We start from the raw sequence: 112,913 nt of genomic DNA, 5'->3' as shown, positions 1-112,913 counted from the left end.
CTACCGCCGCTTCTACCCGGACGACGTGGCCGGCACGATCGCCTACGTCGCGCCGAACAACACTAACGTCAACGACTACGCGGCGTACAGCGAGTTCTTCCGCACCGTCGGCACGCCCGAGTGCCGGGCCCGGCTGAACGCCGCCCAGCGCGAGCTGCTGGTGCGCCGTGACCGCCTGGAGGCCCGCTACGTCGCCGACAACAAGGCGGCCGGCTCCACCTTCGACACCCTCGGCACCCCGGACCGCGCGTACGAGGCCGGCGTGCTGGACGTGGTCTGGGCGTTCTGGCAGTACAGCCTGGAGTCCGACTGCGCCAAGGTCCCGGTGGCGGCCACCGCGACCGACGACGAGCTGTACGCCTGGTTCGACTCGCAGTCCGGCATCACCGGCAACAGCGACCAGTCGCTGGCGAAGTACACCGCGTACTACTACCAGGCCGCGACCGAGCTGGGCGCGCCGTTCTTCGACGTCTCGCACCTCAAGGGCGTGCTGCACTACGACTACAAGGAGCTCTACTCGGTCCGCAGCTACGTGCCGAAGGAGATCCCGACCGTCTTCAACCCGAACGCGATGCCCGACATCGACCGCTGGGTGAAGCGCGAGGGTGAGCGGATCATGTACGTCTACGGCGGCAACGACCCGTGGGGTGCGAAGCCGTTCCGCCTCGGCCGGGGCAGCGAGGACAGCTACGTCTACACCGTGCCCGGCGGCAACCACGGCTCCAAGATCGGGCAGCTGCCCGCCGCGCAGTCGGCGGAGGCCACCGCCAAGGTGCTGGAGTGGGCGGGCCTGAGCGACCCGAACGCCGCCCGCTCGCTCGCCAAGTCGCCGCGGCCGGGTGCGGACTTCGGCCCGCTGGACGTCGAGGGCCAGCGGCTGGAGCAGGAGCGCCGCCCGCTGTAACGCCGACGCGCGCAGCAGGCCGCACCACCAGGCACTCAGCAGAGGAGGCCGCCCCGGGTTCCGGGGCGGCCTCCTCGCGTCGTTCGGGGAACAGCGGGCAGAGCCGGAAGAAGGAGCGGACCGAGCCCTCCCCGAAGCAGTGAATCAGTGCTTCAATGCTTCCATGGCCTACCGACGCACGCCAGCCGTACAAGCCCGCCTGGACGCCCAGCGCGAAGCGGTGCTCCAGGCGGCGGTGGGCCTGCTCGCCGAGCGCGGCTACGGCGGCTGCACGATGGCCGCCGTGGCGGACCGCGCCGGGATCGCCACCGGCAGCCTCTACCAGCACTTCAGCGGCAAGGCCGAGCTGTCGGTGCAGCTGTTCCGCCGGGTGGTCACGCACGAGATCGACGCGGTCAACGCCGCCGTCGCGCTCCGGGACACCCCGCGGCAGCGGATCGCCGCCGTCGTCGAGACCTTCGCCGCCCGCGCCCTGTGCGCACCCCGGCTGGCGTACGCGCTGCTGGTCGAGCCGGCCGACGCGGTCGTGGACGAGGAGCGCCTGGTGTTCCGGCGGGCGTTCCGGGACGTGATCGCCACCGAGATCGCCGCCGCGGTGGCGAGCGGCGAACTGCCCGAGCAGGACCCGGTGCTGACCGCGGCCGCCCTGGTCGGCGCGGTCGGCGAGGCGCTGGCCGGCCCGCTCGCCGCCGCACCGGTCGGAACCGCCCCGCCAGGGCCCGGCGAGTCCGGACCGGGCGGGCACGGGAACGGCGGGCCTGAACCCGGCGAGCCCGGACCCGGCGAGTCCGAACACAGCAAGAACACCACGGTGGTCCCCGCCCTGGTCTCCTTCACCCTGCGTGCCCTGGGAGGACGCGATGACAGCGACGCATGAGGTCACCAACCAGGTGCCCCTGCCGTACGGACACGACACCGCCGCCGACCCCACCCTGCTCGCCGCCCTCCAGCGGGCCGACGCCGGCTGGGCCGAGCCCGAGCTGCGCGAGCTGGGCCGGCTGGCCGGTTCCGAGCAGGCTGCCGAGTGGGGCCGGCTGGCGAACGAGAACCCGCCGGTGCTGCGCACCCACGACCGTTTCGGAAACCGCATCGACGAGGTCGAGTTCCACCCGGCCTGGCACGAGCTGATGCGTACCGCCGTCTCGTACGGCCTGCACGCCGCGCCCTGGCGCGACGAGCGCCCCGGCGCCCACGCCGCCCGCGCCGCCGGGTTCTTCGTCTGGGGCCAGGTCGAGGCCGGCCACACCTGCCCGATCTCGATGACCTACGCCGCCGTCCCGGCGCTGCGCGCCAACCCCGCGCTGGCCGCCGAGCTGGAACCGCTGCTGGCCGCGCGGGAGTACGACTTCGGGCTGCGCGAGCCGCGCACCAAGCGCGGGCTGATCGCCGGCATGTCGATGACCGAGAAGCAGGGCGGCTCGGACGTCCGCACCAACACCACCACCGCCGCTCCGCAGCCGGACGGCACCTACCGGCTCACCGGCCACAAGTGGTTCACCTCGGCGCCGATGTCCGACCTCTTCCTGACGCTGGCCCAGGCGCCGGGCGGCCTCAGCTGCTTCGCGCTGCCGCGCGTCCTGCCGGACGGCAGCCGCAACCGCCTGCAGCTGATGCGCCTCAAGGACAAGCTCGGCAACAAGTCCAACGCCTCCGCCGAGTTGGAGTACGACGGCGCGGTCGGCTGGCTGGTCGGCGAGGAGGGGCGGGGCGTCCCGACCATCATCGAGATGGTCAACATGACCCGCCTGGACTGCACCGTCGGCGCGGCCTCCGGCATGCGCTACGGCGCCACCCGGGCGGTCCACCACGCCCTGCACCGACGGGCGTTCGGCAAGGCGCTGGTCGACCAGCCGCTGATGCGCAACGTGCTCGCCGACCTGGTGGTGGAGTCCGAGGCGGCCACGATCGTCGCCATGCGGCTCGCCCAGGCCACCGACCGCACCCTCGCGGGGGACGGGAACGAGGCGCTGGTCCGGCGGCTGGGCCTGGCGGTGGCCAAGTACTGGGTGTGCAAGCGCGGTCCGGCGCACTCCGCCGAGGCGCTGGAGTGCCTGGGCGGCAACGGCTACGTGGAGGAGTCCGGGATGCCCCGGCTCTACCGGGAGGCGCCGCTGGTGTCGATCTGGGAGGGCTCCGGCAACGTCGCGGCCCTGGACGCGCTGCGCGCCATGGCCAAGCGCCCCGAGAGCGTGGAGGCCTTCCTCGGCGAACTCGACGCCGCCGCAGGGGCGGACCGCCGGTTGGACGCGGCCGTCGCCGCGCTGCGCAAGGAGCTGACCGACCTGGGCGACCTGGAGTACCGCACCCGCCGACTGGTCGAGTCGATGGCGCTGGCCTTCCAGGGCTCGCTGCTGGTCCGGTACGGCAGCCCGGCGGTGGCCGACGCGTTCTGCGCGAGCCGGCTGGGTGGCGACCGCGGCGCGGCCTTCGGCACCCTGCCGGCCGGGGTCGACACCGGAGCGATCATCGACCGCGCCCTGCCGGTGTCCGCGTGAACGACCGAGCGGCGAACGACCGAGCGGCGAACGACCGAGCGGCGAACGACCGAACAGTGACCGACCGAGCGGCGAACGGCTACGAGGCAGGCGGCCAGGAGGCCGAGAAGGTCAGGGAGTTCTGGCAGGCGCTCGGCCTGCCCGGGCTGATCGACGTGCACACCCACTTCATGCCGAAGAACGTCCTCGACAAGGTGTGGGCGTACTTCGACGCGGCCGGTCCGCTGGTGAACCGCCCCTGGCCGATCACCTACCGCGAGGCCGAGGAGCAACGGGTCCGGCGGCTGCGGGACTTCGGCGTGCGGGCGTTCACGTCCATGCTGTACCCGCACAAGCCCGGGATGGCCGGCTGGCTGAACGCCTGGGCCGCCGACTTCGCCGCCCGCACCCCGGACTGCCTGCACACCGCGACCTTCTTCCCCGAGCCCGAGGCGCCCCGCTACGTGGCCCGGGCGGTCGAGGACGGCGCCCGGGTGTTCAAGGCGCACCTCCAGGTCGGCGGCTACGACCCGGCGGACCCGCTGCTGGACGACGTCTGGGGGTTGCTCGCCGAGACCGGCACCCCGGTGGTCACCCACTGCGGATCCGGGCCGGTGCCGGGCAGGTTCACCGGCCCGGGCCCGATCGGCACGGTGCTGGAGCGGCACCCCGGCCTGGTCGTGGTGGTCGCCCACCTCGGGATGCCGGAGTACCGCGGCTTCCTCGACCTGGCCGAACGCCACCCGGCCGTCCGGCTGGACACCACCATCGCGTTCACCGACTTCGCCGAGGCCGACGACCCGTTCCCGCGCGAGGAACTGCCGCGTCTGCGCGGGCTGGCGGACCGCGTCCTGCTCGGCAGCGACTTCCCCAACATCCCCTACCGGTACGTCCACCAGCTGGAGGCGCTGGCCGGGCTGGGGCTGGGGGAGGAGTGGCTGCGGGCGGTCTGCCACGACAACGCGGCCGCCCTCTTCGGCATCAAGCCCGAAGGCTGATCACCGCACCACCGATCCGGCACCAGTGGTCCGGCGTCACGGGCCGGCGCCACAGGTCCCGTGCCACCGAACACCGCACCACCGACCACCGAACCACCGATCACCGCGCCACCGATCACCGCACCGTCCGCAGCACCTCCAACGCCCGAGCGTGCAGCCCGGGCGCGGCGGCGAGGAAGCCGTCGGAGCCGGCCGTCCAGGCCGACCCGGCGGCGTCCGTCACCGCCGCGCCCGCCTCGCGCGCGATCAGCGCGCCGGGCAGCAGGTTGCCCGCGTCGAGGCCGTACTCCCAGAACAGCGCCAGGTGCCCCGAGCCGACCTGGGCCACCTGGAGCGCGGTCGGGCCGAGGTTGCGCACCGCCAGGACCGCTGCCGCCATCGCGGACAGCGACTCGCCCGCCCGGCGCAGCGCCACCGGGTCGGCGGCAACCTGCGGCGGCTGGCTGGTGGCGGCGACGGTGGCGGCCAACTCCCTTTCCAGCGGCGCGATCGGCCGCCCGTTCAGCCGGGCCCCGCCGCCCAGCACCGCCCGGTAGGTGCGGCCGTCCTGCTCCGGGGCGTGCACCACGGCCAGTACCGCCGCGCCGTCCCGCACCAGGGTGGCGGTCACCGCCCAGTGCGGCTGCCCGAGCAGGTACTGCACCGCACCGTCGGTCGCGTCGCACAGCCACCACTCGCCCTCTGCGGGCACCGCGCCGTCCAACTCCTCGGGCACCCAGCCGGCCCGCGGGCGCAGCGCCGTCAGCCGCTCCCGCAACGCTGCGGCGGCCGGGCCGTCCAGTTCGGCAAAGGAGGCCGCCGCCTCCTCGACCGTCCGCGCCGTGACCGGGTCGGCGGACCGGCGTGCCGCCAGCCCCGCCCCGACCTCGCGCACCGCGGCCTCCACACCCTCCGCCAGCGTCCACAGTTCCTTCGTCACGGCGACTCCTCCTCGATGCCTCACACGCGATGCCTCACACGCGATCCCTCACGCGCCCTTCCTCAGGCCGGGCCGGGGCTCCGGCTCGGCGTCCGCTCCCGGCCGTCGGGACAAGGAGTACCGTCAGGCTGCTGATCAGGACGCAACGACTGCCGAGAGTGATGAGAATCGGACACCATGGACCTCTCCACCACCGATCCGGACAGCGTGCTGGACACCCTGGACCGCCGCCTGGTGTGCGCCCTCCAGGTGGACGGACGGGCCGAGCCCGGCCGGATCGCCGAGGTGCTGGGCGTCTCCGCCCGGACGGTCACCCGCCGGCTGGGCCGGATGCGGCAGGCCGGGGTGCTGCGGGTGGTCCGGCTGCCGGACGTCGAGGACGCCGCCGTGGGTGCGTTGCTGCTGCGGGTCCGGGTGCTGAGCGGCCGGGTGGACGCCATCGCCCAGGCCCTCGCCGACCGCTCCGACATCCCGTTCGTCGACGTGATGCTCGGCGGCCACGAGGTGGGCGCCGTGATGCTCACCGACGCCGGCTCCCGCGACCGGCTGCTGTACGGGCAGTTGCCCGCGACCGGCGCCGTCACCGAGACCACCACCCACGCCGTGCTGCACGCCTTCGCCGACGCCGGGCAGTGGCGGGCCGGGTACCTCACCGACGAGGAGGCCGCCGCACTCGCCAGGCCCACCGGTCCCCGCCGCCCCACCGCTCCCCGCCTTCCTGCTAACCGCCCCACCGCGCCCCGCCCCACCGCTGACCGTGCCGTCGCGCCCCCGCCGCTGGACGGCCTCGACCGCGCGCTGCTGGAACGGCTGGGCGAGGACGCCCGGCAGTCCCACGCCCTGCTGGCCGCGGCCGTCGGCGCGCCCGAGTCCACGGTGCGCCGCCGGCTGCACCGGCTGGACGAGGCCGGGCTGCTGCGCACCCACGCCACCGTGGACCCGCGGCTGCTCGGCATGGCCGTGGACGCCAACCTCTGGCTGGACGTGCCGCCCGGCCGGATCGCCGAGGTCGGCACGGCGCTGGCCCGGCACCCGCAGGTGCACGGGGTGTTCGCCACCAGCGGCCCGGCCAACCTGCTGGCCACGGTGTTCTGTCCGGACCACGGCGAGCTGTACCGCTTCCTCACCGACACCCTCGGCCCGCTCGGTGCCGCCCGGGCCGAGACCACCATCACCGCCCGCGCGGTGAAGCGGGCGGGCGTCCTGCTCCGGCAGCCGGCCCGACGGCCGTAACGGGCCGGTCGTCACCCGCGGGGGAGACGAGCCCTCAGCCCCCGGCCCGGCTCCCCGGCCCGGCTCCCCGGCCCGGCTCCCCGGCCCGGCTCCCCGGCCCGGCTCCCCGGCCCGGCTCCTCGGCCCTGCCCCCGGCCCGCCGTTACCTGAGGGGTAATCGACGCCCGCCGCCTCACCGGGCAGGGTGGTGGCATCCGGTGCGGCCGCCAAGGCCCCGGGCTCCCCCTGACAGGAGGCGATCCGCCATGTCCGCCCATGCGAACACCCTCACGCCCGCCCGACCCGGTTCCGCCTTCTCGCCGTGGACGGTGCGCGGCGCCCTCACCCTGGACGCCCTGGTCACCGGCGGCAACGGCCTCGCCTACCTGGCCTTCTCCGGCCCGCTCGGCGAACTGCTCGGCGCCGGCCGCACCACCCTGGTCGACCTCGGGCTCCTCCTCCTCGGCTACGCGCTCGCGGTCGGCGCGCTGGCCGCCCGTCGGCAGCCCCCGGTGGTCGGGGTGCGGGCCGTGATCGACCTCAACCTCGTCTGGATGGTGCTCAGCCTGGTCGCGATGGAGCTGTGGCTGGAGCCGACCACGGCCGGGTTCGTCTGGATCCCGGCGCAGGCCGCGGCGGTGGGCCTGTTCGCCGTCCTCCAGTTCACCGCCCTGCGGCGCCAGGCCCGGGGGCAGACCCTGGGACAGATCCGGGGGTAGGGCTAACGGTCCGGCCCGATCGCGGCTTGCAGGAACCGCACCGTCTCCGCGTCGGCCGGCAGGAAGGTCTCCATGGCCAGCTCGGAGACGGTGACGTCCAGCGGGGTGTTGAAGGTGGCGATGGTGGACAGGAAGGAGAGCACCTGCCCGTCGTGTCGGACCCGCATCGGCAACGCGAACGGGAACCCGTCGGCGCCCCCCGGAGCGCCCGCGGCCGCGCCGCCGCCCGCGCCCGGGTCGCCGCCCGCAGCCGCGCCGCCACCCGCGCCGGGGTCGTCCGCGGGGTCGCCGGCCGGCTCGGGGTAGCCGCGGACCTCCTCGTACAGCCGGCGCAGCGGTTCGGCCCGCACCAGCTCCAGCTGCCGTTCCATCCGCTCCAGCAGGTGCTGCCGCCACTGCCGAAGGTTGAGGATGCGCGGTGCCAGTCCGTCCGGGTGGAGGGTGATCCGGATCGCGTTGAGCGGCGGCTCCAGCAGGTGCGGGGCGATGCCGTCCAGCAGCAGTCCGAGCGCGCGGTTGGCCGCCAGTACCCGGAAGGAGCCGTCGACCACCACCGCCGGGTACGGGTCGTGGGCGGCCAGCAGCCGTTCCAGCCCGCCGCGCAGCGCGGCCATCGACGGGTCGTCCAACGGCGTCTCGGGGTAGTGCGGGGCGTAACCGGCCGCGAGCAGCAGGGTGTTGCGCTCGCGCACGGGCACGTCCAGGTGCTCGGCCAGCCGCAGCACCAGCTCCCGGCTCGGCCGGGAGCGGCCGTTCTCGACGAAGCTGAGGTGGCGGGCCGAGGAGTCGGCCCGCAGCGCCAGTTGCAGTTGGCTGAGCTGTCGTCGCTCCCGCCAGCCGCGCAGCAGCGGCCCGACGCCGGTTCCCGTCGGGCTGCCCATGCCCGCCATGATCGTCATGGCCCAGGACGGTACTCGAACGACCCCGGTCGGCGGGAGGGGGCGGCGGGAGGGGGCGGTGGGAGGGGGCGGTGGCGATCAGGGGCCGGGGACGAGGCGCCCGAGAGCCGGGGAGTCAGGGAGCAGGGAGCGGAGGCTCAGACGCCGGTGCTCGACCCCGGGCGGATGACCATGATCACCACGACCACGGCCCACAGCAGGTTGAACACCCCGGCGGTCATCGGCAGCAGCTTCAGGCCGCTGACGGCCTTGCCGTGCTGCTCGTCCGACGGGTCCAGTTCGAGCGCGTCCACGGCGGCCTGCTGGCCGGGCAGCACGAAGAGCAGCAGCGCGAGCGCGGCGAGGCCGGTCAGCACCATCGAGACGATCACCCAGGACTGCCCGAGCACGTCCATCACCTGGGCCAGGCCGATGCCGAGCACCGGCACCGCGACCCCGAGCAGCGCGTAGACCTGGGTGATCCGGTGCAGCACGCGCAGCACACCGGCGTCGGAGGCCCGGTCCGGTCCGCCGGCCAGCGCGGCCTTCGCCCGGCGGGGGAACATGCTGACGGCCACCGCGACCGGGCCTATGAACAGGACCGACACGAGGACGTGCAGGCTCAGCAGGAACTTGGCCATGGCGGGGCACCCTTTTGAATCCGGTGGGCAGCTGGTCGGCGGGCGCGCGTCCGGCGTGCCCACGACCAGGCACGCTAACACCGCTTATCCATCGGCCCACCGCGCGGGCCCGCCTCAGGGCCCACCCCTGCCCGGCCCGCCTCGCTCAGCTCGAAGCCGTGAGCTCCACGATCCGGGGCGGGGCGGTGCTGACGGCCGCGACGGCGGCGACGTGCTCGGGGTCGGTCCGGTCGGTCCAGTCGAGCAGGTGCAGGTCCTCGTACCGGCTGCGCAGCGGCGCGCCCGGCGGGACGGCCAGTGGCAGGGCGGAGAGGTCGACCCGGCCGAGGGTGTCCAGGGTGGCCCGTCCGATCTTGATCAGCGACTCCTTGCGCACCCAGAGCCGCAGGAACGCCCGCTCCGGCTGAGGGTCGGCCTCGACCAGGGCAAGCTCGGCCGGGGCGAGTACCCGGCGGGCGACCGAACGCAGCGAGCCGTCCCGGGTGGACAGCTCGACGTCCACCCCGACCGGCTGGAACCCGGCACCGGCCGCGACCACCCCCCGGGTGTGGGAGAGGCTCACGTGCACCCCCGGGTGGTCCGGCAGGTAGGGCTTGCCGTGGTCGGCGAGCCCGCAGTCCGGGCACTGCTGGGCGAGGACGAGGCCGGCCGCCGGCACACCGAGCAGCCGGGCGGCGCAGAGCCGGACCAGCAGGTGCCCGGCGGTGAAGTCGATCCGCCCGGACTCGTGCCGGAAGCGCGCGGCGCGCTCCCGCTCCATGGCGGTCAGCAGGTGCTCGCCCACCTCGGGGTGTCGCAGTACGGCGTCGGCGGACGCGACGGCGACGAGCGGTGCGCTCTGTTCCTGGGCCTCGGTGCTCATGCCTCCAACCTAAGGCTTCTCGTCGAACTCGCGTCCGCCCGGACGATCGCTGCTCCGTACGGATGAATTTCGGATCCGATCTGAGGATCTGTAGGGTGAGAATGTCTGATTTGATGTTTGATGTCCAGAATCTCTGGAATCGCCGGCGGGCATCGCAGACATCACGGAACACGGCAGGTCGTCCCGGCCTGCCTTTCTCATGCGCGGAGGAATTGTCGATGGGTCAGGCCACCGATTCGCCGGATCACAGGACGACCACCGTGAGGACTCCGGCCCCGCGCGGGCGCCGGGCCGTCCTGGCCGCGGTGGCGACCACCGTCACCGCGCTGCCGCTGGCCGCGGTGCTGACGGTCGGTTCGGCCGCACCGCTGGCCCCGCCGCTGGGCGCCTGCTCCGGGCCCGACTGTCCCAGCACCTGGCCGCCGGCGCACAACGGCGACTTCCCCGGCCGGGACGCCACCGTCAACGTCTTCACCGGCGGCGACTACACCGTGAACGGCCGGGCCGCGGAGGCCGAGGGCAAGATCGTCGCGCTGGGGAACCTGACCGTCGACAAGAACGGCGGCGGCGCCTACAACATGGGCGTCGTCGGCGTCGGCTCACGCGTGGTGCCGCCGAACGGCAGCGACTTCGTCACCACCGGCGGCGACGTCGACGTCAGGACCGGCAACACCGTCCTGATCGGCGGCATCGACTCGCGCGGCCCGGCCTTCGGCAACCTGCGCCACGCGGGCTCGGTCACCGGCGCCGTGAACATCGACCCCACCGGTGAGTCGATCCAGGACGCGAACGCCGCCGCGCCCTACCGGTCGGTGCTGACCCGGATCGAGGAGGTCTCCGAGTGCGTCGGCCGGGCCACCGCGACCGGCACCGTCACCGTCACCTCCAGCGAGGCGACCTTCACCGGTGACGGGACCAGCATGAAGCAGGTCTTCAACGTCACCCGGAACCTCGCCTCGCCGTCCGGCGGGCAGATCGGCCTGGTCTTCGCCGGCATCCCGGCCGGCGCCACCGTCGTGGTGAACATGCTCGGGGACAGCCCGGTCGTCAACACCTACACCGGCACCGGCCTGGCCGGGGACCAGACCACCGAGATGCGTTCGAAGCTCATGTACAACTTCCCGACCGCGACCTCGGCGCAGATCCTCGGCAGCGCCCAGTTCCAGGGCTCGGTCCTGGCCGGCAACCCCGGCGGCACCACGACCATCGCCCAGCCGGGCATGAACGGCCGGGTGTACCTCGCGGGCAACCTGGTCCACACCGGCACCGGCGGCTACGAGATCCACAGCTACCCGTTCGACGGCGACCTGCCGGACTGCGCCGTGACGCCCAGCCCGTCGCCGACCTCGTCGACGCCGTCGCCCTCGCCGACGTCCCCGGACCCGACCTCGCCGGGCCCGACCTCCCCGGCCCCGACGTCCCCGACGTCCCCGACGTCCCCGGCGCCCACCTCGCCGACCTCGCCGACCTCGTCCGCGCCGACCTCGCCGTCGGCCGGTGCGACGACGTCGAGCGCCGGCCCGGCCCCGACCGGCCTCCATCCGACCGAGGAGCCGACCGGCCACCCCGGTGGCGGCGGTCAGCTGCCCTCCACCGGTGCGGGCAACGCCCCGGTGGTCTTCGGCGTGGCGGGCGTCGGCCTGCTCGGCCTCGGCGGTCTGGCCGTGCTGGCCGCCCGTCGCCGTCGCGGCAGCCACGGCTGACGGCCGTACGGCCCGTACGGCTGAGAAACCGGACAGCCGGACAGCCGGACAGCCGGACAGCCGGACAGCCGGACAGCCGAACTGCCGCGCAGGCCGCCCGAGTCGACCCGACCGGGCGGCCTGCGCCGTTCCCGCCTCGCGCCCCGCCCCGTCTCCGTCCCCCGTCCCCGCCGCCGCGTCGAACGCCGCCCGGGCCGCCTACCGCCCGGCCGGGTAGTGGGCGAGGCCCGAGGCGAGCAGCCCGAAGGCCCGCTCGACCGCGGCCTCGACCCGGGTCCGTACCGTCCCGGCCGGTTCCCCGGCCACCATCGCCCGCCGGACCTCGCCGAGCACCGCCCGGTGGGCCCCCGCGACGGCTCCGGCCACGATCCGGGGGAGCGGGTCGTCCGGGTCGGCCCCCGACTCCTCGGCCAGGACGGCCGCCAGTGCCGCCTCGGCCCGTTCGCCGAGCTCCAGCAGCCGGGCCCGCAGGGCGGCGCTGTCCTCGACGATCCGCCAGAACGCCGCCACCCCGGGGTTCAGCCCGACCGTCGGTTCCCCCTCCGCGAAGGCCGCCAGCAGGTCGGCCCGGACGGCGTCCACGGCCGAGCTGCCCGCGGGGCGGCGGCGGACCGCCTCGGCGAGGCGGGTGACCACCTCCTCCTGCCGGTCGAAGAACAGGTCCTCCTTGGCCGGGAAGTAGTTGAAGACCGTGTTCGGTGAGACCCCGGCGGCCCGGGCCACCTCGACCACCGTGACCCGGTCGAAGCCGCGCTCGGCGAACAGGCCCATGGCGGTGTCGGAGAGCAGTTCCCGGGTCTGCTGCTTCTTGAGTTCGCGAAGTCCCATGGCCGGATCCTATCCATGAAGCATGGTGTCACTTAAAATTTGCAGTGACACCAAAAATATCCGCTACGGTGACGGCATGACCTTCACCTTCGGCATCTATCCCGGCGGACTCGTCGGCGACGACACCGGCGTCGTCCCGGCCGCCCACCCTGACGAGCCGGCCCGGATCGCCGCCGCGCTGCGTGAACTCCAGGGCGGCGCAGAGGAGTTCCTGGTCCGCGCCTACCGCTCGTACCCGGGCGGCGAGCACACCCCGGACCGGCCCGAGCAGTACGCCGGCGAGGGCCGCCGGCTCGACCTGGTGGTGCAGTACCGGGAGCGCGGCGGCGAGTTGGCGGGCTGGCTGGACTTCGTCCGGCGCACGGTCAGGACCGAGGGTCACCGGCTCGCCCTGCTCCAGATCTGCGAGGAGCCCAACCTCGACCTCCCGCCCGTGGACGGGAGCATCCCGAACGTCCGCCGCGCGCTGGTCGAGGGTGTGGTCGCGGCCAAGGAGGAGGCGCTGGCCCGTGGGTTCGACCGGCTGGTCGTCGGCTTCAACGCGGTGCCCTCCTTCGACCCCGCGGACACCTTCTGGCCCGAGCTCGGCCGGCTCGCCGACGAGCGCTTCCACCGCGCCCTGGACTACGTCGGCCTGGACTTCTTCCCGGACGTCTTCCGCCCCGTCCCGCCGGAGCAACTCGCCGACGCCGTACGGGCGGTGCTCACCGGATTCCGCCGGGGCTCGCTGCCCCGGGCCGGGGTCGGGCCCGGCGTCCCGGTGCGGATCTGCGAGAACGGCTGGCCCACCGGCCCCGGGCGGAGCGAGGCGCGGCAGGCCGAGGTGGTGGCGGAGGTGGTCCGGGCCGTCGCCGGGCTCGCCGCCGAACTCAACGTCACCGGTTACGCGTTCTTCGCCCTGCGGGACGCGGACAGCGCGGGCGCCGGTCTGTTCCCGCACTTCGGCCTGCTGCGCGACGACTACACGCCCAAGCCGGCCTTCGCGGTCTACCGTGAGCTGGTCGCCGAGCTGACGGAAGCCGGCCGGGTGGACGGCGAACTCGTTCCCCGCGCGGGCTAGTTGGCCTCGAAGAAGCGCTCCACCGTGCGCCGCCGGGCGGCGACGGCGTGCACCGGCTCGCCGATCACCCGCCCGGCCAGGGCGACGGCCAGCTCGCCGACGTCCCGGCGCAGCACCCGGGCCGCCTCGGCCCGGTCGGCGGCGATCCGGGCGCGGCCGGCGGTGAGCAGCTCGTCCCGGTCGCGGATGCCCTCCGCGCGGGCCGCGACCATCGCCGCCGCGCCGCGCTCGGCGTACTCCTCGCGGATCCGGGCCGCCTCGTGCCGGGCCTCGGCCAGCTCCCGCAGGCGGGCCCGCCGGGTGGCCTCGGCCTCGGCGAGCAGGGCCTCGGCGCGTTCGGCGCGGCCCTCGGTGGCCTCCCAGCGTTCGGACTGCACCCGTTCGATCCGGGGGAGCAGGTGGCGGCCGAGCGTCCACAGCAGCAGGAAGAACAGTGCCAGGCCCAGGAGCAGCGGGGCCGGTTCGGGCTTGAGCGGGCCGAGTTCGAGGTTCACGCACTACCTCCCCAGGGTGTGACGGTCCGTCAGTCTGAGCCTCCCCAAGGACGAAGGGGATCGAACTCGGCCCGGACATGAGCTGCGTCACGACCGGCCCCCAAGCCCCGGCCCCGGCCCCGGCTCCCGGGCTACGTCACCTCGCCCCGGCGGGAGAAGCGCTCCGCCCGCCACTCGCCGCTCTCCAGCACCTCGGCCAGCTGCCGGGCCGCGTCCCAGACCTCGGTGTACGAGAGGTAGAGCGGGGTGAAGCCGAACCGCATCAGGTCCGGTGCGCGGAAGTCGCCGATCACCCCGCGCTCGATCAGCGCCTGCACCACCGGGTAGCCGTCGGCGTGCCGCAACGCGACCTGGCTGCCGCGCCGGGCGTGCTCGCGCGGGGTCACCACCTCGACGCCGTCCAGCCCCTCGGTCAGCGACACGAACAGGTCGGTCAGGGCCAGGCTCTTCGCCCGCACCGCGGCCAGGTCGGCCCGCTCCCAGACGTCCAGCGAGGCGCCGAGGGCGGCCTGGCCGAGCAGCGAGGGCGAGCTGGTCAGGAAGCGGCCGATGCCCGGCTTCGGGTCGTACCCGGGCTCGAAGGCGAACGGCCGGGCGTGGCCGAACCAGCCGCTCAGTGGCTGGAGCGGGCCGGCCGCCAGGTGCCGCTCGGCGACGTACAGGAAGGCCGGCGAGCCGGGGCCGCCGTTCAGGTACTTGTAGGTGCAGCCGATCGCGAAGTCCGCTCCGGCGGCGTCGAGTTCGACCGGCAGCGCGCCCACCGAGTGGCAGACGTCCCAGATCATCAGGGCGCCCGAGGCCTGCACCCGGGCGGTGATCCCGGGCATGTCCAGCAGTTCGCCGGTGCGGTAGTCCACGTGCGAGAGGACGACCGCGGCGACGTCCCCGTCCAGGTGCCGGTCCAGCTCCTCGGGGCGGATCAGCGCGCTGCGCGCGCCCTCGACCAGGCCGGTCACGCCCTCGGCGATGTAGAGGTCGGTCGGGAAGGCCTCGGCGTCGCCGAGCACGGTGCGCCGGCCGGGGCGCAGCCGCAGCGCGGCCGACAGCACCTTGAACAGGTTGACCGAGGTGGTGTCGCAGACGACCACTTCCGCCGGACCGGCACCGACCAGCGGCGCGATCCGCCGCCCCAGCCGGTACGGCTGCTCGAACCAGCCGGCGTCGTTCCAGCTGCGGATCAGCTCCCGGCCCCACTCCTCCTCGACCACCCGGCGCACCCGCTCGGGCGTGCGCACCGGCAGCGCGCCCAGCGAGTTGCCGTCCAGGTAGATCACCCCGTCCGGCAGGGCGAACTCCTTGCGGAATTCCGCCAGCGGGTCGACGGCGTCCAGCGCCGCGCATTCCTCGCGCGTGGTCATGCCCGTCCCTCCCTCGTCATCCGTGTGCACGGTTCTTCCCGTCCCGTCCGGTCCCGTCCAGTCCGTGGCCCGCGACGGCGAGCCGGGGCCCGTCACAGCCCGTCCCGGATCGTCCAGAGCTCCGGGAAGACGTCCTGCTCGGCCGACTTGCGCAGCCAGGTCAGCCCGCTGGAGCCGCCCGAGCCGGGCTTGCCGCCCATGGTCCGCCTGACCGTCGAGAGGTGGCGCTGGCGCCACCGGGTGACCCGCTCGGCCACGTCCAGCAGGGCCTCGCCGAGCGGCTGGAGCGCGGCGAACTCCGGCTCGGTGTAGACCCGCCGCCAGGCCGCCTCGACCTCGGCGGACGGCTGGTAGCGCTGCTCGGAGGGTGCCCGGTGCGGGGCCAGGCCGCGGCGCGCCAGCAGCGCCAGCGCCTCGTCGTACAGCCCGGGGGAGCGCAGCGCCTCGGTCAGCTCGGCCTGGGTGTCGGGCATCCCGTCGTACATCGTCAGCAGCGCGGCGTTCTTGTTGCCGAGCAGGAACTCCAGCCGCAGGAAGGCGGCGGACTGGAAGCCGGAGGCCTCGCCGAACAGCGCGCGGAAGGAGTTGAACTCGTGCGGGGTCATGGTGGCCAGCAGGTCCCAGGACTGCACCAGCACGTCCTGCACGTGGGTGCCCCGGCGCAGCGCGGCCAGGGCGGCGGCCAGGTCGTCCTCGCCCAGCGCCCGCCGGGCGAGCGTCCACTCGTGCCGCAGCAGGTCGAACAGCAGCTCCATCACCTGGGTGGTGACGATGAACGACAGCTCGGCCGGCTCCTCGCTGCGCGGGTGCTGCAGGCCGTGCAGCTCGTCCAGGCGCACGTACTGGGCGTACGGGGTGCTCCGGCCCGGCGCTCCGTCCCGACCGAACGACAGGTTGGGTGTCTCCACCGTGTCGTGCCCCATCCTGATCCTCCTGATCCTCCGGGCCCCGTCGCCCGGTCCGGTGAACCAGCCGGACTGCCGGGTTCCACCGGGTGCCCATTGTGCGGCGGCGGTGGCCCCCGCTTGAATGGGTGACGGGCATCGCAACCGCCCTTCGAGCTGTCGTTCGCGAGGCGTTCCGCCGATCCGCCTTACGAACGGAAACCACTTGATCCCGACCGCCCGGGAGGTCGCTTTGGACGCCGTCGACCGCCGCCTGCTCGCCGAGCTCCAGGCCGACGCCCGGCTCTCGTACAACGAACTCTCCCGCCGGGTCAGCCTGTCCGCACCCGCGGTGGCCGAACGGGTCCGCCGGCTGGAGTCGGAGGGGGTGATCAGCGGCTACCACGCTCACGTGGACCTCACCCGGGCCGGGCTGCCGATCACCGCGCTGGTCCAGATCCAGTGCTACGGCCCGCGCTGCGTGCTGCGCGACCCGGACGTGCCGACCTGGCCGGAGGTGGTCCAGCTGCACCGGGTCACCGGCGGGGCGTGCTGCGTGCTACTGGTCGCGGTGTCGACGATGGCCGAGTTCGAGGCGGTGTGCGACCGGCTCGGCGGCTACGGCCAGCCGTCCAGTTCGATGATCCTCTCCAGCCCGGTGCCCTGGCGGCCGGTGGTGCCGCGCTGAGCACGACCCCGACGGTCCCCGGCGCTCCCCGGCGCTCCCCGGCGGTCCTCGGCGTCCCCTGGCCTTGACGCGGGCGTCAAGGAGTAGGTTGCCCGGCATGCCGAACGAGCGCCACATCCTGCTGCTGCCCGGGAGCCTGCGGGCCGGTTCCACCAACGAGACGGTGCTGCGCACCGCGGCCGCGGTGGCCGCCGCCACCCCGGGCCTGCGGGCCACGTACTACGCCGGGCTGGCCGGCCTGCCGCACTTCAACCCGGACCACGACACCGACCCGCTGCCGGAGCCGGTGGCCGCACTGCGGGCCGCGATCGGGGAGGCCGACGCGCTGCTGGTCTGCACGCCCGAGTACGCCGGGACGCTGCCGGGCGCGTTCAAGAACCTGCTGGACTGGACGGTCGGCGGGGTCGAGATCTCGGACAAGCCCACCGGCTGGATCAACGCCGCGGGCCCGGGCCGCGGCCTGGGGGCCGAGGCCACCCTGCGCACCGTCCTCGGCTACACCGGCGCCGCGGTGCTGGACGAGGCCTGCGTCCGGCTTCCGCTGGAGCGCGGCGCGGTCGGCCCGGACGGGCTGGTCGCCGACCCGCTGGGGCGCGAGCGGATCGGCGAGGTGCTGGCCCGCCTCGCGGCGGGCTGACCGACGGGGACGGCCGGCGGGACGGCCGGAGGGCAGGGCGGAGGGTGGCCCGGCTCAGTGCACCTCCGGCAGGTGCACCCCGAGCCCGGACAGCCCCTCCAGGAACAGCTCGACGCCGACCGCCGCCAGCAGCAGTCCGAGTAGTCGGGACAGCACCTCCAGCGAGGTGCGGTGGGTGCGCCGCATCAGCGGGGCGAGCACCGCCACGCAGAGGTAGTTGATCACCGCGACGGCCACGTACGCCCCGGAGACGGCGGCCTTCCAGCCCCAGTTGTCCTGGTTGAGCGAGGCGACCAGGACGGCCGTGATGGCGAGCGGGCTGGCGATGTACGGCAGCAGCAGCTCGCGGATGCCGTCCACCAGCGGGTTCGCCAGGTGCTCGTCCTCGTCGCCGTCCGACCCGAGGTGGACGCCGAAGACCAGTGCGACGGCGTAGACGAAGAAGATCGCCCCGCCGGCGAGCTGCAGGGACTGGTCGCTGATGTGGAACAGGGTGGTCAGTTCGTCGGCCCCGAAGCCGAGCACCAGGCCGATCACCGCCGAGATGGCCGTGCTCAGGGCCGCCAGCCGGCGCAGCTCCAGGTTGCTCCTGGTCCCGGCCAGCCGGGCGAAGGCCAGCAGGGTCTTCGGCGGGCCGACCACGGCGAAGAAGGTGATGAAGGCGCTGCCGAGGTTGAAGACGAACATGGGCCAAGCATGACCGCGGGGCGCAGGGCGGCCGGTCCGCCACGCCCCGCGTCCGGGCGTGGCGTGCGTCTCGTCGGCCCCGGTTCATTCCCGGTCGCGGAGGAATTCGCCCGGATGGCGGCCCCGGCTCGAAGGGACGGGCGCTCTCGGGTCCCATGGAGGCAGGACTGCCGCCGAGCAGGACCACTCCGCCGCGGAAGCGAGGATGCGACATGGGCACGTGCCTGAACCGTAAGGACCTGGGCCTGCTGGCCCTGCGCAGCGCGGTCGGCGGGGTGCTGATCGCGCACGGCACCCAGAAGCTGTTCGGCTGGTTCGGGGGCGGCGGCCTGGAGGGCGCCACCCAGGCCATGGAACAGATGGGCTTCCACCCGGCGCGGCAGAGCGCGCTCGCGGCCGGCCTCGGAGAGGCGGGCGGCGGCGCGTTGCTGGTGGCCGGGCTGGCCACGCCGGCGGCCGGCGCGGTGGTGGCCGGGACGATGGCGGGCGCCGTGTCGGTGCACGCCCCGGCCGGTTTCTTCGCGATGTCCGGCGGCTACGAGTACCCGGCCTTCCTCGGTGCGGCCGGGCTGGCGATCGGCCTGGCCGGGGCCGGCCGCTACTCGCTGGACCACCTGACCGGCCACGTCTTCGACCGGCCGTGGGTCGGCCTGGTGTCCTTCGTGGCGAGCGCCGCCGGGGCGTACGGCACGGTCGCGCGGCGCCGGCACGTGATGCGGCTGCGCGAGGAGCGGGCCGCGGTGGAGGCGGACGAGCAGGAGGGCTCGGGGCTCTCCTAGGAACCGGACTGTCTCCTGGATCCCTGCCGGGACCCGGCAGGGATCCAGGAGACGCCTCGGCCGGGGAGCGCCCCGGGCGCCCCGGGCACCGGCCCGCGGCCGACGCGCGGCGGCGCGGCCGGGTCACCCGGAGGCAGCAGCCCTGCTGGCGGCGGTCCGCCGGTCCTCGGAGGGTGGGCGGGGAAGTGTGCCGGGCAGCCCGGCGCCGACCGGAAGCGAGGGACCGCATGGACCGCCAGCCGCTCACCCGAGCCAGCCACCCGACCCCGCCGAGGGTCACCGCGCAGGATCTGGACGCGCCGCCGCTGAGCCGCCGACGGCGTGCGGTGGCAGGGGTGTTGGCCGTGGCGGTGGTCGGTGCGGCGGCGCTCGCGGGCTGCTCCTCCGACAAGAGCGCGGGGAGCGTGGCCTCCTCGGCTGCGGCCGCGGTGAAGCAGGGCGCGAGCGCCGCCGCCTCCGCCGCCTCGGCGCTGGCCTCGGCGGCCGGCGGGGCGGGCTCGGCGATCGCCTCGGCCCAGGCGCAGGCCTCGGCGGCGGTGTCGGCGGCTTCCTCGGCCATCGCCGGGATCAAGGGCGGGCTGGACGTCAAGGGGGACATCGCCGTCGGGGCGGTGACCACCGGTTCGGACGGCAAGCCGCAGGCGCCGCTGACCATCACCAACCACGGGCAGCAGTCGTACCGGTACGCGATCCAGGTGAACTTCACCGACGAGTCCGGCAAGGTGCTGGACGCGGCCGCGGTGACCGTCGACGACGTGGCCCCCGGGCAGAGCACCCAGGCCGCCGCGCACGCCCACCGGGACCTCTCCGGCACGGTCAAGGCCGAGGTGGCCAACGCCGTCGGCTACTGATCTCCGGTGCCGGTTCCGGGTGCGGCCGCCCAGGTCGGTGCGGGGACGGAACCTTAAGCGGGTCTCAAGGGCCAACGGCACCCCTTGACGGGTGAGTTGGTCTAGTCCATTTTTATTGCCCAGGTGCAGGGAGCCCCTGAACCGGCGTCAGCGACCGTGTGTCGCTTACGCCGGTTCGGCACATCCCGGTAGTCCGTCATGGCCAGATCCGCTCGATTCCCCACCCATGCCTGTCATGTCCCGGTCGTCCGGCCCCACCCCGGACGCGTGCCCCCGGGGCGGCGGGAACCCCCACAACCAGGAGTCACGCACCCATGCTGCGCTCACGCATTGAAAGGGCCGGGACCCCGGCTCCGCAGGGCGGCCGCCGACGTCGCCCCAAGAGCATGGCCGCCATCGCGGCCGGCACCACCGCCTCCCTGCTGCTCGGCGCCGGCCTCGCGCTGTCCGGCGGCGGCGCGGCCAACGCCGCGACCACCAACTCCACCGGTGCGCCCGCCACCAGCGGCGGCATCAAGGTCGCGTACTACGACCAGTGGTCGGTCTACGCGAACGCGTACTACCCCAAGACGATCCAGGACACCGGCGTCGCCGGGAAGCTGGACTACCTGATCTACGACTTCGCCAACATCCACCCGACCGACCTGGGGTGTTTCGAGGCCACCAAGGCCGCGGACACGAACGACAACAACCCCAACGCGGGTGACGGCGCCGCCGACGCGTTCGCCGACTACCAGAAGAGCTTCGGCGCGGACATCTCGGTGGACGGCGTCGGCGACGTCTGGAACCAGCCGATCGCGGGCAACTTCAACCAGCTGAAGAAGCTGAAGGCGAAGAACCCGAACCTCAAGGTCCTGCTCTCGCTGGGTGGTTGGACCTACTCCAAGTACTTCTCGCCGGCCTCCGCCACGGACGCCTCGCGCAAGCACCTGGTGTCGTCCTGCATCGACATGTTCATCAAGGGCAACCTGCCCGTCGACGCGGGCTTCGGCGGTCCGGGCTCGGCGGCCGGTGTCTTCGACGGCATCGACATCGACTGGGAGTACCCGGGTGGCGGCGGCCACACCGGCAACATCTCCAGCCCGGCCGACAAGCAGAACTTCACGGCGCTGCTGAAGGAGTTCCGCACCCAGCTGGACGCGCAGGGCGCGGCCGACAAGAAGACCTACGCCCTGTCGGCGGCGGTCGGCGCCGGCCAGGACAAGATCATGAACGTCGAGACCGACAAGATCGGTCAGTACCTGACCTTCCTCGACGTCATGACCTACGACATGCACGGCGGCTGGGACGCGCAGGGGCCGACCAACCACCAGGCCGCGCTCTACGCGGGCCCGAACGACCCGTCGACCCCGGTCAAGCCGGGCAACGGCAAGTACTCGATCGACAACGCCATCAAGGCGTGGACGGTCGGCGACAAGGACTACGGCATCCCCGGCGGCTTCCCCGCCGGCAAGATCAACATGGGCGTGCCGTTCTACTACCGCGGCTGGACCGGCGTGAAGGACAACGGCCAGCACGGCCTGTTCCAGCCCGCCACCCAGCCGGCCGCCGGTGCGGCGATGTCCGGCAACGTCCCCGGCATCCAGATGTACAAGGAGCTCGCGGGCTTCGTCGACAACCCGTCCAAGACCTTCTGGGACGACGCCGCGCAGGCCACGTACTTCTACGACGGCAACACCTTCTGGAGCGGTGAGGACGCCAAGTCGATCCAGGCCAAGCTCGACTACGCGCACTGCAACGGCCTCGGCGGCTCCTTCGCCTTCTCGCTGTACGACCTGGGCACCAAGACCGCCCTGTTCGACAAGATGGTGAGCGCCACCAACGGCTCCGCCGCCGGCTGCCCGGCCCCGCCGTCCCCGACCGGTTCGGCGACCCCGACCCCGACCCCGACCGACTCGGGCACCCCGAGCCCGACCCCGACCAGCACCCAGACCACGCCGGCGCCGGCCTGCTCGGCGGCCCCGAGCTGGGACGCGAACACCACCTACGCCGCCGGTGGCACCAAGGTCTCGTGGAAGGGCCACTACTACACCAACAAGTGGTGGACCAAGGGCGACGACCCGAGCCTGAGCGGCCAGTGGGGCGCCTGGACCGACAACGGCCCCTGCTGACGGCCGACCGGCCGCCGAGGGCCTGACGGACCCTCGCGGCACCTGACGTGACGAAGTCCGGCCCGCCGGGAGGATCATCCTCCCGGCGGGCCGGACCCGTTCGTGTTCCCGGAGCGGCTACGCCAGGTCGTCGGTGCGCCCGAGCGCGTCCGGCTGGCTCTCCTCGATCCGCCGCAGCATCCGGCCCAGCGTCGCGGAGAGCTCGGCACGCTCCTCGCCCGCGACGTCCTGGAGGAACTCCTCCTCGAACACCGCCGCCATCCGCATCGACTCCAGCCACTTGTCGCGGCCGGTCTCGGTGAGCTCGATGATCACCCGCACCCGGTTGGTCTCGTCCCGGTCCCGGGTGACCAGGCCGTCGGCCACCATCCGGTCGATCCGGTGCGTCATCGCCGCCGGGGTGAGCCCGAGCCGCTTGGCCAGCTCGCCCGGCCCCAGCCGGTACGGGCTGCCGGAGACCACCAGGGCCTTGAGCACCTCCCACTCGGCGGAGGTGATCCCGAGCACAGTCAGCTGCCGGTCGTACGCCACGCCCATCCGCCGGGAGACCCGTAGGAGGCTCTGCACGATGGTCTCCACCTGCGGGTCGACAGTGGGGAACTCCCGCTGGTAGAGCGCCACTTGCTCGGCGATGCCGAGTTCCAGGCGGGTGGCCGGGGCGGGCTTGTCGGCGTCCGGCCGCGGCTTGTCCGTAGTCATGCCGACCAGTGTCCCACGTGCGTGCACCCCTTAAGCCTTTGACTCCGCACTCTTCCGGTGCTAAGACTTTATCTCGTCAAACTTTAGCTCTGAAATCTTCTGGACTTAAGAGTATCCAGTCGAAGCCAGGAAGGGATGTGCACGGTGACCGGCACGGTGAAGCAGCGGAGGCAGCAGCGGAGTGGGGCGGGCGGCCCGCTGCGCCGCGTCCAGATCGGCAACGCGCTCAGCGCGTTCGGCAGCGGATTCACGCTTCCGTACATGTACGTGTACGTGGAGCAGGTGCGCGGGCTGGGATCGATGGTCGCCTGGATGGTGTTCACGCTCTTCGCGCTGGCCGCCCTCGCCGTCCTCCCGTTCATCGGCCGCGGCATCGACAGGTACGGCCCCCGCCCGGTGCTGCTGGCCGGCACGGCGCTCGCCGCCACCGGTGCGTTCGCCTTCGGGCACGCCACCGGCACCCCGGGTCTGCTGATCTCCTCCTTCCTGTTCGGCGCGGGCGTCACGGCCTGCCAGCCGGCGCTCGCCACGATGATCGTCCGCTGCTCCACGGCGGCCACCCGCTCGCACGCCTTCGCGCTCCAGTTCACCCTGGTCAACCTGGGCATGGGCATCGGTGCGCTGGTCGGCGGCCAGATCGTGAACGTCGCCGACCCGGCCAGCCTCACCCGGCTGTTCACCATCGAGGCGGCCACCTTCCTCGGCCTCGCCCTGGTCACCGGCACCGCCCGGATACCCCGGGCGCAGCTGACGGCGGTCCACGAGAAGGCGGACGGCCCGAAGGGCCTGCGCGCGCTGGTCGCGGACAAGGCGATGCTGCGGCTCTGCCTGCTCGCCGGGCTGATCTTCTTCACCTGCTACGGCCAGTTCGAGTCCGGTGTCGCGGCCTTCGCCACCTCCACCGTCCACACCGCGCCGTCCACCCTGGGCTTCGCGATCGGTGCCAACGCGCTGACCATCGTGGTGCTGCAGATGTTCGTGGTGCGGATCACCGCGCGCCGCCGCCGCACCACCGCGATGGCCGCGGCCGGCCTGGTCTGGCTCGGCGCCTGGGCGATGGCCCTGCTGGCCGGCCTGATCCGGACCGAGACCATGGCCGCCACGATCGCCATCGTCTCCGTCTACGCCCTGTTCGGCGTCGGCGAGTCGCTGCTGGCGCCCACCATGGGCCCGATCGTCGCGGACCTCGCCCCGGCCCGGCTGCTCGGCACCTACAACGCCGGGTACGCCCTGGTGAAGCAGATCGCGGTCGCGATCGGTCCGGCCGTCGGCGTGCTGCTGGTCGGCTCCGGTGCCTGGCCGCTCTACCTTGCGGCCATGGCGGGCTGCACCCTGCTGATCGTCACCCTGGCGCTGCGGCTGCGCCCGTACCTCACGCCGGAGCAGGACAACGCGGCCCCGGCCGTGGTCCACACCGTCCAGGTCCGGGAACTGCAGACCGCCGCGTAGCGGAACGGCCCGCAAGGGCGTTCGCCTCGGGCGCCGACCAGGTCACCTGGTCGGCGCCCGTCGCGCTTGGCTTCGCGCGCACCGCCACATAGTGTCAGTGGCTGTTGGCCGCCCGACCCAGGCCGGAGCGGCACGACCCCGGGCGGAGCCAGGACCGGGGCAGAGCAGACAGGCGAATCGGCGAGGCTATGACGCAAGCGGCGCTCACGCACCCACCGGCGGCCCCGGCCCCCGCGGCCCCGGCAGAGGCCTCGCGCGGCGGTCTGGTCCGCTGGGCGGCCGACCGCTCCGGCTGGCTCGGACCGATCGCCGTCGCGCTCTTCGCCGGCCTGCTGCGGTTCTGGAACCTCGGCCACCCCAACGCCTTCGTCTTCGACGAGACGTACTACCCCAAGGACGCCTGGTCCCTGCTCCAGCAGGGCTACGAGGGCACCTGGCCCGACCACGCCAACGCCGACATCCTGTCCGTCCCGCAGTCGATCCCGCTGAGCTCCGCGCCCGAGTTCATCGCGCACCCGCCGCTCGGCAAGTGGGTGATGTCGATCGGCGAGCAACTGTTCGGGCTGAACCCCTTCGGCTGGCGGTTCATGACCGCCCTGCTCGGCACCGTCACCGTGCTGATGCTGGCCCGGATCGGCCGCCGCCTTTTCGGCTCCACCCTGATCGGCTGCACCGCCGCGCTGCTGATGGCGGTGGACGGCCTCCAGCTGGTGATGAGCCGGGTCGGCCTGCTCGACGGCATCCAGATGTTCTTCGTGCTGGCCTCCTTCGGCAGCCTGCTGATCGACCGCGACCACGTCCGCGCCCGGCTCGCCGCGGTCGCCGACGGCGGCGGCGACGCCGACGCGGTGCGGCTCGGGTGGCGCCCCTGGCGGATCGCCGCCGGGGTGCTCGTCGGCGCCGCCTGTGCGGTCAAGTGGAACGGCGCCCCGATCCTCGCCGCCTTCGGCGTCCTGACCGTCCTGTGGGACCAGGCCGGCCGCCGCGGCGCCGGCGCCCGCCGCCCCTGGCGCTCCATGCTGCGCCGGGACGCCCTGCCCGCCTTCCTCGCCATGGTCGGCTCCGCCGTCGTGGTGTACGTCGGTGCCTGGAGCGGCTGGCTGGCCGGCGGCGGCAACGGCCAGGGCGGCTACGACCGGCACTGGGCCGACGGCCGCGCCGGGCTCTCCCCGGACAGCGTCCTCGGCATCCCGCTGCCGCAGGTCCCGATGAGCTGGGTGCCCGCGTCGCTGCGCAGCCTGTGGCACTTCCACTCGCAGATGTTCGACTTCAACACCGGCCTGAACCAGCCGCACACCTACCAGTCCAACCCCTTCGCCTGGCTGGTCGACGGCCGCCCGGTGTCGATGTACTGGGAGCAGATCCCGTACGGGCAGCACGGCTGCACCTCCTCGGGCGGCTGCGCGGCGCAGATCCTCGGCCTCGGCACGCCGTTCCTGTGGTGGACGGCCTGCTTCGCGCTGGTCTACCTGCTGTGGCGCTGGTTCTTCCGGCGGGACTGGCGCTCGGGCGCGGTGCTCTGCGCGGTGGCCGCGATCTACCTGCCCTGGTTCAAGTACCAGGAGCGGACGATCTTCTCCTTCTACATGGTCGTGCTGGTGCCGTTCCTGTGCCTGGCCGTCGCCCAGATGCTCGGGGCGATGCTCGGCCCGGCCGGATGCAGCCCCGAGCGCCGCCGGATCGGTGCGATCGGGGCCGGGGTGATCGTGCTCGCGATCGTCGGCTGCTTCGCCTTCTTCTACCCGCTGTACACGGCGGAGGTGATCCCGATGTCGTCCTGGCAGGACCGGATGTGGTTCACCAGCTGGATCTGACGGGCCGGACGTGACGCCGCCCTCGGCCGCGATGCCCTCGGCGCTGACGCCCTCGGCCCTGGTGCCCGCGGCCGGTCCGGTGGCGTCCGGTGGCCAACTGCTGCCCGTCACCCCGGTGCTCGGGGTGGTCACGGCCGTGCTGCTGCTGGCCGCCGTCGCGGTGGCCGGGTGGGGCCTGCTCGGGCACGGCCACGCGGTGCTGCGGGCCGGACTGCGCGCGGTGGTGCAGCTGGCCGCCGTCGCCGCGGTGATCACCTGGGTGGTCGGTTCGCTCTGGTGGTCGGCGCTGTTCGTGCTGCTGATGTTCTCGGTCGCGGTGCGCACCGCCGGGCGGCGGATGACCCGCGGCCCGGGCTGGGTCTGGGCGGCCGCCCCGATCGGCGCGGGGGTGCTGCCGGTGCTCGCCCTGCTGCTGGGCGTCGGACTGCTGCCGCCCGAGGGCCTGTCCGTCATCCCGGTCGCCGGCATCCTGATCGGCGGCGCGCTCAGCGCGACCTCGCTCGCCGGGCGGCGGGCCCTGGACGAGCTGCGGCTGCGGCGCGGCGAGGTGGAGGCCGCGCTGGCGCTCGGCTTCGAGGAGCGCGACGCCCGGCTGGAGATCTGCCGGACGGCGGCCGCGACCTCGCTCGTCCCGGCGCTGGACCAGACCCGGACGGTCGGGCTGGTCACCCTGCCCGGGGCCTTCGTCGGGATGCTGCTGGGCGGGGCCTCGCCGGTGCAGGCGGGGGCGGTGCAGCTGTTCGTGCTGATCGGGTTGCTGACGGTGGAGTCGGTGGCGATCGTGGTGGTGCTGGAACTGGTCGGGCGCGGGCTGGTCGCCGCCGAGCCGGAGGAGGGATTCCGGTAGCGGCGGGCCGGCCGGCGCGGTCGGGTACGCTTGGGGCCGTTGAAGGGGAGTAGCCCTCCACCGGACCGTCGACATACTGGCCCCCAGGGGCCCGGCGCCCGGGGCACAGCCCGAAGGGGCGTTGCCGGCGAGACCTTCGGCCGCAGTGCTGTGACCATGACCAGTGCTGTCGGGCCGAAGCGTCCCCTGACGGACCTGCGGAGGCCGGGCAGCCCGACCGAGGAACTCCTGATGAGTATCACCGTTGCCGCGTTGACCTTCGGCATCATCTTCCTGGCCGAACTGCCGGACAAGACCGCGCTGGCCAGCCTGGTGCTCGGCACGAAGTACCGCGCGAGCTACGTCTTCGCGGGAATCGCCGCCGCCTTCGCCCTCCAGGTGGGCATCGCGCTCGTCGCCGGGCACCTGCTCTCGCTGCTGCCGCACCGCTGGGTGGAGGGCGTCACCGGCGTGCTGTTCCTGGTCGGCGCGGCGATGCTGCTGTTCCACGGCGGGGGCGACGACGAGGACGGGCACGCGGCCAAGGAGCCGTCCTCGAACAGCTTCTGGAAGGTGGCCGGGGCCAGCTTCGTGGTCGTCGCGATCGCCGAGTTCGGCGACCTGACCCAGATCATGACCGCCAACCTGGCCGCCAAGTACGCCGATCCGCTGGCGGTCGGCATCGGCTCCTGGCTGGCTCTGTGCGCGGTCGGCGGGATCGCCATCGTGGGCGGGCAGAAGCTGCTCAAGTACGTGCCGATGAAGCTGATCATCCGGGTGGCGGCAGCGATCATGGTGGCGCTGGCGGGCTACAGCCTCTTCGGGGCGATCACCGGCTGATCCCCGGGCCGGGCGCCGGCTGATCTCCGGGCCGGGCGCCGGCTGATTCCCGTGCGACCTCCTGCTGACGCCCCGCCGTCAGCAGGAGGTGTGCTTGTCCAGGGCGGCGCTGGTGTTGGGGCCGTAGACGCCCCGCTTGTCGCCCTTGACGTTCCACTTCCACTGGACGTAGTCGACGGTGTTCACGGTGGTGTCGTCGTAGACCCCGGTCACCGGTATGGACGCGAAGCAGCTGACGGCGGCGGCGAGCTTCTGCTGGAGAGCGGTGACGTCGGGGCCGCTCATTCCGTACTGCAGGACCCGCGGGGTCGGGGTGACGACGGGCGTCGGGGTCGGGACGGGGGGAGCGGTCGGCGTGGGGACCGGGACCGGGGGAGCGGCCGGGGCCTCGACGGTCGGCGTCGCGACCGGCGTCGGGGCGGCCGTCTTCGTCGGGCTCGGCCTGCGGGTGGGGGTGGGGGTGGGCGTCGGGCTCGGCGCCTCGCTGGTCGGCGGCGGCGCGCTCGGGGCGGGGGCCGCCAGGGTCGGCGGGTCCACCGGCGCGGGCGCCAGGGTGGTCGTCGGCAGCGGCTGCGCCTGCTTGGCCGGGGGCTCGGCGGAGGGCGTGACCGCGTACGCGACGCCGATGGTGAGCGCCACCAGGGCGGCGCCGACCCCGGCGAGCAGCCCCTTGCGCCGGGCGAGCGGGCGGCGCCCGGCCTGCTCGGCCGCCCGTCTGGCGGCCCGGCCGCCCCCGTCCGGGCCGGGCCCGGACGGGGCCTGCCCGAAGTCCTGGGCCTGCCCGAAGGGGAACAGACCGATCTCGTTCCCGTCCGGCGCCGAAGCCGGTGTCCGCGGCTGCGCGGCCTCCGCCGGGTACCCGCCCGGCCCGCCCGGCGGGACCGGCGGCAGCACGGCGGTGGCGTACGCGTCCGGTTGGGCGCCGGCGCCCGGGTGGGCGTGGGCGTCCGGGTAGGCGCCGTCCTGACCGAACGGCGCTTGCCCCGGGCCGAACGGCGACTGTCCCGGGCCGACCGGCGGCAGCACCGGGCCGACCGGCGGCAGCACCGTGGTGGCGTACGCGTCCGCGTCCGGTCCCAGCGGGGGAACGGCCGGCGACCCGGGCACGGCGGCCTGCCCCGGGGGCACCGGCGGCAGCACCGTGGTCGCGAACGGGTCCACCACCGGGGTGTTCGGGTGGGCCTCGTCGGCCACCTGGTCGGCCGTCCGCGGGACGTACGGGCGGACCAGCGGCGGGCCCTCCAGGTGGGGCAGGACGGCGGTCTCGGTGAGGCTCGGGTCCGGGACGCAGCCGCACCCGGTGGAGCGTGCGGCGCCGCACGTCGGGCAGTGCTGGTCCGGCATCGGCCGGTCCTCCTCGGTTTCGCGTCGACTTTCGTGGGCGGTCGTTCGGGTCGTCCGCCGGCCGTCCGGCCGTCGTCCGGTCGTCCCGCGCACGCTCCGGGCGGACCCGGGCGGCGCGCGGACGCGCCTGATTATGCAGGACCGTCCGAGGGGTGGACAGGGGCGTCCGGCCCCCGGCGGGGGTGTTGTGCCGGTTGGTGCCGGTTGGCCCTCCGGAGAACGCCCGGAGCGCGGCGGTTGTCCCCGGCGCTTACGCTCAGCTCAAACCGACGGAACGAATCGGGACGAAACGACCAGCGCGGTCAGCTGGGAGTGATCATCCGCACGGCCCGGCCGACGGGCCCGCGACCCCATGGAGACGCCATGCCCACGGAGACGCCGTGACGCCCGCGGAGACGCCGTGACGGAGCCGAGCACCGCGTCCGACCGGAGCCCGGCGGGCGAGCCGGGCCCGCCGGCGGTCACCGTGCACAACCTCTGGGTGCCGATCGGCGCCCTGCTGCTGGCGATGCTGCTCGCCGCCCTCGACCAGACCATCGTCTCCACCGCGCTGCCGACCATCGTCAGCGACCTCGGCGGTCTCGAACACCTCTCCTGGGTGGTCACCGCCTACCTGCTGGCCTCCACCGCCGCGACCCCGCTGTGGGGCAAGCTCGGCGACATGTACGGCCGGAAGCGGTTCTTCCAGGCCTCCATCGTGATCTTCCTGCTCGGCTCGGTGCTGTGCGGGATCGCCCAGAACATGGGCGAGCTGATCGCCTTCCGCGCCCTCCAGGGCCTGGGCGGCGGCGGGCTGATCGTGCTCTCCCAGGCGATCGTCGGCGACCTCGTCGCGCCCCGGGACCGCGGCCGCTACCAGGGCCTGTTCGGCGCCGTGTTCGGCGTCACCAGTGTGCTCGGGCCGCTGCTCGGCGGACTGTTCGTCGACCACCTCAGCTGGCGCTGGGTCTTCTACATCAACCTGCCGATCGGCATCGTCGCCCTGGTGGTGATCGCGACGGCGCTGCACGGGCTGGAGGTCCGGCGGGAGCACCGGATCGACTACCTCGGCACCGTCCTGATCGCCGCCGTCGCCACCTGCCTGGTGCTGATGACCTCGCTCGGCGGGACCACCTGGGCCTGGACGTCCTGGCAGATCGTCGGCCTCGGCGTGCTCGGGCTGGTGCTGCTGCTCGCCTTCGTCCTGGTCGAGCGGACGGCGGTGGAGCCGGTGCTGCCGCTGCGGCTGTTCCGCTCCCGGACGTTCAGCCTGGTCGCGGTGATCTCCTTCGTGGTCGGCTTCGCGATGTTCGGCGCGCTGACCTACCTGCCGACCTTCCTCCAGGTGGTCCAGCAGGTCTCGCCCACCATGTCCGGCATCCACATGCTGCCGATGGTGCTCGGCATGCTGCTCACCTCGATCGGCTCCGGCCAGATCGTCGCCCGCACCGGCCACTACCGGATCTTCCCGATCGTCGGGACGGCCGTGACCACCGTCGGACTGCTGCTGCTCTCCCGGCTGGACGAGCACAGCAGCACCGCCGAGATGAGCCTCTACTTCCTGGTCTTCGGCCTCGGACTGGGCCTGGTGATGCAGGTACTGGTGCTGATCGTGCAGAACTCGGTCGGCTACGAGGACCTCGGCGTGGCCACCGCGGGCGCCACCTTCTTCCGCTCCATCGGGGCCTCCTTCGGCGTGTCCATCTTCGGGACGGTCTTCGCGAGCGGACTGAGCAGCCGGCTCGCCGACGCGCTGGCCGGGGTGCCGCTGCCGCCCGGCTTCCGGCCGGAGGCCATCACCGCAGACCCGCGGGTCATCCCCCAGCTGCCGGCCGCCGTCCAGCCGGGGGTCTACCACGCGTACGCCGAGTCGATCACCCGGGTGTTCCTGTACGCGGTGCCGGTCGCGCTGGTCGCCTTCGTGCTGTCGCTGTTCCTGCGCGAACAGAAGCTGCGCTCCACCGTCACCGCCCCCGACCTCGGCGAGTCCATCGGGGTCAACCCCGTGGAGCGCAGCTCGCTGGACGAGATCGCCCGCGCCCTGTCGGTGCTGAACAGCCGCGAGGCCCGGCGCGACCTCTTCCGGCGGATCACCGAGACCGCCGGGCTGGACCTGCTGCCCGCCTCCAGCTGGCTGCTCCTCCAGATCCACCAGCACGGCTCGGTCGAGCCGGCCGAACTGGCCGAGGCGCGGGTCGTCCCGATGGCCGTCGTCGAGGAGGCCGTCCGGGAGGTGGAGGGCCGGGGGCTGGCGGCGCGGTCCGGCGGGCTGCCGCTGCGGCTCACCGAGCCGGGGGAGGAGACGGCCCTGCGGCTGGTCGCCGCCCGGCGCACCCAGCTCGCCGAACTGCTGGGGGACTGGGACGAGCAGAGGTACGCCGAGATCGCGGGGCTGCTGAACCGGCTCAGCTCCTCGCTGTGCGCGGACCTTCGGGACCGGCCGGACCCGTGGGGGCCGGAGGGGCCGTACCGTGGGGAGGGGCGGTCGTTCTGATGGTCCGACGGTCCGATGGCTCGACGGTTTGACGGCCCGTTCGGCGTGATGGGGAAGGATGGTGCGGCATGCCGCTCGAGATCGAGCGCAAGTTCCTGCTGGGCGCCTTCGAGCCGCCGTCGACGGCGGTGCGGCAGCACATCGAGCAGGGGTACATCGCGATCAGGGACGACGGGACGGAGGTGCGGCTGCGGCGGATCGGCGGCAGCCGCGTCCTCGGCGTCAAGCGGAGCGCCTCCTCCGCGGAGGGTTCCCCCGTCCGGATCGAGGTGGAACGCGAGCTGGGGGAGCAGGAGTTCACCGAGCTCTGGCCGGCCACCGAGGGTGCCCGGCTGGTCAAGGACCGGTACACCTTCGAGGCCTCCGGCGTCACCGTCTACGCGGACGTCTACCAGGGGGAGTTGGCCGGGCTGCGCACCGTCGAGGTCGAGTTCGGCTCCGAGGCGCAGGCGGCGGCGTTCTCGGCGCCGGAGTGGTTCGGCGCCGAGATCACCGGCGTGAAGGCGTACAAGAACCAGACCCTCGCGACCCGGGGAATGCCCGAGTCCTGAATCCGCCGGGGGTTCGGCCCTACGGCGTGCCGAACCAGCGTGGGGTGTCGAGGTGGAACGGGTCGCCGGGGGCGAGCCGGCGCAGGCCGTCCTCCAGCTGCCTCAGCTGCTCCTCGCCGAGGGCTTCCGACCACTCCTCGCGCAGCTCGTCGAAGATCCGGGCCGAGCGGACCAGGCAGTCCACTCCGCGCTCGGTGAGCCGGACCACCTTGCGCCGGGTGTCGGCCGGATCGGCGGCGCGCTCGACGTAGCCGAGCCGCTCCAGGGTGTCGACGGTCTTGCCCGCCGCCTGCTTGGTGACGCCGAGGCGGCGGCCGAGTTCGGAGGCGGTGGTGCCCTGCGGGCCGATCGCCTGGAAGACGAAGCCGTGCATCGGGCGCAGGTCGGGATGGCCCTCGCGGGTGATGCGTTCGTGGAGCTCGTCGATGATCGCCCGGAAGGCGAGCAGCAGGCGCAGCGGCAGCTCAAAACCCGGCGGGGGCGGTTCACTTGGCACGATGGGCGACCTCATTGACCATATGGACAACGTCATTGTCCATCCTAGGGGGTTCCTTCGCCGTGCCCGCCCCGCCCACACCTTTGACGGCCCGCGACCCGCCCGGCCGTGAGGTGTAGCAGACTGCTCCCGTAGGCAGTCCCCGTCACCGCACCGGCGGCCGCACCAGCGCGCCGGCGGAGCAGCAAGGAGCCCCCATGTCCGTTGTCAAGATCAACGTCCTGACGGTGCCGGCCGAGCAGCGTGAGGTGCTGGAGCAGCGCTTCGCCTCCCGGGCCGGCGCGGTGGAGAACTCGGACGGCTTCGAGTGGTTCGAACTCCTCCGCCCCGTCGAGGGCACCGACCAGTACCTCGTCTACACCCGCTGGCGCAGCGAGGAGGACTTCAAGGCCTGGATGGAGGGCCCGATGAAGTCCGCCCACCAGAACGGCCCCTCCGACGAGGCCCCCAAGCGCCCCGCCGCCACCGGCTCCACCCTCTGGTCCTTCGAGGTCGTCCAGTCCGCGGGCCCCAAGAACGCCTGAGCCGCCCCGCCCCGCCGGGCCCCTCCCCTCCACGGGGAGGGGCCCGGAGTGCTTCGCGGCTCCGGCTAGCGGCCGGCGGCGGTGGCGCGGAGGCCGGGGAGGGGGGTGTGGTCGGCGCGCCAGAGCAGGCGCAGGTGGAGGGGCGGCGGGTCGAGGGGCAGGCGGACGAGGGCGCCGGTCGCGAGGTGGTCGTGGACGGCGTGGACGGGGAGCAGGGCGATGCCGAGGCCCTGGGCGGCGCAGGCGCGGGTGGCGGGGACGGCGCCGGTGTGGAGGCGGCGGACGCGCCGGCCGAGGAGGCGTTCGCCGGCGAGGCGGTAGGAGCACGCGGGGGAGCCGACCAGGAGGCGGTGGCCGTGGAGGTCCTCGCCGGTGAGGGCGGTGGCGCGGGCGAGCGGGTGGGTGGGGGCGGCGACCAGGGCGAGGGGAACGTCCTGGAGGTCGACGTGGGCGAGCGGGGCGGGCGGCAGGTGGAAGCCGAGGGCGCCGAGCGGGCCGGGGGCGTCGAGGACGAGGGCCGCGTCCAGGGCTCCGGCCGCGACGCCGTCGAGCAGGACGTCCCGGGTGGTGTCGGTGCGCAGGGACACGTCCAGGTCGGGCCGGTGGCCGGTGAGGCGGGCCAGGACGGCCGGGAGCTCGGCGGCGGTGACGGCCGCAAGGACGCCGAGGCGCAGACGGGTCCGGGTGGCGACGACCTCGCGGCGGGCCTGTTCGGCCTGGGCGAGGAGCCGGCGGGACCAGGGCAGCAGCCGCTCCCCGGCGGAGGTGAGGGCCAGATCGCGCCTGGCCCGGTCGAACAGTTCGGTGCCGAGGCTGCGTTCGAGGGTGTGGACCTGCTCGGCGACGGAGGACGGGGCGAGCCCGAGGGCCACGGCCGCACCGCTGACGGTGCGGTGGGTGACGACGGCCTCGAAGACGCGCAACTGACGTAGTTCCACTGGCTCCCCCGAACGCCCTCGCTCCCGGTGCTGCGGGACAGCGTACGGGGGACGGATGCGTGGAGGGGCCCGGAGCGCCACACCGGTGGTGAGCGGGCGGGCCCCGGTGCCGATCAAGGAACTCGCCTTCCGGGGAGGGGCGTTCGGCGCCCGAACGGGCATCGCCGGCTGAGCGCTCCGTTCAGCCGGCGAGCGCGTGGGCCCCGTGCGGGGTGCCGGTCGCGTCGGCGTTGTCGCCGGTCGGACGGGCTCCGCGGCTGGTTGTCACGTGCTTCCTTCCGCGGCGGGACACGAGGGTCTCCAACCCGAACGCCCGTACGGCCGGAATGAGTTCCGGACATCGGCGACGCGGCTCCGCGGAGCGGCTCGCGAGAGGCCGGGAAGTCGGACGGGCCGACTTCCCGCGCGGGTTCGTCCGCCACCCGCGCGCCCTACCCGGCGAGCAGGCCTTCCAGGTACTCCCGCACCGGCGGGAACATCGGGAACGGCACGTACTCGGCCAGCTCGGCGTGCGAGGCCCACACCACCCGGTCCAGTTCGTCCGAGTCCACCACCCTCGCGGCGCCGCCGACGACCTCGCAGGCCGTGTACGACATCCGCCGCCCGCTCTGCGGATGCACCCGCTCGCCGAGCACCTTCGCCGCCGCCACGTGCAGGCCGGTCTCCTCGGCGGTCTCCCGGACGGCCGCCTCCTCGGGGGACTCGTTCGGCTCGACCTCCCCGGCCGGGAACTGCCAGGACAGCTCGCCCTCGGCGACCCGCCGCCGCACCATCAGCACCCGGCTGTCCTTGACGACGATCGCGACGGCGACGGCGGGGAGTTGCCCGGATTCCTGCTCGGTCATCGCTCTGCTCCTCGGGGGACGGCGTCGGTGTCGACGCCATCTTGGCCCGCGCCGAAGTCCTCGGTCGGCAGGCTTCCGCCGGCCGCGTGTCGTGGGCCGCTGCGGGCTACAGGTGCGCTGATCCGTAGAGCGCGGACGGCGCGCCGGTGGCCAGCGCCCCCAGTAGCGGTCTCCGTACGACCAGTGCCACCACTCGGTGGGGTAGTTGACGAGCCCGGCGCCGGTCAGGGCGTCACTGAGCAGCCGTCGGTTGGCGCGGTCAATGAGGGCGGCACGGATGCGGCGGGCGAGACGCGGGATGAGGAGCGCTTCCACCTGGGAGTGGTTGTGGAAGGCGTACTCGCCGATCCCACCCGGGACGGCGCGCCGTTGGGCGTGTCCCCTGGGCCCGAGCCGAACCCGCCCCACCGGAGCCGGCTGCGGGTGCACCTGTCCCTGGCTGGACGTCAGGCGAGACGGGCGGAAGGGCCCGGCGGCACTGGTATGTTCCAGATGTGAACCGGGATATCAGCGATCTCGTCTCTCGTCTTGGCCGGCCTCTGCGGCTGATCGTCACCGGCGGCGGAACAGGCGGCCATACATATCCGGCGCTCACTGCGATTCGCGCCCTGCGCTCGCGGCTCGCCGAGGCCCATGGTGCGCTGGATGTGCTGTGGATCGGCACCGCCGCCGGCCTTGAGGCCAAGGTGACCGCCGCCGAGAACATCCCGTTCAGGACCGTCGCCACCGGGAAGATCCGGCGCAGTGCCAACCCGCTGAAGCTGGTGTCGCCCGCCAACGTCAAGGACATGGGCCGTGTCCCCCTGGGCGTCGCGCAGGCCCGCTCGGCGGTCGCCGACTTCGGCCCGGACGTGGTGCTAGGTACGGGTGGCTACGTCGCGGTGCCGGTCGGGATGGCCGCCCGGATGTGCCATCGGCCGTTGGTGGTCCACGAGCAGACCGTTCGGCTCGGTCTGGGCAACCGGGCTCTGGCGCGGATGGCGACCCGGGTTGCGGTCTCCTCCGAGTCGACGCTCCGGTTCCTGCCCGAGTCGGCCCGTGCCACCGCCGTGGTGACCGGCAACCCGGTGCGCCCGGAGGTGCTGACCGGGCAGGGTGACAAGGCGGTCCAGGCGTTGGGGCTGTGGGGCTTCGACCGTTCGCTGCCGACCGTGTACGTCACCGGCGGTGCGCAGGGCTCCCAGCAGATCAACGAGTTGGTGAGCGAGATCCTGCCGTGGCTGCTCGGCCACGCCAACGTGGTCCACCAGTGCGGGCCCAGCCACGAGGAGCGGCTTCGGGCGCGGGCGGCGGTGCTGCCGGAGCAGTTGCGCTCCCGGTACCTGGTGACCGGCTTCGTCGGCCCGGAGCTTCCGGATGTGCTGGCCCTCGCGGATGTGGTCGTCTCCCGCAGTGGTGCGGGGACGCTGGCCGAGCTGACGGCGCTGGGGCGGGCCGCGGTGTTCATCCCGCTGGCGACGTCGGCCGGGAACGAGCAGGAGTACAACGCCCGTCACCTGGCGGATGCCGGGGCGGCGGTGGCCCTGCTCGGCCGTGCGGCGCCGGACACCCTTCAGGATGCGATCGGTCCGCTGCTGACGGACCCGGCCCGCCGCGCGGACATCGCGCGGCGGGCCGCCGAACACGGTCGGCCGGATGCCGCCGACCGTCTCGTGGACGTACTGCTGTCGGTCGTGGACCGTTAGTTCGCCAAGTCCAGCAGGTGCCGGACGGCACCGGCCTGGATGGTGTCCACGCACACCTGGTAGGCGGTGTAGTCGCCCTCCCAGGGGTCGGGCACGTCCTCGCCGCTGATGTAGAGGTCGAGCTTGCCTGCGGCCGGGGTGTCGTCCGTCATGGTCTTGAGTTCGGCGAGGACGGCGTGGTCCATGGCCAGCACGGTGTCGGCCCAGTCGAGCATGCGGTGGTTGACCTTGACCGCGCGGTGGTCGCGGATGTCGTAGCCGGCGGCCTCGGCGGCTCACCCTGTCCTCTGCTTCCGGGCCGCAACCCAAACGCTCGAAGTTCCTCGCTACAGTCTCGGATTCTTCAGGCTGCCCGACGTGGCCTCGCGGCCATAGGCTGTCGGTATGGCCTTGGATCCCGCACTGCCCGTCGGCCGGCGCATCCAGTACTACCGGGAGCGTGCCGGAAAGTCCCGTCCGGTGTTGGCCGCCCTGCTGGGGCGGTCGCCGAGTTGGCTGAAGCAGGTGGAGAGCGGGGCGTTGCTGCCGCCGCGCCTGCCGATGCTTGTGCGTATCGCCCAACACTTGGGGATTGATGACATCTCCTTGCTGACAGGCGAGGTCAGCATGCCAACGGCGCTGTACTCCGGAGTGGAACATGCGTCCCTGGATTCTGTTCGGCGGGCAGTCGACGGCTCGCCGTTGGGGGTGTCCTCCGGGTCGATGCCGAACCTGGACCACGTCGCGGCCCAGCTGGCGAACGCCTGGCGGAGCAGGATGACCCGGGGAGATCACCGAACCGCCCTGGCGGAGCTGTTGCCGCCGCTCGTGTCGGCCGCCTCTTCAGCGGTTTCACATCCGGACTGCGCAGACCGGCGGCGGGCGGAGGTGATGTACGCCAGCGCGCTGAACCTGACGCAGATGTATGCGGCGTTCCAGGGTGACGGCAACCTGGTCTGGCGGGTGGCCGAGCGTGCCTTGGCGACTGCGAGGGCGTCGGGCGACCCGCAGGCGATCGGGCAGGCATGCTGGTTCCTGGTCGAGGCGTTCCGGAAGTCCGGTCAGTGGGACAGCGCTCAGGCGCTCACCGAGGACGCTCTTCGGCTGCTCGATCCGATTCGGGCGAACACGCCGGAACTGGCCTGTGCCTGGGCGGACATGGCATTCCATGCCGCCATCACCCACGCCGTGGCCGGGGAAGCCGGTGAGGCGTGGGGCTGGATCGACCGCGCGGTGGCCGTCGCCGAGCGCCTTCCGGAGGACTTCTGGAGCGCCCCTACGTCAGGGTCTCGGCAGGCTGTCGGCCTGCACTCGGTGACTGTGGCGGTCGAGCTCCGTCAGACCGGCACGGCGTTGCGCTGGGCTCGGCGGCTGCCGACCGCCGATGTCACGGCGGTTCCCCGTCGCGGTCGCCACTTGATCGAGGTCGCGAGGGCGCACGCTCTCCGCGGTGAAGCGGAGTCCGTTGCCGGACTGCTGACGGACGCCGTCGCTGTCGCGCCCGAGACGGCGCGCTGGAACGAGGAGGCCCGAGCAATGGTCCGAGGGCTGGTCGATGGCCGGCCCTCGACGCGGGAGGCCGGGCGGCGCTTGGCCGATTCCATCGGAATGGCGGCGTAGCGACCGCAGGAACTGGAGGCAGAAACTCTGTCCCTTCGCATCGCACCGAGCCCGTAGCGTCGAGTGACGCTACGGGCTCGGTGCGTGAGGGAGTGTGCGAATGGCGCAGGACACAGCTGCTGCGACGAAGACGGTCAGGCTGTCCGATGCGGTGGTGGCGGAACTCGACCCGGCGTCGACCTACGACTACGGCATTCGCTGGGACCCGGTGGTGCAAGTCCACCGTGTGCGCGACGACCGATGTGTCGAACCGGGAGTCCACGAGGCGGAATCAGCAGCCCGAATCGACTGTTCCAGTGCCGCCCCTCGGGTGGCCATCAGGCCGGCGACTGCCTGCCTGCCGTACCGGGCCGAGTCCGTGGGTGCCGCGCGTCGCGTCGTCGGCGCGAAGCTGCGGGAATGGGAGCTGGACTCCTTGGTGGACGACGCCTTGCTGATCGTCAGCGAACTGGCCACCAACGCGGTCGAGACCGGCTGCCAGACTCGCATGGTCGTCGCCGTGCGTCGCCCGAGCGACCGGATCGTCCGCATCCTCGTCGGTGACGGTTCCCGCACGATGCCCGTGATGATCCAGGCCGGGTCCTACGCGACGTCGGGTCGCGGCCTTGCGCTGGTCCACCGGCTCGCGCAAGGCCGCTGGGGTGTCAGCCCCCGCCCGTTCGGGAAGGTCGTGCACGCTGATCTCTCGACGCCCGATCCGACGTCGCGGTGAACCGGCCGTCGGGCCGCATGTCGTCGTCGCGGCCCTGGTGTTGACCAGCCGAACCCGCTGAACTCCCGGCCGCGCCGCCGGTCCGGCGACGCGGCCGGGATCGCCCATTTCTCCGCTTTCCGCCTTGAAAGGTGCACTGCCATGTCCTGCCCCGAGCCGAAACCGCCCCCGCCGAAGCCGGCGGGCCCGCGCCCGCCGCGCCCGCCGGACCGGTAGACCGGCGACCACGATCTCCAGCACGTCGAAAGGAACAGAACATGGGCAAGCACGGCGGAGGGCCCGGCGGCGACGGGCCTGGTGCGGCGGGTGGGGGCAAGGGTGGCAGCCACTCCGGGAAGCCGGACACGGCGTCGCAGGACGGCAAGCGGGATGCGCCGCCCACCAACCTGCCCAAGCCGTCGAAGCCTTGAGGGGAGCGGCAACGTGAAGTGGAACGCGCTCACCGACAGCCTCCGGGAGTCCGGGGCGCTGTCGGTCGACTGGGAGCCGGCGTTCCGGGCCGTGCCCCGTCGGCTGTTCGTCCCGGACCGGATCCACCACGGGGGTGAGTGGCTCGACCGGAAGGAACGCCCGGTCGAGTGGAGCGAGTTGGTCGCTTCGGACATCCCGCTCGTGACCCGATTGGACGAGGACGGCAGCACGCCGTCCTCGTCCAGCTCGATGCCCACCGTCGTGGCCCAGATGCTCCGGCACCTCCAAGTCTCTGACAGTATGCGGGTGTTGGACATCGGCACCGGTGCGGGCTGGACGGCCGCGTTGCTGGCCCGCCGGCTCGGGGCGGAAAACGTCACCACCGTGGAGCTGGACCCTGAACTGTCCGGTTCCGCGCGGTGCCGTCTGGTGGCACATCGCCTGCCGGCCCGGACCGTTGTCGGCGATGGAATGCTCGGCCATCCGGCGGGCGCGCCGTACGACCGGGTTCACGTCACCGCGGCCGTGCAACGCGTCCCCGGGGCGCTGATCGAGCAGACGGCGCCCGGGGGCGTGATCCTCGTTCCGTACGGCACGGCGTTCTGCAACGGCGGGCTGCTGAAGCTCACCGTCGCCGAGGATGGCCGTTCTGCGAGCGGGCCGTTCGTCGAGGACGTCGCCTTCATGTGGGGGCGGGACCAGCGGCCCGGGAGCGGCGAGTTCGAGATCGGGGACGTCCGGTACGGTCCGTCCGCACTCGACCCCGCCGCTGTGGCTGAGCACACCGACGCGGCCTTCGCGATCGGGCTGCGGCTGCCGGGCCTGTTCCGGCAGGAGGTGTGGGCGGGCTACGACCGCTTCGGCACCGGCCGGTTCGAGATCTGGGACGGGGTCTCGTACGCCCACTGCCGCCTCGCCGACTGGGACGGCGGGCACGCCGTCTCGCAGTCCGGCCCCCGCAACCTGTGGGACGAGCTGACCGCCGCCCACGCCTGGTGGCAGCGCCAGGGCGAGCCGGGCCTCGACCGGTTCGGCCTGACCGTCACCGTCGCGGGCGAGCACCGGGTGTGGCTGGACGAGCCGGACCATGTGGTCGGTTGACTGCCGGATTGCGAGGCGCGCCCCGGGCTCACGAGCCCGGGGCGCGCCGGGTTGTGCGCGCACGCGCCGCCCGAATGGGTGGTGCGGGTGGAAGTTTGATGGGGCGTTACGGCATTACGGTGAACATTGCCGTGCCGGGTGCTCCACGGGGCGCTCGGTGCGTGAGCAAAAAGTGATCCCCGGCGGTGCGCCAACACCCCGGGGTTTGGCACCAGGAGCAAAGGCCTCCCGAATGCAGATTCATCGTATCCCGCAGCATGCGCCCGGATACACGATCCTCGACAACGGCCACGTCATCCGTAAGCACTCGCTGAGTTGGGCCGCGCGCGGGCTGCTGAGCTACCTGCTCAGCCTGCCGGACGGCGTCCGCGAGGACATTCGCACCCTCGCCGCCAAGAGTGTGGAGGGGCGGACGACCGTTGCCCGAGCGTTGCGGGAGCTGGAGGCGGTGGGGCACTACGTGCGTCGTACGCTGCGGGACCCGCAGACCGGGCAGGTGCGGACGGTCGTCTCGGTGCACGAGGTGCCGGTGACGGGCAAAGCGGTGAACACCGTGCCGCCGCTTCCCGCGCCCCCGGCCGCCGGTGTCCCAGCTCCAGGCGTGCCAGCTGTCGGGAGGGCGGGAGGCCCGTCCAAGGAACCGGAAACCAAGGACGTGGAAGAGCCTTCCGTCCGTCCACCCGAGAAGTTGACGGCGGGCATGGCGCTGTTGCTCGAACTCGGCCGCCGGGAGCCGAGGATGGCCCTGGCGGGGAAGCCGCTGTGCGACCAGGCCGCGCGGGTGGAGGGGCTGCTGGCGGGCGGGTGGAGCCGTGAGGTGCTCACCGGGATTCTGTCGGCGCCCCTCCCGGACAGGGTCACGCACAGCGTCGGGGCGATCGTGGCGGCGCGGATCGCCAAGGTGCCGGCCGTTCCCGCGCCCCGACAGGCGGGCGACGGCCCGAGGAGGCACGAGTGCCCCGGGCGCAGCGGGTTGTGCGGGCGGCCCGTGGCCGGGCCCGGGCAGGTGTGCGGCGCCTGCCGGGCGGCAGCGGAGTAGGGGTAACCCTCAGGGGATTCCCGCTCAGCGGGAGGGTCATGGCCGGGCCGGGCGCGGAGTATCGGGTCTGTCGAGAAACCTGACTCCTGGCGGCCAACGCTTACCTCCGCCGTTCCCGGTGGCTCACGACTCCGGCGGGCGGAAGGTGACCGGGGCGTCGAAGGCGGCGCGGCGGGTGGTGCGGCGCAGGGCGCGCAGGACGGGGGTGCCGAGGGTGAGGCACAGGACGACGGTCAGGGCGGCCCGGGGAAGGTCCCAGCCCAGGGACGTGGTCAGGCAGTACGCCGCGAAGCGGACCAGGTTGGCGGGCAGCGCGTCGCCCGGCACGAAGGAGATGGAGCCGGCCAGGCCGCCGATGTACGGCCAGCCCTGGAGGTTCATGATCGTGCCGTACAGCAGGGACGCGACGGCTCCGTACCCGGCGAGCAGCAGGAGTTCGCGGCGGCCCCGCAGGGAGGAGGCCCCCGGCAGCAGACCCGCGCCGAGGCAGACCCAGCCCATGGCGAGCATCTGGAACGGCAGCCACGGCCCGACCCCACCCGTGAGCAGCGCGGAGGCGAACATCGACAGCGAGCCGAGCACGAAGCCGAAGCCAGGTCCGAGCACCCGCCCGGACAGCACCATCAGGAAGAACATCGGCTCCAGCCCGGCCGTGCCCGCGCCGAGCGGCCGCAGGGCCGCGCCCGCCGCGGCCAGCACGCCCAGCAGGGCCACGGACTTGGCGTCCAGCCCCGGCGCCCCGCCGCCCGCCGTACGGCCCTCGGAGATCTGGGCGACGACGACGGCGAGGAGCAGCGGCAGCAGCAGCGCGAACAGCCAGGGCGCGTCCGCCGAGTGGCCGACCAGCGCCGACCTGGTGGAGGCGAGCAGCGGCCAGCCGAAGGCGGCGACGCCGACGAAGGAGACGGACAGCAGCGCCGTGACGGACCGGCGCCCGAGCGGGACGGGACGAGTGCTCATGCGCCCAGCGCCTCCGCGACCTGCCGCACGGTGAGCCACGGCCCGGGCGCCAGCACCTTGGCGACCTGTGGGGCGAAGGCGGGGGAGGAGACCACCACCTCCGGGGTCGGACCGTCCGCGACGATCTCGCCCTCGGCCAGGATCACCGTGCGGTGGGCGAGTTCGGCGGCCAGCTCGACGTCGTGGGTGGCGAGCAGGACGGCGTGGCCCTCGGCCGCCAGCGAGCGCAGGATCTCCACCAGCCGGGCCTTGGCGGCGTAGTCGAGGCCGCGGGTCGGCTCGTCCAGGAGCAGCAGCGGGGGCCGGGCGGTGAGCACGACGGCGAGGGCGAGGGTGAGCCGCTGGCCCTCGGAGAGGTCGCGCGGGTGGGCGTCGTCGGCGATGCCGGGCAGCAGGCGCTCGACCAGGGCGCGGCAGGTGCCGGCGGTGGCGCCCGCGTCGGTGTCGGCGGCGGCGCACTCGGCGGCGACGGACTCGCCGTACAGCAGGTCGCGCGGGTCCTGCGGGACGAGGCCGACCTCGCGGATCAGCTCGGCGGGCCGGGTGCGGTGCGGGGTGCGGCCGCCGACCCGGACGCTGCCGGAGGCGGGGGCGTGCAGGCCGACCAGGCCGCCCAGCAGGGTGGACTTGCCGGCGCCGTTGCGGCCCATCAGGGCGGTGATCTCGCCGGGGTGGAGGGCGAGGTCCACGCCGCGCAGTGCCGGGACGGGGCCGCGCCGGACGGCGAGGCGGTCGGTCACGGCCAGCGGGGACGCGGTCGGGGCGCAGACGGGGGCCGGGCCGCGGCCGTCCAGTTCGGCGCGCAGCGGGGCGGCCTTGCGGCGGGCGTCGCGGACGGACAGCGGCAGCGGCCGCCAGCCCGCGAGCCGGCCGAGGCCGACCACCGGCGGGTGCACCGGGGAGTGCGCCATCACCTCGGCGGGTTCGCCGAGGACGGGCGGGGCGTCGGGGGTGAGCAGCAGTACCTGGTCGGCGTACTGGACGACCCGCTCCAGCCGGTGCTCGGCCATCAGCACGGTGGTGCCGAGGTCGTGCACCAGCCGCTGGAGGACGGACAGCACCTCCTCGGCCGCGCCCGGGTCGAGTGCCGAGGTGGGTTCGTCCAGCACCAGCACGCGCGGGTGCACGGTGAGCACCGAGCCGATCGCGACGCGCTGCTGCTGGCCGCCGGACAGGGAGTTCAGGGAGCGGTCGCGCAGGTCGGCGAGGCCGAGCAGGTCGAGGGTCTCCTCGACCCGGCGGCGCATCACGTCGCCGGGCAGGCCCAGCGATTCCATGCCGTAGGCGAGTTCGTCCTCCACGGTGTCGGTGACGAAGTGCGCCAGCGGGTCCTGCCCCACCGTGCCGACCAGGTCCGCGAGTTCGCGCGGCCGGTGCTCGCGGGTGTCCCGGCCGTCGACGGTGACCCGGCCGTGCAGCACCCCGCCGGTGAAGTGCGGCACCAGGCCGCTGACCGTTCCCAGCAGGGTGGACTTGCCGGAGCCGGACGGGCCCACCAGCAGGCAGAGTTCGCCCTCGGGGACGGTGAGGTCGACGCCGTTCAGCACGGGCGCGGCGGAGTCCGCGTACCGGACGGAGACCTGCTCGAAGGTGATCACGATGCCCTCCGGGGCGGGGTCGGGGCGGCGAACGCCGGTACCAGGCCGAGCAGGACGGCCAGCACGGCGGCCAGGGGCAGCGCGGGGACGGTCGGCGGGACGACGGTGGGGGCGAAGGCGGCCGGGTCCTGCCCGGCCAGGTAGGTGGTGAGGGCGGCCACGGCCACTCCGGAACCGGCGGTCAGCCACTCGGGGACGGCCCAGGGGTCGGGCCGGTAGCGGCTCCTGACGGACCGTCGGCCGCCGAGCAGCAGCCCGGCGAAGGCGGCGGCCAGGCCGAGCGCCAGGACGGGCAGCGCCCAGCCCGCGCCGTCGGCGGTCAGCAGCCCGTACGCGGCCAGGCAGATCCCGAGCAGCCCGGCCAGGGTGAGCGCGGCCGTCGCCCGGGCGAGCCGGCGCGGGACGTCGGCGGTGCGGCCGAAGCCCCGGGTGTCCATCGCGGCGGCCAGCGCGATGGACCGCTCCAACGCGCCCTCCAGTACCGGGAGTCCGACGCTCAGCACGGCCGCGATGCCCTTGTCGGTGCGGCCGCGCAGCCGGCGGGCGGCGCGCAGTCGGCGGACGTCCGCGATCAGGTTCGGCGCGAAGGTCGTCGCCACGACGACGGCGACGCCCGCCTCGTAGAGCGCTCCGGGCAGGGTGCGCAGCAGGCGGGCCGGGCTGGCCAGGGAGTTGGCGGCGCCGACGCAGATCAGCAGGGTCGCCAGCCGCAGCCCGTCGTACAGCGCCGCGAGCAGCCCCTCGACGGTGACCCGTCCGCCGATCCGCACGCCCTGCGCCCAGGCGGGCAGCGGGAGTTCGGGCAGCGTGAACAGCACGTGGGTGCCCGGGATCGGCGAGCCGAGGAACACCGCGAACACCAGCCGGATGCCCAGCACCAGCAGGCCCAGGCGCAGGAACGCCCCGTACGAGCGCGACCACGGCGCATCGCCGCGCCGGGCCGCGACCACGTACCCGGCGACGGCGGCGAGCAGCAGCAGGATCGCCGGGTTGGTGGTGCGGGTCGCCGCCGCGCCCAGCCCGAGCGCCCACAACCACCAGGCCCCGGGGTGCAGTTGACGGGGGCCGGTGGGCGGCCGGGTGCTACGGGCGGTGGTGCTGCTCACGGAGGTTTCCTGAGTGGGGGACGAGGGGGCGTGGCGGACACGCCCTAGGAGTGACGGCGGCGGCGGGCCTGCCAGACGGCTCCGCCGGCGAGGACGGCGACCAGTGCGCCACCGGCGATCAGGCCGACGTCGGGGCCGCTGCCGCTGCCGCTGCCGTGGTCGGCCGACGCGGCGCCGGCGTCCGGCCGGGCGGCGACCGCCGCACCGACCTGGTCGCCGCAGCCCGCCTTCGGGTACCCGGCGATGGCGCACAGCAGCCCGTTGGTGTCGTAGCGCAGCGGCGGGGCGACGGTGGCCAGCACCTCGGCCGAGGTGGCGCGGGGTGCGACGCTCGCGCAGGCCGTGCGCTGCTCGGGCGCGGCGGCCGAGGAGCCGGCGGCGGACGCGCCGGCGGTGGACGGGCCGCCGGCGGAGGACACGCCGGTGTCCTCGGCGGTCCCGAAGTCCAGCACGACGGCCACCCGCTTGCGCCCGTCCTGCGCGGGGGTGTCCGCGCAGATCCCGGCGAAGCTCCCGGCGGCCCGCGGCTTCGCGGCGTCCTGCCCACCGTCCGGGCTCAGCGCGAACCGCCACCCGTCCACCGCCCCGTCCGGCGGCACCGCGACGGCCGGCCCCTGCTGCTGGTACGTCCAGCTGCCGCCCTCGCCGCCGCGCCAGAACGACCAGTACCGGTACCCGGCGGCCTGCGCGGGCGCGGCGGAGGCGAGCAGCAGCACCGCCCCGAGGAGGGGCAGGAGCAGCGCGGCGAGGCCGGTGGAGGACCGCCGGCCGCCCGGGGCGGGGAGGGAAGCGGTGCGCATCAGAGGTGCTGGTTGCGCTTGCGCTGGAGGCTGAGCAGGAGGCCGCCGCCGACGCCGATGAGGAGGCCGACGCCGATGAGCCAGTACTGGCCGATGCCGCCGTCCTTCTTCTCCTTCGGGGCCTGCGTTGCCGAGGCGGTCGCGGCGGTCGCGGTGGCCTTGGGCGTCGGGCCGAGGGCGATGAGCCGGCCGGTCAGGGCGGCGGTGTCGCGCTGGGCGGCCTGGTCGACCAGCAGGAGGGTGGCGGTGGCGCCGGCGTCGGTGCCGCCCTTCGTCCAGGTGTCGCCCTCCTGGCTGAGCCAGTCGACGGCGCCGGCGGCCTGCTGGGGGTGGCCGCTCTGGGTGAGGGCGAGGGCGGCCCAGGCGGTGGCGGTGTAGTCGGGGGTGGGGGCGGCGCCCGGGGTGGTGAGGCTGAGGTGGTTGCCGCCGGCCGCGAGCTGGGCGGTCAGGTAGGCGCCGACGGCCTCGCCGGAGTCCGCGTGGGCGACCGGGGCCGGGGTGGCCGCCGCGGCGTCGGAGGCGCAGGTGAGGGCCTTGGGCGCGGCGTCGGAGCGCACCGAGGTGGCGACCGGCAGGTGGCCGCCGCCGGCGGCGAGCGCGGCCTGGCCGCTGGCCAGGGCGTTCGGGGTGAGGGCGCCGGAGGCCGGGTCGGGCTGGTACACGAAGGCGCCGCGCTGGTCGGCGGGGGCGGCGCAGCCGAGCTGGAAGAGGGCGAGCCCGTCGAAGGCGGACTTGCCGGCCTTGGCGACGCCCGCCGGGTCGGTCCTGGCGGCGAACAGCGCGTTGACGGCGAGCCCGGTGGAGTTGGCGTCGCCCGGGCTGCCCGGGGTGTAGGCCCAGCTGCCGTCGGCGTTCTGGTTGGCCTTGAGCCAGGCGACGCCCTTGTCGACGGCGTCCTGGTGCCCGCCGAGGGCGACCAGGGCCTGGACGGCGACGGCGGTGGCGTTGCTGTCCTCGGTCCTGGGGTCGCAGGCCGCGCCGGCGGCCCGGTACGAGGGCCAGCCGCCGTCCTCGCACTGCTGCCCGGTGAGCCAGCCGACCGCGGAGTCGGCCGGGGTGACCTTGGCCGCCGTGAGCGCGGTGAGCGCCAGCGACTGCCGCCAGACGCCGTCGTACGTCGGGTCGCCCTTGCCGTACAGCCCGTCGGCGGCGGCGGGCGGGGTCGGCGCGGGGCTGTCGGCGAGGGCCGGGCCGGCGGCGAGGCCGGTGAGCAGCGCGGCGGACAGGGCGGCGGCGCCCAGGCGGGCGGCGGTCAGCATGGTGCGGTGTGCCTTTCGGTGAGCGGTGGTGGCCCGGGCGGGGCCGTTCCGTAGTCCTCGACGGTGCCGGGCGCGTGCGTCCGGACTGGCCGCTCGCCCCTCCCCGGGGCTCCGACTCGCCCGGGCGGCCGCGCGCGGCGCCGGACTCACGGCTGCGGGGTCGGCGCCGGATTCGCACCGGCTTTCCCCGGGGGAGGAGCGGAATGGAGTTCTGCTGCCGTGCCGACTCTAGCCGCCGGAGCGCGCGGAGCGGCCCGGGCCCGGCAGGAACAGGTTCCAGTCGGCGGGCGCACAGGGGCTGTTCCGGGGCGCGTCGGCCGGCCGGTTCACGGCAGGGTGAGCAGCCGGGCCGCGGTGTGCAGGTCGGCCCGCACCTCGGCGATCGAGGCGCGGCCGGAGAGCCAGGCGACCAGCGCCGAGTGCCAGGTGTGCTCGATCACCCGCACCGCCGCGCGCTGGCTCTCGGTGGGCGGTTCGGACTGCCCGATCGCGTCCAGGATGAGCTGCCCGGTGGCGACGCTGACCCGGTCCACCTCGGCCCCGACCGAGCGGTCCGCGAAGGACAGCGCCCGGACCATCGCCTCGGCCAGCAGCGGCTCGCGCTGCAGCGCGTGGAAGGCCCGGGTGAGCGTGTCGGCGACCCGCGGTGCCGGTTCGAGGTCGGTCGGCGGGTGCCGCCGGATGTGCTCGCGCAGGCCCTGGAGCTGCTCGAGCATCACCGCCACCAGCAGGTGCACCTTGGACGGGAAGTAGCGGTAGAGCGTGCCGAGGGCGACGTGCGCGCCCTCCGCGACCTCCCGCATCTGCACCGCCTCGTACCCGCCCCGCACCGCCAGCGCGGTGGCGGTCCGCAGGATGCGCCGGCGCCGTTCGGCCTGGCTCGCGGTCAGCGGCGGCTCGCCGGGCGGCGGTACGGTCGGCGGGACCGGCGGCAGCGTCGAAGGAGGGGGTGGCGGCAAGGGTGCTCCCGGGCGGGCGAGAGTGGCGGCGTGCTCCACATGGTCGGCAGGATTCGCGTGGTGGGAATCACCAGCCCTGGCTCCTGAGGAAAAGCTACGGGCCGGTATCTTCGAGGTCTCTCATTGTTCACGTGGTCGACGACGAGTTCCCCGGCCACTGAAACCTGATCTACTTTAGCGACCGGACGCACGACCGGCAGCACCGTCAGCAGCTAGAGAAGAGGACCCAGGATGATCGCGCAGCCGCTGCGGATTGCCCTGCTGTCGTACCGCGGCGACCCCTTCTGCGGGGGTCAGGGCGTGTACGTACGACACCTCTCCAGGGAGCTGGCCGGGCTCGGCCACCACGTGGACGTGATCGGCGCCCAGCCCTTCCCGGTGCTGGACGAGGTCGAGGGCCCCGGCTCGGTGCGCCTGGTCGAGCTGCCCAGCCTGGACCTCTACCGCGCCGACGACCCGTTCCGCACCCCGTCCCGCGACGAGTTCCGCGGCCCGGTGGACGTGCTGGAGTTCGCCACCATGCGCACCGGCGGCTTCCCCGAGCCGCTCACCTTCTCGCTGCGCGCCCGCCGGTACCTGGCCGCCCACAAGGGCCGCTACGACGTGGTGCACGACAACCAGACCCTCGGCTACGGCCTGCTCGGCCTGGCCCGGCACGGCTTCCCGCTGGTCACCACGATCCACCACCCGATCACCGTGGACCGGCAGCTGGAGCTGGACGCCGCCACCACCCGGGGCAAGCGGCTCTCGCTGCGCCGCTGGTACGCCTTCACCCGGATGCAGCGCAGGGTCGCCGCCCGGCTGGACCACGTGATCACCGTCTCCGGCACCTCGCAGCGCGAGATCGCCGAGCACCTGGGCGCCGCGCCGGGCGCGATCTCGGTGGTGCCGATCGGCGCCGACACCCGGCTCTGGTCGCCGTCGGACGCGGTCGATCGCGTTCCCGGCCGGATCGTTACCACCTCCAGCGCGGACGTCCCGCTGAAGGGCCTGGTCTTCCTGGTCGAGGCGCTCGCCAAGGTCCGCACCGAGCGGGACGCCCACCTGGTGGTGGTCGGCAAGCCGCAGAAGGAGGACGGGCCGGTGGCCGAGGCGGTGCGCCGCTTCGGGCTGGCCGGACACATCGAGTTCCGCAGCGGGCTGACCGACCGGGAGCTGGTCGACCTCTACCGCTCGGCCGAGGTGGCCTGCGTCCCCTCGCTGTACGAGGGCTTCTCGCTGCCCGCCGCCGAGGCGATGGCCACCGGCACCCCGCTGGTCGCCACCACCGGCGGGGCGATCCCCGAGGTGGCCGGACCGGACGGGGAGACCTGCCTGGCGGTCCCGCCGGGGGAGGCGGACGCGCTGGCCGCGGCGATCGGACGGCTGTTGGACGACCCGCGGCTGCGGGCCGCGCTCGGTGCGGCCGGACGGGAGCGGGTGCTCGCCCGGTTCACCTGGGAGCGGGCGGCCGAGCTGACCGCCGAGGCCTATCGCGCGGCGATCGCCACCGGCGTCGGCGCCCGGGCCCGCTCGGGGCCGGGCTGGCGGTACGTGGCCTAGCGGCGGCCTCGCCGTTGTCGGGCAGGCGGGGCCTGTCCGACGGAGCGTCAAGAACGCTTGGTAGCAAAAGGAATGGGAGTCCTGAAGTGCTGACCGTCGATTTCTCGCGCTTTCCGCTCGCCCCCGGCGACCGGGTGCTCGACCTGGGCTGCGGCGGGGGCCGGCACGCGTTCGAGTGCTACCGCCGCGGCGCCAACGTGATCGCCCTCGACCAGAACGCCGAGGAGATCGCCGAGGTCAGGAAGTGGTTCGCGGCGATGGAGCAGGCCGGTGAGGCCCCCGAGGGCGCGTCGGCGGTCGCGATGGAGGGCAACGCGCTGGCGCTGCCGTTCGAGGACGAGTACTTCGACAAGATCATCATCTCCGAGGTGATGGAGCACATCCCGGACGACAGGGGCGTGCTCGACGAGATGTTCCGGGTCCTCAAGCCGGGCGGCCTGCTCGCCGTCACCGTGCCGCGCTGGCTGCCGGAGAAGATCTGCTGGGCGCTGTCCGACGAGTACCACGCGAACGAGGGCGGCCACATCCGGATCTACCGGGGCGACGAACTGCTCGGCAAGCTCAAGGACGCCGGCCTGGAGCCGTACGGCACCCACCACGCGCACGCGCTGCACTCGCCGTACTGGTGGATCAAGTGCGCGGTCGGTGTCGACAACGACAAGGCGCTGCCGGTCAAGGCCTACCACAAGCTGCTGGTCTGGGACATCGTTGGCACCCCGGTGATCAGCACCCTCACCAAGGCCGCCGAGCGGGCGCTCAACCCGGTGATCGGCAAGAGCTTCGTCGCGTACGCCTCCAAGCCCAACCGCACCGAGCCCGACCGCACCGAGCCCGACCGCACCGCGGCCGACAACGCCGCGGCCGACAACGCCGAGGCCGACGGCACCGAGCCCGACCGCACCGCGGCCGACCGCGCGCCGGGCGGGTCGGCATGACCGCCGCCGTCCCCGAGGTGCTGCTGCTCGACGGGGTGCTCGACGCCGACCAGGCCGCCGACACCGTGCGCAGCATCCTGGCCGAGCAGCGCCCCGACGGCGCCATACCCTGGTTCGCCGGCCACCACCTCGACCCCTGGGACCACACCGAGGCCGCGATGGCCCTCGACACGGCCGGCGAGCACGCCGCCGCCGAGTCCGCCTACCGCTGGCTCGCGGCCGCCCAGAACCCGGACGGCTCCTGGTACGCGGCGTACACCGACGGCGCGGTCACCGACCGGGCCAAGGAGAGCAACTTCTGCGCGTACATCGCGGTCGGGGTCTGGCACCACCACCTCAGCACCGGCGACGACGCCTTCCTGGAGTGGATCTGGCCGGTCGTCCGGCGCGCCCTGGACTTCATCGTCGGACTGCGGCTGCCCGGCGGCCCGATCGCCTGGCGGGTCGACGAGGACGGCGCCGCCACCGAGGAGGCGCTGCTCACCGGTTCGTCCAGCATCCTGCACGCCCTGCGCTGCGGCCTGGCCATCGCCGAGTACCTGGAGGAGCCGCAGCCCGACTGGGAACTCGCGGCCGGACGGCTGGGGCACGCCGTCTCCCACCACCCCGAGCGGTTCCTGGACAAGGACCGCTACTCGATGGACTGGTACTACCCGGTGCTCGGCACCGGCCTGCGCGGCGACGCGGCACTGGCCAGGATCGAGCGGGACTGGGAGCGCTTCGTCGTCCCCGGCCTCGGCGTGCGCTGCGTCAGCGACCGCCCGTGGGTGACCGGCGGGGAGAGCGCCGAGCTGGCGCTCGCGCTCTGGGCGATCGGCCAGTCCGACCGCGCGGTGGACATCCTGCGCTGGATCCAGAAGCACCTGCGGCACGAGGACGGCTCGTACTGGACCGGGTACGTCTTCGAGGACGACGCCATCTGGCCGGAGGAGCGCACCACCTGGACGGCCGGGGCGCTGCTGCTCGCGGTGGCCGCGCTCGGTGGGGACCCGGCGACGGTCGCGGTCTTCGGCGGGGAGCAGCTGCCCGCCGGGCTGGTGGTCGAGGACTGCTGCTGAGCCCGCGGACGCCGAACGCGTGAACGCCGAAGGGGCGGGACCGGAGAACCGGTCCCGCCCCTTCGTGTGGGCGTCCGAGGGCGTCGGTCGGCCGTGCGGCCGGCCGGGCCGTCAGCCGCGCTGGATGCCCGTGGTGTCGGCCAGCACGCCCTGGCTGCCGTCCGGCAGCTGCGCCACCAGGGCGGCGCCGCGCTGCTCGACGGCCAGGTACCAGGTGCCCGGCACGACCTCGCCGACCGGGGCGCCGGCCGGGTTGTCCTTCGAGGCCAGCTGGCGCGGGGCCGGGACGGCGAACCAGAACGGCTGGAAGTCCGCCGGGGCGGGCGCCTGCTGCGCGGCCGGGGTCGGCTGCGGGGCCTGGGCGGCGGCGTCGTGCGGCTGGGCGGCCTGGGCCGGCTGGCCGGGCTGCGGCTGGCCGGCGCCCGGGTAGCCGTAGCCGCCCTGGCCGCCGAACGCCGGGTCCTGGCCCTGGGCCGGGTAGCCGTACTGACCGGGCTGGGCGGCACCCGGGTGGCCGGGCTGGCCGGGGTAGCCGTACTGGCCGGGGACGGCCGCCGGGCGGTCGGCCACCAGCGGGGCCTTCAGCGCGGGCACCAGGGGGCTCGCGGCGGCGACGCCGGCCAGCACGACCAGGGCGATGACGCCGAGCCAGGCGCCGAAGCCGTGGCTGAAGCTGGGGGCCTTCGGGCCACCGCCCAGCGACCAGAGCGAGGTCCACAGCGCCGCCACGGAGAACGCGATGCCCCACTGGTCCAGCCGCAGGCCGAGCACCTGGCGGGTGGCCGCGGCCGGGCCCTGGAAGCGCTGCACCAGGATCAGCAGGGCGGCGGCGATGCCCAGCAGGTAGATCGAGGGCAGGACGGGGAACAGTTCGGTGCTCCACGCGTTCTGGGTCGTGTCGCCGCAGTACCGGCCGCTGCAGTCCACGGTCCAGTAGGGCAGGAAGGAGGCGATGAAGAGCAGGACGGCCGCGCCCGCGACGGCGGCGTCTCCCCTCGTGAGAGCGCGCAGATTCACTAACGTTCCCCTCGTTGACGTGTCGTGGACGGTGGTTCGTACGGTCGGGCTGACCGGCCGAAACTCCCGAACGGACCAGAAGCCTAGGCCCAACCGTCCAGCCGGTGCACGGCGGGACCGGGAATGGGGCGAAGTCGTTGCAAACCGTGCGGTCCGGCCGGAGCGTCGTCCCCCGGGGGTGTGCGGCTCAACTCCCGCGTCGCTCTTCGGTCTTCTCCTGGGTCGTCAGGAACGCGGTCAGCGCGTCGGCGATCCCCTGGGCCGCTTGCTGGCGCCACTGAGGGTCCGTCATCCGCTTCGCGTCCGTCGAGTTGCGCATGTTACCGCACTCGATGAACACCTTGGGGACGGTGGAGAGGTTGAGCCCGCCCAGGTCGGAGCGGGTGTCCAGGCCGTCCTTGGCGATGTAGTCCGCGTACGGCTCACCGGTCGCGGCGTGGAACCGGTCGCGCAGCAGCAGCCCGAGCCGGTGCGAGGGATCGACGATCGCCGCGTTGTCCGCCTTCCCGGCCACCACCCTGGCGGGCATGATCACGTGGAATCCGCTGCCGCCGGCCGGGCCGCCGTCCCCGTGCACCGAGAGCGCGACGTCGGCGTGCGCGTCGGCGCCCGCACGGGCGCGTTCGTCGATGCACGGGCCCCACGGGCGGTCGCCGTCCTGCACCAGCACCACCTTGGCGCCCCGGGCGGACAGGATGGCGCGGGCCCGGCGGGAGACGTCCAGGGTGTACTCGGCCTCGGTGTAGCCGGCGTCGGTCTCGGTCCCGGTGGTGTCGCACTCCTTGCGGGCGTTGCCGATGTCCACCCGGCGGTTGATCTCGGCGGTGTGGGCGGAGTTGCCGGGGTTGTGGCCGGGGTCGAGCAGGACGGTGCGGCCGGCCAGCGCGGCGCTCTCACCGCCGGCGGCGGGCGGGGGCGGGGTTCCGGCGGGTGCGCTGTCGGTGGGCGCCGGGGCGACGGGCGGGGTGAGGGGCGTCGCGGCCGCGCCGTCGGCGGTGCCCGGCCGGTCGGTCGCGGGCGCGGCGGGAGTCGCGGGCGCCGCGGCCCGGGTGGCCGGGGCCGCCGTGGCGCCCGCCGGGTCGGAGCGGTCGAGTGCCCGCCAGCCGAACCAGCCCGCCGTGCAGAGCGGAACGGCCACCGCGGCGGCCGTGGTGGCGCGCAGCAGGGCGGAGCGACGGGTCGGTCGGGGGGCGGAGCCGGTCACTGGTCGGTCAGATCCTGTCCTGGGTGCGCGGAGTCAGGCCGTAGCTCTTCGCGATCGCGTTCCACTTGTTCATGAAGTCCGTCTTCGCCTGGGTGGCCTGCGGGTTGAGCTCGTCGGCGTGCTTCTTGTCCTGGGTGGCCGGGGCCCGGCCGGTGCACCCCTGGGCGGCGACGGAGCGCGCCCAGCTCGCGTACGCCTTGTCGATGTCGGCGGACAGCTGCCAGGCGGACTTCAGCGAGTTCACCGCGTCCGCGCCGCCCGGCACGTCCGTGACGCTCAGCTGGGAGAGCTTGGCCAGCAGGGCGGTCCGCTGGGTCGCGCCGTTGTCGAAGGTCTGCGCGGCGCTCTCGATGTCGGCCTTCGGCGGGCAGCTGGTCACCTTGGCGACGGCGCTGCCGATCGGGGCCTTGGCGCTCTCGCCCTCGCTGAGCAGGGCGTCCAGGGCCTGGGCCTGGGCCTGGGCGCCGGGACCGGGGGCGGTCGAGGTCGGGGACGGCGCGCCGGACGCGCTCGCGGCGGTGCTCGGCGCGCCGTCCGTACCCGTGGGCGCGGGGGCGGGCGGCAGGCTGTCCGCGCCGGTCGCCGGGGCGGAGGCCGGGGCGGGCGCGGCCTGGCCGCCCTTGTCGTCGCCGCCGCGGACGGCGAACAGCAGTCCGCCGCCGATCGCCAGCACCAGGAGCAGCGCGAAGCCGATCAGCAGCGGGGTCCTGCGGTTGGCCGGCCGTTCCTCCTCGCCGACGGGGCCGGTCGGGTAGTCGGGCTGGAAGGCGTACGGGGGCGGCGGCGGAGCGGCGGGCGGCTGCAGGAAGTAGTCGTGGCCGGGGTCCTGCTGCGGCACGTGGGCCTGCGGGCCCGGGTGGGAGGGGAACGGCGAGGCCGCGGGCGGGGCGGCCGGGGGCGGCGGGGCGGCGGGGAACAGCCGGGCGGTCGGCGGGTCGTAGCCGGGCGGGGTGGCCGGGTACGGGCGGGCGCCCGGCGGCGGGCCCTGGTCGCCGACGGCGCCGGGCACGGGCGGCAGGGGTGCGGTGGGCGCGGCGGGTGCCGGGGCGGCGGGCGCCCCGGGCGCGGACCGGGCGTCGGCCGGGCGCTGCGGGCCGCGCACCCAGCCGCCGGCGCCACCGCGCGCGGTGGGGTCCCAGACCGCCGGAGCGCTGTTCTGCTGGTCCGTCATGTCGCTGCTGGCCCCCACCGTCCGCCGATGCTCTGCCTGGTGCTGCGCGGCCACCGTACCGTTCGAACCCCCGCCCGACAGCCCTGGCACGACGTTAGAGCATCGGCTCGGGGCGGCGGGAACGAACAGGTGACCGGTCGGCGGGGCTCGGCCGGCGGGACGGGCTCAGCGGGCGGCGCGGCGCAGGACGCGCAGGGAGCCGGTCACCGAGACCTCCTCGAAGCCTTCGGCCAGCGCCCGCAGGTACACCCGGTACGGGGCCTGGCCGCCGTCCGCCGGGTCCGGGAAGACGTCGTGCACCACCAGCAGGCCCTCCGGCGCCAGGTGCGGGACCCAGCCCTCGTAGTCGCCGGTCGCGTGCTCGTCGGTGTGGCCGCCGTCGATGAACACCAGGCCCAGCGGCCGCCCCCACAGCGCGGCGATCCGCGGCGAGCGGCCGACCAGGGCCACCACGTGCTCCTCCAGCCCGGCCGCGTGCAGGGCGCGGCGGAACCGCGGCAGGGTGTCCATCAGCCCGACCTCGGGGTCGACCAGCGTCGGGTCGTGGTACTCCCAGCCGGGCTGCTGCTCCTCCGAGCCGCGGTGGTGGTCGACGGTCAGCGCGACCGTCCCGGCCTCCCGGGCCGCCGCCGCGAGCAGGATCGCCGAGCGGCCGCAGTAGGTGCCGATCTCCAGCACCGGCAGCCCGGTGCCGCGCGCCGCCGCCACCGCCGCCGCGTACAGCGCGAGCCCCTCGTCCACCGGCATGAACCCGGTGGCCCCCTCGAACGCCGCCAGCACCTCGGGCGCCGGTTCGGCGCTCAGCAGCAGGTCGGACATGGGGTGCTCCTCGGGGTCGGGACGCGGGCGGACGTGCACGGACCCTACTCGACGGTAGCGGGGGCGGTGGCGCCCGGGGCGCCCGGTGCCGGCCGGGTGTCCGGGCCGGTCGGAGCGTGGAACGCGTTCTAGTCCCGCCGCGCCGACCGTGCCAGAATCGGCGCGACCGTCGATCCGAGGAAACACCGGCACCCCGGGAGCAGCACCATGCGCGCAGCCGTCCTGCACGAGACCGGCCAGGAGACCCTCGACGTGCGCGAGGACGTGACGGCCGTGGGCTTCGGGCCGGGCACCGTACGGGTCCGGATGCGCGCCGCCAGCCTCTGCCACTCGGACCTCTCCGCGATGAGCGGCGTGCTGCCGCAGCCCGCGCCGTTCGTCCCCGGGCACGAGGGCGCCGGGGACGTGGTGGAGATCGGCGAGGGCGTCACCGGCCTCGCCGTCGGCGACCGCGTGGTGCTCTGCTGGATGGCCCCCTGCGGCCACTGCGACCACTGCCGCCAGGACCGCGGCCACCTGTGCGTCGCCAGCCTGCGCGGCCTCGGCGCCCCCGGCTTCCGGATCGCCGAGGGAGAGCTGAGCGCCTCCGGCTTCTACGGCACCGGCGCCTTCGCCGAGGAGGTCGTGGTCGCGGCGAACGCCGTCATCAAGGTGCCCGCCGACCTCCCGTACGAGGCCGCCGCGCTGATCGGCTGCGGGGTGACCACGGGCATCGGCGCCGCGGTGAACACCGCCGCGGTCCGGCCCGGGGCCTCCGTCGCGGTGATCGGGGCGGGCGGCGTCGGCGTGGCCACCGTGCAGGGTGCCCGGGTCTGCGGGGCCGGCCGGATCACCGTCGTCGACCCGGTGGCCTCGCGCCGCGAGCGCGCCCTGGCGTTCGGCGCCACCGAGGCGATCGCGCCCGAGGAGCTGAAGGCGGTGGCCAAGAAGCTGCCCGGCGGCGGCTTCGACCATGTCTTCGAGGCGGTCGGCCGCGCGGCCACCGTCCGGGCCGGCTACGACGCCGCCCGGCGCGGCGGCGCGGTGGTCGTCATCGGCGCGGGCGCGCAGGACGACCTCGCGCAGTTCACCATGGGCGAGCTGTTCTTCAACGAGAAGCGCCTGCTGCCCTCGCTGTACGGCGGGGCGACGGTGTCGCGCACCATCGGCCTGGTCGTGGAGCTCTGGCGGGCCGGGCGGATCGACCTCGACGGCATGGTCACCCACCGGGTGGGGCTCGCGGACGTCAACGAGGCGATCGCGCAGATGCGCAGTGGCGAGGCGCTGCGGACGGTCGTGACGATGGACTGAGGGCGCCGTTCCCGTCGTTCCCCTGCGGGCTCCGGGAAAAGCGTCGGGCCCGCCAGGGGAGCGGGTGCGCTCCCGGCGGGCCCGCTGCCGCTTCGGTCAGCCCCGCGCCCCGGCCGCGCGGTGGCGGCCGTGCGGGTCGGTCACCGGGCTGTCGTCGGCAGCGGAGCCACCGCGGTGGCGGCCGTGCGACGCGGTGTCCTTGGCCGTCTTCTCGTCGGCGTCGGTCCCGGTAACCGCGGGTCCGGTGGTGTCGGTGAGGGTGTCGGACATGAGAATCGTCTTTTCCGTGCGGAGGGTGCGGGTCATCGGCGCCCGGCCGGGGCCGGTGGCACACGGTCGGGTCCCCGATCGGGCGCTCGGTACGCGCCCGCAGCCGGTGATCGCGGCCCGTGCCCCGGCCACCATAACGGCCGGGACGGACGAGATCCTATCGAGATCGTGACGCGAGTCCCGGGCTGGTCAGGGGCCCGGAACCGGGCCGGCGGCCGCCCGGTTCGGGGTGGGTCGGGGAGGCCGCGGCGGGGGGGCGGGCCGGGCCGACAACCGGCGCTCACCTGCGGCGGGTTCACCCGGATCGCCCAGCGTGGCACCTCCGGCACCGGACGGCTGGAGCCCGGTCGGCCCGGTCAGCCCGGGCGGCCGGTCCGCAGGAACGTGGCCAGCAGCTCGTGCAGGACGGCGGCGCCCTCGTCCGCGAGCACCTCGTGCCCGGAACCGGCCGCCTCGACGTACCGGAAGTCCTCGCCCTCGACCCGGCCGATCCGCAGCAGTTCGTGCCGCAGCGAGCGGGACTGGCTCACCGGCACGACCTCGTCCCGGTTGCCGTGCACCACCAGCAGCGGCGCGCTCAGCCGGTGCGCCAGCTGCAGCACGTCGCGCGGTCCGCGGGGGTCCGCGATCGGCTCGCCGCCGCCCAGCCGGGTGGTCAACGCCCGTACGGGGGGCGCCGATTCGGCCAGCAGCCGGGCGCCGGACAGGAACGGCGCGACCACCGCGCAGCGGGCGACCTGCTCGGCCGGCGCGTGTGCCGCCGCCAGCAGCGCCAGGAAGGCGCCGTAGCTGACCCCGAAGAGGGCCGGCGGTTCCAGGCCGAGGGCGGCGCGCTGGCCCGCGATGCCGTCCAGCAGGTGGAGGACGTCGTCCAGGTCCGGGCCGCCCCAGGCGCCCCGGATGGCCAGCGCGTGCGCCACGCCGTAACCGGTGGAGCCGCGCTGGTTGGGGGCGACGACCGCCAGGCCCTCGGCGGCCATCCGCTGCAGCGCCGGGTCGAACTCCAGCCGCCAGGCGTCCGCCGGGCCGCCGTGCAGCGCCAGCACCAGGTGCGGGCTGCTCAGCCAGGCGTCCCCGCCGTACACCACGGCCTCCAACGGGCCTGCCGCGCCCGCCAGTTCGAGGCTCTGCGCGGGCTGCCAGCGGCCGCCGTCGCCGGGCGGGGTGCTGCCGTCGAGCCGCCAGCCCGGCGGCTCGGTCCGCACCGGGCGCACCCCGCCGGGCTGCCAGGGCAGGACGGTGTCCCGCCACGGGCCGGGCAATCCCGAGGCCAGCGGCGCGAGTCGCAGCGGCAGCGGCGTCGGTCCGGAGGCGGCCGGGAGCGGGCCGTGCGCCAGCAGCGCGTCCACGTCGAGGGTGGCCAGCGCGGTCGGATGGTCCGGCGAGGAGTACGGCAGCCGCAGCCCCGCCGCGTCCCAGTGGCCGACCGCGCCGAGCCGCCCGGGCGGCACCGGCAGCGGGTCGAGCCGCCCGGTCGAGGGCCGCCACAGCGCGAGCGCCGACCCCGCGCCGTGGTCGATCTGCACCGCGACCCGCGGGCCGTCCGCCGTCACCCGCAGCGCCACCGGCCGCAGGACCATGCCCGCGACGTGCAGGCACTCGGGGAACCGCAGCGGCTGCCCGGCGCCGAGGACGCCCCAGCCGAGCCGGTCGGTGCCGGGCGCGTCGCTGCGCACCATCGCGAACCGACTGTCCGGGTCGAACAGCACCAGGCGGTCGTTGCTCTGCGGGCCGATCTCCAGCAGCGGGCTGGTGCGGCCGTCGCGCAGGTCGAGCACCACGCTGCGGACCAGGCCGGCGTTCACCCGGTCCAGCGCGAGCAGTGCGCCCGTACGGTCCAGCCAGGTGCCGCCGCCGTGCAACCCGGGGATCTCGGCGACCTGTTCGGGTTCGCTGCCGTCCGTGCGCACCAGCCAGGCGGTGGTCGCCGGGCGGGTGTCGCTGCCGAGCGCGACCGCCACCGGCGTCCGTGGGCCCGCTCCGTCCTGCGCAGGGAGCGGCAGCAGTCGCAGTCCGGCCATCCGCAGTGAGCCCAACTGCTGCTCCAGGGTGCCGGTTTCGCCGGGCGAGAGGCGGACCAGGTCGTGCCGGTCGCCGTCGTGCCGACAGGTCAGCACCGAGCCGTCCGACAGGGCGACCAGCTGCGAACGCGGGCTCTCCGAGCGGTTGCCGGGCAGCGGCAGCGGGGCCGGCGCGGCCGGCCCGCCGTCCGCCGGCAGCCGCCAACTCTCCACGTACCAGCCGCTGTCGGCGGCGGAGGCGAGGCAGGCGGCGTGGCTGCCGTCGGCGGCGAAGGCGAAACTCAGCCGGCGCAGGGCCTGGGTCGCGGTCCGGGTGGCCACGTTCATGCTCCGCTCACCCCGGTGGTGCCGGAGGGGTCCGTTCGGTCGGACGGCTGCCGGCGTGCGGTCGGTGGTGCCGGGTCCGGCCAGGGCCTGGGCCCGCCGTGGCGCGGTCGCCGCAGGAAGGCCGCCGGGCCCGCCGGGTCGTCCTCGTTCAGCGCCGCCCGTACCCGGGCCACCGGCCACCGCTGCTCCGGATCCTCGGCCCGCAGCCCGAGGACCGCCGGCGCCAGCCGCCGCGCCGTCCCGCCGGTCCTGGCCGCGAGGGCGAGCCAGCGGCCGAGGCGCTCGCTGACCGGGCGGGCCCGCGGGAGGTCCTCAGGAAGCAGCGGGTCGTGGCCGGTGGCCAGCAGGAAGAGCAGGCCGCCGAGGGCGTACAGGTCGACGGCCGGGTCGGCGACGCGGCCGCGGGCGGCGAGCGTGAGCCGGCCGGGCCCGTGTTCGGGGGCCCGGTAGCCGGGGGTGCCGGCCGCGCCCGCGAGCTCTCCGGCCTCGGTGGCGCGTTCGAGGTCGACCAGCCGCAGTGTGCCGTCCGGGCGGACCGTGACGTTGCCGGGGGAGAGGTCGCACAGCACCAGCCCCTGGGTGTGCACCCGCTCGACCAGGTCGAGCAGGCCGTGCGCGAGCGGCCCGGCCTCGGCCCAGTCGACGCCGGGGCCGCCGTCGCGCCGCAGCCGGGCGGCCACCCAGCCGCCCAGGGGCTGTCCGGTGATTCGTTCCTGCACCGGGAAGACGGAGTCCTCCCGGTCGGTCAGTTCGAGGGGGCGCGCTGCCGGCCCCCACCCCGCCAGCCGGTCGAGCAGCGCGGCCTCGTGCCGCAGCGCCTCGCGGGCGCCGGTGCCGGCCCGCTCCCCGCCCGGCCCGCGCGGCACCGAGCGGTCCTCCCCGTCGTCGCCCGGCTCCGCAGGCTGGGTGAACGCGCCGTACCGGTAGTGCACCCGGCTCCCGGCCCGGTACGGCCGGTCGGAGCGCAGCGCCGGGCCCGGCAGCCCGGCGGTGGCCCGGTCCAGCTCGGCCGCCAGCCGCCGGAACTGCGCGTCGTCGGCCGGATAGACGGTGATGAACCCGCCCGCCGAGCCGCGGTCGCGGTTCCGGGAGTCGAGCTCGCTCAGACGCTCCTGGGCGGCGGCGAACCTGAAGTGGCACGGGTCCCCGGCGAGCACCCGGACCACCGCCGAGAGCACCGCCTCGCCCGCCGCCGGGGCCGCGCTCACCCGGAGCTTCCAGCCCCGCTCCGGCAGCCGCGGGGACGCGGACGGCCTGGCCGTGCACCAGAAGCCACCGACGGTGACGTCCCAGTCCCCGCCGCCTCCCCGGCCTCCGGCACCGACCAGTGCCGCCCGCGTCGTCTCCGGCCACGAACCCACCGCTCCCGGTCCGCGGTCCACCGATCCCCTCTCCCCGGCCGTACGCAGCGATGTGCCCGCCCCCATCCGCCACCACATCCCTTCGTCACGGCCGCCGCCCCCGGGTGCCCACTGCTCGCTCGGCACCCGGGCGCCTGGCCCGGCCTGATCGGTTCCCTCGGAAGGAGCGGCGGTGCCGCCCCGGTGCGGGAGCGCCCACCCGGATCCCGTCCGGCCCGGCGTGGCATCCGCCCGGCTCCTGGCCGTGGCTGCCGCCGGGGCAACTCCCGTTCGCAGGAGTGAAGTTACTTTCGAGCCAACCGAAGCCTCAACGCAGAGCCGGTCACTTCACTCGTAAGGGTGATCAGGGCGCGGTTTCGAATTCGTACGAGAACACTGCTGTGAGTAATGGGCGCCCGGCGCGCGACCACGTACGGAGCGCGTGGAGACCGCCGGGCGCCTCCCGCCGCGGATTGACGCGCACCCGTACGCCCACAGCTCCCGCGTCCGAACGGCGGCGACGGTTCCCCCGGCAGCCCGCCGAACGGCCGAGGCCCGACCGCCCCCGCGCGCACGGTAGTCTCGACAGGTGCCGAAACTGTCCGACGTCATCACCGCCCTCGAAGAGGTCTACCCCCCGCAGTGGGCGGAGTCCTGGGACGCCGTCGGCCTGGTCTGCGGAGACCCTCAGGCCGAGGTCAACCGCGTGCTGTTCGCCGTCGACCCCGTCCAGGCGGTCGTCGACGAGGCCGTGGAGTGGGGCGCCGACCTCGTGGTCACCCACCACCCCCTCTACCTGCGCGGAACCACCAGCGTCGCCGCCACCACCTTCAAGGGCCGGGTGGTGCACACGCTGATCACCAGCGGCATCGCGCTGCACGTCGCCCACACCAACGCCGACCACGCCGACCCCGGCGTCTCGGACGCCCTCGCCGAGGCGGTGGGCCTGCGGGTCACCGGCCCGCTGGTGCCGGACCCGACGGACCCGCTGGGCCGCCGCGGCACCGGCCGGATCGGCCTGCTGGAGCCCCCGCTGACCCTCGCCGCCTTCGCCGCGCAGGTGGCGAAGGGCCTGCCCGCCACCGCCGCGGGCGTCCGCGTCTCCGGCGACCCCGACCGGCTGATCGGCCGGGTCGCGGTGTGCGGCGGCTCCGGCGACAGCTTCTTCGCCGACGTCCGGTCGGCCGGCGTGGACGCCTACCTGACCGCCGACCTGCGTCACCACCCGGCCTCCGAGGCCGCCGAGGCGGCGCCCGTCGCGCTGCTCGACGCCGCCCACTGGGCCACCGAGTGGCCCTGGCTCACCCTGGCCGAGCGGGCCCTGCTGGCCGCCGCCGACAAGCGCGGCTGGGCCGTGGAGACCAAGGTCTCCCACCGGGTCACCGACCCGTGGACCGCACACGCCCCCATGTCCTTCACCGCCTGACCCGATTCACAGGAGCTCTCCGCTTGAACGCCGCGCCCGCCGACCAGATCCGCCTGCTCGACCTCCAGGCCATCGACTCGAAGCTCGACCAGCTGGCCCACCGGCGCCGGAGCCTGCCCGAGCACGCCGAGATCGAGAAGGCCACCGCCGACCACACCGCCCTCAAGGACCTCGTCGTCGCCGCCGAGGCCCAGAAGGGCGACACCGCCCGCGAGCTGACCAAGGCCGAGCAGGACGTCGAGCAGGTCCGCTCCCGTGCCGCCCGCAACCAGCAGCGCCTGGACTCCGGCGCGATCACCTCGCCGAAGGACCTGGAGAACCTCCAGCACGAGATCGGCTCGCTCGCCAAGCGCCAGGGCGACCTGGAGGACGTCGTGCTGGGGATCATGGAGCGCCAGGAGAGCGCCATCACCCGGGTCGAGGAGCTGTCCGCCCGCCTGGAGCACTCCACCATCGTGCTCAAGGAGGCCGAGGGCCGCCGCGACGCCTCCTTCGCCGAGATCGACGCGGAGGCCGACAAGGTCAAGCGCGACCGCGAGACCGTCGCCGCCGTCATCCCGGCCGACCTGCTGAAGGTCTACACCAAGCTGCGCGAGACCCAGGGCGGCGTCGGTGCGGCCCGCCTCTACCAGCGCCGCTGCGAGGGCTGCCGCACCGAGTTCTCGATCACCGAGCTGAACGCGATCAAGGCCGAGCCGGCCGACAAGGTCGTCCGTTGCGAGAACTGCTCGCGGATCCTGGTCCGCACCTCCGACTCGGGCGTCTGAGCCGGTGGCGGCGCGCTTCATCGTCGAAGCCGACGGCGGGTCCCGGGGCAACCCGGGGCCGGCCGGCTACGGCGCGGTGGTCCGCGACGGGGACACCGGGCAGATCATCGCCGAGGCCGCCGAGTTCATCGGCCACGCCACCAACAACGTGGCCGAGTACAAGGGCCTGATCGCCGGGCTCAAGGCGGCCCGGGAACTGGACCCGGACGCCTCGGTGGACGTCCGGATGGACTCCAAGCTGGTCGTCGAGCAGATGTCCGGGCGCTGGAAGATCAAGCACCCCGACATGCAGCCGCTCGCCGCCGAGGCGCGCACCGTCTTCCCGCGCGCCAGGGTCACGTACACCTGGATCCCGCGCGAGCGGAACAAGGACGCCGACCGGCTGGCCAACGAGGCGATGGACGCGGGCAAGGCCGGGCGCCAGTGGGAGCCCCGCGAGCCGGCGGCCGCCGCCGTCGAGGAACCCCTGCCGGAGCCCCCCGCCCCCAAGGCCGGCTGGGCCGCCCCCGCCGACCTCGGCACCCCCACCACCTTCGTCCTGCTGCGTCACGGCGAGACCCCGCTCACCCCGGAGAAGCGCTTCTCCGGCAGCGGCGGCAGCGACCCCGAGCTCTCCGACAAGGGTCGCTGGCAGGCCGAGCGGGCCGCCGAGGCGCTGGCCGCGCGCGGCAGCGTCCAGGCGGTCGTCGCCTCCCCGATGCGCCGCACCCGGCAGACCGCCGAGACCGTCGCCGCCCGGCTCGGCCTGGAGGTCCGGTACGAGGACGGGCTGCGCGAGGTCGACTTCGGCGACTGGGAGGGCCTGACCTTCGCCGAGGTGCGGGAGCGGTACCCGGACGACCTGACCGCCTGGCTCGGCTCCGCCAAGGCCAAGCCGACCGGCAGCGGCGAGAGCTTCACCACGCTCACCCACCGGGCCGGCGTCGCCCGGGACAAGATCCTCGCCCGGTACGCGGGCAGGACCGTGCTGGTGGTCTCGCACGTCAGCCCGATCAAGACGCTGGTCCGGCTGGCGCTCGGCGCCCCGCCGGACTCGATGTACCGGATGGAGCTGTCCGCCGCCTCGATCTGCGCCGTCCAGTACTACGCGGACGGCAACGCCTCGCTGCGGCTGCTCAACGACACCTCGCACCTGCGCTGACCCGTCCCTCGGGGAGAGGGTCAGTGCACCTCGGTGACCACCACGTCCAGCTGCCACGGCTTGCGCGCCGTGCCCTGGGCCGCCAGCTCCACGTGGTGGCCCAGGTCCATCAGCGCGTCCATCAGCGCGTCGGGGGTCTTCGGCTCGGCGCCGGCGAGCAGCAGGTCCCGGACGATCCGGCCCTTGGTCGCCTTGTTGAAGTGGCTGACCACGGTGCGCTTGCCGTCGCGCTCCTGGAGCACCCGGACGGTCGCCGTGCGGGAGGCCACCTCACCGGCCGGCTTCCAGGCCGCCGCGTACGCGGAGCTGCGCAGGTCCAGCACCAGCCCGTCCGCGACGTCCGGGAGCACGGAGGCCATCGCGCTCCGCCAGTACGCGCCGAGAGCCCCCAGCTCGGGGAGTTTCACGCCCATCGAGCAGCGGTAGGACGGGATCCGGTCGGAGATCCGCACGGCGCCCCAGAGGCCGGAGAAGACCAGCAGCGAACGCTCGGCCCGGTCGTACGCGGCCTCGTCCAGGGTGGCCAGGTCGAGGTTGTCGAACAGCACCCCGGTGTACACCTCGCCCGCCGGGCGGGCGCCGGCCGTCGGCAGTCCGGCGTTCTTGGCGATCTCGCCGCGCAGGCCGGGGGAGAGGCCGAGCACCCCGGCGGCGGTGTCCTCGTCGCCCCGGCACAGGCCCACCAGCGCGTCCAGCACCGCGCCGCGCGCCGCCGTCAGCCCGGGCAGCGACAGCCGCTCCAGCTCCACCGGCGCGCCGTTCCCGGACCCGGACTTGCCCTCCGAGGGCGGCAAGAGCACCAGCACAGCGGACACCTCAACAATCTGTGGCAGACGAACCCCGCAACCCTACTGCGGCCGCCGCCCCGACCCCGCCCCCGCGACCAGCGCGGCCCCGGCCCCCAGCGCGACACAGAGCGGCGAGTAGTACCGCGCGTTCAGCCGGCGGAACCGCTCCGAGCGCTCACTGACCCGCCCGAACACCACCGGACCGGCCAGCCCGCGCGCCAGCAGCACCCCCGCCACCGTCCGCACCCCGGCCCGCCGCAGCCGCCGCGGCCCCACCGCCGGCAGCACCCCGGCCTCCGCCCCCACCAGGTACGCCCCGGCCCCGAGCGCCCCCGCCACCGCCAGGCACGCGGACACCGGCGGCACCCCGTCGCCCCGGCCCACCACGGCGTCCGCGAACTCCGCCGCGGACCCGAGCGGCCACGGCGTCACCGTCCACACCGCGTGCAGCACCCCGGTCGCCCCCAGCACCGCGGCCACCGCGCCCCCGGCCGCCCGCACCGCACCACTCATCGTCCGAACCCCCTTCGCACACCGTCGGCTGCCCCCACCGTACGAGCGCTTACGCCGGTCCGGGCCCCCGCCCGCCGGAGCCGGGGAAGCCCGCGCCCGCCCGTGACGCGCCCGCCGCCGCTCCGGCGCCGCCACCCGGACGCGCCGCCCACCCGCCCGGGCACGTCCCGCGGTGGGAGGATCGGTCCGTGCCCGCCCCCCAGCCCCGCGCCGCGGCGCCCGTGCCCGTCCTCGGGCCCCGCCGCCGTCTGCTCGTCCTGGCGATCTGCTGCCTGAGCCTGTTCATCGTCGGCCTCGACAACACCGTGGTGAACATCGCCCTCCCGGTGATCCAGCGGGACCTGGGCGCCCCGGCGTCCGGGCTGCAGTGGATCATCGACGCCTACACCCTGGTGCTGGCCTCGCTGCTGATGCTGTTCGGCTCGGTCGCCGACCGCTTCGGCCGCCGCCGGGTGTTCCAGACCGGCCTGGTCTGCTTCGCGCTCGGCTCGCTGCTGTGCAGCCTGGCGCCGAGCCTGGGCTGGCTGGTGGCGTTCCGCGCGCTGCAGGCGGTGGGCGGCTCGATGCTCAACCCGGTGGCGATGTCGATCATCACCAACACCTTCACCGACCCGAGGGAACGGGCCCGGGCGATCGGCGTCTGGGGCGGCGTGGTCGGCATCTCGATGGCGCTCGGACCGCTGCTCGGCGGCTTCCTGGTGGACGGCGCGGGCTGGCCGTCGATCTTCCTGATCAACGTCCCGGTGGCGCTCGCCGCCATCGCGCTGACCGCCCGCTTCGTCCCCGAGTCCCGCGCGCCCCGGTCGCGCCGGCCGGACCCGGTCGGGCAACTGCTGATGATCGTGCTGCTCGGCTGTGGCACCGCCGCGATCATCGAGGGCCCGGCCAACGGCTGGACCTCCCCGCTGATCCTCGCCCTGGCCACCGCCGCCGGGGCCGCGCTGATCGCCTTCCCGCTCTGGGAACGGCGGGTGGCCGAGCCGCTGGTGGACCCGCGCTTCTTCGCCAGCGCGCCGTTCACCGGCGCCACCGTCACCGCGGTCTGCGCCTTCGCCGCGCTCGGCGGCTTCCTCTTCCTCAACACCCTCTACCTCCAGGACGTCCGCCACTACAGCCCGGTCGAGGCCGGCCTGTGGACGCTGCCGATGGCCGGGATGATGCTGGTCTGCGCGCCGCTGTCCGGACGGATCGTCGCCGCCCGGGGCCCGCGCCTGCCGCTGGTCGCGGCCGGGCTCGGCATCGCCGCGAGCGGGCTGCTGCTCACCCGGCTCGCCGCCGACTCCCCGCCGGCCCTGCTGCTGGTCGCGTACGGGCTGTTCGGCTTCGGCTTCGGCATGGTGAACGCGCCGATCACCAACTCCGCCGTCGCCGGCATGCCGCGCGCCCAGGCGGGGGTGGCGGCCGCGGTCGCCTCGACCAGCCGTCAGGTCGGCCAGTCGCTGGGCGTGGCGGTGATCGGCACGGTCGTCACCTCGGCCGTGGTCGGGCCGGTGGTGACCGGCTTCGCCCCGGCCAGCCACGCCGGCTGGTGGATCCTGGTCGGCCTCGGCGGCGCGGTCCTCGCCCTCGGAGTGGCCACCACCACCGCCTGGGCGAGCGCGACGGCCGCCCGGGTGGCGGCCCGCCTCGGCTCCGAGGCTCCGCCCGTCCGGTCCGGTGTACGGGAGGCACCGCCCGAGCGGCTACGATGACCACTACGGCGGAAGAGCCGGCCGGGCGGTCGCGACGGGTCCCAGACCCGCCGAGGAACGTCCGGGCTCCACAGAGCAGGGTGGTGGGTAACGCCCACCCGGGGTGACCCGCGGGACAGTGCCACAGAAAACAGACCGCCCACCGCTTTTCGTGGTGGGTAAGGGTGAAACGGTGGTGTAAGAGACCACCAGCGACCGGGGTGACCCGGCCGGCTAGGTAAACCCCACCTGGAGCAAGGTCAAGATCGGTGCCCTCGGGCACCGTGCGCGGACGTTCGAAGGCTGCTCGCCCGAGTCCGCGGGTGGACCGCACGAGGCTGTCGGCAACGGCAGCCCTAGATGGATGGCCGCCTCCCCGGGCCGCGTGAGCAACCCGGGAGACAGAACCCGGCGTACAGGCCGACTCTTCCGCCCCTGGCTTCACGAGGGCCCCGCGACCTGCGGAAACGACAGGTCACGGGGCCCTTCGTCATGCCCTGCCCGGCTCCCCGGGGAGTTCCGGATGCGTGCCGCGGCGGGGCGGCGCCACGATGGAGGCAGCGGGCAACGCCCGAATCCGAGAGGAAGGGGGCGCGACCATGGCCCCTCTGGCACCCGACCCGTGCAGTCGTATGCGGGTGTGGATGACCACGGCCGAGCACGCGGTGGAGAGCGACCACACGGCCGTGGAGAACGACGTGGCCGGGCTCGACCGGCTGAACGCCCAGCAGAATCCCGATCCGGAGAAGGTCGCCGCGGCCGAGGCGGGACTGGCCGCGGACCGCCGACAGCTGTCGTACGACGAGAAGCGGCTGTCCGACCTCCAGCACAAGTACGACCAGGAGTGCACGGTCCCCCCGCACTGACGGACGCGGTGAGGTCCCGTACGGCGATGCCCGCCCCGGCCGGGGCGGGCATCCCGGTCTCAGGCGGGGTGGGCGCCGACGGCGTCGCGGATCTGGTCGCCGAGGCCGCCGCTGACGCGGGCGCAGTTGGCGCAGCAGAAGAACATGCCGGCGACCTCGACGCCGTGGCCGACGATGCGGACCTGGCACTGTTCGCAGCGTGGCGCGAGCTTCTCCATCGCGCACTCGAAGCTGTCGAAGGTGTAGGTGTCGCCGGTGACCGTTTTGATCTCGAAGGCCAGCCAGTAGTCGTTGCCGCAGGTGACGCAGATTGCCATGGCGGCCGTCTCCTTCCGGTGGGGCCGCGGCCCGGGGTGGTCGCGCGGTCGCTTCCAGTCTTGGAGGCTCCCGGGGAGACGGCCACTCGGCGTCGCCGTCAGGCGGAACGGGCGGAGAGCTCCTCCAGGGCGCGGACGGCGCGGTCGGCGTCGTCGGCGGCGACGAACAGGTGGTCGTGGTGGAAGCCGGCCACCACGTTGCAGCTGATGCCCTCCTCGGCGAGCCGGCCGGACACGGCGGCGGTGAGTCCGACGGCCTGCAGCGCCGAGTGGATCCGCAGGGTGATCCAGGCCGCCACGTACTCGTAGCGCAGCCCGAGCGCGTCCGCCTCCTCCTGGGCGACCACCATCGTCACCCCCTCGGGCTCGGCGACGGTCACCACCGGCCGCATGCCGGCGGGCACCCGCGCGGGGAGCGTGCAGTAGACGTACCGCCCCGGGTTGAGCTGCGGGCTCATCGCGCGCAGCAGTGTCGCGAGGTCTCGTTCTGCGGCCATGCCCGCCACCGTAGCGGCTGGGCGGGGGACGCGCCGTGCTCCGCGGGCGTGTCGGAATCCGTTGACGAGCGATAGTCACCGATATATCGTCGAACTATCGAGACAGTGACTCGACTGCCTCGTTGAACCTCTGGGATTCGAGGAGGTGGGCGCGATGCGCTCAGAACGTCAGGGAATGCGATTCCGCTGGGAGGACCCGCGCGGCGGCGGTCGGCGCCGCGGCCCGGGCCCGGAGTTCCGAGGGATGCCCGGGGAGGGCGCCGAGGGCCGGGAGGCGTTCGGCGGGTTCGGTCCGCCGTTCGGCGGCGGCCCCGGCCGGCCGATGGGCGGCCCGTACGGGCACGGCTTCGGGGGGCACGGCGGCCGGCGCGGTGGTCCGCACGGGCGGCGCGGCGGGCGGGCCCGGCGCGGTGACGTCCGGGCCTCGCTGCTGGCGCTGCTCAGGGAGCGGCCGATGCACGGCTACGAGATGATCGCCGAGATCACCGAGCGGACCGGCGGGGCCTGGCGGCCCAGTCCGGGGTCGATCTACCCCAACCTCCAGCTGCTGGAGGAGGAGGGCCTGATCACCGCGGAGGAGGTCGGCGGCAAGCGGCTGGTCTCGCTCACCGAGGCGGGCCGGGCCGAGGCCGACGCCGGACCCGCCGAGCCGTGGGCGGAAGCCGGCCGGGAGGTCGACTGGGAGGCCGTCCAGGAGGTCGGCCAGGCACTCGCCGCCGTCGACCAGGCGATCCGCCAGGTCATGGCCACCGGCACCGAGGCGCAGCGCGCCAAGGGACTGACGGTGCTGACCGAGGCCCGCAAGAAGCTGTACCTCATCCTCGCCGAGGATGACTGACCGGTCCGGGCGGACGGGGCGGGCGGTGCCGCTGCGCGGGCGGTCCGGGGGAGGGCCTCACGGCCGGACCACGAACAGTGCCACGCACACCAGCAGCAGCACCGCCCAGCCGAACCAGAGCCAGGCGTTCGGCCCGATGACCACGCTGTGGACGCACACCGCCAGGAGCAGCACCCCGGTGACGCCGGCCACCTGCCGGTTGTGGTGCTCGACCGCCCGTGAGCGGCTCCTCGGGTCCCGTACCGTCCTCGCCATGCCGACCTCCCGGGGGGAGCGTGCGGAGGAAGGAGGCGGCCGTCAGCCGGAGGCCGCCTCGTCGTACTCGTAGCGCCAGAACCAGCTCAGGCCCCGAACCTGCTTGCTCCGGACGTACACCAGTGTGCGCGCGGGGGTCTCGCCGTGCGCGGGGACCGGGACCTTGTACTTCTTCGGCACGCCGAGTATCGGCCCCAGCGGGATCGGGAGGATCGTTCCGTCCAGGGGGCCGCCGACGAATTCGGTGTCCGCGCTCTTCATCCCTCCAGGGTCTCACCTCCGCCGAGGAGCCGGGACCGGCCGGGGAGGCGCCCCGGAGCGGTCCAGGAGCGACCGGGACCGCGCCGAGAGTGTGACCGGAGAGGCACCGCCCCCGGTCATCCGGAAGCCCTCCGCACCCTTATCCTTCCTGTTACGCCCTCGGGGTCCACCCGGGTCAGCGGGCCCCGTACGGGCCGGGCGAGGCGCGAATCCGCGCGCCCTCCGGCCGACTTGGCGCGGACAGCGTGCTGCCGCGACTGCGTACCGTGACCCGGGCGTCGGCCGTCCGGTGACCCCGGGCCGCGGCCGGCAGGGCGCGGACGTCAGGGCCGAGCACCCCGGGAAGCAGCCGGGGGCGCCGTGCGTTGCGTCGAGTGGTACGTCGAACGCCGTGTCGCACCAGACACGGCAGTTGCGCGGAAGGGGCCCGATGGAAGCCGGCAGCAGGTGGACGACCTGGTGGCAGAAGCGTGATCGTCAGCGGGCGGGGGGCGCGGACGACCCGGCCGCCGGACTCGATCAGCTGCTCGGCGCGGTGCGCGCCGGATTCCCGCTCGCGCCGGCCACCCACCCGGCCGGCTACCGGTGCTCCTGTGATCGGGTGGCCTGCCCGGCCCCCGCCCAGCACCCGGTCTCCTTCGCCTGGCAGACCCAGGCCACGACCGACCCCGAGCAGCTCTCCCGCTGGCTCGCCCGCGACCCGCAGGCCAACTTCATCACCGCCACCGGCCGGGTGCACGACGTGCTGGACGTTCCGGCGGAGGCCGGCCGGCTGGCGCTGGAACGACTGACGGCGCTGGGCGTCGAGGGCCCGGTCGCCGCCGTCGGCGAGGACCGCTACCTGTTCTTCACCGCCACCCGCGGCACCCCGCAGGACGAGGACGAGTGGTGGCCGAGCGCACTCGACTCCACCCCGGACACCATGTCCGAGCACCCCGGCCTGCGCTGGCACTGCCGCGGCTCGTACACCCTGCTGCCGCCGGCCGCGCTGCCCGACGGCTCCCACGTGCGGTGGCTGCGCGGGCCCGAACAGCCGCTGCCGGACCCGCTGCGCGTCCTGGACGTGCTCACCGACGCCTGCACCGAGGTGGGCGCCGTCGCCGAGGAGCAGTGGCTGATCGGCTAGCCCCGGACTTCGCACGTCACTCGAGAGAGTGAAGATCGAAAGCCTGAATTGGCAGGGTTCGACGTAGAATCGGACCTCGCCCCGACGTCCGCATCGTGAGATTCCGATGCCATCGCCAGTCGGCTATCGATCTTCAAGCCCATGTGCGAAGTCCGGGGCTAGCGCCCACCGGACGGCGCGGCTCGCGGGGCGGCGCGGGTCACGGCCGCGCGGGTCACGGCAGGGTGAGGATCTCCGCGCCGTCCGCCGTGACCACCAGGGTGTGCTCGAACTGGGCGGTGCGCTTGCGGTCCTTGGTGACGACGGTCCAGCCGTCCTCCCAGATCTCGTAGTCGTAGGTGCCCAGGGTCAGCATCGGCTCGATGGTGAAGGTCATGCCCGGCTTGATCACCTCGGTGGCCCGCTCGCTGTCGTAGTGCGGGATGATCAGGCCGGAGTGGAACGACGTGTTGATGCCGTGCCCGGTGAAGTCCCGCACCACGCCGTAGTCGAAGCGCTTGGCGTAGGACTCGATGACCCGCCCGATGACGTTGATCTGACGGCCCGGCTTGACCGCCTTGATCGCCCGGTCGAGGGACTCCCGGGTGCGCTCGACCAGCAGTCGGGAATCCTCGTCCACGTCGCCGACCAGGTAGGTGGCGTTGAGGTCGCCGTGCACCCCGTGGATGTACGCGGTGGCGTCGATGTTGACGATGTCGCCGTCCTGGAGCACGGTCGAGTCCGGGATGCCGTGGCAGATCACCTCGTTGATCGAGGTGCAGACGGACTTGGGGAAGCCCCGGTAGCCGAGGTCGGACGGGTAGGCGCCGTGGTCGCACATGTACGCGTGGGCGACGGCGTCCAGTGCGTCGGTGGTGACACCGGGGGCGATCAGCTTGGCCGCCTCCTCCATCGCCCGGGCGGCGATCCCGCCCGCGATCCGCATCTTCTCGATCGTCTCGGCGGTCTGCACCTCGGGCCCGGTGTACGGCGTCGGCGCGGGCTTGCCGACGTACTCGGGGCGCGCGATGTGCGCCGGGACCTTGCGGGTGGGGGACTGGATGCCGGGTACGAGAGCCATGCCGCGAGTCTAGTCGCCGGGCCGAGCCGGACCCTGGGCGATCCCCGACCGGTCCCTGGCCGGGCCAGGGCGGTGTGCGTCCCGGCCCGGGGCGGGGAATGATCGGTACCGACCCAGTCCTTCCGTCCTTCTGAACAGGAGAGCGCGATGCCCCTCGGATTCAACCGCAAGCCGACCGGCAAGCCCGGCGAGTGGTTCTACTGCATCAAGCACGACAAGGTCGAAGAGGGCCCGGAGTGCCCGGCGAAGGACCGCCTCGGCCCCTACGCCAGCCCCGAGGAGGCCGCCCAGGCCCTGCGCATCGCCGACGAGCGCAACCGCGAGTGGCAGAACGACCCGCGCTGGAGCGACCAGCCGAAGGACGACGCCGAGTGACCCCGAGGCGGGGCGCCGGTCATGTCGTCGGGGCGGCCTCGGGTTCGGCGTGTTCGTGGGCGGCGCGGACGGCGGCGGCGTGGGGGTCGGTGCGGTCGTCGTAGGCGAGCAGCTTCGGGAGGGCGGCGGCGACCGCGACCACGGCGACGACGCAGGCGACGCCGCCGGTCCAGACGGCGGCGCGCACGCCGATCAGTCCGGCCATGGTGCCGGCCCTGACCTGGCCGAGCTGCGGGCCGACGGAGTAGCTGAGCAGTTCGACGCCGGCCATCCGGCCGCGCAGCTCGTCCGGGATGGACTGGTTCCACATGGTCGAGCGGGCGAGCCCGCTGATCTCGTCGGCGCCGCCGGCCAGCGCCAGGCCGAGCAGCACCAGCCAGATGTGCTCGGACAGGCCGGCGAACGCCATCGCCCCGCCCCAGCCGACGGCGGCGGCCACCAGCAGCCGCCCGTGCCGGTGGACGCGGGAGGTCCAGCCGCTGGTCGCGCCGACCAGCAGGGCGCCGAGGGCGGAGGCCGCGTACATCGGCCCGAGCGCCCAGTCCGCCCCCAAGTCCGAGGCCAGGAACGGGAAGACGGCCACCGGGAAGGCGAACAGCATGGCGCAGGTGTCGATCGCGTAGGTGCCGAGCAGGTCCTTGCGGCTCCAGGCGTAGCGGACGCCGTTCAACACCGCCTGGACGGAAGGCCGTTCGGCGCCGGTGGGCGGCGGCACCGCCCTGATCCGGACGAGCAGCAGCAGTGAGACGGCGAAGGTGAGGATGTCCAGCGCGTACGCGGTCTGCACCCCGGCGAAGGCCACCACCACACCGGCCAGCGCGGGCCCGGCGATCGAAGCGACGTTGTGGTAGAGCGACTTGAGGGCGAACGCGGCCGCCAGGTGCTGGTGCGGGACGACCCTCGGGGTGAGCGAGTCCAGCGCCGGGCGCTGGAGGCCGTCGGCGGCCGCGGCCAGTGCGGCGACCACGTAGACCGGCCAGAGCAGCGGGTGCGGCAGCAGGGCGTTGAGCAGCAGCAGCCCGGCCAGCAGGCCGAGCGCGGCCTCGGCGCGCAGCACCAGCTTCCGGCGGTCCAGGGCGTCGGCGAGGGCGCCGCCCCACAGCCCGAAGACGATCAGCGGGACGAGTTCGACGGCGCCGATCAGACCGACCGCGAAGGAGGAGCCGGTGAGTTCCTTGATCTGCATCGGTACGGCGATGAAGGTCAGGAAACTGCCGAAGCTGGTGACGCAGCCGGACGTCCACAGGTAGCGGAAGTCGCGGGAGCTGCGCCAGGGGGACAGATCGGGCGTCAGCGAGCGCACCAGCTTCCGGGCGCGTCCGGGCACGGGGGGATGCGGGGGTTCGTCGACGTTCACGAACCATCATCCTCAGGGCGCGGTGACGCCTTCCGCAAAGGGTTTTCCGCGTGCTGACGGATCGAAGGGCCACCGGCCCGGGACCGCCCCCGGCTACCAGCGGCTGATCGCGGGTGTCGAGGTCAGCCGCCCGGCGAGGTCGGCGAGCCGGGCCCGGACGGAGCGGTGGCCGGCCCGCTGCCCGGCGGCGACGCTGACCAGGTGCTGGGCGAGGTCGAAGGGCTCCTCGGCGGCGGTGCCGACGACCAGCCGCTCGTGCGCGAGCTCGCGGAGCTCACCGTGACCGCCGTGACCGCCGAGACCCCCGGGACGGTCGAGGCCGCCGAGACCGCCGGGTTCACCGGGCCCGCCCGGCCCGCCCCCGTCCAGCGCCAGCACCGTCGCGCCGTGCCGCCGGGCGTCGTGCACCCGCTCCAGCAGCGGGGCGCCGGCCGTCCGCGGGACCACCAGCAGCACGGTGGCGCCGCGCCCGGCCTCGGTGAGCCTGCGCAGATCGTGCGTCAGATGGGCGGGGGCGTCGGCCGGCGGGCTGTGCCGCAGCAGGGTGGGTGCCAGCCCGGGGACGTCCGACCAGGCGGCCTGGTCGTCCAGGTGGGCGGCCAGGTGCCAGGGCTCGTACGCCTCGGTGCCGACCAGCAGCAGCCCGCTCGCCCCGCGCCGGTCCACCGAGCGGCGCAGCGCCCCGGCGAAGCCGCCGACCGCCTCCAGCCAGCCCGTTCCCGTCAGCCGTTCCCGGAGTGCCGAAACTCTCACCGCGTCCATGCGGGCCAGGATGTCCCGCGGGGCCCGGGATTTGGCAGGATCGGCCCATGACTTCCCTCGATTCAGCGACAAACCCGGCCCACGAGGTACCCGACGTCTCGCAGTTGGTGGTCGGTGTCCTCGGCGGCACCGGCGACCAGGGGCGGGGCCTGGCCCTGCGGCTGGCCAAGGCCGGCCAGCAGGTGATCATCGGTTCCCGCGCCGCCGCCCGGGCCGAGGCCTCGGCGGCCGAGCTGGGCCTCGGCGTGCGCGGCGCCGACAACGCCACCGTCGCCCGGGAGAGTGACGTGGTGATTATCGCGGTCCCGTGGGACGGCCACGCCGCCACCCTGACGGCGCTGCGCGAGGAGCTCGCGGGCAAGATCGTCGTCGACTGCGTCAACCCGCTGGGCTTCGACAAGCAGGGCGCGTATGCGCTGAAGCCGGAGGAGGGCAGCGCCGCCGAGCAGGCCGCCGCGCTGCTGCCGGACTCCCGGGTCACCGCCGCGTTCCACCACCTGTCGGCGGTGCTGCTCCAGGACGAGTCGGTGGAGGCCATCGACACCGACGTCATGGTGCTCGGCGACGACCGCGAGGCCACCGACGTCGTCCGGGGCCTGGCCGGCCGCATCCCCGGGATGCGCGGCGTCTTCGCGGGCCGGCTGCGCAACGCCCACCAGGTGGAGGCGCTGGTGGCCAACCTGATCTCGGTCAACCGCCGCTACAAGGCCCACGCGGGTCTGCGGATCACCGACGTCTGAGCGACGGCCCGCCCCGCCGGTCGTCCAGGGGTCCGTCCTGATCGACAGGACGGGCCCGACGGCCGTGTCGACCTCACCCCTGGCCCGGCGCCGGAGGTGAGGTCGGCGACAATGGGTGGCGGCCGTGACCCGGCCGCCCGCACCCGTTCTAGGAGCCTTCCGCCATGCCTCGCACGTCCGTCTTCGCCCTGGCCGCCGTCGTCCTCGCGCTCGTGGCCCTCGTGGTCTCGCTGGTCCAGGGCTTCTGGCTGGGCCTGATCTGGCTGCCGCTGGCCGGGGTGGCCAGCAACGTGCTGTGGATGAACCGCCGCCGGGCCAAGATCGCCGCCGCGGTCGCCGAGCAGGGCTGAACCGGCCCGGCAACCAGCCGGGGCTAGTTCTTCCAGAAGCTGAACAGGTACCGGCCGAGCGTCGCGTAGTCCTGGTCCACGCCGAACAGGGTCATCAGGCCGTGGACGATCCCGAAGAAGAACTGGTTCACCTGGGGCTGCCACAGCAGCGCGAACACCGCGAGCATCCCGTACGGCGCGAACGGCTCGACCGCGCGCCGGGTCTTGTACGACAGCCAGGGCTCGACGATGCCGTAGCCGTCCAGCCCGGGCACCGGCAGCAGGTTCAGCACCGCGGCGCTCAGCTGGAGGAAGCCGAGGAAGCCCAGCGCGCCGGAGAACGGCGAGATGATCAGCTCGTAGCCGTTCCAGTACGCGTGCACGGTGGGGTCGTCCAGCCAGCCCGCGCCGATCGGGATCAGCAGCGCCGCCGCGCAGAGCAGGTTGACCAGCGGGCCGGCCGCCGAGACCAGGCTGTGCTTGAGCCGGCCCTGGATGCGGTGCCGCTCGATCCAGACCGAGCCGCCGGGCAGGCCGATGCCGCCGAGGATCATGAAGACGATCGGCAGCACGAAGCTGAGCAGCACGTTGGCGTACTTCAGCGGGTTGAGCGTGAGGTAGCCCTTGGCGCCGACGGTGATGTCGCCGCCGTGCAGCGCGGTGCGCGCGTGGGCGTACTCGTGCAGGCAGAGGGAGACCGTCCAGCCCGCGATCACGAACAGGAACACCCCGAACGAGGCGTTGCCGTAACCCTGGTACACCGCCCAGCCGGAGGTGCCGAGAACGGCGAGGAGCACCCAGAACACCGGGCTGATCCGGCGGTCCTCGCTGCGGGAGCGCGGCGTGGCGGCGAAGGTCATGGTGTGGGTGCTCCGTGGGCAGGGGAAGAGGATCGGGCTCGGACCGTGGTCGATCATGCCGGGCGGTCCGGTGGCCGGACAAGCGGCCCCCGGTGAACGTCCGGGAGCGCGGTGGCGTTCCACCCTACGCGCCCGCCGGGGGACGGGCCCAGGACAAATGTGCGGCCCTTCCCCCGTCGATCGACCAGAATGGCCCGGTGTACTACGGCATTCTCGGGACGACGACGGCCCACCACGACGACGGCACCCCGGTGCCGATCGGCGGCGCCCGGCTGAGGGCCCTGCTCAGCGCCCTCGCCCTGCGGCAGGGCCGTCCGGTCCCGGCCGACCTCCTGGTGGACGAGGTGTGGGAGGCCGATCCGCCGCAGGACTCCTCCGCCGCGCTCCAGACCCTGGTCGGCCGGCTGCGCCGCACCATCGGCCGGGACGAGGTCGGCTCCGGTCCGGCCGGGTACTGGCTGACCGGTCCGGCCTCCGACCTCGCCGACTTCCAGCGGCTGACCGGCGAGGGCCGCCGCGCCCTGGACGCCGGGGACGACGCGCTCGCCGCCGAGAGCCTGCGCGCGGCGCTGGCGCTGTGGCGCGGCCCCGCGCTGGCCGACCTGCCGGACCGCGGCGGCCCGGCCGTCCGGCTGGAGGCCCAGCGCGAGGAGGCCCGCCGCCACCGGATCACCGCCGACCTCGGCCTCGGCCGGGCCGCGGAGCTGGTCGCCGAACTGGCCGAGCTGTGCGAACGGCAGCCGCTGGACGAGCCGTTGCAGCTGCTGATGATCCGGGCGCTGCACGGGAGCGGGCGGACGGCCGAGGCGCTGCGCCACTACGAGCGGACCAGACGGGCGCTGGCCGAGGAGCTCGGCGTCGACCCGGGCCGCGGACTCCGCGCCCTGCACGCCGAGTTGCTCGCTCCGACGGCCCCGACGCCCCCGACGGCGGCTGCCCCCGCGGCCCCCGCTGCCCCCGCGGAGCAGCGAGGGCCGAAGCCGGAGCCCGTCCCCGGCGCCCCGGCCCCCACGTCCGACGCCGCACCCGCGCCCCAACTCCCGCGCCCCGGCGGCAACCTGCGCGGCCGGCTGACCAGCTTCGTCGGCCGTGAGGACGATCTCGCCGCGCTGCGCGGGATGCTGACGGACCGTCGGCTGGTGACGCTGACCGGCTCCGGCGGCTCCGGCAAGACCAGCCTCTCGACCGAGGCCGGCCGCGCCGAACAGTCCGCCGGGGGCTGGCCGGACGGCGTCTGGGTGGCCGAACTCGCCCCGCTGGAGAGCCCGGGCGCGGTGCCCGCCGCCGTGGTCTCGGCGCTCGGCCTGCGCGAGATCGTGCTGCACAGCACCAGCATGGTCGCCGAGGTGATCGACAAGCGGGCCGAGGACCCGGTGCGCCGGCTGGTCGAGCACTGCCGCCACCGCCGGATGCTGCTCGTCCTGGACAACTGCGAGCACCTGATCCAGGCCGCCGCCGACCTCGCCGACGCCCTGCTCGCCGAGTGCCCCGGGCTGACGGTGCTCGCCACCAGCCGCGAGCCGCTGGGCGTGCCCGGCGAGACGGTGCTGCCGGTCGAGCCGCTGCCCGACCCGGTCGCGCTGCGGCTGTTCGCCGAGCGCGCGGCCACCGCCCGTCCGGGCTTCGACCCGCAGGGCGACCCGGAGGCCTGCGCGGAGATCTGCCGCCGGCTGGACGGGCTGCCGCTGGCCATCGAACTGGCGGCCGCCCGGCTGCGGGTGATGACGGCGCGCCAGATAGCCGACCGGCTGGACGGCCGGTTCGCCCTGCTCACCGCGGGCAGCCGCACCCTGCTGCCGCGTCAGCAGACGCTGCGCGCGGTGGTCGACTGGAGCTGGGACCTGCTGGGCAAGCGGGAGCGGGCGGTGCTGCGCCGGCTCTCGGTGTTCGCGGGCGGCTGGCAGCTGGAGGACGCCGAGACGGTCTGCGCCGACGGCGTCGAGGTGGCCTCCGGCGAGGTCGCCGACCTGCTGCTGTCACTCGTCGACAAGTCCCTGCTGGTGGCCGACCTGGACGGGGCCAGCCTGCCGCGCTACCGGATGCTGGAGACCATCCACGAGTACGCGACCGAGCGCCTCGCCGAGTCCGCCGCCGAGCGCACCGCCACCGAGGCCCGCCACCTGGCGTACTTCCGCACCATGGTCGCCGTCTCCGACGGGCAGATCCACGGCCCCCGGCAGCTGCACTGGCTGGCCGTGCTGGAGCGCGAGCAGGACAACATCCGGACGGCGCTGCGCCGGGCGATCGACCTGCGGGACGAGGAGCAGGCGCTGCTCATCACGGTGGGCATGAGCTGGTACTGGTCGCTGCGCGGCTACAGCCTGGAGGCGCGCACCTGGTACGACGCGGTCGCCGCGCTCGGCCCGGACCCGTTCGGCCCGGACGCCCCGCGGCCGGTGCCGCTGGAGCGCAGCGTCTTCGCGTACGAGCTGCCACTGTCCGCCGGGGTGCTCGAGGAGGCCCGCCGGCTGCTCGCGATGTTCCGGCTGATCGGGCTGTTCGAGGGCAACCTGGACGTCCTCGGCGACCCGGAGGCGATCAGGGTCGCCCAGCGGCTGATGGACGCCTACACCCCGGACCTGCCGCAGGCCTACCGCTTCCCCGGGCTGATGCGGGTGTTCGGCGCCTTCCTGGCCGGCCGCACGGACGTGATGAAGGAGCTGATCGACGACGCCGTCCGCGGCTGCGAGCAGTACGGCGAGGTGAGCGACCTGGCCTTCATCCTCCAGGTGCGGGCCAGGATGATGAACGACTGGCCGAGCGGGGCGGAGCAGAGCATCGAGGACGGCGAGCGCTCGCTGGAGCTGTACGAGCGGTCGGGCGACCTCTGGGGGACCTCCCAGGCGCTGTCCGCCCACGGCGAGTCGCTGGCCAACCGGGGCGAGTCCGCGGCCGCCGCCGAGGCGTACGCGCGGGCGATCGAGCTGGTCGAGGAGCTGGGTGCGTCGCAGGAGATGCCGATCCTGCGGGTGAACCTGGGCACCGCCCTCCTGGAGCACGACATGGACCGCGGCGAGCGGGTCATCCGCGAGGCGCTGGCCTCGATCGACACCCCGGGCCTCAACCAGTCCACCACCGGGGCGCTGATGTTCGGTCACCTGGCGCTCTGCGGCATCCACGCCCAGCGCGGCGAGTTCGCGCGGGCGCTGACCGAGCTGGACAGGCTGGACACGGTCCGGGTCGGCGGCTTCGCGCCGAGCCTGGTGACCGGGATGCTGCGGAGCTCCCGCGGCTGGATCACCGCCCGGGCCGGGGATCCGGAGGCGGGGTTCGGGATGCTGCGCGACGGCTGGCGGCAGCTGCGGGCGGTGACGGCGGCGAGCGGTTTCGCCGAACACATGACGGTCCTGGTGGTGCCCGCGGTGACGGCGGTGCTGTGCGCCTTCGCCCAGCGCGACGGGGACCTGGAGCGGGCCCGGGTGGCGGCCGTGCTGACCGCCGCGCACGCCGGCCTGAACGGGCCCAAGGGCGGCTACCTGGACCGGGCCGAGCGCGATCGCATCGACGCCGTCCTGCGGGAGCTGCTGGGCGGGGCCGGGTACGAGGAGGCCAGGGCCGGCGGGGTCGGGATGACCCAGGAGCAGGTCTTCGAGGTGCTGGAGGGGCTGATCGGCTAGCCCGCGCGGTCGAGCGGGTGCGGCCCGCGCGGTCGGGCCCGTACGGCCGGCGCCCGTCCCCTGGTCACCGGCCGCACGGGCCCGTACGGCGGCCGGCTCCCCGTCCCCGGGCGGCCGGCCGTCCTGCCCGTCGGCCCTTCCCTCGCGGGGCCGACGGTGGTCGGGTGGGTCAGGTCCGCTTGCGGAAGCGGGCGACCGCCAGCGGGGCGAAGACCGCGGTGACGGCGGCCGACCAGATCAGCACGATCATCACCGGGTGGGCCACCGCGCCCTCGCCGTTGAGCAGCGAGCGGGAGGCGTCGGCCAGCGCCGACAGCGGGTTGATCTTGGTGAAGGCCTGCAGCCAGCCCGGCATGGTGTCGGTCCGGGCGAAGATCGAGCTGCCGAACTGCATCGGCATCAGGACCAGCATGGCCACGCCCTGGACGGCCTGGGCGCTGCGCAGGGCCATGCCCAGCAGCATCGAGATCCAGACGATCGACATGCCGAACACCAGGCCCAGACCGATCGTGGCCAGCACCTCCAGCAGGCCGGTCTTCACCTCGAAGCCGATGCACATCGCGAAGCCGATCAGGATCGCGAAGGAGAGCAGCCCGCGGAGGGTCTCGGCGGCGATCTTGGACAGCAGCACCGAGGACCGGCCGATCGGCAGGGTGCGGAAGCGGTCCATCACGCCGGTCTGGAAGTCGCTGTTGAGGCCGGTGCCGACGGCCATCGCGAGGGTGAGGCCGGTCTGCCCGAGGAGCCCGGGGATCAGGTACTGCTTGTAGGTGTCCTGGTCGCCGGCCATCGCGCCGCCGAAGACGTAGACGAACAGCACGGTGAAGATGATCGGCATCAGCACGGCGTCGAACATCGACTCCGGGTCGGCCTTGATCCGCATCAGGTTGCGCCGGGTCAGCGCGCCGACGTGGCGCAGGGTGCCGGCCAGGCCGATCCGGCTGTCCTGCGCCGACGGCCGGGTGGTGCGGCCCGGCGCGGGGGCGAGCGTGGCGGTGGTCATGCGACGGGCTCCTTGACGAGGCTGGGGGCGGGGTCCGCGGCGGACGCGGGCTTGCCGGTGATGGCGAGGAAGACCTCGTCCAGGCTGGGCACCTTGGTGTCGATGCCGGCGATGGCGAAGCCGCGGGTGCCGAGCACCCCGATCACCGCGGTCAGCTGCGCGTCGTCGGTGATCGGCACCGCGAGCAGCCCGGTGTCGGTGGACACGGTGGCGTTGGTGATGCCGATGTCCCGCAGGCAGTGGGCCATGTCCGGCAGCTCGGCGGGGCGGGCCGGGCGCACCTGGAGGGTCTGGCCGCCGACCTTGGCCTTGAGCTCGGAGACGGCGCCGTTGGCGATCACCCGGCCGCGGTCGATGACGGTCAGCTCGTTCGCGAGCTGCTCCGCCTCCTCCATGTACTGGGTGGTCAGCAGCACGGTGGTGCCCTCGGCGACCATCCGCTGCACCTCGTCCCAGACCTCGTTGCGGGTGCGCGGGTCCAGGCCGGTGGTGGGCTCGTCCAGGTAGAGCACCCGGGGGCGGCCGATCATGCTGGCGGCCAGGTCGAGGCGGCGGCGCATGCCGCCCGAGTAGGTCTTGGCGGTCCGCTTGGCGGCCTCGGTGAGCGAGAAGCGCTCCAGCAGCTCGGTGGCCCGGGCCTTGGCGTCGCGGCGGGAGAGGTCGAGCAGCCGGCCGATCAGGTAGAGGTTCTCGTACCCGGAGAGCAGCTCGTCCACGGAGGCGTACTGGCCGGTGAGGCCGATCGTGCGGCGCAGCTGCTTGGGCTGGCGCAGCACGTCGTAGCCGCCGACGTACGCGGTGCCGGCGTCCGGCTTGATCAGGGTGGAGAGGATGCGCACCAGGGTCGTCTTGCCGGCGCCGTTGGGGCCGAGCACGCCGAGGACGGTGCCCTCCCTGACGGTGAGGTCGACCCCGTCGAGGGCCTTGGTCTCACCGAAGTGTTTGACGATGCCGTGCACCTCCACGGCGTTTGCGGAGGTGGTTCCCCGGTCGTTCGGGGCCGTCGCGATTCGTGTCATGCCCCCAGGCTGTCCGCCGCCGCTGTCAGCTCCCTGTCGGGCCCGGCCCGCCCGCTGTCAGGCCGCTGTCACCGGTTCCCGGCCGCGCCCGCGGACACGACAACGGCCCCGCTCCGGGCTGTGGAGCGGGGCCGTGGGGCCGTGCGCCGTCGGGAGGCGCCGTCGCGTCAGTGGAAGCTGTGCTCCGCCGCCGGGAAGGCGCCGGTGCGCACTTCCTCGGCGTACGCCCGGGCGGCGTCGCCGAGGACGGTCCGCAGGTCGGCGTACTGCTTGACGAACTTGGGCACCCGGCCGGCCGTCATGCCGGCCATGTCGGTCCAGACCAGCACCTGGGCGTCGGTGTCCGGCCCGCCGCCGATGCCGACGGTCGGGATCGCCAGCTGCTCGGTGACCTGGGCGGCCAGCTCGGCCGGGACGGCCTCCAGGACCACCGCGAAGGCGCCCGCCTGCTGGACGGCCTTGGCGTCGCGCAGCAGCTGGTGCGCCGCCTCGTCGCCGCGCCCCTGGACCGGGTAGCCGCCGAGGGCGTGCACGGACTGCGGGGTGAGGCCGATGTGGGCCATCACCGGGACGCCGGCCTCGACCAGCAGCTCGATCGAGCGGGCGCTGCGCTCCCCGCCCTCCAGCTTGACCGCGCCGACCCCGGCCTCCTTCATCAGCCGGGCCGCGTTGTGCATGGCCTGCGCGGGGGACTCCTGGTACGAGCCGAACGGCAGGTCGGCGACGATCATGGACCGCTTGGTGCCGCGGACGACGGCGGCGGAGAGCATCACCATCTGATCCATGGTCACCGGGACGGTGGTCTCGTAGCCGAGGTGGCAGTTGCCCGCCGAGTCGCCGACCAGCAGCACCGGGATGCCGGCCTCGTCGAACACGCCCGCGGTGAGCGCGTCGTAGGCGGTGAGCATCGACCACTTCTCGCCGCGCTGCTTGGCGGCGGCGAGGTCGCGGACGGTGACCCGGCGGTTGGTGACCCCGCCGTAGAGGGTGGTGGTCGACGCCTGGTTCTGGGCAGGCGAAGGCGTAGAAGCGTTCATCGAACGGACTCCTGAAGGGTTGTCGTCTCGTGGCGCCGTACGGCGTCCCCGGATCACCTCCATGCTTGCACGCCCCGGCTCCGGCGCAAAGAGGGGTGCGGTCGTCCCGGTGCGATCCAGGACACACCGGGCGCGCGGGCCGCCCCGGGCCGGGGTGCGCGGGAGCCTCCCGAATTTGCCCACCCTTTACGAAACGGATTCGGCTCGTATCGTATCGGCGGCTACTCTGGTGCGGGGGGTTGCGAGACGTGCTCGGCTCGTAAATGCCCGCCAGTGCCACGCCAACACGGACGGGAAGAACCATGACCACCGCAGCCGCGCCACCCCGTGTGCCGGAAGCCATCCACCGTCGGCGCTGGGTGATCCTCGCCACCCTGCTGCTCGCCCTGCTCGTCGTCGTCCTCGACAACTCGATCCTCAACGTAGCGATGAAGACCATCGCGACCCCCGCGCCGGTCGGCCTCGGGGCCACCCAGAGCGACCTGGAATGGTCGATCAACTCCTACACCCTGGTCTTCGCCGGGCTGCTGTTCACCTCCGGCCTGCTCGGCGACCGGTTCGGCCGCAAGCGCGCGCTGCTGGCCGGCATGCTGGTCTTCGGGGTCGCCTCGCTGCTGTCCGCGCTGGCCGCCTCGCCCGGTGAACTCATCGGCTACCGCGCCCTGATGGGCGTCGGCGGCGCGCTCGCGATGCCCGCCACGCTGGCGATCATCATGAACGTCTTCGAGCGCTCCGAACAGCCCAAGGCGATCGGGATCTGGGCCGGCGCGGTCGGCCTGGCCATCGCCATCGGCCCGATCACCGGCGGCCTGCTGATCGAGCACTTCTGGTGGGGCTCGGTCTTCCTGGTCAACGTCCCGATCGTGGTCGTCGCGCTGATCGCGATGGTGATCCTCGTCCCGGAGTCCAAGGACCCCGCCCCGGGCCGGATGGACCCGGTCGGCGTACTGCTGTCGATCGTCGGCCTGGTCGCGCTGATCTACGGCATCATCAAGGGCGGCGAGCTGGCCGACTTCACCGCAGTCGAGGCCTGGGTGCCGACCCTGGTCGGCGTGCTCGCGCTGGTCGCCTTCGTCTGGTTCGAGCGCCGCACCCCGTTCCCCGCGCTGGACGTCACCTGGTTCCGCAACCGGGTGTTCAGCGCCTCCGTGGTGGTCGTCGGCGTGATCTTCTTCGCGCTGATGGGCGTCTCCTTCTTCGGCGTCTTCTACATCCAGAGCGTGCGCGGCTACAGCGCCCTCCAGGCCGGTGTGCTGATGCTGCCGCTGGCCGCCGCCCAGCTGGTGTTCGCCCCGCGGGCCCGGCTGGTGGTCGACCGGCTCGGCGTCGCAGCCACCGCCACCGGCGGCATGGTGCTGGTCGCGCTCGGCTTCCTCGGCTACGTCGTGCTGACCGCCACCAGCCCGATCTGGGTGCTGGTCCTGCTCGGCCTGGTGATGGGCGCCGGGATGGCGCACGTCATGCCGCCGGTCACCGTCGCGATCATGGCCTCGCTGCCCCGGGAGAAGGCCGGCGCCGGCTCGGCCGTCAACAACACCTTCCGCCAGGTCGGCGGCTCGCTCGGGGTCGCCGTGCTCGGCGCCGTGCTCTCCACCGCCTACCGCGACGGGATGGCCGACACCCTCACCCGGCTGCCCGAGGACCTGCGCGACAAGGCCGGCGAGTCGCTGGAGGCCACCCTGGCCATCGCCGACCGCATCCCCGGCGGCCAGGCGCTGATCGCCCCGGCGAACGACTCCTTCATCCACGCCATGCACGTGGTCGCCTCGCTCTCGGCGGGCGTCTCGCTGGTCGGCGCCGTGGTCGCCTGGTTCCTGCTGCCGCGCCGCCCGGCCGCCCCCGCGGGCCCGGCCGGCCCGGCCCCCGAGCAGCGCGACCAGGCACGGGAGGCCGCGGCCGCGGACGCCTGATCTGCGGCCGGAGCAGGCCGTGACTGAGTGACAATGGCCCTGTCACCCGGGTACGCCACCGGGTGGCGGGGCCGACCACGAGGGAGAGACAGCGGGGATGAAGACGGACACGCCGACCGCCGGCACCGGGCAGCACTGCGCCGAGGCACGCCGTGGCCGGCCCCGCAGCGAGGCCGCCGAGCAGGCCATCCTCACGGCCGTCGAGGACCTGATGGCCGGCGGCACCGCGCTGTCGGAGCTCACCATCGAGGGCATCGCCGCCGCGGGCGGCGTCGGCAAGGCCACCATCTACCGGCGCTGGCCCAACAAGGAGGCCCTGCTGGTCGACGTGGTCAGCCGGCTGGAGGAGCCGCTGCCCGAGTCCGCCGGCGCCGGCGCCCGGGCCGACCTGATCGCCCTGGTGGACCACATCCGCCGGCGCGGCCTGGCCAAGCGCACCCGCTGGGTGCTCAAGGCCGCCCTCGGCCAGATGCAGACCCTGCCCGAGCTGTACTCCGCCTACCGCGAGCGGGTGATCAAACCGCGCCGGGAGGTCGGGCTCCGCCTGATCCGCCAGGCCGTCGCCGAGGGCGTCATCCGCGACGACCTCGACGTGGAGCTGCTCAACGACCTGCTGCTCGGGCCGATCCTCTACCGCAGCATCCTGTGGGACGACTCCGATCTGGAGGATCCGGACCTGGCCCGCAAGCTGGTCGACTCCGTGCTTGAGGGCCTCGCACCCCGCTGACGGGCCGCCCCCGCCCGCTCCGCCCATCCCTGCCCGCCCCCGCCCGTCCCTGCCCGGTCCCGCCCGTCCCCGCCCGGACGTGGCCTCCCTCACCAAACCGGGCCACGCCGGAACCCGCTCAGCAGGCCCGACGTCTGTCCCGGCATAGGCTGAGCCGGGTATCCGACCACACCGGCACCGACCCGGTACACGCCCGCGCCCTCGACAGGCCGGGCACCGGAACGGCGACGGCACGAGCGACGGGAGCCACTTCATGGCGCAGGCGGACAGGACCGAGCGGATCGCGGCCCCCGGGGGCGGCACCGACGGCCCGGCCCCCGCGGCGCGCCGCGGCGGCTTCCTCGGCCTGCGCCACTGGGGCCGGGACGCCCGCGGCAGCGGCACCTGGCGGCGCGGCCTGGTGATCGCCGTGCTGGCCGTGCTCACCGCCGCGCTGCTCGCCTTCCACGCGGAGGTGCCCAACAGCGCCGGCAACCTCGGCAGCCTGCTGGAGACCTTCCTGCCCTGGCTGGGCCTGGCCGTCCCGGTGCTGCTGGTGCCCGCGCTGCTGCGCCGCTCCGCCACCGCGCTGCTCGCCCTGCTGCTGCCCCTGGTGCTCTGGGTCAACCTGTTCGGCGGCCTGCTGTCGGACAAGAGCGGCGGCAAGGGCGACTGGACGGTGGTCAGCCACAACGTCGCCGCCGCCAACACCGACGTGCCGGGCACCATCCGCACCCTGGTGGACTCCGGCGCCCAGATCGTCGCCCTGCAGGAGCTGGCCGGCCGGCAGCTGCGCTCGTACGAGACCGGGCTCGCCGCCGCCTACCCGCACCACACCGTGGAGGGCACGGTCGGGCTCTGGTCGAAGTACCCGATCGGGGACGTCTCCCCGGTGGACCTGAAGATGGGCTGGACCAGGGCCTTCCGCGCCGAGGTCACCACCCCGCAGGGTCCGCTCGCGGTGTACGTGGCGCACCTGCCCTCGGTGCGGCTGAAGGCCGAGGGCGGCTTCACCGTCAACCAGCGGGACGTCAGCGCGCAGGCGCTCGGCGACGCGATCCAGGCCGAGCCGCTGAAGAAGGTCCTGCTGCTCGGCGACCTCAACGGCACCATGAACGACCGCAGCCTGGCGCCGGTCACCTCGCAGATGCGTTCGGCCCAGGGCGCCGCCGGGGACGGCTTCGGCTTCAGCTGGCCGGCCGCCTTCCCGATGGCCAGGATCGACCAGATCATGAGCAAGGGCGGGCTGGACCCGGTGGACTCCCGCACCCTGCCCCAGGACGGCAGCGACCACCTCGGGGTGGCCGCCACCTACCGCTACCAGCCCGTCCGCTAGCCGCGCCGCCAGCGGTTGGTGATCGGCAGCCGGCGGTCCCGGCCGAAGTTCTTGGCCGAGATCTTCGGCCCCGGCGGGTACTGGCGCCGCTTGTACTCGGCGGTGTCGACCAGCCGCACCACCCGGTCCACCAGGGCCTGGTCGAAGCCGGCCGCGACGATCGCGTCCCGGCCCTCGTCGCCCTCGATGTAGCGGGTCAGCACGCTGTCCAGCAGCTCGTAGTCGGGCAGCGAGTCGGTGTCCACCTGGTCCGGCCGCAGCTCGGCGGACGGCGGCTTGGTGATGGTGTGCTCCGGGATCGGGGGCACCTCGCCGCGCCGCTCGGCCTCCTCGTTGCGCCAGCGCGCCAGCCGGAAGACCAGCGACTTGTAGACGTCCTTGATGGGCCCGTAGGCGCCCACCGAGTCCCCGTACAGGGTCGAGTAGCCGACCGCCAGCTCGCTCTTGTTGCCGGGCGCGAGCACGAGGTGCCCCTCCTGGTTGGAGATCGCCATCAGCAGGGTGCCGCGCAGCCGGGACTGGAGGTTCTCCTCGGCCAGGCCGGTCAGTTCGGTGGCCCCCAGGTAGGCGTCGAACATCGGGGCGATGGAGACGGTCCGCAGCGACAGTCCGGTGCGGCGGGCCAGTTCGGCCGCGTCGTCCCGCGAGTGCCGGGAGGAGTAGCGGCTGGGCATGGAGACGCAGTGCACGTTCCGCGCGCCTACCGCGTCCACCGCGATCGCGGCCACCAGCGCCGAGTCGATGCCGCCGGAGAGGCCGAGCAGCACCGACCGGAAGCCGTTCTTGGTCACGTACGCCCGGGTGCCGGAGACCAGCGCGGCCCAGATCTCGGCCTCGTCCGAGACCCGCGGCGCCACCCCGGCGGCGAGCCGCACCGCGGGCGCGGCCTGCGGCTCGCCGCCCAGCTCGGTGAGGACCAGGTGCAGGCCGTCGCTCAGCAGCAGCCCGTCGGTGTCGTCGCTCGCGGCGGCCGGCAGGTCGAGGTCCAGCACCACCAGGTGCTCCTCGAACTGCGGTGCGCGGGCCAGGACTTCGCCGTCCGCGCCGACCACGATCGAGTCGCCGTCGAAGACCAGCTCGTCCTGGCCGCCGACCATGTTGACGTACGCCAGGGTGCAGCCGGCCTCGGCCGCCCGGCGCCGCACCAGCTCCAGCCGCTGGTCGTCCTTGTTCCGTTCGTACGGGGAGCCGTTGACCACCAGCAGCAGCCCGGCGCCGGCCTCGCGGGCGGCGGTGACCCGCCCGCCGTCCTGCCAGATGTCCTCGCAGATGGCCAGTGCGACGTCCACCCCGCGCACCCGCAGCACCGGCAGCTGGTCGCCCGGGACGAACCAGCGGAACTCGTCGAACACGCCGTAGTTGGGCAGGTGGTGCTTGGCGAAGCGGGTCACCACCTCGCCCCGGTGCAGCACCGCGGCGCAGTTCTGCGGGGAGCCGGCCGGGCGGTTGAAGCGCGGCGAGGCGTGCTCCGAGCGCCCGAGGTAGCCGACCACCACCGGGACCTCGCCCAGCCCGTCCGCCGCCAGCCGGCCGGCCAGCCCGACCAGCGCGGCGCGGGAGGCCTCGACGAAGGATCCGCGCAGGGCGAGGTCCTCCACCGGGTACCCGGTGAGGGCCATCTCGGGGAAGGCGACCAGCTGCGCGCCGGCCTCCACGGCCAGCCTGGTCCAGCGCACCACCTCGTCGCCGTTGCGGTCGAGGTCACCGACCCAGGGGTCGATCTGGCTCAGGGCGAGACGGAGATTGGGCATGCCCCGAGTGTAATCGTCTAACTGACGCTATGTCCTGGGCGGAGGATGACGTCGGGGGTCGGCACTGCCGGGTCGGGCGGAGATCGGCCATGATGGGGGCAGCCGCTTTACGAGGTCTTTGCGGGGACCTCCGGGGCGTAACACGAGCGTAAAGAGCAGAGGTGAGACTGTCCCCATGGGCAAGCAGCAGCAGTTCGTGCTTCGGACGCTCGAAGAGCGTGACATCCGGTTCGTCCGGCTGTGGTTCACCGACGTGCTCGGGTTCCTGAAGTCGGTCGCGGTGGCCCCGGCCGAGCTGGAACAGGCCTTCGAGGAGGGCATCGGCTTCGACGGCTCGGCGATCGAGGGATTCGCCCGGGTGTACGAGTCCGACATGATCGCCAAGCCGGACCCGACCACCTTCCAGATCCTGCCGTGGCGCTCGGAGACCCCGGGCACCGCCCGGATGTTCTGCGACATCCTGATGCCCGACGGCTCGCCGTCCTTCGCCGACCCCCGGTTCGTGCTCAAGCGCACCCTGGAGAAGGCCTCCGAGCAGGGCTTCACCTTCTACACCCACCCGGAGATCGAGTTCTTCCTGCTGAAGAACCTGCCCGGCGACGGCACCCCGCCGATCCCCGCCGACCAGTCCGGCTACTTCGACCACACCCCGCGCGGGGTGGGCCACGACTTCCGCCGCCAGGCGATCACCATGCTGGAGTCGATGGGCATCTCGGTCGAGTTCTCGCACCACGAGGGCGCCCCCGGCCAGCAGGAGATCGACCTGCGCTACGCCGACGCGCTGTCCACCGCCGACAACATCATGACCTTCCGACTGGTCATGAAGGAGGTCGCGCTGGAGCAGGGCGTGCACGCGAGCTTCATGCCCAAGCCGTTCTCCGAGCACCCCGGCAGCGGCATGCACACCCACGTCTCGCTCTTCGAGGGCGACCGCAACGCCTTCCACGAGTCCGGCGCCGAGTACCAGCTGTCCAAGGTCGGCCGCTCCTTCATCGCCGGCCTGCTGAAGCACGCCGCCGAGACCGCCGCCGTCACCAACCAGTGGGTGAACTCGTACAAGCGGATCTGGGGCGGCTCCCAGCGCACCGCCGGAGCCGGCGGCGAGGCGCCGTCCTACATCTGCTGGGGCCACAACAACCGCTCGGCGCTGATCCGGGTCCCGATGTACAAGCCGGGCAAGCAGGGCTCCACCCGGATCGAGGTCCGCTCGCTGGACACCGGCTGCAACCCGTACCTCGCCTACGCCGTCACCCTCGCGGCCGGCCTGAAGGGCATCGAGGAGGGCTACGAACTCCCGCCCGGCGCCGACGACGACGTGTGGGCGCTCACCGACTCCGAGCGGCGCGCCCTCGGCATCCAGCCGATGCCGCAGAACCTCGGCGAGGCCATCGACCTGATGCAGCGCAGCGAACTCGTCGCCGAGACCCTCGGCGAGCACGTCTTCGACTTCTTCCTGCGCAACAAGAAGCACGAGTGGGAGGAGTACCGCTCCGAGGTGACGCCGTTCGAGCTGCGGAAGAACCTCCAGGTTCTCTGACGGTTCGTCGGCCGGTCAGGGCCGGTCAGGGCCGGTCAGGGCCGCTCGGGCGGTGTACCCCACGCACGCTAATCCGCTGGGCCAATGAGGTTACTCTGCAGCGGTGCGCGGCGTGACGGGGTGACGCGGAGGCGTAAGCAGAAGATCCGTTCTGCGGATCATCCTGGAGTGTCATGCGTACTCGAATCACCGCCCTGGCCCTGTCCGGACTGACCTCGGCCGCCCTCGTGTTGGCTGCCGGCTCCGCGGCCTACGCCTCGCCCGTCGCCGACCACCACACAGCCGCCGTACCGGCGGAGGCCCAGGGCGAATGGGTCGACGGGCTCCTCCGTGCGGCGGCGGAGGGCAGCGGTAGAGCCACCCACACCTGGAATTTCGACAGCCGCGGCGCCGTCCCGTCCAAGCTGGTGGCCCGTCAGTCCTCCCGGACGGAGGGCGCCAAGACGGTGACGGCGGCGGCCGAAGCGCCCGCGGCCAAGGCCCCGGCGGCGGCCCCGGCGCCGGCCGCGGCCCCGGCCCAGGCACCGGCCGTCGCTCAGGCTCCGGCCAAGGCCCCGGCGGCGGCCCCGGCCGTCACCGCCGCCGAGCCGGGCGAGGAGGAGCCGCCGGCCGAGGAGGAAACCGAGCCGGGGGAGGAGGACGGCGAGCGCGGTCGGAACACGGCCCTGCCGTCGACGTTCGGGTACCTCGACGAACTGGGGCAGCTGGACCGGCTGTCGGGCCGCACCGGCAAGCACTGCCACCACCACCACGCCTGCCCCTGCAACCCCTGTGACCACGGTGGGGGCGAGGGCCCCGGCGACCACGGCGGGGGCCACGGCGGCGAGCACGGCGGCGGCCACGGGAACGGCGGGAACGGCGGGAATGGCGGCAATGGCGGGAACGGCGGCAACGGCGGCAACGGTGGAAGCGGCGGGAACCAGTCCGAGAGCCAGAACCAGAACCAGAGTCAGAACCAGTCCCAGAGCGGCCAGCAGAGCCAGGACCAGAACGTCAATGTGACGGTCGTCGTCCAGAACACCATCGTCAACACCGTCGACAACAGCGCGAACAACAGCGCCACCGCCAGCGCGAACAACTCCTCGCAGAACACGGCGAGCAACAGTCAGTCGGCCTCGCAGACCAACAACAACTCCAACGTCAACAACGCCAAGTTCAGCGAGGGGCCGGGGAAGGGGCACGGGCCGAGCTACCCGGGTCACGAGGGCCACGAAGGCCACGAGGGTCACGAGGGCCACGGAGGTCACGAGGGCCACCACGGTGGCCACGAGGAGGAGCACGGCTGGCACCACTGGGAGCTGGCGGAGACGGGGAGCGACACCTCGCCGGCCCTGTTCGGCCTCTCGGCGGCGCTCATCGCGGCGGGTGCGGTGGCCATGCGCGCCGGCCGGCGCTCCGACCGGAGTGCCCGGTGACCGGCCGACGGATCTGACCTACTGACGGATCTGACCTACTGACGGACGGGCGGTGCGCGTGGCGCATCGCCCGTCCGTCGTGTGTCCGCCGGACCGGCTCAGCGCAGCTCGGCGGGCGGCGTGCGGTCCGGGTCCGTCGGCTCCTCCCGGACGAGGCTGCCCCAGACGGCCATCCGGTACAGCGAGGTGTAGACCGGCGTACAGGTCGTCAGGGTGATGTAGCGGCCGGGCCCGTCGTACGGCGAGCCGACGGGGACCGGGGCGATGACGCCGATGTCGTCCTTGGCGGTCTCGGGCAGCGTGGCGTCGACGTGGTAGACGTACCAGTGGTCCCTGGTCTCCACGACCAGCGGGTCGCCCGGCCGCAGCCGGTCCAGGTCGTGGAACCTGGCGCCGTGACCGTCGCGGTGGGCGGCCAGGGCGAAGTTGCCCGAAGCCTCCCAGGGCATGGCCGAGTGGTACGGCGCCGTGTAGGCCCCGGCGACCCCGTCCGCGAGGGTCTCCCCGTCGGTACCGACCTTGATCAGCACCTGGTAACCGGCGCCCAGGGCCGGGGCGTGGAGGAAGCCGACGGCGTCGCCCGGGCCGAACGGCGGGGGTGCGGCATCGGTCGGCGGGGCGGCCGGGGCAGGGGCCGACCAGGACTGGCGCAGCCGGGCGGCGGAGAGGTCCGCGTGACGGTCGGCCGTGAGGTTCGTCCACCACAGCGAGTGGACGACCAGCAGGGCGAGCAGCACGCCGAGGGTGAACAGCAGGTCGCCGAGCGCGCCGATCGCGACTTGCAGGGGGTGTCGGCGCGGGGCTCTCCGCTCGGCCGGGTGCTCGGTCGCCATGGGGTCGTCCCTTCGGGCGGGAGTGCGGGGGAGAGGGCGGGCGGGGCCGTGCCGGGCACCGCCCCGGCGGGCGTCCCGGCCGGCCATGCGTACTCCACCGCGCCGTCGAGGCGGCGGGCAAGCCGACACGCCACGCCGTGCCCGGGGGCGCGCCGCCCGGCCTGTCGGCGCTCGGGAGGACCGGGCCCGTGGCATGCCCGGCGGGGTGGCCCACAGGCGCGTAACCTGCTTGGGCGGACGGATGGAGGGGTCGATGGCGGTGGAGGAGCAACGGGCCGGGAGCCGGGTCAGCCGGCCGGAGAACCGGCTGGTCCGGCGCGGGTTCACCGACCCGGCGCGGGCGGTGCGGCTGCTGGAGGGCCCCGGGCTGGAGGGTCTGGCCGACGACCCCGTGCTGCTGGACGCGCTCGGTGCCACCGCCGACCCCGACCTCGCGCTGCTCGGCCTGGCCCGGCTGCTGGAGGCCGCCGACGAGGCCGACCGGCACACCCTGCGCGACACCCTCACCACCTCCAAGCCGCTGCGCGACCGGCTGCTCGGCGTGCTCGGCGTCTCCACCGCGCTCGGCGACCACCTGGCCCGGCACCCGCACGACTGGCACGCGCTGGTCACCTTCGAGCTGCGCGACATGCACCCCGGCCCGGAGGACTTCCGCCGCGCCCTCGCCGAAGGCGTCCGCGACGACCTCTCCCTCGGCCCCGCGAACGCGCTGCGCGTCGCCTACCGCCGCTGCCTGCTCGCCATCGCCGCCCGCGACCTCACCGGCACCACCGACCTCGCGCAGGCCGCCGCCGAACTCGCCGACCTGGCCGGCGCCACCCTCCAGACCGCCCTGGACCTCGCCGCCGAGCAGGACCCGGAGGCCGCCGCGGCCTGCCGGCTCGCGGTCATCGGCATGGGCAAGTGCGGCGGCCGCGAACTCAACTACGTCTCCGACGTGGACGTCATCTTCGTCGCCGAACCGCGCGAGGGCGTCGAGGAGCACGACGCGGTCAAGGCCGCCACCCGGCTGGCCGCCGCCCTCACCAGGCTCTGCTCGGACACCACCGGGGAGGGCACCATCTGGCCGGTGGACGCCAACCTGCGCCCCGAGGGCCGCAACGGCCCGCTGGTGCGCACCCTGGCCAGCCACCTCGCCTACTACCAGCGCTGGGCCAAGACCTGGGAGTTCCAGGCACTGCTCAAGGCCCGCCCGGTCGCCGGGGACGCCGAGCTCGGCGCCGCGTACATGGAGGCGCTCGCCCCGATGGTCTGGCAGGCCGCCGCCCGGGAGAACTTCGTCGCCGACGTGCAGCAGATGCGCCGCCGGGTCGTCGACTCCATCCCGGCCACCGAACTGGACCGCCAGCTCAAGCTCGGCCCGGGCGGGCTGCGCGACGTCGAGTTCTCCGTCCAGCTGCTCCAGCTGGTGCACGGCCGCACCGACTCGGCGCTGCGCAGCGGCAACACCCTGGAAGCGCTGGCCGCGCTCTCCCGCGGCGGGTACGTGGGCCGGGCGGACGCCGCCTCGCTCGACACCGCGTACCGCTTCCTGCGCTCGCTGGAGCACCGCATCCAGTTGTACCGGTTGCGCCGCACCCATCTGATGCCCACCGCCGAGGAGGACCTGCGCCGCCTCGCCCGCTCGCTCGCCGCGCTGATCAACGACGACACCCGTGCCGACCCGGTGGCCGCCCTGCAACGCGAGTGGAAGCGGCACGCGGTGGAGGTCCGGCGGCTGCACGAGAAGCTGTTCTACCGGCCGCTGCTCGACGCCGTCGCCGAGCTGCCGCCGGGCGCCACCGGGTTGACCCCGGACGCGGCCCGGGCCCGGCTGGAGGCGCTGGGCTACGCGGACCCGGCGGCCGCGCTGCGCCACCTCAGCGCGCTCGCCTCGGGGGTGAGCCGCAAGGCCGCGATCCAGCGCACCCTGCTGCCGGTGCTGCTCGGCTGGTTCGCCGAGTCCGCCGACCCCGACGCCGGGCTGCTCAACTTCCGGCAGGTCTCCGACGCGCTCGGCCGCACCCCCTGGTACCTGCGGCTGCTGCGCGACGAGAGCGCCGCCGCCGAACAGCTGGCCCGGGTGCTGTCGGCCGGCCGGCTCGCGCCCGACCTGCTGCTGCGCGCCCCCGAGGCGGTGGCCATGCTGGGCGACCCGCAGGGGCTGGAACCGCGCGGCCGGGCGGCGCTGCAGTCGGAGGTACTGGCCGCCGTCGGCCGGGCCGGGTCCACCCGGGCCGCGGTGGCCGCCGCCCGCTCGGTGCGCCGCCGGGAGCTGTTCCGTACCGCCGCCGCGGACGTGCTCGGCCGGCTCGGGGACGACCCCGCCGAGGCGCTGGACACCGCGGGGGAGGCGCTCACCGCGCTCAACGCCGCCACCCTGGGCGGCGCGCTGCGCGCCTGCGTCGCCGGATGGGAGGCCGAGCACGGGGACCTGCCGACCCGGATCTCGGTGATCGCGATGGGCCGCTTCGGCGGCCACGAACTGGGCTACGGCTCGGACGCGGACGTGCTCTTCGTCCACGAGCCGCTGCTCGGCTCGCTGGAGGAGGAGGCCGCCCGGGCCGCCCAGGCGGTCTGCCACGAGCTGCGCTCCCAGCTGGGCGCGCCCTCCACCGAGCCACCGCTGCTGGTCGACGCCGACCTGCGGCCGGAGGGCCGCAGCGGACCGCTGGTGCGCACCCTCGCCTCGTACACGGCGTACTACCGGCGCTGGTCGCACGCCTGGGAGAGCCAGGCGCTGCTGCGGGCCGAGCCGGTGGCCGGGGACGAGGAGCTGGGCGCGCGGTTCCGGCAGCTGATCGACCCGCTGCGCTACCCGGGCGGCGGGGTGCCGGAGCGCGACGTGATGGAGATCCGCCGGATCAAGGCGCGGATCGAGGCCGAGCGGCTGCCGCGCGGGGCCGACCCGACCACCCACACCAAGATCGGCCGGGGCGGGCTGGCGGACGTCGAGTGGACGGTGCAGCTGCTGCAGCTGCGGCACGGGCACGAGCTGCCGGGCCTGCGCACCACCCGGACCAGGGCGGCCCTGGCGGCGGCCGCGGCGGACGGGCTGGTCGAGCCGGAGGACGCCGAGGTGCTGGACGCGGCCTGGGTGCTGGCCTCCCGGGTGCGGGCGGCGGTGATGCTGGTGCGCGGGCGGCCGGGGGACAGCTTCCCGGGGGAGGCCCGGGAGCTGGCCGGGGTGGCCCGCTACCTCGGGTACGGCTCCGGGCACAGCGGCGAGCTGCTGGACGACTACCGGCGGACCACCCGTCGGGCCCGGGCGGTGGTGGACCGGCTGTTCTACGGCGTCGGCTGACGGGTGCGACCGGCGGGCGCGACCGAGGGGGACCAGCGGGCGCGTCCGAGAGGGACCAGCGGCGGGTACGCGGAAGGGGCCCCCTGTTCAGGGGCCCCTTCCGGGAGGTCCTAGCGGCGGGCGCTGCTGACCGCGGGCTCGCTCCACTGTTCGGGAACGGTGATCGGCTGCTCGTCCACCGCCTCCCGGGCGGGCACCTTGGGCAGTCGGTACACCCACTCGTGGTACATCCAGCGGGCGGTGAGGAAGCCCACCGCCAGGCAGAGCTCGCCGCCGACGGCGTCCATCCAGAAGTGGTTGGCGGTGGAGACGATGACCACCAGGGTGGCGGCCGGGTAGAGCAGGCCGAGCACCCTGACCCACGTCCGGCGGGCCAGGAAGAAGATCGCCAGGCCGCACCACATCGACCAGCCGATGTGCATCGAGGGCATCGCCGCGTACTGGTTGGAGACGTGCGCGGCGGGCCCGGAGGCCATCGAGCCCCAGGTGCCGTGGACCTTGACGGTGTCGATGAAGCCGCCGTCGGTCATCAGCCTGGGCGGGGCCAGCGGGAAGAAGTAGAAGCCGACCAGGGCGATGCCGGTGGTGACGAACAGCACCGAGCGGGCCGCGACGTAGCGCCCGGGGTGGCTGCGGTAGAGCCAGACCAGCACGCCGATCGTGATCACGAAGTGCAGCGTCGCGTAGTAGTAGTTCATCCCGGTGATGAGCCACCCCACGCTGTCCACGGCGTGGTTGATCGAGTGCTCGACGGCGATGCCCAGGTGGTGCTCCAGGTCCCAGATCCAGCGGGCGTGCTTCTGGGCTATCGCTTCCTGTTCCGGAACCGCGTTGCGCACGATCGAGTAGATCCAGTAGCTGATCCCGATCAGCGCCAGTTCGAACCAGATCCGCGGCCTGGCCGGCGAACGGCGCTGGGCGCCGATGTGCGCGCGCAGGGCGGCGGTACGGGACGGGGCGGCACGGGTGGCTCCATCGGGCAGGTGGCCGGGGACGGCCTTCGCTGCTTCGGAACCGCCACCGCTCGCCGCGTCGGCGCGCCCGGCGCCGCCTCGTTGGATCTCGGTCGGTTCCCCCATGGACGGCAAGTCTGCCAGACCGCTCGTAGCCGTCTGCTCATCCTCTGGAAGTGGATTCTTCACCGGCTGTCCCCCTTGAGGGCTACGGGCCGGCTCCCACCGGGGTAGGGGGTGTTCGGGGGTTGGGTGCATACCGGTGGGACGGACATACGTCCCATTGTCACGCCCGTCGCTCCAGGGGAGTAATCGGGGTGGTCGGGGACGGTCGCCCACCTGGAACTTCCCACTACGAAACGGTTTCTGCATCTTGCTGAAACATATTGCAGGCCGCTAGCTTCCTGGGAAATCGATCGCCCCTTCCCCTAAGGGAGCCCTCAGTGGCCGATGCCCCGCTCCGCCCCCGACGGAGCACTGCCCGACGAACCACCGGCCGTCGCAGACCGCCCGGCCGCACGGCCGTCCTGCTGGCCGCCGCACTGACCGCCGCCACCCTCGGCAGTGCCCCCGCGGCCCTCGCCGCCGCCCCGCCGGCCCCGCCCTCGGACGCCGCGCTGGCGGCCACCGCCGGGCGGCACGACCTCAGCCGCGAGCAGTTCTACTTCGTCCTGCCCGACCGCTTCGCCAACGGCGACGCCGCCAACGACACCGGAGGCATCACCGGAGGGCGGCTGGAGAACGGCTTCGACCCCGCCGACAAGGGCTTCTACCACGGCGGCGACCTGGCCGGGCTGATCCAGCGGCTCGACTACGTCCAGGACCTCGGCACCACCGCGATCTGGATGGCCCCGATCTTCAAGAACAAGCCGGTGCAGGGCACCGGGGCCGACGCCTCGGCCGGGTACCACGGCTACTGGATCACCGACTTCACCCAGGTCGACCCGCACTTCGGCACCAACGAGCAGCTCAAGGAGCTGATCGCCAAGGCGCACGCCCGCGGCATCAAGGTCTTCTTCGACGTCATCACCAACCACACCGCCGACGTCATCGACTACGCCGAGAAGCAGTACGGCTACCGCTCCGCGGGCGCCTACCCGACGCTCGACGCGGACGGGAACCCGGTGGACGAGACCGCCGTCGCCGACGCCGGCTCGCCCTGGCCGAAGACCACCAGGGACTCCTTCCCCTACACCCCGGTCTTCCGCACCCCGGCGGACGCCACGGCCAAGACCCCGTCCTGGCTCAACGACCCGGCGCTCTACCACAACCGGGGTGACTCCACCTTCGTCGGCGAGTCCGCCACCGAGGGCGACTTCAGCGGCCTGGACGACCTCGACACCCAGAACCCCAAGGTGGTGAAGGGCTTCGAGAAGGTCTACCAGCAGTGGGTCAAGGACGCCGGCGTGGACGGCTTCCGGATCGACACCGTCAAGCACGTCAACATGGCGTTCTGGCAGCAGTGGGCCCCCGCGCTCAAGGACTTCGCCGCCAAGCAGGGCAACAAGAAGTTCTTCATGTTCGGCGAGGTCTACTCCGGGGACCCGGCGGTCACCTCGCCGTACGTCACCAAGGGCAGGCTCCAGGCCACCCTGGACTTCCCGTTCCAGGGCGCGGCCCGCTCCTACGTCTCGCAGGGCGGCTCGGCGCGCAACCTCGCCGACGTCTACGCCCAGGACTACCGCTACACCAGCGCCGACACCGACGCGTACGAGCTGCCGACCTTCCTCGGCAACCACGACATGGGCCGCTTCGGCTCCTTCCTGCTCGCCGACAACCCGGGCGCCGACGAGGCGACCCTGCTGAAGAAGGACCGGCTCGGCACCGAGCTGCAGTTCCTCACCCGCGGCCAGCCGGTCGTCTACTACGGCGACGAGCAGGGCTTCACCGGCGCGGGCGGCGACAAGGACGCCCGGCAGGACATGTTCGCCTCGCGGACCGACTCCTACAACGCCGACCGGGTGCTCGGCGGCCCCGCCGGCCCGGCCGACCGGTACGGGCAGGGCGGCGAGCTCTACCGGGGCGTCGCCGGGCTGGCCAAGCTGCGCCGGGACAACCCGGCGCTGGCCGACGGCGCCCAGATCGAGCGGTACGCCGCCGACGGAGCGGGCGTGTACGCCTTCTCCCGGATCGACGCCGGGCAGCAGGTCGAGTACCTGGTGGCGGTCAACAACGCCGCCGAGGCGAAGACCGTCACCCTGGACACCTTCTCGGCGGGGATGGGCTTCGACCGGATCCACCCGTCCGCGGGGGAGCGGATCACCAGCGGCGCCGACCGCAAGGTGACGGTCACCGTGCCGGCGCTCTCCTCCGTGGTGTTCAAGGCGGGCGGGAAGCTCGCGGCCGTCGGTTCGGCGCCGCAGCTCTCGGTTCAGCCGCCGGCCGACGGCTCGGCCGGGCTGGTCACCGTCGGCGCCACGACGGACAAGGGCTTCAACCGGGTCGGCTTCGCCGCCCAGATCGGCAACGGGCCCTGGCAGACCCTGGGCACCGCCGACACCGGCAAGTACGCGGTGACGCAGGACCTCGGCGCCGTCGCGCCCGGCACGGTGGTGCGCTACAAGGCCGTCGTGCAGGACTCAAGCGGCCACCTGCGTTCCGCCACCGCGAGCTTCACCACCGGCGCGCCCGCGCCCAAGCCGGTGCCCACCGCCGGCTCCCGCCCGTACGCCGTCGTCCACTACAACCGGCCGGACGGCGACTACGACGGCTGGAACCTCTACGCCTGGGGCGACCTCGCCGACGGCGAGGCCACCCAGTGGCCGGCCGGGCACGCCTTCACCGGGCGGGACGCGTACGGCGCCTTCGCGTACGTGCGGCTGAAGCCCGGCGCCTCGGACGTCGGGTTCATCGTGGAGAAGGACGGCGTCAAGGACGTCGACGCCGACCGGCACCTCGACGTCGGCGGCACCGGCGAGGTGTGGCTCCGGCAGGGCGACCCGGCCGTGCGCACCGCCGACCCCGGGCCGCCGAACAGCCAGCCCGCGAACACCGCCGTCATCCACTACAACCGGGCCGACGGCGACTACGACGGCTGGGGCCTGCACGACTGGACCGGCGCCGCCACCCCGACCGACTGGGGCAAGCCGCTGGCGCCGGCGCGCCGCGACGCCTTCGGCGCCGTCTTCGAGGTGCCGCTGGCCCCAGGGGCGACCAGCCTCAGCTACATCCTGCACAAGGGCAACGACAAGGACCTGCCCGCCGACCAGTCACTGGACTTCGCCGTCAACGGCAAGGAGGTCTGGATCCTCGGCGGCCGCGAGGGCTACCTGCTGCCGCAGAACCCGGCCGCCTCCTCGCAGATCGACCTCACCGCCGCCAAGGCCCAGTGGATCGACGCGCGGACCGTCGTCGTCCCGGCGAACTACGGCTCGGGCGACGACGCCCTGGCCGGCGGCACCAGCGCCCAGCTGGTGTACGACCCCGAGGGCGGTATCCGGGCCGACCGGGGCACGCTGACCAAGCCCGGCACGTGGCTGCGGCTCACCCCGGTCAAGGGCGGGCTGACCGACGCGCAGAAGGCGAAGTACCCGCACCTGGCGGGCTACCGGGCCTTCACCGTGGACCCGAGGGACGCCGCCCGCGTCCCGGCCGCGCTGCGCGCCCAGCTGCTGTTCACCGAACACCTGCCCAGCGGCGCGGTGTCGGCCGCCACCGGCGTGCAGATCCCGGGCGTGCTGGACGACCTGTACGCCGGGAGGACCGGCAAGGTCGACTTCGGGCCGGCCCACTACAACGGCAAGGTGGCGCTGTCGCTGTGGGCGCCGACCGCGCAGGAGGTCTCCGTCCAGGTCTACGACAGCGCCACCGGGGGCACCCCGAAGACGCTGCCACTGAAGCGGGACGACGAGACCGGGGTGTGGGAAGTCGTCCGCGACAAGCGCGAGTTGGACGGCAAGTACTACCTGTACCAGGTGAAGGTCTGGGCACCCTCGGTGCAGCAGGTCGTCGTCGACACCGTCACCGACCCGTACTCGGTGGCGCTGTCCACCGACTCGAAGCGCAGCCTGGTCGCCGACCTCGACGCCAGGGAGCTCAAGCCGAAGGGCTGGGACGACCACGCCCGCCCGCAGGCCGTCCCGCTCGCGCGGCAGCAGATCCAGGAGCTGCACGTCCGGGACTTCTCGGTCGAGGACTCCACCGTCCCGGCCGCCGAGCGCGGCACCTACCTGGCGTTCACCGAGTCGGACTCGGCCGGGATGCGGCACCTCCGGGAGCTCGCCAAGGCCGGGGTGACCACGGTGCACCTGCTGCCGACCTTCGACATCGCCACCATCCGGGAGAACCGGGCCGACCAGAAGCTGCCCGCCTGCGACCTCAGGTCCCTTCCGGCGGACGGCCCGAAGCAGCAGGAGTGCGTGGCGGCCGTGGCCGCCGACGACGCGTACAACTGGGGCTACGACCCGCTGCACTACAACGTGCCGGAGGGCTCCTACGCGACCGACCCCAACGGTACGGCCCGTACGGTGCAGTTCCGGCAGATGGTGCAGGCGATGCACGCGGCCGGGCTGCGGGTGGTGCTCGACGTGGTCTACAACCACACCGCCGCCAGCGGCCGGGCCGAGCACTCGGTGCTGGACCGGGTGGTGCCCGGCTACTACCAGCGGCTGGACGCCAACGGCAAGGTGACGACGGACAGTTGCTGCTCCGACACCGCGCCCGAGCACGCCATGATGAACCGGCTGGTGGTCGACTCGGTGACGCTGTGGGCCCGCGAGTACAAGGTGGACGGCTTCCGCTTCGACCTGATGGGCCTGGACCCGAAGTCCACCATGCTGGACGTGCAGGCCGCGCTGCGGAAGATGACGCCGGACTCGGACGGCGTGGACGGCCGGAACGTCCTCCTCTACGGCGAGGGCTGGAACTTCGGCGTGGTCGCCAACGACGCCCGGTTCGTGCAGGCCACCCAGGTCAACATGGCCGGCACCGGCATCGCCACCTTCGACGACCGGATCCGGGACGCCGCCCGCGGCGGCAACTTCATGCTGAACTCCGCCCAGCAGCAGGGCTTCGCCTCGGGCCTGTACACCGACCCGAACGGCTCGGCCGCGAACGGCAGCCCGGAGGAGCAGAAGGCCCGGCTGCTGCACCAGATGGACCAGCTGAAGGTCGGGCTGACCGGGAACCTGGCCGGCTACTCCTTCACCGACAGCTCGGGCAAACCCGTCACCGGCGCCCAGGTCGACTACAACGGCGCCCCGACCGGGTACGCGGCCAAGCCCGGCGAGGCGGTGGAGTACGTGGACGCCCACGACAACACCGACCTCTTCGACGCGCTCGCGTACAAGCTGCCGACCGGCACCGCGCCCGCCGACCGGGCCCGGATGCAGGCGCTCGGGCTCTCGCTGACCGCGCTCACCCAGGGCGCGGGCTTCGCCCAGGCCGGCAGCGACCTGCTGCGCTCCAAGTCGCTCGACTCCAACTCCTACGACTCGGGGGACTGGTTCAACGCGATCCACTGGGACCCCGCCGACGGCAACGGCTGGGGCCGCGGCCTGCCGACGGCGAAGGACAACCAGGAGCAGTGGGCGGCGGCCCGATCCCTGCTGGCCGACCCGAAGCTGCCCGTCGGCGCGGCCGACATCCGGGCGACCTCCGCGCAGTACCAGGAGTTCCTGCGGATCAAGCAGTCCTCGCCGCTGTTCTCGCTGCCGACCCTGGCCGCCGTCCAGCAGAGGCTCTCCTACCCGCTCTCCGGCACCGCCGGTGAGACGCCCGGGGTGATCACCCTGCACCTGGACGGCACCGGGCTGCCGGGGGCGGAGAAGGGCGTCACGGTGGTCTTCAACGCCACGCCCACGGCGCAGGCGCAGACCGTGCCGGCACTGCGGGGCACCGGCCAGGCGCTGCACCCCGTCCAGGCGGGCGGGGCGGACCGGGTGGTGCAGCGGTCCGGCTTCGACGCCGCGACCGGGACCTTCACCGTGCCGGGCCGCACCGTGGCGGTGTTCGTCCAGCGCTGACGATCCGACGCCGGTCGGTCCGACACCGGTCCGTCCGGCGCGGGTCCGTCCGACACCGGTTCGTACACCTCTACAACTCCCGGGCCCCGTACCACCGTTCAGGTGGTGCGGGGCCCGGCTGCATGTGGGGGAGGGGTGGTTCCGTTCCGGACGCACTCTGGCCGGAAACCGTTGATGGCACGGCCGGAACTGTGACGTGCCGGGTCTGCCGGACGCTGTCGGCCACCCGCCGCCGGGGGAAGCGGACCTGAGTGCTGGTCATCGACCTCCGGCAGTGATCGAACTTTGTCCGGGGCATGAAAACCGTGTTCACGAGTTCGTCGTGGGGTAACACAACTGACGAACCGTCCTGCATACGGTTTCGGTAATGAATCGGCCAATCCGTGGCATGCATCTGTCATTAACGGCTCGTTTGCTGCCACGATTCCCCCGGCTGTAGACGAGGGGGCCCCACCCCCCGGTGCAGCTGTTCCAGTTCAGGTGCAGCGCGTCCCGACCCTGCAACGAGTTGTGAGCACCGCATCCCGCACTCCCGTCGCACCCGGCGGGGGCCCCCACTGCGCCGCAACCGCGGCCCAGGTTTTCTCTCCACCGTGCGCGACCCAGCGCCGGTCGGAAAAGGAGTCCGCATGTCCCGTTACGCTCACGCCCGGAAGGCGGCGGTTGTCATGGCCGCCTCCACCGCGCTGCTGGTCACCGGGTTCCCGGTGATCGCCCAGGCGGCCACCCCGGACGCGCCGGCCGCCGTCGCGGCCCAGCAGGCCAGCCGTGCCCAGCTGATCTCCGTCGCGAACCAGCAGACCGCCACCCTCGCCCAGAGCCTGGGCCTGAGCGGCGAGGAGAAGCTGGTCACCCGGGACGTCATCCAGGACGCGGACGGCACCCGCCACCTGCGGTACGAGCGCACCCTCAACGGACTGCCCGTCCTGGGTGGGGACCTGGTGGTGCACCAGGCGCCCACCGGTGCGACCAAGAGCGTTGACCGGGCCAGCACCGCCTCGCTGAGCGGTGTCAGCACCACGCCGAAGCTGGCCGCGCCGGCCGCGCAGAGCGCCGCGCTCGCCGCCGAGTCGGGCGCCGCGGTCGACACCGCGCCGCGCCTGGTGGTCTGGGCCGCCGACAACAGCCCCCGGCTGGCCTGGGAGACCGTCGTCTCCTCCACCAAGTCCGACGGCACCCCGAGCAAGATGCACGTCGTCACCGACGCCACCAGCGGCCAGGTCATCCAGCAGTGGGACGGCATCGAGACCGGCTCCGGCAAGGGCGTCTTCGTCGGCAACGTCACCATCGGTACCACCCAGTCGGGTTCGACGTACCAGATGAAGGACGCCGCCCGCGGCGGGATGTACACCACCAACCTGAACCACGGGACCTCGGGCACCGGCACGCTGTACAGCAAGTCCACCGACACCTGGGGCGACGGCACCGTCAACAACGGCGAGTCCGCCGCGGTCGACGCCCACTTCGGCGTCGCGGCCACCTGGGACTACTACAAGAACACCTTCGGCCGCAACGGCATCCGCAACGACGGTGTCGGCGCCTACAGCCGCGTCCACTACGGCAACAACTACGTGAACGCGTTCTGGGACGACTCCTGCTTCTGCATGACGTACGGCGACGGCAGCAACAACACCGCGCCGCTCACCGAGCTGGACGTCGCGGGCCACGAGATGAGCCACGGCGTCACCGCGGCCACCGCCAACCTGACCTACTCCGGTGAGTCCGGCGGCCTCAACGAGGCCACCTCGGACATCTTCGGCACCATGGTCGAGTTCTCCGCCAACATCCCGACCGACAACCCCGACTACCTGATCGGTGAGTTGATCAACATCAACGGGAACGGCACCCCGCTGCGCTACATGGACAAGCCGTCCAAGGACGGCGCCTCGGCCGACTACTGGTCCTCCACCGTCGGCAACAAGGACGTCCACTACTCGTCCGGCGTCGCCAACCACTTCTTCTACCTGCTGTCCGAGGGCAGTGGCGCGAAGGTCATCAACGGCGTCAGCTACGACTCGCCGACCCAGGGCAACATCACGGTCACCGGCATCGGCCGGGACAAGGCGGCGGCCGTCTGGTACCGCGCCCTGACCACCTACATGACCTCCAGCACCAACTACGCCGCGGCGCGCACCGCGACGGAGAAGGCGGCCACCGACCTGTACGGTGCCGGCAGCGCCGAGCTGACCGCGGTCAGCACCGCCTGGGCGGGCGTCAACGTCGGCACGGCGCCCTCCGGCGGCGTGACCGTCACCAGCCCGGGCAACCAGTCCACCGCCGTGGGCGGCGCGGTCAACCTCCAGATCAGCGCCACCGGCGGCACCGCCCCGCTGACCTACACCGCGACCGGCCTGCCCACCGGCCTGTCGATCTCCTCCTCCGGCGCGATCACCGGTACCGCCTCCACCGCGGGCACCTACAACGTGACCGTCACCGCGAAGGACTCGGCCGGCAAGACCGGCAGCACCAGCTTCACCTGGACCGTCTCGACCGGTGGCGGTGGCTGCACCCCGGCGCAGCTGCTCGGCAACGAGGGCTTCGAGAGCGGCACCGCCACCCCGTGGACGGCGTCCAGCGGCGTGGTCGACAGCAGCTCCTCCCAGGCGGCCCACAGCGGCTCCTGGAAGGCGTGGCTGAACGGCTACGGCTCCACCCACTCGGACTCGCTGTCGCAGACGGTGACCATCCCGGCGGGCTGCAAGGCGACGCTGAGCTTCTGGCTGCACATCGACACCGCCGAGTCGGGCAGCACCGCGTACGACAAGCTGACCGTGTCGGTCAACGGCACCACGCTGAAGACCTACTCCAACGTGGACGCCGCGGCGGGCTACCAGCAGCGCACCTTCGACCTGTCGTCCTACGCGGGCCAGACGGTCACGGTGAAGTTCGCCGGGACCGAGGACGCCTCGCTCCAGACCAGCTTCGTGATCGACGACACCTCCGTCCAGACCGGCTGAGCCCGGACCGGCTCCTGACGGGCCGGTGAACCAGGACAGGTGAGGGGCCCGGTGGCTACGGCTGCCGGGCCCTTGTCGTGGCCGGGGTCCGGTCGTGCCGGGGTCCGGTCGTGCCGGGGTGTTGTCGTACCGGGGTCTTGTCGTACCGGGGTCTTGACGGCCCCTCCGGGCGCCTCTAGGTTCAGCGCTGCAAGTTTCCGGCAAGTTACAGAAAATTCCTGCAGACTTCGCCCCTTCGGCTGCCCCACCCCAGCCACCCTCAGGAGACGACGTGGTCACCACCGCCCCCGCCCGCCGGCCCGCCCGCGCGGCCGGTGCGCTCGCCGCCTCGGCGGCGCTCGCGCTCTCGCTCGGCACCGCCCTCGGCGCCCCCACCGCCCAGGCCGCCCCGCCCGCCGACAACGGCAAGGACGTCACCGCCACCCTCTTCGAGTGGCGCTTCGACTCCGTGGCCCAGGCCTGCACCTCCACCCTCGGGCCCAAGGGCTACGGCTTCGTCGAGGTCTCCCCGCCGCAGGAGCACATCCAGGGCGCGCAGTGGTGGACCTCCTACCAGCCGGTCAGCTACAGGATCGCCGGGCGGCTCGGCGACCGCACGTCCTTCAGGAACATGGTCGCCACCTGCCACGCGGCCGGCGTCAAGGTGATCGCCGACGCGGTGGTCAACCACATGTCGGCGGGCTCAGGCACCGGCACCGGCGGCACCGCGTACACCAAGTACAACTACCCGGGCGCGTACCAGAACCAGGACTTCCACAGCTGCCGCCAGCCGATCACCAACTACCAGGACCGCGGCAACGTCCAGAATTGCGAGCTGGAGGGCCTCTCCGACCTCGACACCGCCAGCACGTACGTCCAGACCACCATCGCGCACTACCTGGACGACCTGGCCTCGCTCGGCGTCGACGGCTACCGGATCGACGCCGCCAAGCACATCGCCGCCGCCGACCTCGCCGCGATCAAGGCCAGGATGGCCAACCCCAAGGCCTACTGGGTCCAGGAGGTCATCTACGGCGCCGGCGAGCCGGTCCAGCCCACCGAGTACACCGGCACCGGCGACGTGGACGAGTTCCGCGTCGGCATGGACCTCAAGCGGATGTTCACCGCCGACAAGCTCGCCAACCTCAGCGGCTGGGGCGCCTCCTGGGGCTACCTGCCGAGCGGCCAGGCGCGCGGCTTCGTCGACAACTGGGACACCGAGCGCAACGGCTCCACCCTCAACTACACCTACGGCAACACCTACACGCTGGCCAACGTCTTCCTGCTGGCCTCGCCGTACGGCGCCCCCAACGTCCACTCCGGCTACTCCTTCACCAACAAGGACGACGGCCCGCCGAACGGCGGCACCGTCAACGCCTGCTACCAGGACGGCTGGAACTGCACCCACGCCTGGCGGCAGGTCGCCAACATGGTCGGCTTCCGCAACGCGGTGGCGGGCACCGGGGTGACCGACTGGTGGTCCAACGGCAACAACGCGATCGCCTTCGGCCGCGGCAACAGGGGCTACGTGGCGATCAACCACGAGAGCGGCGCGATCACCCGGACCTTCCAGACCGGGCTGCCGGCCGGCACCTACTGCGACGTCCAGCACGGCGACCCGCAGGCGGGCGGCGGCTGCACCGGGCCGACGTACCAGGTGGGCACCAACGGGCAGTTCACCGCCACGGTCGGCGCGGGCGACGCGGTCGCGCTGTACGTCCAGTCGGGCGCGAGCGTCTCCGCCGCCTCGTTCAACGTCAACGCGACCACCTCGGTCGGGCAGAACATCTACGTGGTCGGCGACGCGGCGGCGCTCGGCGCCTGGGACCCGGCGAAGGCGCTGCCGCTCTCCTCGGCCGGCTACCCGGTCTGGTCGCTGGCGCTGTCGCTGCCGGCCGGCACGTCCTTCCAGTACAAGTACGTCCGCAAGGACGCGAGCGGCGCGGTGACCTGGGAGTCCGGCGCCAACCGGACGGCGACGGTGCCCTCCGGCGGGACGGTCGCGCTGAACGACACCTGGCGGCCGTGAGGCCCGGGCCTCCGGGTCGTCCCGGATCCCCGCCGGCCGTTGCGGCGGGGATCCCCTCGTCGCCGCCGCTCCCGGGGCGGGTGGCGGCGGCGACGGGCGGGGGTGACGGATCCGTCCGTCACCCCCGCCCGATGTACGGCATGGCCGTCGCCATCACGGTGGCGAACTGCACGTTGGCCTCCAGCGGCAGCCCGGCCATGTGCCGTACGGTGCGCGCCACGTCGGCCACGTCCATGGTCGGCTCGGGGGCGATCCGGCCGTCCGCCTGCCGCGCGCCCGAGCCCATCGCGGCGGTCATGTCGGTCGCCGCGTTGCCGATGTCGATCTGACCGCAGGCGATCCGGTACGGGCGGCCGTCCAGCGACAGCGACTTGGTCAGACCGGTGACGGCGTGCTTGGTCGCGGTGTAGGCGATCGAGTGCGGGCGCGGGACGTGCGCGGAGATCGAGCCGTTGTTGATGATCCGGCCGCCCTGCGGGTCCTGCGCCCTCATCTGCCGGAACGCGGCCCGGGCGCAGAGGAAGGCGCCGGTCAGGTTGAGGTCGACCACCGCCCGCCAGTCCTCGACCGCCAGCTCCTCCACCGGGACGGCCGGGCCGAAGGCGCCGGCGTTGTTGAACAGCAGGTCCACCCGGCCGTGGCTCCCGGCGGCCGCGGCGAACAGCGCCTCCACCGCGGCCGGGTCGGTGACGTCGGTCGGCACCACGTCGGCCGGGGCGGCGCAGAGCCCGGCGGTCTCCCGCAGCGGCCCGGACCGCCGGCCGGCCAGCACCGTCCGCCAGCCGGCCGCGGCCAGTTCGACGGCCACGGCCCGGCCGACGCCGCTCCCGGCTCCGGTGACGACGGCGATCCGCGGGTTCGCGGCACCCTTCATGGCACCCTCCTCGATGGCTGTTCCCGGTCGGACCCGGGGGAGCGCTCGCCGGCGTCCCCCGGGCCCGTGCCGGGCGTGTCCCGTGGATCCTCGCGGACAGCAGGGCCGTCCGTCACCGGGCAAAGCCCCCAAATCCGGACGGCTCGACGCGGGTGCGGTGGCCACCCCCGCCGTCCGGCCCCCGCCGGTCGGGGGGACCGGTGAGGGTCTTTACCCGATCGCGAACAAACATTGGATTTCCGGTGGCGACCTCGCAACCGGGCCGCCCCGGCCTACGTCATAAGATCGCAGGAAGGCGCACCCCCGCGAGGGGCGGCGCGCCACCACTCCGGGGGACGTGCCATCGCTGTGCCCCCGGGTCTGTCCGGCCCCACCGGGGGGCCGCCGCCCGGTCAGACGGACCGGGCGCGACATCGGTCGGAGAGTCCTCACCGTGCTTAGGCAGTCGTCCCGTTCCCGCGCCGTCCTGTCCGGCGCCGCCGTGCTCGCCCTGGCCGCCTCGCTCGCGGCCTGCGGGAGTTCCGGCGGTGGGAAGGGGGGCGGCGCCGCGGCGAACGCCACCCCGGCCGGCGGCAGCAGCTCGGCCGGCAGCCCGAGCGCCGCCGGCACCGGCCCGGCCACGACCGGCAGCGCGACCCCGACCGCCGCCGGCAAGGTGCTGATGCCCACCGGGCCCGCCGCCGCGCTCAGCAAGGTCCGGGACACCTCCGCCGGCCCGATCATGATGACCAAGGTGACCGGCGCGAAGTCCGGCGTCACCGGCCAGGTCTGGGTCTGGCTGCCGCCCGAGTACAACGACCCCAAGTTCGCCAAGACCGGCTTCCCCGTGCTCACCCTGTTCGCCGGCGGCCAGAGCAACGGCTACAACACCTGGACCGACAACCAGCTGCCGATCCAGGAGGAGAACGAGCGCCTGGTCAAGGAGGGCAAGTCCCACCCGTTCATCATGGTCATGCCGGTGCAGAACTTCAACGGCGACGAGAAGAACGCGCTGGACTGCTCCGACATACCGGGCCAGCCCAAGATGGGCACCTGGATGGCCGAGGACATCCCGGACTTCGTCCGCGCCAACTTCCGCACCGTGAAGGGCCGCGACGGCTGGGGCGTGATGGGCGCCTCCACCGGCGGCTTCTGCAGCGCCAAGCTCGCCCTCCAGTACCCGCAGGTCTACAAGGCCGCGGTGCCGATCGACGGTTACTTCATCCCGGACTCGGGGCTGTGGAAGGGCCACGACGCCGAGCGCGCGGCCAACAACCCGGACGTGCTGGTCGCCCAGGGCAAGGCCGAGGTGAGCATGCTGGTCACCGCGGGCGGTGCCAACCCGTACGAGACCAAGGTGGTCAAGAGCTGGGTGGCCAAGGCGGCCGCGCCGGTGAAGATCGAGTACTACGAGCAGCCCGGCGGCAAGCACCTGACCTCGGACTTCAAGAAGATGATCCCGGACACCCTGGTCTGGCTCACCGCCCACCTGGCGCCGCCGGAGTCCGACTGAGGCCCCTGCTCCCACCCGTTCGCACCTGCCGCCGCCGGTGCCGGGGCGCGTTGGCGCTCCCGGCGCCGGCGGTCCTGCTTTCCGGCGGCTTTCCCCCTCCGTCTCCCGCTGTTTCCCGTTGTCCTCCGCCGTTTTCCGCTCGGGGCCGAGACTCGTCCACAGGCCCGTGACCTGCGCGTCAATCGGACATTGATTCGCTTCTGATCGACTGCCGACACCTTGGCTGGGGCGGTCCTCCACCGGCCGCCGCCACCCGCCGTGCCCCAAGCCGTGAAGAGAGTGCCATGCCGATCCACCTGGTGCCCCAGCCCGTCCCCACCGTGCCCGCGCAGGGCCAGTCCGGAGCCGTCCCGCTGGGGGTGGACGCGTACGGACGGGCCGCGGACGACGAACCGGCCACCCTGCGGTTCGCCGGGCTGCGCCTGGTGCACGCCGCACTGCGCCGCGACCTCGCCCGGCTGCCCAACGCGCTACGGCTGCTCCAGCCCGACGAGGACGACAAGGGCGAGGCGCTGCTGCGGCACTGGAACTTCGTCACCGCGATGCTCACCTGCCACCACGAGCAGCAGGACACCCGGCTCTGGCCGATCGTGCGCCGCTTCGCGCCCGAGCTGCGACTGCTGCTCAACTGGCTGGAGGACGACCACCACAACCTCGACCACTCCTTCACCCGGGTCACCACGCTGGTGCGGATAGCCAGCCGGGACACCGGCAGCGCCTGGCCGGTCGCGTACGCGATGGAGGACCTGGCGGCCCGGCTGGAGACCCACCTGCGGATCGAGGAGCGGCAGCTGCTGCCCCGGATGGAGCGGGTGGTCGCCGAGGGCTCCCGGCTCGGCGGGCTGGGCGAGCTGCTGGACCTGCTGCGCCTGGCCGACGGCCCGGGCGTCGCGGACGCGCTGGTCTGGCTGCTGGAGGGTGTGGAGCCCGCGTCGGTCGAGCGGCTGCTGGCCGAGTGTGACGACGACGTGGCCCGCAACTGGCCGCACTGGCACGCGACCTACCAGCGCTGCACCTCGCCGCTGTGGGCGCCGGCGGACGGTTCGGTCGGCGGCGTCGCGGGGGTCGGGAGCGTCGGGAGCGTCGGCCTGGGGAGCGTCGCCGACTGACCCGGGAGCTTTCGCGGGCCGTTGATCTACGCGCGTGGCATGAGCCTCCGGCACAGACCTCCGGCATATGCGAGCAGTCGTCGGGAATCAGGTGACACCTCAACTCCACACGCCCCCTGAGGGATTCGACCCATCGGCCTCGGGGTCCAGACACTCCGGACGCTCCGGGCCGGGCCAGGGAAGGCGTCACGCCGGCGGTCGATGGCGGGCCGCGCCCGCCGCCCTACCGTCGACGGCATGACCACAGCGCGCAGCACCCCCGACCCGCACCGCCCCCGCCCCCGGACAGGCTTCCGGGCCCACTTCGGGACTCGGTCCCGCGCCCGCTCCCGGCGCGGCCCCGCGTTCCTCGCCGCCGGCGCCGTCCTGGTGCTCGGCGCCGGACTGACCGCCTGCGAGGGCGGCGTGGCCCTCTGCCTGGACGACCACAAGTGCACCGTCGGCATCAAGGCCGACAAGGCCGACGGCGCCAAGACCGTCAAGGTCTTCGGCGGCGACAACCCGATGGAGATGACCGTCGGCCACATCACCGACAACTCGGCCGAGGTGACCATCGGCGACCGCAAGAAGACCGCCGCCATGGACTCCGAGACCTCCGTCAACAGCGTCAGGATCACCCTGCGCAAGGCGAACAAGGCCGACCGCTACGCCGAGCTGCACGTCGAGCGGGACTGACCCCCGGCCCCGACCGCAGGCTCCCGACACCGGCGAAGCGCTCCCCGGCGCCTAATCCGGCAGGCGGTTGAGCCACTCCAGCGGGGCGACCCGGATCGCCGTGTGCGGCGAGCCGTCCCACTCCACCGGAAGCCCGACCGCCTCCAGCGCGGCGACCACCATCCGCCCGACCTCCAGCGTCCGGCACTCCGAGGCCGCGGTGCTCTCCTCCTCGGCGCGGAAGCCGCCGTAACGCAGCATCAGCCCCCGCCCGGCGGCCGCCGCCTCGGTGTCCTGCTGGTGGAAGAAGACGAAGCCGACCGAGTCCTCCGCGGCCTCGCCGCCGATCTCCGCGTAGCCGCATCCCGCGCAGCAGGTGAAGTCCATCGCCGCGACGATGCCCTGGTCCTCCAACGCGTCGAAGGCGTCCGCCAGTCGGTCCACGTCGGTGGTCTCCGGCCAGGCCGCCTGCTCGGCCAGCCGCTCGGTCCACAGCGGAGCGACGATCCGCTCCGCCTCCTCCTGCGTCAGCCCCTGGTCGTCGAGGTCATCGACCAGGGACTCGGCTATCTCGTCCGGCTCCTGGAAGCCGCACCGGATCAACTCGCGGGCCCGCTCCTGGGCGTCGCGCAGCACGTCGGGGGTGAGAACCGTCTCCTCGGTCATGTCCGCATCCTCGCACCCGCCACTGACACTGATACTGCTAACCGGTCCCCGGTGGTCGTGGCTCTGCCACTGACTGACGCCCTGCTGGGCTGTCCTCCGGTTGTTCTGTCCGGCTGCCGGGGCCCGTTCCCCA

97 protein-coding genes, 1 other RNA gene and 2 pseudogenes (1 of these 100 running past the window's edge) are annotated in these 112,913 nt (G+C 73.8%); 53 read left to right on the top strand and 47 right to left on the bottom strand.

Features of this window, described 5'->3' with window-relative positions; all coding sequences use genetic code 11:
- From ACIQ87_RS29545 to ACIQ87_RS29530, 4 genes are all read left to right on the top strand, one after another.
- A protein-coding gene (locus tag ACIQ87_RS29545) for a S28 family serine protease (RefSeq protein ID WP_402412348.1) crosses the window boundary here: on the top strand, positions 1-904 show its 3' portion. The gene continues 629 nt to the left of window position 1, outside the view; the window shows 904 of its 1,533 coding nt (coding positions 630-1,533); its start codon lies off the left edge, out of view; its stop codon occupies positions 902-904.
- Positions 905-1,067: 163 nt separating this feature from the next.
- The gene (locus ACIQ87_RS29540) at positions 1,068-1,781 is read left to right on the top strand and encodes a TetR/AcrR family transcriptional regulator (RefSeq protein ID WP_402412345.1); all 714 of its coding nucleotides are present in this window, start codon (positions 1,068-1,070) and stop codon (positions 1,779-1,781) included.
- Complete coding sequence (locus tag ACIQ87_RS29535) at positions 1,765-3,399, top strand: acyl-CoA dehydrogenase family protein (protein ID WP_402412343.1); 1,635 nt, start codon at positions 1,765-1,767, stop codon at positions 3,397-3,399. Before ACIQ87_RS29540 ends, ACIQ87_RS29535 begins: the two co-directional genes overlap by 17 nt.
- A 56-nt stretch (positions 3,400-3,455) precedes the next feature.
- Entirely contained in the window at positions 3,456-4,376 is a 921-nt protein-coding gene (locus ACIQ87_RS29530; protein WP_402412340.1) for an amidohydrolase family protein, read from the top strand.
- Positions 4,377-4,491: 115 nt separating this feature from the next.
- Here the strand turns inward: ACIQ87_RS29530 and ACIQ87_RS29525 are convergent, their stop codons facing one another.
- On the bottom strand, positions 4,492-5,295 hold the full coding sequence (locus ACIQ87_RS29525; RefSeq protein WP_402412337.1) for an inositol monophosphatase family protein: 804 nt from the start codon (positions 5,293-5,295) through the stop codon (positions 4,492-4,494).
- Positions 5,296-5,472: 177 nt separating this feature from the next.
- Between ACIQ87_RS29525 and ACIQ87_RS29520 the strand changes: the two genes are divergently transcribed.
- Together ACIQ87_RS29520 and ACIQ87_RS29515 are read left to right on the top strand one after the other, a co-directional pair.
- Complete coding sequence (locus ACIQ87_RS29520; RefSeq protein WP_402412334.1) at positions 5,473-6,528, top strand: Lrp/AsnC family transcriptional regulator; 1,056 nt, start codon at positions 5,473-5,475, stop codon at positions 6,526-6,528.
- A 245-nt stretch (positions 6,529-6,773) separates the two neighbouring features.
- Complete coding sequence (locus tag ACIQ87_RS29515; protein ID WP_402412331.1) at positions 6,774-7,226, top strand: hypothetical protein; 453 nt, start codon at positions 6,774-6,776, stop codon at positions 7,224-7,226.
- 2 nt (positions 7,227-7,228) lie between these two features.
- Here ACIQ87_RS29515 and ACIQ87_RS29510 read toward each other — a convergent pair whose 3' ends face one another.
- From ACIQ87_RS29510 to ACIQ87_RS29500, 3 genes are all read right to left on the bottom strand, one after another.
- Positions 7,229-8,125: a helix-turn-helix domain-containing protein gene (locus ACIQ87_RS29510; protein WP_402412328.1), complete on the bottom strand. Its 897-nt coding sequence runs from the start codon at positions 8,123-8,125 to the stop codon at positions 7,229-7,231.
- Between the two features lie 137 nt (positions 8,126-8,262).
- A complete protein-coding gene (locus ACIQ87_RS29505; RefSeq protein WP_392916666.1) occupies positions 8,263-8,745 on the bottom strand; it encodes a hypothetical protein in 483 nt (160 codons plus the stop codon).
- Between the two features lie 145 nt (positions 8,746-8,890).
- Complete coding sequence (locus ACIQ87_RS29500; protein ID WP_402412324.1) at positions 8,891-9,607, bottom strand: 4'-phosphopantetheinyl transferase family protein; 717 nt, start codon at positions 9,605-9,607, stop codon at positions 8,891-8,893.
- Between the two features lie 260 nt (positions 9,608-9,867).
- Between ACIQ87_RS29500 and ACIQ87_RS29495 the strand changes: the two genes are divergently transcribed.
- Positions 9,868-11,310 (top strand): choice-of-anchor A family protein, encoded by a 1,443-nt coding sequence (locus ACIQ87_RS29495; protein WP_402412321.1) that lies wholly within the window; start codon positions 9,868-9,870, stop codon positions 11,308-11,310.
- A 198-nt stretch (positions 11,311-11,508) separates the two neighbouring features.
- Here the strand turns inward: ACIQ87_RS29495 and ACIQ87_RS29490 are convergent, their stop codons facing one another.
- Positions 11,509-12,138 (bottom strand): TetR/AcrR family transcriptional regulator, encoded by a 630-nt coding sequence (locus tag ACIQ87_RS29490; protein ID WP_402412319.1) that lies wholly within the window; start codon positions 12,136-12,138, stop codon positions 11,509-11,511.
- Positions 12,139-12,214: 76 nt separating this feature from the next.
- On the opposite strand from ACIQ87_RS29490, the gene ACIQ87_RS29485 reads away from it, so the two are divergent.
- Positions 12,215-13,198, top strand: a complete 984-nt coding sequence (locus tag ACIQ87_RS29485) for a hypothetical protein (RefSeq protein ID WP_402412316.1) — start codon at positions 12,215-12,217, stop codon at positions 13,196-13,198.
- Here ACIQ87_RS29485 and ACIQ87_RS29480 read toward each other — a convergent pair.
- The 3 genes from ACIQ87_RS29480 to ACIQ87_RS29470 form a co-directional block, all read right to left on the bottom strand.
- Positions 13,195-13,692: a hypothetical protein gene (locus tag ACIQ87_RS29480; protein ID WP_402412313.1), complete on the bottom strand. Its 498-nt coding sequence runs from the start codon at positions 13,690-13,692 to the stop codon at positions 13,195-13,197. The genes ACIQ87_RS29485 and ACIQ87_RS29480 overlap by 4 nt on opposite strands.
- A gap of 131 nt (positions 13,693-13,823) precedes the next feature.
- Positions 13,824-15,050 carry a kynureninase gene (kynU, locus tag ACIQ87_RS29475; RefSeq protein ID WP_402412311.1) on the bottom strand — a complete coding sequence of 409 codons (1,227 nt, stop codon included), beginning with the start codon at positions 15,048-15,050 and terminating at the stop codon, positions 13,824-13,826.
- A gap of 92 nt (positions 15,051-15,142) precedes the next feature.
- Positions 15,143-15,973 carry a tryptophan 2,3-dioxygenase gene (locus ACIQ87_RS29470; protein WP_402412309.1) on the bottom strand — a complete coding sequence of 277 codons (831 nt, stop codon included), beginning with the start codon at positions 15,971-15,973 and terminating at the stop codon, positions 15,143-15,145.
- A gap of 187 nt (positions 15,974-16,160) precedes the next feature.
- Here ACIQ87_RS29470 and ACIQ87_RS29465 point away from each other — a divergent pair, with 187 nt between their 5' ends.
- Together ACIQ87_RS29465 and ACIQ87_RS29460 are read left to right on the top strand one after the other, a co-directional pair.
- The gene (locus tag ACIQ87_RS29465) at positions 16,161-16,622 is read left to right on the top strand and encodes an Lrp/AsnC family transcriptional regulator (RefSeq protein ID WP_402412306.1); all 462 of its coding nucleotides are present in this window, start codon (positions 16,161-16,163) and stop codon (positions 16,620-16,622) included.
- A gap of 97 nt (positions 16,623-16,719) precedes the next feature.
- Positions 16,720-17,259: an NADPH-dependent FMN reductase gene (locus ACIQ87_RS29460; protein ID WP_402412304.1), complete on the top strand. Its 540-nt coding sequence runs from the start codon at positions 16,720-16,722 to the stop codon at positions 17,257-17,259.
- A gap of 54 nt (positions 17,260-17,313) precedes the next feature.
- On the opposite strand, the gene ACIQ87_RS29455 is transcribed toward ACIQ87_RS29460, so the two are convergent.
- Positions 17,314-17,946 carry a MarC family protein gene (locus ACIQ87_RS29455; RefSeq protein ID WP_402412301.1) on the bottom strand — a complete coding sequence of 211 codons (633 nt, stop codon included), beginning with the start codon at positions 17,944-17,946 and terminating at the stop codon, positions 17,314-17,316.
- A 212-nt stretch (positions 17,947-18,158) separates the two neighbouring features.
- Here ACIQ87_RS29455 and ACIQ87_RS29450 point away from each other — a divergent pair, with 212 nt between their 5' ends.
- The 3 genes from ACIQ87_RS29450 (at position 18,159) to ACIQ87_RS29440 (ending at position 21,687) form a co-directional block, all read left to right on the top strand.
- Entirely contained in the window at positions 18,159-18,725 is a 567-nt protein-coding gene (locus tag ACIQ87_RS29450) for a DoxX family protein (protein WP_402412298.1), read from the top strand.
- Between the two features lie 227 nt (positions 18,726-18,952).
- Positions 18,953-19,576: an FxLYD domain-containing protein gene (locus ACIQ87_RS29445; protein ID WP_402412295.1), complete on the top strand. Its 624-nt coding sequence runs from the start codon at positions 18,953-18,955 to the stop codon at positions 19,574-19,576.
- A 314-nt stretch (positions 19,577-19,890) separates the two neighbouring features.
- Entirely contained in the window at positions 19,891-21,687 is a 1,797-nt protein-coding gene (locus ACIQ87_RS29440) for a glycosyl hydrolase family 18 protein (protein ID WP_402412292.1), read from the top strand.
- Between the two features lie 117 nt (positions 21,688-21,804).
- On the opposite strand, the gene ACIQ87_RS29435 is transcribed toward ACIQ87_RS29440, so the two are convergent.
- Positions 21,805-22,386 carry a MarR family winged helix-turn-helix transcriptional regulator gene (locus tag ACIQ87_RS29435; protein WP_402412289.1) on the bottom strand — a complete coding sequence of 194 codons (582 nt, stop codon included), beginning with the start codon at positions 22,384-22,386 and terminating at the stop codon, positions 21,805-21,807.
- 144 nt (positions 22,387-22,530) lie between these two features.
- On the opposite strand from ACIQ87_RS29435, the gene ACIQ87_RS29430 reads away from it, so the two are divergent.
- The 4 genes from ACIQ87_RS29430 (at position 22,531) to ACIQ87_RS29415 (ending at position 27,315) form a co-directional block, all read left to right on the top strand.
- Positions 22,531-23,835 (top strand): MFS transporter, encoded by a 1,305-nt coding sequence (locus tag ACIQ87_RS29430; RefSeq protein WP_402412287.1) that lies wholly within the window; start codon positions 22,531-22,533, stop codon positions 23,833-23,835.
- Positions 23,836-24,023: 188 nt separating this feature from the next.
- Positions 24,024-25,649, top strand: coding sequence for a dolichyl-phosphate-mannose--protein mannosyltransferase (locus ACIQ87_RS29425; protein ID WP_402412284.1), 1,626 nt, complete (start codon positions 24,024-24,026; stop codon positions 25,647-25,649).
- Positions 25,650-25,659: 10 nt separating this feature from the next.
- A complete protein-coding gene (locus ACIQ87_RS29420) occupies positions 25,660-26,496 on the top strand; it encodes an ABC transporter permease (RefSeq protein WP_402412281.1) in 837 nt (278 codons plus the stop codon).
- A 228-nt stretch (positions 26,497-26,724) separates the two neighbouring features.
- Positions 26,725-27,315, top strand: coding sequence for a TMEM165/GDT1 family protein (locus ACIQ87_RS29415; RefSeq protein ID WP_392870090.1), 591 nt, complete (start codon positions 26,725-26,727; stop codon positions 27,313-27,315).
- A 78-nt stretch (positions 27,316-27,393) separates the two neighbouring features.
- On the opposite strand, the gene ACIQ87_RS29410 is transcribed toward ACIQ87_RS29415, so the two are convergent.
- Complete coding sequence (locus ACIQ87_RS29410) at positions 27,394-28,659, bottom strand: peptidoglycan-binding protein (RefSeq protein WP_402412279.1); 1,266 nt, start codon at positions 28,657-28,659, stop codon at positions 27,394-27,396.
- 400 nt (positions 28,660-29,059) lie between these two features.
- Between ACIQ87_RS29410 and ACIQ87_RS29405 the strand changes: the two genes are divergently transcribed.
- Together ACIQ87_RS29405 and ACIQ87_RS29400 are read left to right on the top strand one after the other, a co-directional pair.
- The gene (locus tag ACIQ87_RS29405; protein WP_402412276.1) at positions 29,060-31,132 is read left to right on the top strand and encodes a DHA2 family efflux MFS transporter permease subunit; all 2,073 of its coding nucleotides are present in this window, start codon (positions 29,060-29,062) and stop codon (positions 31,130-31,132) included.
- A 68-nt stretch (positions 31,133-31,200) separates the two neighbouring features.
- On the top strand, positions 31,201-31,683 hold the full coding sequence (locus tag ACIQ87_RS29400; RefSeq protein WP_402412273.1) for a hypothetical protein: 483 nt from the start codon (positions 31,201-31,203) through the stop codon (positions 31,681-31,683).
- A 19-nt stretch (positions 31,684-31,702) separates the two neighbouring features.
- Here the strand turns inward: ACIQ87_RS29400 and ACIQ87_RS29395 are convergent, their stop codons facing one another.
- A complete protein-coding gene (locus ACIQ87_RS29395; protein ID WP_402412271.1) occupies positions 31,703-32,179 on the bottom strand; it encodes a MarR family winged helix-turn-helix transcriptional regulator in 477 nt (158 codons plus the stop codon).
- 197 nt (positions 32,180-32,376) lie between these two features.
- On the opposite strand from ACIQ87_RS29395, the gene ACIQ87_RS29390 reads away from it, so the two are divergent.
- On the top strand, positions 32,377-32,703 hold the full coding sequence (locus ACIQ87_RS29390) for an antibiotic biosynthesis monooxygenase family protein (protein ID WP_392869608.1): 327 nt from the start codon (positions 32,377-32,379) through the stop codon (positions 32,701-32,703).
- Positions 32,704-32,768: 65 nt separating this feature from the next.
- On the opposite strand, the gene ACIQ87_RS29385 is transcribed toward ACIQ87_RS29390, so the two are convergent.
- From ACIQ87_RS29385 to ACIQ87_RS29375, 3 genes and pseudogenes are all read right to left on the bottom strand, one after another.
- Entirely contained in the window at positions 32,769-33,626 is an 858-nt protein-coding gene (locus tag ACIQ87_RS29385; RefSeq protein WP_402412267.1) for a LysR family transcriptional regulator, read from the bottom strand.
- A gap of 446 nt (positions 33,627-34,072) precedes the next feature.
- Positions 34,073-34,486 carry an NUDIX hydrolase gene (locus tag ACIQ87_RS29380; RefSeq protein ID WP_402412264.1) on the bottom strand — a complete coding sequence of 138 codons (414 nt, stop codon included), beginning with the start codon at positions 34,484-34,486 and terminating at the stop codon, positions 34,073-34,075.
- Between the two features lie 106 nt (positions 34,487-34,592).
- Positions 34,593-34,744 (bottom strand): annotated as a pseudogene (locus ACIQ87_RS29375) (M15 family metallopeptidase); the annotation flags it as partial.
- Positions 34,745-34,980: 236 nt separating this feature from the next.
- Here ACIQ87_RS29375 and ACIQ87_RS29370 point away from each other — a divergent pair.
- Complete coding sequence (locus ACIQ87_RS29370) at positions 34,981-36,171, top strand: UDP-N-acetylglucosamine--N-acetylmuramyl-(pentapeptide) pyrophosphoryl-undecaprenol N-acetylglucosamine transferase (protein WP_402412261.1); 1,191 nt, start codon at positions 34,981-34,983, stop codon at positions 36,169-36,171.
- Here the strand turns inward: ACIQ87_RS29370 and ACIQ87_RS29365 are convergent.
- Positions 36,168-36,428 (bottom strand): annotated as a pseudogene (locus ACIQ87_RS29365) (hypothetical protein); the annotation flags it as partial. The gene ACIQ87_RS29370 and the pseudogene ACIQ87_RS29365 overlap by 4 nt on opposite strands.
- 127 nt (positions 36,429-36,555) lie before the next feature.
- Between ACIQ87_RS29365 and ACIQ87_RS29360 the strand changes: the two are divergent.
- From ACIQ87_RS29360 to ACIQ87_RS29345, 4 genes are all read left to right on the top strand, one after another.
- A complete protein-coding gene (locus ACIQ87_RS29360; protein WP_402412258.1) occupies positions 36,556-37,770 on the top strand; it encodes a helix-turn-helix domain-containing protein in 1,215 nt (404 codons plus the stop codon).
- A 100-nt stretch (positions 37,771-37,870) separates the two neighbouring features.
- The gene (locus ACIQ87_RS29355) at positions 37,871-38,482 is read left to right on the top strand and encodes an ATP-binding protein (RefSeq protein WP_402412255.1); all 612 of its coding nucleotides are present in this window, start codon (positions 37,871-37,873) and stop codon (positions 38,480-38,482) included.
- 423 nt (positions 38,483-38,905) lie between these two features.
- Positions 38,906-39,994: a methyltransferase domain-containing protein gene (locus ACIQ87_RS29350; protein ID WP_402412252.1), complete on the top strand. Its 1,089-nt coding sequence runs from the start codon at positions 38,906-38,908 to the stop codon at positions 39,992-39,994.
- A 232-nt stretch (positions 39,995-40,226) separates the two neighbouring features.
- The gene (locus ACIQ87_RS29345; RefSeq protein ID WP_402412250.1) at positions 40,227-41,033 is read left to right on the top strand and encodes a helix-turn-helix domain-containing protein; all 807 of its coding nucleotides are present in this window, start codon (positions 40,227-40,229) and stop codon (positions 41,031-41,033) included.
- Positions 41,034-41,156: 123 nt separating this feature from the next.
- Here the strand turns inward: ACIQ87_RS29345 and ACIQ87_RS29340 are convergent, their stop codons facing one another.
- The 6 genes from ACIQ87_RS29340 to ACIQ87_RS29315 all read right to left on the bottom strand — a co-directional run bounded on the left by ACIQ87_RS29340 (position 41,157) and on the right by ACIQ87_RS29315 (position 47,715).
- Entirely contained in the window at positions 41,157-41,993 is an 837-nt protein-coding gene (locus tag ACIQ87_RS29340) for an ECF transporter S component (RefSeq protein ID WP_402412248.1), read from the bottom strand.
- Complete coding sequence (locus ACIQ87_RS29335; RefSeq protein WP_402412246.1) at positions 41,990-43,591, bottom strand: ABC transporter ATP-binding protein; 1,602 nt, start codon at positions 43,589-43,591, stop codon at positions 41,990-41,992. Before ACIQ87_RS29335 ends, ACIQ87_RS29340 begins: the two co-directional genes overlap by 4 nt.
- Positions 43,588-44,697, bottom strand: a complete 1,110-nt coding sequence (locus tag ACIQ87_RS29330) for a CbiQ family ECF transporter T component (protein ID WP_402412243.1) — start codon at positions 44,695-44,697, stop codon at positions 43,588-43,590. Before ACIQ87_RS29330 ends, ACIQ87_RS29335 begins: the two co-directional genes overlap by 4 nt.
- Positions 44,698-44,741: 44 nt before the next feature.
- Positions 44,742-45,497, bottom strand: coding sequence for an SCO2322 family protein (locus ACIQ87_RS29325; protein ID WP_402412240.1), 756 nt, complete (start codon positions 45,495-45,497; stop codon positions 44,742-44,744).
- Positions 45,497-46,756 (bottom strand): prenyltransferase/squalene oxidase repeat-containing protein, encoded by a 1,260-nt coding sequence (locus ACIQ87_RS29320; RefSeq protein ID WP_402412237.1) that lies wholly within the window; start codon positions 46,754-46,756, stop codon positions 45,497-45,499. The genes ACIQ87_RS29325 and ACIQ87_RS29320 overlap by 1 nt, the downstream gene beginning before the upstream one ends.
- 326 nt (positions 46,757-47,082) lie before the next feature.
- Positions 47,083-47,715, bottom strand: a complete 633-nt coding sequence (locus tag ACIQ87_RS29315) for a TetR family transcriptional regulator (protein WP_402412235.1) — start codon at positions 47,713-47,715, stop codon at positions 47,083-47,085.
- 231 nt (positions 47,716-47,946) lie between these two features.
- On the opposite strand from ACIQ87_RS29315, the gene ACIQ87_RS29310 reads away from it, so the two are divergent.
- From ACIQ87_RS29310 to ACIQ87_RS29300, 3 genes are all read left to right on the top strand, one after another.
- Positions 47,947-49,257: a glycosyltransferase family 4 protein gene (locus ACIQ87_RS29310; RefSeq protein ID WP_402412233.1), complete on the top strand. Its 1,311-nt coding sequence runs from the start codon at positions 47,947-47,949 to the stop codon at positions 49,255-49,257.
- 86 nt (positions 49,258-49,343) lie between these two features.
- Positions 49,344-50,192, top strand: a complete 849-nt coding sequence (locus ACIQ87_RS29305; RefSeq protein WP_402412230.1) for a class I SAM-dependent methyltransferase — start codon at positions 49,344-49,346, stop codon at positions 50,190-50,192.
- On the top strand, positions 50,189-51,250 hold the full coding sequence (locus ACIQ87_RS29300; protein WP_402412227.1) for a prenyltransferase: 1,062 nt from the start codon (positions 50,189-50,191) through the stop codon (positions 51,248-51,250). The genes ACIQ87_RS29305 and ACIQ87_RS29300 overlap by 4 nt, the downstream gene beginning before the upstream one ends.
- A gap of 111 nt (positions 51,251-51,361) precedes the next feature.
- On the opposite strand, the gene ACIQ87_RS29295 is transcribed toward ACIQ87_RS29300, so the two are convergent.
- The 4 genes from ACIQ87_RS29295 to ACIQ87_RS29280 form a co-directional block, all read right to left on the bottom strand.
- Complete coding sequence (locus tag ACIQ87_RS29295; RefSeq protein WP_402412224.1) at positions 51,362-52,267, bottom strand: hypothetical protein; 906 nt, start codon at positions 52,265-52,267, stop codon at positions 51,362-51,364.
- Between the two features lie 187 nt (positions 52,268-52,454).
- Positions 52,455-53,471: an N-acetylmuramoyl-L-alanine amidase gene (locus tag ACIQ87_RS29290; RefSeq protein WP_402412221.1), complete on the bottom strand. Its 1,017-nt coding sequence runs from the start codon at positions 53,469-53,471 to the stop codon at positions 52,455-52,457.
- A 7-nt stretch (positions 53,472-53,478) separates the two neighbouring features.
- Entirely contained in the window at positions 53,479-54,642 is a 1,164-nt protein-coding gene (locus ACIQ87_RS29285; protein ID WP_402412220.1) for a hypothetical protein, read from the bottom strand.
- A gap of 165 nt (positions 54,643-54,807) precedes the next feature.
- Positions 54,808-55,461, bottom strand: coding sequence for a class I SAM-dependent methyltransferase (locus ACIQ87_RS29280; RefSeq protein WP_402412217.1), 654 nt, complete (start codon positions 55,459-55,461; stop codon positions 54,808-54,810).
- Positions 55,462-55,668: 207 nt separating this feature from the next.
- Here ACIQ87_RS29280 and ACIQ87_RS29275 point away from each other — a divergent pair, with 207 nt between their 5' ends.
- Positions 55,669-56,751, top strand: a complete 1,083-nt coding sequence (locus ACIQ87_RS29275; protein WP_402412213.1) for an alcohol dehydrogenase catalytic domain-containing protein — start codon at positions 55,669-55,671, stop codon at positions 56,749-56,751.
- A gap of 96 nt (positions 56,752-56,847) precedes the next feature.
- Here ACIQ87_RS29275 and ACIQ87_RS29270 read toward each other — a convergent pair whose 3' ends face one another.
- The 3 genes from ACIQ87_RS29270 to ACIQ87_RS29260 all read right to left on the bottom strand — a co-directional run bounded on the left by ACIQ87_RS29270 (position 56,848) and on the right by ACIQ87_RS29260 (position 60,751).
- Positions 56,848-57,021 carry a hypothetical protein gene (locus ACIQ87_RS29270; protein WP_402412210.1) on the bottom strand — a complete coding sequence of 58 codons (174 nt, stop codon included), beginning with the start codon at positions 57,019-57,021 and terminating at the stop codon, positions 56,848-56,850.
- 356 nt (positions 57,022-57,377) lie between these two features.
- The gene (locus tag ACIQ87_RS29265) at positions 57,378-59,369 is read right to left on the bottom strand and encodes an alpha/beta hydrolase family protein (RefSeq protein ID WP_402412207.1); all 1,992 of its coding nucleotides are present in this window, start codon (positions 59,367-59,369) and stop codon (positions 57,378-57,380) included.
- Positions 59,366-60,751 (bottom strand): hypothetical protein, encoded by a 1,386-nt coding sequence (locus ACIQ87_RS29260; protein ID WP_402412204.1) that lies wholly within the window; start codon positions 60,749-60,751, stop codon positions 59,366-59,368. Before ACIQ87_RS29260 ends, ACIQ87_RS29265 begins: the two co-directional genes overlap by 4 nt.
- Before the next feature lie 547 nt (positions 60,752-61,298).
- Between ACIQ87_RS29260 and ACIQ87_RS29255 the strand changes: the two genes are divergently transcribed.
- From ACIQ87_RS29255 to ACIQ87_RS29245, 3 genes are read left to right on the top strand one after another with little or no spacing between them, the layout of a single operon-like run.
- Positions 61,299-62,135 carry a Nif3-like dinuclear metal center hexameric protein gene (locus ACIQ87_RS29255; protein ID WP_402412202.1) on the top strand — a complete coding sequence of 279 codons (837 nt, stop codon included), beginning with the start codon at positions 61,299-61,301 and terminating at the stop codon, positions 62,133-62,135.
- A gap of 23 nt (positions 62,136-62,158) precedes the next feature.
- Positions 62,159-62,902 carry a zinc ribbon domain-containing protein gene (locus ACIQ87_RS29250; RefSeq protein ID WP_402412198.1) on the top strand — a complete coding sequence of 248 codons (744 nt, stop codon included), beginning with the start codon at positions 62,159-62,161 and terminating at the stop codon, positions 62,900-62,902.
- 4 nt (positions 62,903-62,906) lie between these two features.
- On the top strand, positions 62,907-64,043 hold the full coding sequence (locus ACIQ87_RS29245; protein WP_402412195.1) for a bifunctional RNase H/acid phosphatase: 1,137 nt from the start codon (positions 62,907-62,909) through the stop codon (positions 64,041-64,043).
- Positions 64,044-64,063: 20 nt separating this feature from the next.
- Here ACIQ87_RS29245 and yaaA read toward each other — a convergent pair whose 3' ends face one another.
- Both yaaA and ACIQ87_RS29235 read right to left on the bottom strand, forming a co-directional pair.
- Complete coding sequence (gene yaaA, locus ACIQ87_RS29240; protein ID WP_402412192.1) at positions 64,064-64,849, bottom strand: peroxide stress protein YaaA; 786 nt, start codon at positions 64,847-64,849, stop codon at positions 64,064-64,066.
- A 42-nt stretch (positions 64,850-64,891) separates the two neighbouring features.
- The gene (locus ACIQ87_RS29235) at positions 64,892-65,344 is read right to left on the bottom strand and encodes a DUF3995 domain-containing protein (protein WP_402412189.1); all 453 of its coding nucleotides are present in this window, start codon (positions 65,342-65,344) and stop codon (positions 64,892-64,894) included.
- 221 nt (positions 65,345-65,565) lie between these two features.
- Here ACIQ87_RS29235 and ACIQ87_RS29230 point away from each other — a divergent pair, with 221 nt between their 5' ends.
- The 3 genes from ACIQ87_RS29230 (at position 65,566) to ACIQ87_RS29220 (ending at position 67,880) form a co-directional block, all read left to right on the top strand.
- Positions 65,566-67,035 carry an MFS transporter gene (locus ACIQ87_RS29230; RefSeq protein ID WP_402412369.1) on the top strand — a complete coding sequence of 490 codons (1,470 nt, stop codon included), beginning with the start codon at positions 65,566-65,568 and terminating at the stop codon, positions 67,033-67,035.
- A 13-nt stretch (positions 67,036-67,048) separates the two neighbouring features.
- Positions 67,049-67,446, top strand: an RNA gene (gene rnpB, locus ACIQ87_RS29225) — RNase P RNA component class A.
- Positions 67,447-67,658: 212 nt separating this feature from the next.
- The gene (locus ACIQ87_RS29220; RefSeq protein ID WP_402412186.1) at positions 67,659-67,880 is read left to right on the top strand and encodes a hypothetical protein; all 222 of its coding nucleotides are present in this window, start codon (positions 67,659-67,661) and stop codon (positions 67,878-67,880) included.
- Between the two features lie 59 nt (positions 67,881-67,939).
- On the opposite strand, the gene ACIQ87_RS29215 is transcribed toward ACIQ87_RS29220, so the two are convergent.
- Complete coding sequence (locus ACIQ87_RS29215; protein WP_402412183.1) at positions 67,940-68,197, bottom strand: Prokaryotic metallothionein; 258 nt, start codon at positions 68,195-68,197, stop codon at positions 67,940-67,942.
- A 98-nt stretch (positions 68,198-68,295) separates the two neighbouring features.
- Complete coding sequence (locus ACIQ87_RS29210; RefSeq protein ID WP_402412182.1) at positions 68,296-68,694, bottom strand: ACT domain-containing protein; 399 nt, start codon at positions 68,692-68,694, stop codon at positions 68,296-68,298.
- A gap of 175 nt (positions 68,695-68,869) precedes the next feature.
- Between ACIQ87_RS29210 and ACIQ87_RS29205 the strand changes: the two genes are divergently transcribed.
- Positions 68,870-69,532 carry a PadR family transcriptional regulator gene (locus tag ACIQ87_RS29205; protein ID WP_402412180.1) on the top strand — a complete coding sequence of 221 codons (663 nt, stop codon included), beginning with the start codon at positions 68,870-68,872 and terminating at the stop codon, positions 69,530-69,532.
- Positions 69,533-69,589: 57 nt separating this feature from the next.
- Here ACIQ87_RS29205 and ACIQ87_RS29200 read toward each other — a convergent pair whose 3' ends face one another.
- Positions 69,590-69,787, bottom strand: a complete 198-nt coding sequence (locus ACIQ87_RS29200) for a hypothetical protein (protein ID WP_402412177.1) — start codon at positions 69,785-69,787, stop codon at positions 69,590-69,592.
- A 42-nt stretch (positions 69,788-69,829) separates the two neighbouring features.
- Complete coding sequence (locus ACIQ87_RS29195) at positions 69,830-70,048, bottom strand: hypothetical protein (RefSeq protein ID WP_402412174.1); 219 nt, start codon at positions 70,046-70,048, stop codon at positions 69,830-69,832.
- 430 nt (positions 70,049-70,478) lie between these two features.
- Between ACIQ87_RS29195 and ACIQ87_RS29190 the strand changes: the two genes are divergently transcribed.
- Positions 70,479-71,174: a bifunctional DNA primase/polymerase gene (locus ACIQ87_RS29190; protein WP_402412171.1), complete on the top strand. Its 696-nt coding sequence runs from the start codon at positions 70,479-70,481 to the stop codon at positions 71,172-71,174.
- Positions 71,175-71,388: 214 nt separating this feature from the next.
- On the opposite strand, the gene map is transcribed toward ACIQ87_RS29190, so the two are convergent.
- The gene (gene map, locus ACIQ87_RS29185; RefSeq protein ID WP_402412168.1) at positions 71,389-72,234 is read right to left on the bottom strand and encodes a type I methionyl aminopeptidase; all 846 of its coding nucleotides are present in this window, start codon (positions 72,232-72,234) and stop codon (positions 71,389-71,391) included.
- A 147-nt stretch (positions 72,235-72,381) separates the two neighbouring features.
- On the opposite strand from map, the gene ACIQ87_RS29180 reads away from it, so the two are divergent.
- Positions 72,382-72,609 (top strand): hypothetical protein, encoded by a 228-nt coding sequence (locus ACIQ87_RS29180; RefSeq protein WP_392869546.1) that lies wholly within the window; start codon positions 72,382-72,384, stop codon positions 72,607-72,609.
- Between the two features lie 19 nt (positions 72,610-72,628).
- On the opposite strand, the gene ACIQ87_RS29175 is transcribed toward ACIQ87_RS29180, so the two are convergent.
- Positions 72,629-73,966: an MFS transporter gene (locus tag ACIQ87_RS29175; protein WP_402412166.1), complete on the bottom strand. Its 1,338-nt coding sequence runs from the start codon at positions 73,964-73,966 to the stop codon at positions 72,629-72,631.
- A gap of 93 nt (positions 73,967-74,059) precedes the next feature.
- A complete protein-coding gene (locus ACIQ87_RS29170; RefSeq protein ID WP_402412165.1) occupies positions 74,060-74,728 on the bottom strand; it encodes a hypothetical protein in 669 nt (222 codons plus the stop codon).
- 47 nt (positions 74,729-74,775) lie between these two features.
- On the opposite strand from ACIQ87_RS29170, the gene npdG reads away from it, so the two are divergent.
- The gene (gene npdG / locus ACIQ87_RS29165) at positions 74,776-75,468 is read left to right on the top strand and encodes an NADPH-dependent F420 reductase (protein ID WP_392869540.1); all 693 of its coding nucleotides are present in this window, start codon (positions 74,776-74,778) and stop codon (positions 75,466-75,468) included.
- A gap of 164 nt (positions 75,469-75,632) precedes the next feature.
- Positions 75,633-75,818, top strand: coding sequence for a hypothetical protein (locus tag ACIQ87_RS29160; RefSeq protein WP_392869538.1), 186 nt, complete (start codon positions 75,633-75,635; stop codon positions 75,816-75,818).
- Between the two features lie 23 nt (positions 75,819-75,841).
- Here the strand turns inward: ACIQ87_RS29160 and ACIQ87_RS29155 are convergent, their stop codons facing one another.
- Positions 75,842-76,657, bottom strand: a complete 816-nt coding sequence (locus ACIQ87_RS29155) for a site-2 protease family protein (RefSeq protein WP_402412161.1) — start codon at positions 76,655-76,657, stop codon at positions 75,842-75,844.
- Between the two features lie 197 nt (positions 76,658-76,854).
- On the opposite strand from ACIQ87_RS29155, the gene ACIQ87_RS29150 reads away from it, so the two are divergent.
- The gene (locus ACIQ87_RS29150; RefSeq protein WP_402412158.1) at positions 76,855-80,274 is read left to right on the top strand and encodes an AfsR/SARP family transcriptional regulator; all 3,420 of its coding nucleotides are present in this window, start codon (positions 76,855-76,857) and stop codon (positions 80,272-80,274) included.
- Between the two features lie 169 nt (positions 80,275-80,443).
- Here the strand turns inward: ACIQ87_RS29150 and ACIQ87_RS29145 are convergent, their stop codons facing one another.
- The 3 genes from ACIQ87_RS29145 to panB all read right to left on the bottom strand — a co-directional run bounded on the left by ACIQ87_RS29145 (position 80,444) and on the right by panB (position 83,333).
- Positions 80,444-81,277, bottom strand: coding sequence for an ABC transporter permease (locus tag ACIQ87_RS29145; RefSeq protein ID WP_402412155.1), 834 nt, complete (start codon positions 81,275-81,277; stop codon positions 80,444-80,446).
- Positions 81,274-82,296 carry an ATP-binding cassette domain-containing protein gene (locus ACIQ87_RS29140; protein ID WP_402412153.1) on the bottom strand — a complete coding sequence of 341 codons (1,023 nt, stop codon included), beginning with the start codon at positions 82,294-82,296 and terminating at the stop codon, positions 81,274-81,276. Before ACIQ87_RS29140 ends, ACIQ87_RS29145 begins: the two co-directional genes overlap by 4 nt.
- Positions 82,297-82,463: 167 nt before the next feature.
- Entirely contained in the window at positions 82,464-83,333 is an 870-nt protein-coding gene (panB, locus tag ACIQ87_RS29135; protein ID WP_402412150.1) for a 3-methyl-2-oxobutanoate hydroxymethyltransferase, read from the bottom strand.
- Between the two features lie 302 nt (positions 83,334-83,635).
- Between panB and ACIQ87_RS29130 the strand changes: the two genes are divergently transcribed.
- From ACIQ87_RS29130 to ACIQ87_RS29120, 3 genes are all read left to right on the top strand, one after another.
- A complete protein-coding gene (locus ACIQ87_RS29130) occupies positions 83,636-85,243 on the top strand; it encodes a DHA2 family efflux MFS transporter permease subunit (protein WP_402412147.1) in 1,608 nt (535 codons plus the stop codon).
- A gap of 97 nt (positions 85,244-85,340) precedes the next feature.
- The gene (locus ACIQ87_RS29125) at positions 85,341-85,970 is read left to right on the top strand and encodes a TetR/AcrR family transcriptional regulator (protein ID WP_402412144.1); all 630 of its coding nucleotides are present in this window, start codon (positions 85,341-85,343) and stop codon (positions 85,968-85,970) included.
- Between the two features lie 253 nt (positions 85,971-86,223).
- On the top strand, positions 86,224-87,285 hold the full coding sequence (locus ACIQ87_RS29120) for an endonuclease/exonuclease/phosphatase family protein (protein WP_402412141.1): 1,062 nt from the start codon (positions 86,224-86,226) through the stop codon (positions 87,283-87,285).
- Here ACIQ87_RS29120 and ACIQ87_RS29115 read toward each other — a convergent pair.
- Complete coding sequence (locus tag ACIQ87_RS29115) at positions 87,282-89,036, bottom strand: NAD+ synthase (RefSeq protein WP_402412138.1); 1,755 nt, start codon at positions 89,034-89,036, stop codon at positions 87,282-87,284. The genes ACIQ87_RS29120 and ACIQ87_RS29115 overlap by 4 nt on opposite strands.
- 175 nt (positions 89,037-89,211) lie before the next feature.
- On the opposite strand from ACIQ87_RS29115, the gene ACIQ87_RS29110 reads away from it, so the two are divergent.
- Both ACIQ87_RS29110 and ACIQ87_RS29105 read left to right on the top strand, forming a co-directional pair.
- Positions 89,212-90,573, top strand: coding sequence for a glutamine synthetase family protein (locus ACIQ87_RS29110; protein WP_402412135.1), 1,362 nt, complete (start codon positions 89,212-89,214; stop codon positions 90,571-90,573).
- A gap of 173 nt (positions 90,574-90,746) precedes the next feature.
- Positions 90,747-91,988 carry a hypothetical protein gene (locus ACIQ87_RS29105; RefSeq protein ID WP_402412132.1) on the top strand — a complete coding sequence of 414 codons (1,242 nt, stop codon included), beginning with the start codon at positions 90,747-90,749 and terminating at the stop codon, positions 91,986-91,988.
- Positions 91,989-92,086: 98 nt separating this feature from the next.
- Here ACIQ87_RS29105 and ACIQ87_RS29100 read toward each other — a convergent pair whose 3' ends face one another.
- Positions 92,087-92,821 carry a class E sortase gene (locus ACIQ87_RS29100; RefSeq protein ID WP_402412130.1) on the bottom strand — a complete coding sequence of 245 codons (735 nt, stop codon included), beginning with the start codon at positions 92,819-92,821 and terminating at the stop codon, positions 92,087-92,089.
- Between the two features lie 253 nt (positions 92,822-93,074).
- Between ACIQ87_RS29100 and ACIQ87_RS29095 the strand changes: the two genes are divergently transcribed.
- Complete coding sequence (locus ACIQ87_RS29095) at positions 93,075-96,104, top strand: bifunctional [glutamine synthetase] adenylyltransferase/[glutamine synthetase]-adenylyl-L-tyrosine phosphorylase (RefSeq protein WP_402412127.1); 3,030 nt, start codon at positions 93,075-93,077, stop codon at positions 96,102-96,104.
- 110 nt (positions 96,105-96,214) lie between these two features.
- Here the strand turns inward: ACIQ87_RS29095 and ACIQ87_RS29090 are convergent, their stop codons facing one another.
- Positions 96,215-97,183 (bottom strand): phosphatase PAP2 family protein, encoded by a 969-nt coding sequence (locus ACIQ87_RS29090; protein ID WP_402412124.1) that lies wholly within the window; start codon positions 97,181-97,183, stop codon positions 96,215-96,217.
- 317 nt (positions 97,184-97,500) lie between these two features.
- Here ACIQ87_RS29090 and pulA point away from each other — a divergent pair, with 317 nt between their 5' ends.
- The 3 genes from pulA to ACIQ87_RS29075 all read left to right on the top strand — a co-directional run bounded on the left by pulA (position 97,501) and on the right by ACIQ87_RS29075 (position 107,985).
- Complete coding sequence (gene pulA / locus ACIQ87_RS29085) at positions 97,501-103,020, top strand: pullulanase-type alpha-1,6-glucosidase (protein WP_402412121.1); 5,520 nt, start codon at positions 97,501-97,503, stop codon at positions 103,018-103,020.
- A 629-nt stretch (positions 103,021-103,649) separates the two neighbouring features.
- Positions 103,650-105,977, top strand: a complete 2,328-nt coding sequence (locus ACIQ87_RS29080) for a M4 family metallopeptidase (RefSeq protein ID WP_402412118.1) — start codon at positions 103,650-103,652, stop codon at positions 105,975-105,977.
- 271 nt (positions 105,978-106,248) lie between these two features.
- Positions 106,249-107,985 carry a carbohydrate-binding module family 20 domain-containing protein gene (locus tag ACIQ87_RS29075; RefSeq protein ID WP_402412115.1) on the top strand — a complete coding sequence of 579 codons (1,737 nt, stop codon included), beginning with the start codon at positions 106,249-106,251 and terminating at the stop codon, positions 107,983-107,985.
- Between the two features lie 118 nt (positions 107,986-108,103).
- On the opposite strand, the gene ACIQ87_RS29070 is transcribed toward ACIQ87_RS29075, so the two are convergent.
- Positions 108,104-108,859: an SDR family oxidoreductase gene (locus ACIQ87_RS29070; RefSeq protein ID WP_402412112.1), complete on the bottom strand. Its 756-nt coding sequence runs from the start codon at positions 108,857-108,859 to the stop codon at positions 108,104-108,106.
- A 433-nt stretch (positions 108,860-109,292) separates the two neighbouring features.
- On the opposite strand from ACIQ87_RS29070, the gene ACIQ87_RS29065 reads away from it, so the two are divergent.
- The 3 genes from ACIQ87_RS29065 (at position 109,293) to ACIQ87_RS29055 (ending at position 112,135) form a co-directional block, all read left to right on the top strand.
- Positions 109,293-110,351: an alpha/beta hydrolase gene (locus tag ACIQ87_RS29065; RefSeq protein WP_402412109.1), complete on the top strand. Its 1,059-nt coding sequence runs from the start codon at positions 109,293-109,295 to the stop codon at positions 110,349-110,351.
- A 284-nt stretch (positions 110,352-110,635) separates the two neighbouring features.
- The gene (locus tag ACIQ87_RS29060; protein WP_402412107.1) at positions 110,636-111,460 is read left to right on the top strand and encodes a hemerythrin domain-containing protein; all 825 of its coding nucleotides are present in this window, start codon (positions 110,636-110,638) and stop codon (positions 111,458-111,460) included.
- 237 nt (positions 111,461-111,697) lie between these two features.
- Positions 111,698-112,135 (top strand): hypothetical protein, encoded by a 438-nt coding sequence (locus ACIQ87_RS29055; protein WP_402412104.1) that lies wholly within the window; start codon positions 111,698-111,700, stop codon positions 112,133-112,135.
- 51 nt (positions 112,136-112,186) lie between these two features.
- Here the strand turns inward: ACIQ87_RS29055 and ACIQ87_RS29050 are convergent, their stop codons facing one another.
- Entirely contained in the window at positions 112,187-112,780 is a 594-nt protein-coding gene (locus tag ACIQ87_RS29050; protein ID WP_402412101.1) for a DUF6891 domain-containing protein, read from the bottom strand.
- Positions 112,781-112,913: the final 133 nt, after the last annotated feature.

The organism is Kitasatospora sp. NPDC096204 (assembly GCF_044763205.1).
Lineage (GTDB): Bacteria > Actinomycetota > Actinomycetes > Streptomycetales > Streptomycetaceae > Kitasatospora.
This window is presented reverse-complemented; position numbering and strand designations above follow the sequence as displayed.

Excerpts from the sequence above, each read along its gene's own strand:
- ACIQ87_RS29515 (WP_402412331.1), top strand. The coding sequence starts at position 6,774 with ATGTCCGCCCATGCGAACACCCTCACGCCCGCCCGACCCGGTTCCGCC.
- ACIQ87_RS29275 (WP_402412213.1), top strand. The coding sequence starts at position 55,669 with ATGCGCGCAGCCGTCCTGCACGAGACCGGCCAGGAGACCCTCGACGTG.
- ACIQ87_RS29455 (WP_402412301.1), bottom strand. The coding sequence starts at position 17,946 with ATGTTCGTCTTCAACCTCGGCAGCGCCTTCATCACCTTCTTCGCCGTG.
- ACIQ87_RS29110 (WP_402412135.1), top strand. The coding sequence starts at position 89,212 with ATGGGCAAGCAGCAGCAGTTCGTGCTTCGGACGCTCGAAGAGCGTGAC.
- ACIQ87_RS29145 (WP_402412155.1), bottom strand. The coding sequence starts at position 81,277 with ATGACCACCGCCACGCTCGCCCCCGCGCCGGGCCGCACCACCCGGCCG.
- ACIQ87_RS29280 (WP_402412217.1), bottom strand. The coding sequence starts at position 55,461 with ATGTCCGACCTGCTGCTGAGCGCCGAACCGGCGCCCGAGGTGCTGGCG.
- ACIQ87_RS29400 (WP_402412273.1), top strand. The coding sequence starts at position 31,201 with ATGCCGCTCGAGATCGAGCGCAAGTTCCTGCTGGGCGCCTTCGAGCCG.
- ACIQ87_RS29535 (WP_402412343.1), top strand. The coding sequence starts at position 1,765 with ATGACAGCGACGCATGAGGTCACCAACCAGGTGCCCCTGCCGTACGGA.
- ACIQ87_RS29205 (WP_402412180.1), top strand. The coding sequence starts at position 68,870 with ATGCGATTCCGCTGGGAGGACCCGCGCGGCGGCGGTCGGCGCCGCGGC.
- ACIQ87_RS29445 (WP_402412295.1), top strand. The coding sequence starts at position 18,953 with ATGGACCGCCAGCCGCTCACCCGAGCCAGCCACCCGACCCCGCCGAGG.
- ACIQ87_RS29360 (WP_402412258.1), top strand. The coding sequence starts at position 36,556 with ATGGCCTTGGATCCCGCACTGCCCGTCGGCCGGCGCATCCAGTACTAC.
- ACIQ87_RS29540 (WP_402412345.1), top strand. The coding sequence starts at position 1,068 with ATGGCCTACCGACGCACGCCAGCCGTACAAGCCCGCCTGGACGCCCAG.
- ACIQ87_RS29115 (WP_402412138.1), bottom strand. The coding sequence starts at position 89,036 with ATGCCCAATCTCCGTCTCGCCCTGAGCCAGATCGACCCCTGGGTCGGT.
- ACIQ87_RS29100 (WP_402412130.1), bottom strand. The coding sequence starts at position 92,821 with ATGGCGACCGAGCACCCGGCCGAGCGGAGAGCCCCGCGCCGACACCCC.
- ACIQ87_RS29180 (WP_392869546.1), top strand. The coding sequence starts at position 72,382 with ATGCCCCTCGGATTCAACCGCAAGCCGACCGGCAAGCCCGGCGAGTGG.
- ACIQ87_RS29140 (WP_402412153.1), bottom strand. The coding sequence starts at position 82,296 with ATGACACGAATCGCGACGGCCCCGAACGACCGGGGAACCACCTCCGCA.
- ACIQ87_RS29460 (WP_402412304.1), top strand. The coding sequence starts at position 16,720 with ATGCCGAACGAGCGCCACATCCTGCTGCTGCCCGGGAGCCTGCGGGCC.
- ACIQ87_RS29120 (WP_402412141.1), top strand. The coding sequence starts at position 86,224 with ATGGCGCAGGCGGACAGGACCGAGCGGATCGCGGCCCCCGGGGGCGGC.
- ACIQ87_RS29425 (WP_402412284.1), top strand. The coding sequence starts at position 24,024 with ATGACGCAAGCGGCGCTCACGCACCCACCGGCGGCCCCGGCCCCCGCG.
- ACIQ87_RS29510 (WP_402412328.1), bottom strand. The coding sequence starts at position 8,125 with ATGACGATCATGGCGGGCATGGGCAGCCCGACGGGAACCGGCGTCGGG.
- ACIQ87_RS29380 (WP_402412264.1), bottom strand. The coding sequence starts at position 34,486 with ATGACCGAGCAGGAATCCGGGCAACTCCCCGCCGTCGCCGTCGCGATC.
- ACIQ87_RS29450 (WP_402412298.1), top strand. The coding sequence starts at position 18,159 with ATGGGCACGTGCCTGAACCGTAAGGACCTGGGCCTGCTGGCCCTGCGC.
- ACIQ87_RS29155 (WP_402412161.1), bottom strand. The coding sequence starts at position 76,657 with ATGACCTTCGCCGCCACGCCGCGCTCCCGCAGCGAGGACCGCCGGATC.
- ACIQ87_RS29210 (WP_402412182.1), bottom strand. The coding sequence starts at position 68,694 with ATGGCCGCAGAACGAGACCTCGCGACACTGCTGCGCGCGATGAGCCCG.
- ACIQ87_RS29215 (WP_402412183.1), bottom strand. The coding sequence starts at position 68,197 with ATGGCAATCTGCGTCACCTGCGGCAACGACTACTGGCTGGCCTTCGAG.
- ACIQ87_RS29505 (WP_392916666.1), bottom strand. The coding sequence starts at position 8,745 with ATGGCCAAGTTCCTGCTGAGCCTGCACGTCCTCGTGTCGGTCCTGTTC.
- ACIQ87_RS29310 (WP_402412233.1), top strand. The coding sequence starts at position 47,947 with ATGATCGCGCAGCCGCTGCGGATTGCCCTGCTGTCGTACCGCGGCGAC.
- ACIQ87_RS29485 (WP_402412316.1), top strand. The coding sequence starts at position 12,215 with ATGACCTTCACCTTCGGCATCTATCCCGGCGGACTCGTCGGCGACGAC.
- ACIQ87_RS29520 (WP_402412334.1), top strand. The coding sequence starts at position 5,473 with ATGGACCTCTCCACCACCGATCCGGACAGCGTGCTGGACACCCTGGAC.
- ACIQ87_RS29235 (WP_402412189.1), bottom strand. The coding sequence starts at position 65,344 with ATGAGTGGTGCGGTGCGGGCGGCCGGGGGCGCGGTGGCCGCGGTGCTG.
- ACIQ87_RS29160 (WP_392869538.1), top strand. The coding sequence starts at position 75,633 with ATGCCTCGCACGTCCGTCTTCGCCCTGGCCGCCGTCGTCCTCGCGCTC.
- ACIQ87_RS29500 (WP_402412324.1), bottom strand. The coding sequence starts at position 9,607 with ATGAGCACCGAGGCCCAGGAACAGAGCGCACCGCTCGTCGCCGTCGCG.
- ACIQ87_RS29340 (WP_402412248.1), bottom strand. The coding sequence starts at position 41,993 with ATGAGCACTCGTCCCGTCCCGCTCGGGCGCCGGTCCGTCACGGCGCTG.
- ACIQ87_RS29265 (WP_402412207.1), bottom strand. The coding sequence starts at position 59,369 with ATGAACGTGGCCACCCGGACCGCGACCCAGGCCCTGCGCCGGCTGAGT.
- panB (WP_402412150.1), bottom strand. The coding sequence starts at position 83,333 with ATGAACGCTTCTACGCCTTCGCCTGCCCAGAACCAGGCGTCGACCACC.
- ACIQ87_RS29090 (WP_402412124.1), bottom strand. The coding sequence starts at position 97,183 with ATGGGGGAACCGACCGAGATCCAACGAGGCGGCGCCGGGCGCGCCGAC.
- ACIQ87_RS29130 (WP_402412147.1), top strand. The coding sequence starts at position 83,636 with ATGACCACCGCAGCCGCGCCACCCCGTGTGCCGGAAGCCATCCACCGT.
- ACIQ87_RS29095 (WP_402412127.1), top strand. The coding sequence starts at position 93,075 with ATGGCGGTGGAGGAGCAACGGGCCGGGAGCCGGGTCAGCCGGCCGGAG.
- npdG (WP_392869540.1), top strand. The coding sequence starts at position 74,776 with ATGACTTCCCTCGATTCAGCGACAAACCCGGCCCACGAGGTACCCGAC.
- ACIQ87_RS29055 (WP_402412104.1), top strand. The coding sequence starts at position 111,698 with ATGACCACAGCGCGCAGCACCCCCGACCCGCACCGCCCCCGCCCCCGG.
- ACIQ87_RS29490 (WP_402412319.1), bottom strand. The coding sequence starts at position 12,138 with ATGGGACTTCGCGAACTCAAGAAGCAGCAGACCCGGGAACTGCTCTCC.
- map (WP_402412168.1), bottom strand. The coding sequence starts at position 72,234 with ATGGCTCTCGTACCCGGCATCCAGTCCCCCACCCGCAAGGTCCCGGCG.
- ACIQ87_RS29270 (WP_402412210.1), bottom strand. The coding sequence starts at position 57,021 with ATGTCCGACACCCTCACCGACACCACCGGACCCGCGGTTACCGGGACC.
- ACIQ87_RS29390 (WP_392869608.1), top strand. The coding sequence starts at position 32,377 with ATGTCCGTTGTCAAGATCAACGTCCTGACGGTGCCGGCCGAGCAGCGT.
- kynU (WP_402412311.1), bottom strand. The coding sequence starts at position 15,050 with ATGACCACGCGCGAGGAATGCGCGGCGCTGGACGCCGTCGACCCGCTG.
- ACIQ87_RS29440 (WP_402412292.1), top strand. The coding sequence starts at position 19,891 with ATGCTGCGCTCACGCATTGAAAGGGCCGGGACCCCGGCTCCGCAGGGC.
- ACIQ87_RS29345 (WP_402412250.1), top strand. The coding sequence starts at position 40,227 with ATGCAGATTCATCGTATCCCGCAGCATGCGCCCGGATACACGATCCTC.
- ACIQ87_RS29200 (WP_402412177.1), bottom strand. The coding sequence starts at position 69,787 with ATGGCGAGGACGGTACGGGACCCGAGGAGCCGCTCACGGGCGGTCGAG.
- ACIQ87_RS29220 (WP_402412186.1), top strand. The coding sequence starts at position 67,659 with ATGACCACGGCCGAGCACGCGGTGGAGAGCGACCACACGGCCGTGGAG.
- ACIQ87_RS29325 (WP_402412240.1), bottom strand. The coding sequence starts at position 45,497 with ATGCGCACCGCTTCCCTCCCCGCCCCGGGCGGCCGGCGGTCCTCCACC.
- ACIQ87_RS29060 (WP_402412107.1), top strand. The coding sequence starts at position 110,636 with ATGCCGATCCACCTGGTGCCCCAGCCCGTCCCCACCGTGCCCGCGCAG.
- ACIQ87_RS29470 (WP_402412309.1), bottom strand. The coding sequence starts at position 15,973 with ATGGGGCACGACACGGTGGAGACACCCAACCTGTCGTTCGGTCGGGAC.
- ACIQ87_RS29105 (WP_402412132.1), top strand. The coding sequence starts at position 90,747 with ATGCGTACTCGAATCACCGCCCTGGCCCTGTCCGGACTGACCTCGGCC.
- ACIQ87_RS29080 (WP_402412118.1), top strand. The coding sequence starts at position 103,650 with ATGTCCCGTTACGCTCACGCCCGGAAGGCGGCGGTTGTCATGGCCGCC.
- ACIQ87_RS29285 (WP_402412220.1), bottom strand. The coding sequence starts at position 54,642 with ATGACGGACCAGCAGAACAGCGCTCCGGCGGTCTGGGACCCCACCGCG.
- ACIQ87_RS29170 (WP_402412165.1), bottom strand. The coding sequence starts at position 74,728 with ATGGACGCGGTGAGAGTTTCGGCACTCCGGGAACGGCTGACGGGAACG.
- ACIQ87_RS29320 (WP_402412237.1), bottom strand. The coding sequence starts at position 46,756 with ATGCTGACCGCCGCCCGCCTGGGCGCCGCCGCCCTGTCCGCCGCGCTG.
- ACIQ87_RS29435 (WP_402412289.1), bottom strand. The coding sequence starts at position 22,386 with ATGACTACGGACAAGCCGCGGCCGGACGCCGACAAGCCCGCCCCGGCC.
- ACIQ87_RS29410 (WP_402412279.1), bottom strand. The coding sequence starts at position 28,659 with ATGCCGGACCAGCACTGCCCGACGTGCGGCGCCGCACGCTCCACCGGG.
- ACIQ87_RS29300 (WP_402412227.1), top strand. The coding sequence starts at position 50,189 with ATGACCGCCGCCGTCCCCGAGGTGCTGCTGCTCGACGGGGTGCTCGAC.
- ACIQ87_RS29195 (WP_402412174.1), bottom strand. The coding sequence starts at position 70,048 with ATGAAGAGCGCGGACACCGAATTCGTCGGCGGCCCCCTGGACGGAACG.
- ACIQ87_RS29125 (WP_402412144.1), top strand. The coding sequence starts at position 85,341 with ATGAAGACGGACACGCCGACCGCCGGCACCGGGCAGCACTGCGCCGAG.
- ACIQ87_RS29070 (WP_402412112.1), bottom strand. The coding sequence starts at position 108,859 with ATGAAGGGTGCCGCGAACCCGCGGATCGCCGTCGTCACCGGAGCCGGG.
- ACIQ87_RS29355 (WP_402412255.1), top strand. The coding sequence starts at position 37,871 with ATGGCGCAGGACACAGCTGCTGCGACGAAGACGGTCAGGCTGTCCGAT.
- ACIQ87_RS29050 (WP_402412101.1), bottom strand. The coding sequence starts at position 112,780 with ATGACCGAGGAGACGGTTCTCACCCCCGACGTGCTGCGCGACGCCCAG.
- ACIQ87_RS29190 (WP_402412171.1), top strand. The coding sequence starts at position 70,479 with ATGGAAGCCGGCAGCAGGTGGACGACCTGGTGGCAGAAGCGTGATCGT.